We start from the raw sequence: 115,343 nt of genomic DNA, 5'->3' as shown, positions 1-115,343 counted from the left end.
TGTTCGGACTTGTTTTGCGGTTTTTCTGTTTTTCAAATTGCTCCCCAATCTTTTTAAGATCTGCTAGCGCTTGCTCACGCGTAGCTTTGGGGTTCTCAGTAGTGCATTGCAGTTGAATGACGAGTGAATCTAGTCCTGGCACGATTTCAGCTGCCCAAGCAGGCTGATTGGCAAAGAGAGTCTTGCTGAGTGCATGAATGCTTTTGAGCGGCTCGCTTGATTTTGAGAAATCAATTAATACGCTGTGGTCGCCAATGAGTGTGCAATGCATGATGAAATGAAATTAAGGGTTTACTCTAGTTTGCCCTATAAGCAGAATATTTGGGTTATAAATGCGTTACTCATTCGCTAATTTAAAGCCTAAAACAAAAAGGAGACAAAATGAGTCAACAAACGGATACCAGTCTGACCGGTTTCTATAAGGTCATGAACCCCAAAGAAAAGAAAACATTCTGGGGTTGCTTTTTAGGTTGGGCGCTTGATGGTATGGATTTCATGATCTATCCATTGGTGATCGGCACCATTATTGCCGTGTGGCAAGTAGATCGTGGAATGGCTGGTCTAGCGGTGACAGGAACCTTGCTTGCTTCCGCATTCGGCGGATGGTTTGCTGGATATCTTGCTGATCGAATTGGTCGTGTTCGCACTTTGCAATTCACCATCTTATGGTTTTCTAGTTTTAGTTTGATTTGTGCATTCACACAAGACTTCAATCAGCTCATGATTGCTCGCGCACTCTTGGGATTTGGTTTTGGTGGTGAGTGGGCTGCTGGCGCAGTGTTAATGGGTGAAACCATTCGCGCAGAATATCGTGGTCGTGCAGTCGGTACCGTGCAGTCTGCATGGGCGATCGGCTGGGGCGCCGCAGTTCTCTTGCAAGCCATTATGTTTAGTCTGTTGCCGGCTGACATGGCATGGCGCGCAATGTTCGTAGTTGGCTTCTTCCCTGCATTGCTGCTCTTGTATATTCGTCGCCATGTGGATGAGCCAGAGATCGCAAAGATCGCTCGCGAAAAAGTGGTTGCAGCAGGTCAAGCACCTTCCATCTTGGAAATTTTCAAGCCTGGCATTTTGAAAACAACCATCTTGGCTTCATTGCTGACGATGGGTGCGCAAGGTGGCTACTATGCTATCACTACTTGGGTGCCAACATTCTTGAAGGCGGAACGTAAGTTAACTGTGGTTGGGTCCACTGGTTATCTAGCCTTCTTAATTGTGGGAAGCTTTATTGGTTATCTCGTGGGTGCATGGATGGCGGATCGTTATGGTCGCCGGAAATTATTCATGACATTCTCACTTGGTGCGATTGTCTTGGTGATTGCATACACTCAGTTAGAAATTACCAATGAGATGATGATGTGGCTTGGCTTCCCATTGGGATTCTTCGCTAGTGGTTATTTCTCTGGCATGGGGGCATTCTTGACAGAATTGTTCCCAACCCGTTTGCGTGGATCTGGACAGGGCTTTTGCTATAACTTTGGTCGTGGCATCGGCGCTTTGTTCCCGGCATTAGTTGGTTACTTCTCGGCTCAATATGGATTGGCGATGGCGATTGCGATTTTTGCAGTGATTGCTTATGGCGTATTCTTTATTGCAGCAGTGATTCTTCCTGAGACTAAAGGGCGAGAGTTGCAGGCCAATTAAGGAAATTTGTGTCCGCAGTAGATATTCCGTTTTGCCCAGGACCGCCTGATCATCAGAGCGGTCCTTTTCCTTTTAAGTTGCCTTATGGCGCAGTGGATACGCATGCTCATGTAATTAGTGCTGCCAGCTTTGTACCTGATCGCTCCTATACCTCTCCAGAAGCAACTGAAGAACAGTACATTCGCATGCTGGATGAAGTTGGTATGACCTACGGGGTTCTGATTCAGGTAAGTGTGAATGGTCAAGACAACGAGCCCATGTTGAAAGCGCTTGAGAACCATCCCAAACGCTTACGTGGTATAGCTGTGCCCTTACTGAATCAGCCAGACGCTTATTACCAAAGAATGAAAGATGCTGGGGTTGTCGGCATCCGTATGAATTTGATGTTCTCTGGCGGTGGTTTAGATATCTCAAAGCTGGAAGAGTGCGATGCACTTGCTAAAGATTGGGGTTGGCATATCCAATTTTTATTGGACGCGAATGATTTGCCTGGTCTGATGCCACGCATGCAAAAGATGCAATCAACTTTAGTGATTGACCACATGGGTTATTTACGCACCTCTATTGGATTGCAGTCACCAGGCTTTCGTGCGTTGCTAGAGTTAGTAAAAGAAAGGGCTTGGGTAAAGGTGTCTGGCGCATACCGCTTAACCGATAACCCGCCTCCCTATTTAGATGTGGTGCCATATGCCAAGGCGCTCATTGCTGCGGCACCAGATAGATGTGTGTGGGGCTCAGATTGGCCGCATGTCGCCAATTGGGGGATCATGCCGCGAGTCGCGCAAATGTTGGAAAGCTTGGCTTTATATGCTCCCGATGAGGAGCAGCGCAATAGGATTCTCTGCGGTAATCCGCAACGTCTATATTTTTCATAATATGAAATCTCATTACACTGCGTAAAATGCAGTGCAACATGAGGGTGGCGTTATCGTTTCGCAGGACGGATAGTTGTTTCGTATTGCAAAAAGACATTCCTAAGTAACTGAAATTAAACGGTTAAATATTTTCAAAAAAGAACTCAATAAGTATTGCTTGGTTTTGATAACCCTCTAAACTCTTATATAAGACATAAGACTTCAAGTGGTATTTGATGGGTCTTAAAAATCTTCGAATTTTTGAATTACTTGTTTAACTTAGGGAGAAAAACATGGCAGATCGCAAAGCTGAAATCGCAGCAATTCAGAAGGATTGGGATACCAATCCACGTTGGAAAGGCATCAAACGTGGCTATACAGCAGAGGATGTTGTACGTCTGCGCGGTTCGTTGATGATTGAGCACACATTGGCAAAGCATGGCGCTGAAAAATTGTGGGATCTCGTGAATAACGAAGCATATGTAAATTGCTTAGGCGCATTGACCGGTGGTCAAGCGATGCAACAAGTTAAAGCTGGTATTCAAGCGATCTACTTGTCTGGTTGGCAAGTAGCTGCTGATGGCAATTCTTACGCAGCAATGTATCCAGATCAATCTTTGTATCCTGTGGATTCTGTTCCAAAGATGGTTGAGCGTATTAATAACTCATTCCAGCGCGCTGATGAAATTCAAACTGCTAAAGGTATCGGCCCTGGTGATGCAGGTTATATCGACTACTATGCTCCAATCGTTGCTGATGCAGAAGCAGGCTTCGGTGGTGTATTGAATGCTTTTGAATTAGCTAAGGCATTAATTAAGCAAGGCGCAGCTGGCGTTCACTTTGAAGACCAACTTTCTTCTGTGAAGAAGTGCGGTCACTTGGGCGGTAAGGTATTGTTGCCAACTGGCGAGTCAGTGCAGAAATTGATCGCAGCCCGTTTGGCTGCAGACGTAATGGGCGTGCCAACAATTATTTTGGCTCGTACCGATGCTGAAGCTGCTGATTTGTTGACATCTGATTACGATGAAAACGATAAGCCATTCTTGACTGGTGAGCGCACTGCAGAAGGCTTCTACAAGACTCGTAAGGGTTTGGATCAAGCAATTTCACGTGGCCTTGCTTATGCTGAATACGCTGATATGGTTTGGTGTGAAACCGGTACTCCTGATTTGGATTTTGCACGTCAGTTTGCTGAAGCAATTCGTGCGAAGTTCCCAGGCAAGATGTTGGCATACAACTGCTCACCATCATTTAACTGGAAGAAGAACCTGGACGATGCAACGATTGCGAAATTCCAACGTGAGTTGGGCGCAATGGGTTACAAATATCAGTTCATTACTCTCGCTGGTATTCACTCTATGTGGTACAACATGTACGACTTGGCGCAAGACTACTCTAAGCGTGGCATGACTGCTTATGTTGAGAAAGTACAAGAGCCAGAATTTGCTGCTCGTGATCGTGGATACACCTTCGTATCACATCAGCAAGAAGTTGGCACAGGTTACTTTGATGATGTAACAACTGTTATTCAAGGTGGCAAGTCATCTGTTACAGCCTTGACTGGTTCTACTGAAGAAGAGCAGTTCCACTAAGAATCCCTAAGTAGTCTGTAGTAGCAGTAACACCCTTACTGCCACGGCATCTAAATTACCTCACAAAGGTGACTTAGATGCCGTTTTCGTATACATTCATTGCATGACAAATTGCATACTTTGTAAAGATGAGCTCAAGCCCGAAGAGGGTGAGTTAATTTGGCGCGGCGATGATTGCCGAGTCATCATGGTGAATGATCCCGACTTACCAGGATTTTGTCGGGTGATTTGGAATCGCCATGTTCCTGAAATGTCTGATCTCACCTATGGCGAACGTGAGCACATCATGTCTTTAGTGTTTGCTGTTGAGGAAGTTATTCGTGAGCTAATGGAGCCAGACAAGGTCAATCTGGCTACTTTGGGGAATATGGTTCCGCATATTCATTGGCATGTGATTCCTCGATATCAAGATGATGCCTATTTTCCAGGTTCACCGTGGTCAGCAAAGGCAAGAGAGACCTCAAAATCGGTGCTTGAGGCCAGAAGGGCGCTTGCCAAGATGCTGCCCGCCATTATTCGCGATGCGATCTCACAAATGTATTAAATTAATAGAAAATCAGCGCAAAGCTGAAAAGCGGTAACGATAATAAAAATAGATGGAGACAAGTAGTGATAAACAAAATTATTCCTGGTGTGGCGCAAGCCGTCCAGGATATAGCCGATGGCTCAACCATTTTGGTTTCGGGTTTTGGTGGCGCAGGCTTGCCAATATATTTATTGGATGCTCTTGCGGAACAGGGCGCAAAGAATCTCACCATCATCAGTAACAATGCCGGAAATTCAGGAATTGGTATTGCTAAATTAATTGGTAAAGGCCAGGTTAAAAAAGTAGTCTGTTCATTTCCTCGTCAGCCAGAGTCTGGTGCTTTCGATGATTTATATCGTGAAGGAAAAATTGAGCTTGAGCTAGTTCCACAAGGCACTCTGGCTGAGCGGATACGTGCTGGTGGCGCTGGAATTGGTGGTTTCTATACGCCTACTGGTTTTGGTACGGAATTGGCCAAGGGGAAAGATACGCGCGTTATTGATGGCGTTGACCACATTTTTGAAGCGGCAATCAAAGCGGACTATGCGCTTATCAAGGCCGACAAAGGGGATCGTTGGGGTAATTTAACTTATCACCGCACAGGTCGTAACTTCGGTCCCATTATGGCAACAGCTGCGCGTTGCACCATTGCACAAGTGAATGAAGTTGTGGAGCTAGGTCAGCTCGATCCTGAAGTAATCGTAACTCCGGGAATTTTTGTGAAACGTATTGTGCTAGTGGGAGGCAAATCATGATTGATCTCTCTAAAGTCAAAAAACGCACAACAGCGGATATTGCCAAGCGGATTGTTCAAGATATTCCTGACGGTGCGCATGTCAACTTGGGTATTGGCCAACCAATGACTATTTCAAACTATCTGCCTTCTGATAAAGAGATTCTGTTGCACTCCGAGAATGGCTTGCTTGGTATGGGGCCACTTGCGAAGGATCATGAAATTGATGAAGAGCTGGTGAATGCTGGTAAGCAGCCAGTCACGATGTTGCCGGGCGCATCGCTTTGTCATCATGCGGATTCTTTTGTGATGATTCGTGGAGGTCATATTGATATTTGTGTCTTAGGCGCCTTTCAGGTTTCAGTAAAGGGCGATATCGCGAATTGGCGTACCGGCGATCCAAAAGCCATCCCTGCAGTGGGTGGTGCGATGGATTTGGCCTTGGGTGCCAAGAAATTATTCGTCATGATGGAACATCTCACCAAATCTGGTGAATCGAAATTCGTTCAAGAATGTACTTATCCCTTAACGGCTTTGGCTGCAGTTGACTGCATTTATACCGATTTGGCAACAATCGCCGTTACACCTCAGGGGCTGGTTGCGGTAGATTGGGTAGACTGCCTTAGTTTTGAAGAATTGCAATCTTTAAGTGGCGTACCAATGATTCGGGGTTCGGCACAATAAATGAAGGTGTGTCTCAAAACAATAACTATTCTGACTGCTTGGCTGGTTGCTGGAATCGCGTGTGCTCAAAGCAAGACTGATTATCCAAGTAAGCCCATTCACTTAATCGTGGGATTTTCTCCTGGCGGCTCTTCTGATACAGTAGGGCGCGCCTTAGCGGAAGGCCTTACCGTAAGACTGGGTCAACCGGTTATTGTTGAGAACAAAGCGGGCGCAAATGGCAATATTGCTGCCGAGTATGTAGCGCGCTCAGCACCAGATGGTTATGTACTATATTTCCCTTCGATTGGCCATGCTGTAAATGCTTCGCTCTATAAAAATCTTCCATATGATCCCGTAAAAGATTTCACGGCGATTGGTGGGGTGTTTTCAGCGCCCAATATTTTGATTGTCCCTGCAAACTCTCCTTATAAATCCGTTGGCGAGTTAATTGCAGCAGGGAAAGCCAATCCTGGCAAGCTCACTTTTGCTTCTAGTGGTAGTGGAACTTCTGTTCACTTATCTGCTGTGTTGTTTGAAAAGATGGCCAAGATCGATATGATTCACGTGCCGTATAAAGGTACAGGTAGCGCTATGCCGGATGTGATTTCTGGACAGGTGGACATGAGTTTCCCGAACTTGCCAAGCGGCTTGCCGCATGTGAAGTCAGGTAGTCTAAGAGCGCTTGGCGTTACTACTGCAAAGCGATCAGCAGCCGCACCAACTATTCCAACGATTGCTGAATCTGGGCTTCCTGGTTATGACATGGCTACTTGGTATGGTTTAGTAGCACCAGCAAATTTACCGATTGAAATTCGCAATCGAATCAATAAAGAGTTGCAAGGGATTCTGGCAGATCCTAAATTTAAGGATAAATTAATTGCGCAGGGTGCTGATCCAATGCCGGGAACCCCTGAGCAATTTGCAACCTTTATTAAAAGTGAAATTGAGAAGTGGCGTAAGTTAATTGCGCAGTCCCAAATTACGATTGATTAATGAGACAAAAGATATAGAAAGGCATTCAACATTCATGTCATCTGCTGCTAATAAATACGATGCTTGTATAGCGGGCATTTACGAGCACCCCCTGAGAGTTGCGCCAGATCATACAGTCGCGCAACTGCATGCTGAGGTTGCTCGAGGTGCTCTGCTAGATGCCGGCTTAACCTTAGATGATGTTGATGGGTATTTTTGTGCTGGGGATGCTCCTGGAATGGGTCCAGTGTCCATGGCTGACTATCTAGGTTTAAAGAAATTACGCTATCTCGATTCCACTGATACTGGCGGATCTTCCTATTTAACTCACGTTAATCATGCTGCTCGCGCTATCGCCGCCGGTCAATGCAAAGTGGCGCTCATTACTTTGGCGGGCCGCCCAAAATCAGAAGGGTCCAGTGGCACACAAGTTCGTAGTCAATGGGCAAGCGCTCCAGACTTTGCTTTTGAGAAACCATACTCACCGGCACCATTGAATACTTATGCCATGTGCGCAATGCGTCACATGTATGAGTTTGGCACTACTAGTGAGCAGCTGGCTTGGATTAAGGTGGCAGCATCACATCATGCGCAACATAATCCTAATGCCGCTTTAAAAGACGTCTTAACGGTGGATGATGTGTTGAATTCGCCAATGATTGCGGATCCACTACATCGCGCAGATTGTTGCGTGGTTACTGATAGTGGCGGTGCATTGGTGGTAGTGCATCCAGATATCGCTAAGACTTTAAAAAAGCCGGTTGTCACTATGATGGGTGCTGGAGAAACAACAAAGGGACAGATGGGTGGCAAGGTAGATCTGACTTATTCGGGGTTGGCATGGGCTGCGCCTTTGGCATTTAAAGAGGCAAAACTGACGCCAGAGCAAATTCGTTATGCCTCAATCTATGACAGCTTCACTATTACCGTATTGATTCAGCTAGAGGACCTTGGGTTTTGTAAAAAGGGCGAAGGCGGTAAGTTTGTCGAGGGCGGTCAACTCATTTCTGGAAAAGGAAAATTAGCATTTAATACCGATGGTGGTGGTCTATGTAACAACCATCCAGCAAACCGCGGTGGTATGACTAAGGTGATTGAGGCGGTTAGGCAGTTACGTGGTGAGGCGCATCCAGCAGTACAGGTGCCTAATCTCGAATTTGCGCTTGCTTCTGGAATTGGAGGCGCGTTGGGTACTCGTCATGGTGCTTCAGTATTAATTATGGGGAGATTGCAATGAGTCAAACAAATCAAAAACATTCAGAACATCGTTTACCGAGCCCCGTTGCAAATCCTGAGAACAAAGCATTTCTCGAGGCAGCACAGAAAGATGAATTACTCATTAAGTATTGCAATTCTTGCAAGGAGTCTCATTACTATCCTCGCACCATTTGCCCGCATTGTGGTAGCGATGACACCACCTGGATCAAGTCAGCAGGATTAGGTGAAATTTATTCTTATACCGTTATGAGACGGGGCGTTGAAGTGCCTTTTGCAATGGCTTATGTCAAATTGCAAGAGGGGATTTCAATGTTGACCCATCTGACCAATTGCGATTTCGATTCCATTCGGGTTGGGCAAAAGGTCAGGGTAGTGTTCCAAGAAACGCAAGATGGTCAAAAGACCCATCTTTTTGAGCCTATTTAATTCTTAATTAGGCTTTAACAAAGTTTCCGTAGAGCCTCGAGATAACTCTCGGGGTTAAGGGGTTTGCCTTCCCTCTGTGATTCCCACATCACTTGCCCTAAGCATTCCATCATCAGATGCTGGGCCTCATGTTCCGAGCCCAATTTCTTGCTTAATTTCTCGGCGATTTCTTTGATACCTGGTGGCTGATTAATGGAGATCTGCTCGCTAATCGATAGATGCATAGATAAATGCAGGAAGGGATTAGTTTCCCCACGCTCTGGTGTGTAGTCTTGGGCTAATGCACCCTCTGGGTCGGCTAATAGGGAATGGTATTCAGGATGTTGCGCTATCCAGTCGCTAGCAAGCGTCTCCATTGAATCCAAAATCTGCCCAGCATTTTTTTTCTTCCAGGCGTCACAGAAAAAGCGACGAACCTCTTCGCGAGTGGGATTAAATAGTGCCACGAACTTTTCCTTTTCCTGTTTTTTGCTTGAATCCGCAGAGGGGCTCAACAATACATTGTGCGCACTCAGGGTTACGCGCTTTGCAAGTATATCTACCATGCAAGATGAGCCAATGATGCGCATCTAATAGGTATTCTTTCGGAACCCGTTTGAGTAATTGTTTCTCAACCTCTAGAACATCTTTGCCGGGTGCTAGACCAGTGCGATTCGATACCCTAAAGATGTGGGTATCAACTGCGATAGTCGGTTGACCAAAAGCAGTATTGAGAATAACGTTGGCCGTTTTTCTGCCAACACCAGGCAAAGCTTCGAGATCTTCTCTATTTTGTGGCACTTCGCCGCCGTGCTTTTCAATTAGCAGGCGACAGGTTTCCTGAATATGCCTACCTTTGGAATTAAATAGCCCAATATGTTGAATATAGGGTCGCACACCTTCTTCACCCAGGTCTATCAGTGCTTGAGGGGTGTTGGCAATCTTAAAAAGTTTGCGCGTGCCCTTGTTTACTGAAACGTCGGTAGCTTGAGCGGATAGGAGTACAGCAATGAGTAACTCAAAAGGCGAACTATATTCCAACTCAGTAGTGGGTTTTGGATTGTTTGCTTTGAGTTGTTCAAAAAAAGCGCGGCGCTTTTCTGGGTTCATCATGATTTTTTCTGAGCTCTCGCAATTGCTGCGGCAATAATTGCACGCTTACGCTCTTTCTCTTTTTCTTCTTCCGCTGAAGTGGCTTGCTCAGCATTCACGGCGGCTAGTTTTACAGCAGCCTTCTTGGCTAAACGCTCATCATTGTCTTTTTGCTCGCGATCTAATCGTTGTTCACGTTCCTGATAACGCTGGCGTGCAAGCGCAGCTAAGTCAGCACTCCATGCGTCCCAACCGGTTCTCTCGCCTGTGACATTGATCATCGAGATGCAGTCCACAGGGCATGGTGGAATACAAAGATCACAACCAGTGCACCAATCTGAGAGCACCACATGCATTTGTTTCGAAGCGCCCACGATTGCATCTACGGGACATGCCTGAATACATAGAGTGCAACCAATACATTTCTGCGGATCTATAAAAGCGACTGCTCGTGGGCGCTCAATACCGCATTCGGAATTGATGCTTGGGTGCAAATCAAATGCATCTTGTGGGTAAATTGGCGCCAATACTTGGCTCAGTCTTTTGATGCCCTCAACCCCGCCTGGTGGGCATTGGTTGGGAAGTGCTTCACCCTTGGCTAGGGCCTCGGCGTACCCCCTGCAATCGGGGTAACCACATTTAGTGCATTGGGTTTGAGGAAGAAGATCCTCTAGGCGATCAGCAAGCTCTTTCACCTGGTTGGTCTTCATGAATTGCGAGTTCCCAATTTAAATGAGAGACGCTAAGGTCTCTCATTTGTATTAATTAGCGCCTGATTTACGTTTTTGAGGCTGATGCTCTCGAATAAAGGATTTAATTTTTGGATATACCTTTTCACGCCAACGACGACCTGCGAAGATGCCATAGTGACCAGCGCCTGCTACTTCGTAATGGGCTTTTGATTCCTTAGGAATGCCAGCGCACAGACCGTGTGCAGATCGTGTTTGACCACTTCCAGAGATATCGTCAAGTTCACCCTCTACGGTTAGTAGAGCAGTCTTTTGAATATCTTGTGGCTTCACCAGTTTGCCGGCAACTTCCCAAGTGCCATTTGGTAATGCGTAGTCTTGGAATACGGTTTTAATGGTGTCGAGGTAGAACTTCGCATCTAAATCCAAAACAGCGTTGTATTCATCATAGAAACGAATATGCGCCTCAGCATCCTCTTCATCGCCTCGCACGAGGTTGGTAAAGTAATCCCAATGTGATTGCAAATGGTTTTGGGGATTCATGGCAATAAAGCCAGTATGTTGCAAGAAGCCTGGGTATACGCGACGACCAGCGCCTGGATATGTTGGTGGAACTTTATAAATGACGTGACTCTCAAACCAATCGTGTGATTTTTGTTCAGCTAAGTTGTTCACAGCAGTTGGCGACTTGCGCGCATCAATTGGACCGCCCATCATGATCATTGAGGCAGGAGTTTTTTCACCAGCGGAAGCCATTAATGAAATGGCGCCTAAAGTAGGCACAGTAGGCTGACAAACAGAAATCACATGTAAATTTTCTGAGTCAATGTAGCGAATAAATTCTTGGACGTAGTGAACATAGTCATCTAATCCAAACTCACCCTCGCTCACAGGAACATTACGAGCATCAACCCAGTCGGTAATGTATACCTTGTGATCTTGTAGAAGTGTGCGAACGGTGTCGCGTAGCAAAGTGGCGTGGTGACCTGAGAGTGGCGCGACGATTAAAACGGAAGGATCTTCTTTCAGTTTTTTGATTGTTTCCACATCATCGGAAAAGCGCTTGAAACGAATCAAGTTACAGAATGGTTTCGCAACCTTGACCATTTCATGAATAGCAACCTCATGACCATGCGCAATTACAGAACGAATGCCAAATTCTGGCTTTTTGTAGTTCTTGCCTAAGCGATAGAGGAGTTCATAGCTGGCGGCTAAGCGCTCAGAGCCGGGAACTTTTGAAGCGGGATTCGATGCGTTAATCAATGCCTCAGAGGCAGCGCGTGCCCATGAACTCATTGGCTGAAGTAAGGCTTTTTGGAACTCGTGTAACTGGTAAAGCATGCTACCTCCTCTAAATCTCGATTACCGCTTTAGGCTGTATTACGCCAATACGCGGGCAATTGCTTTAGCTACCTTGTCAATATTTTTAGTATTGAGGGCAGCGACACAAATACGTCCAGTTGAAAGGGCATAAATGCCATCTTCTTTTTGCAAACGCTCTACTTGTTCGGCAGTTAAGCCGGAATAAGAGAACATGCCGCGTTGTTTTTCAATAAACGCGAAATCTTGTTTGACGCCAGCAGCAGCTAATTTCTGAACCAGACCCTGACGCATTGCTTTAATACGATCACGCATTTCTGCCAATTCGTCTTCCCATAGTTGGCGAAGCTCAGGTGAATTCAAAACTGCCGCAGCAATTGCTGCACCATGTGTTGGTGGGTTTGAGTAGTTTGTACGAATGACGCGCTTCAATTGTGAGAGCACGCGTGTGGACTCATCTTTGCTTTGCGTCACGATGGACAAGGCTCCGACACGCTCACCGTATAGCGAGAATGATTTAGAGAAAGAGCTCGATACAAAGAAAGACATGCCAGATTCAGCGAAGAGACGTACTGCGATGCCATCTTGATCGATGCCGGCAGCAAAGCCCTGGTAAGCCATATCCAAGAATGGAATCAAACCTTTGTTTTTGCAAATGTCGATTACTTGACGCCATTGCGCTTCAGTAATATCCGCACCTGTTGGATTGTGGCAGCAAGCATGTAACAAGACAGTTGTATTTTTTGGGAAAGACTCAAGAGACTTCACCATGCCGTCAAAATCAACACCACGAGTCTTGCCATCAAAATAGGTGTACTCAAGTACTTCAAAACCGGCAGATTCAAAAATGCCGCGATGGTTTTCCCAGGTAGGATTGCTGATTGCACAAGGCGCGTTTAAGTTGAGTCGTTTAATAAAGTCTGCACCAACCCGTAATGCGCCAGTTCCACCTAAACATTCCGCTGTTACAACACGACCATCTTTAATCAAGGCTGAATCGGCACCAAACAATAAGTTTTGTACTGCGCTGTTGTATGGGTTTGGACCCTCGATCGGAATGTAGCTGCGAGGAGAATGTTTCGCCACAATTGCTTCTTCAGCCTTAATGACTGCTTTCAAAAGAGGTACTTTGCCTTCATCGGTGTAGTACACGCCAACACCAAGGTTTACTTTGTCAGCACGTTGATCGGCGACATACGCTTCTGTGAGGCCAAAAATAGGGTCTTTTGGGGCTAATTGAACTGAGGCAAACAGGGTCATTTGGTTTCGAAAATGGTGGTTTAAGGGTGGTTTTGTTATTAATTGACGTTAAATTAGGCTAAATTGTCTGTTTTTGTGATCAGAGCTAACTATTTCTTAATAAAAACGGCAAAATCATTGTTTGTACAAAATTCGCTGTGAAGAAAACTCACAGGTGAAATGATAGCCGAGATGCCCCCTAAGTTAAGCAAAACTGACGTAAAAATAGAGTCGAAAGTGGCTCAGAAAAGTGCGGCTACGGATACCCCGGAAAATGCTGGACATGAGCTTGATCCAGCCAAATTCGTTAGTTTCCCCGACTCCCCATATCAGCTTTACCAGCCATTCCCGCCAGCTGGTGACCAGCCTGCGGCAATTGATGCACTTGTAGAGGGCGTAGAGGATGGTCTGACCTATCAGACCCTATTAGGGGTGACTGGCTCTGGCAAAACCTTCACGATGGCCAATGTCATCGCCAGAACCGGCCGTCCAGCCATTGTTTTTGCCCCAAATAAAACCCTGGCAGCCCAGCTTTACAGCGAATTTAGGGAGTTTTTCCCTAAAAATGCGGTTGAGTACTTCGTGAGCTATTACGACTATTACCAGCCTGAGGCCTATGTGCCTCAGCGCGATCTCTTTATCGAGAAAGACTCCTCTATTAATGAGCACATTGAACAAATGCGCTTGTCAGCAACAAAGAGTTTGTTGGAGCGTCGAGATGTGGTGATTGTGGCCACCGTTTCCGCGATATACGGTATTGGTAATCCAGGTGACTATCACAGCATGGTGATGACCTTGCGACCTGGTGACAAAATGAGTCAGCGCGATATTTTGACCAGACTCATTGCCATGCAATATGAACGCAATGAGATGGACTTCAAGCGAGGTGTATTTCGAGTGCGTGGCGATACGATTGATATCTTCCCGGCGGAACATAACGAATTAGCATTGCGCGTAGAACTGTTTGATGATGAAGTGGAAAGCTTGCAGTTTTTTGATCCACTGACTGGGAAAATTCGACAAAAAATTCCACGCTTTACGGTTTATCCAAGCTCGCATTACGTCACTCCACGCGAAACCGTATTGAAAGCCATCGAGACAATTAAAGAGGAATTGCGAATTCGCTTGGATGAATTTGTGAAGGATGGAAAATTGGTTGAAGCCCAGCGTTTAGAGCAACGCACGCGCTTTGATTTAGAAATGTTGAATGAGTTGGGTTTTTGTAAGGGCATTGAAAACTACTCTCGCCACCTGTCTGGGGCTGCTCCAGGCGAGGCCCCACCGACCTTGGTGGACTACTTGCACAATGATGCTTTGATGTTTTTGGATGAAAGCCACGTCCTTATTGGGCAGTTAAATGCTATGTATAACGGCGACAAGTCACGCAAACATACCTTGGTTGAGTTTGGTTTTCGTTTGCCATCTGCAATGGATAATCGCCCACTCAAATTTACTGAATTTGAAACGAAGATGCGTCAAACCATATTCGTATCAGCAACCCCCGCAGACTATGAAAGCCAACATCAGGGTCAAGTTGTTGAGCAAGTAGCTAGACCGACAGGTTTGGTTGATCCAGAGATTGAGGTGTTACCAGCAAGTACGCAGGTTGATGATTTACTCAGCCAAATTCATGAACGCGTAAAGGTGGGTGAGCGTGTATTGGTAACCGTGTTAACGAAGCGCATGGCAGAACAATTAACCGATTTTCTCTCTGACAATGGTGTGAAGGTGCGTTATGTGCATTCGGACATTGATACCGTTGAGCGCGTGGAAATTTTGCGTGATCTGCGTTTAGGCGTTTTTGACGTACTGGTGGGCATCAATTTATTGAGAGAGGGCTTGGATATTCCCGAAGTATCTTTGGTGGCCATTTTGGATGCCGATAAGGAGGGCTTCTTGCGCTCTGAGCGCTCACTTATTCAAACGATTGGTCGTGCTGCTCGTAATGTTCGGGGCAAGGCAATCTTGTATGCCGATAAGGTGACTGATTCCATGCGTAGGGCGATGGGCGAGACAGAACGTCGCCGTAGCAAGCAAATCGCCTTCAATAAGACCCATGGCATTGAGCCTAAAGGAGTTCAAAAGCGCATTAAAGACATCATTGATGGCGTTTATGACGTTAAAGAGAAGCGCCAAGAAATGGCTGTTGAGCAAGAGCGGGCTCATTATGAAGATATGAGCGAAAAAGACTTATCTAATGAAATCAAGCGCTTAGAGAAGCAGATGATTGCCGAAGCCAAAAACCTGGAGTTTGAAAAGGCGGCCAATACCCGGGATCGACTCTCGAAAATCAAGGAAATGGCCTTCGGGGCGCGATCAAGGGATTCCTTGGGGTAGCCCCACTTTTGCCTTAGCGGTGATGGGGTTTTTTGAGATAATTCCCGAGCAGTTTGCTAGGGATTATGGTAAAGTTGAGCGGAATAGTCAGGTATTACCCACTTGGCTATTAGCTGTCCATAACAATCCATTACCAAGGTGACATATGAGACTTACAACCAAAGGTCGTTTTGCAGTAACCGCCATGATTGATCTAGCCCTGCGTGAGACGCATGGTCCTGTGACATTAGCGGGAATTAGTCAGAGACAAAAAATTTCGCTTTCCTACCTCGAGCAATTGTTCGGCAAGCTACGTCGCTTCAATATTGTTGAAAGTACACGTGGACCTGGAGGTGGGTATACATTGGCTCGCCCCTCGAATGAGGTCAGTGTTGCCGACATCATTGTTGCGGTTGATGAACCCTTAGATGCTACTCAGTGTGGTGGTAAAGGTAATTGTCATACCGATGAAGAAAATCACGGCCGTTGCATGACGCATGATCTATGGAGCAATCTCAACTTAAAGATGGTTGAGTACCTGAGCTCTGTGACTTTGCGTGATTTGGTGCAACAGCAAGAAGGGCGCGGTATTGTGATTCAGGACATGCGCCCCAAGAAAGTCAAAATTGAAAGTACGAAGTCTGAAAAGTCAGCTCCAGTGCTTGTAGCAAAAAAAGAAGTTGCCCCAAAAGCGCCACTAGTGAATTCCGTATTTAATTTGGCGCGGCAAAGTTAATTAGCAATTCTTCATTTAGAAACACAACATGAACGCACCACAAGACCTTCCTCAGCAACCAGTCCCAATGTTTAGTCCTAAACACTTCCCGGTGTATATGGACTATTCGGCGACAACCCCAATAGACCCACGCGTAGTAGACAAAATGCTGCCTTACTTACGTGAGCAATTTGGCAATGCCGCCTCTCGAAGCCATGCTTATGGTTGGGCTGCAGAGGAGGCTGTTGAGTGGGCGCGTTCTGAGATTGCCCAATTGGTGCATGCGGATCCACGAGAGATTGTGTTTACTAGTGGTGCTACCGAAAGTATTAATTTGGCCTTGAAGGGTGCCGCCCATTTTTACAAGGATCGCGGTAACCACATCATTACCGTAAAAACAGAACACAAAGCAACTCTAGATACTTGTCGCGAATTAGAGCGCGAAGGTTTTGAGGTGACTTATTTAGATGTATTGCCAAATGGTTTGATTGACTTTGCTCAGCTTGAGACTGCAATGAAGCCAGGCACCATTCTGACATCTGTGATGTATGTTAATAATGAAATTGGCGTAGTGCAAGACATTCCGCGCATTGGAGATTTATGCCGCTCTCGTGGTGTGATTTTTCATGTTGATGCAGCACAGGCTACAGGAAAGGTAGAAATTGACCTCGAGAAGATCAAAGTAGATCTGATGAGTTTTTCTGCCCACAAGACTTATGGTCCGAAAGGCATTGGGGCTTTATTTGTCCGTCGCAAGCCACGTATCCGTATTGAAGCGCAAATTCATGGTGGTGGGCACGAGCGCGGTATGCGTTCTGGCACTTTGGCTGTTCACCAGATCGTTGGAATGGGCGAGGCATTTCGTATCGCTCGTATTGAAATGGCTGAAGAGAATAAGCGTATTCGTGCCTTGCGCGATCGCTTGTTAGCTGGTTTAAAAGATATTGAAGAGGTATATGTGAATGGCGATATGGAAAGCCGTGTGCCCCACAACCTCAATATCAGCTTTAACTATGTTGAAGGTGAGTCCATGATGATGGCTCTCAAAGATTTGGCGATTTCATCTGGTTCTGCTTGTACTTCCGCTTCACTAGAGCCATCTTATGTATTGCGCGCACTAGGGCGCAATGATGAGTTGGCACATAGCTCAATTCGTTTTACCTTGGGCCGCTTTACCACCCAGGAAGAAGTGGATTTCACAATTAAGTTAGTTAAAGAAAAGATTGCGAAGTTGCGTGAGCTTTCCCCATTGTGGGAAATGTACAAAGATGGAATTGATCTCAGCACTATTCAGTGGGCTGCGCATTAACGAAAAAATAGAGAAATTGAAGAGGAAATACCATGGCATACAGCGATAAAGTCATTGACCACTATGAAAACCCCCGCAATGTTGGTTCTTTTGAGAAGGGCGATAACAGTGTGGGCACTGGTATGGTCGGCGCCCCAGCATGTGGCGACGTGATGAAATTACAAATCCGTGTAAATGATCAAGGTGTTATTGAGGATGCAAAGTTCAAGACCTACGGATGTGGCTCTGCAATCGCCTCTTCTTCTTTGGTTACAGAGTGGGTTAAAGGAAAGACCCTAGATCAAGCGCTGGAAATTAAAAACTCTTTAATTGCAGAGGAATTGGCGTTACCGCCCGTGAAGATTCACTGCTCTATCTTGGCGGAAGATGCTATTAAAGCGGCAGTGGCTGATTACAAAGAAAAGCATCCTGCTAAATAAACTCAGAAATACTAGAGATTCATTATGGCAATTACCTTAACTGAAAAAGCAGCAAAGCACGTAAACCGAAACCTTGAAAAGCGCGGCAAAGGATGTGGCTTACGCTTGGGTGTTCGCACTACGGGTTGCTCCGGTCTGGCTTATCAGTTGGAATATGTAGATGAGCCAGCTGCGGAAGATCAAGTATTTGAATCGAATGGTGTGAAGGTATTCGTAGATCCAAAAAGTTTGGCTTATTTAGACGGGACTGAATTGGATTTTGTGCGTGAGGGATTGAACGAGGGATTTAAGTTTCAAAATCCGAACGTAAAAGATGAGTGTGGTTGTGGCGAATCTTTCCGCGTCTGACGATTACTTTCGATTCTTTGGTCTAAATCAGCAATTCAACATCGACTTGCCTGCCCTTGATCAGGCGTACTTGGCGATTCAGAAAGAAGTTCATCCTGACCGCCATGCCCGTGGCACTGAGTCTGAGCAACGCCTAGCTATGCAAATGGCAACTTTTGCCAATACGGCGTATCAAACCCTCAAGAATCCAATTCAGCGAGGACTCTATTTATGTCAGTTGCATGGTGTAGATGCCAAGTTAGAAACTAATACTGCCATGCCAGCCGCTTTTCTGATGAAGCAAATGGAATGGCGCGAGACTCTCGATGAGCAAGCAGAAGATTTGCCTGAGCTTGAGGCATTGATGGTCGAGGTTGAGCAAACTAAGTCCGATATCTTGGTGGAAATTGCACAAGCGATTGATAGCGCAAAAAACTATCAACGTGCCGCCGAGCTGCTTCGAGGTTTATTGTTCGTTGATAAATTCGCAATCGAGTTAGATGATGCAATCGCGGCGCTCATCTAGCGATACACTGAAATCTTATGGCCTTATTACAAATCTCCGAACCAGGTAAATCGCTTGCGCCGCATCAGCGCCGCATTGCCGTAGGCATTGATTTGGGGACGACAAACTCATTGGTGGCGATCGTTCGAGATGCATTGCCAAAAGTGTTGGCAGATGAGCAAGGTCGCGAGTTGTTGCCATCGGTGGTGCGGTATTTACCCAATGGCCGAACTCAGGCTGGGTTTGAAGCGCTTGAAAGCGCAGTAACCGATCCTAAAAACACGATTATTTCGGTAAAGCGCTTTATGGGTCGAGGCATCAATGATGTTGAACACATTGAAAGTGCGCCATACGACTTCCTGGATCAGCCCGGCATGCTCAAGTTAAGAACAGTTGCTGGTGATAAGAGTCCTATTGAGGTATCAGGAGAAATCTTGGCTCGCTTGCGTCAATTGGCAGAAGATTCTGTATCAGAGGATATTGTTGGCGCTGTGATTACGGTACCAGCGTATTTTGATGATGCACAGCGTCAAGCAACCAAAGATGCTGCTAAGTTGGCGGGTATTGAAGTGCTGCGTTTATTAAATGAGCCGACTGCCGCAGCAATTGCCTACGGATTAGATAATGCTTCCGAAGGTGTTTATGCAGTCTATGATCTTGGCGGCGGAACTTTTGATATCTCTATTCTACGAATGAGCAGAGGTGTTTTTGAAGTGCTTTCAACGGGTGGCGATTCAGCATTAGGTGGCGATGACTTTGATCACCGTTTGTATTGTTGGGTGCTAGAGCAGGCCAAACTACCACCTCTATCTGTGCATGATCATCGCACTTTGCTACAAGCGTGTAAGCATGCAAAAGAATTACTAAGCCACAACCCATTAGCGCGCGTTCATGAAACGCTTGCTGATGGAACTGTAGTGAACGTTGGCGTCAGTCAAGCCCAGTTTTTTGAGATTACTCAAAACTTAGTAAGTAAAACTTTGATGGCGTGCAAGAAAGCGCTGCGTGATGCTGGGTTAAAAGCTGAAGAGATCAAAGGGGTGGTTATGGTTGGCGGATCCACCCGTATGCCGAATGTGCAGCGTGCCGTTGGTGAGTTGTTTGGTACTCAGCCATTGAATAACCTGAACCCTGATCAAGTTGTTGCTCTGGGAGCGGCAATGCAAGCTGATTTGTTGGCCGGCAATCAAAGTAAAGATGACGAATGGTTGTTGTTGGATGTGATTCCGCTGTCCCTCGGCTTGGAGACTATGGGTGGTTTGGTGGAAAAAATTATTCCGCGCAATACACCAATTCCAGTTGCCAGAGCGCAAGACTTTACGACTTTTAAAGATGGTCAAACCGCTTTAGCGATACAAGTGGTTCAAGGGGAGCGAGAGTTGGCTCAAGACTGTCGTTCGCTTGGCCGCTTTGAGCTCAGAGGAATTCCGCCGATGGCTGCTGGTGCGGCACGTATACGCGTGACATTCCAGGTGGATGCGGATGGCTTATTGTCGGTGAGTGCCACAGAGCAAGGTTCTGGTGCGAAAGCCTCAATTGATATTAAGCCATCATATGGATTAACCGACGCTGAAATTACACGCATGTTGCAAGATGGCTTTGCCTCTGCCAAAGAAGATTTGCTTGCGCGATCCCTGAGGGAAGAGCAAGTTAGCGCGCAGCGTTTAATTGATGCTGTTCAGGCCGCATTAGCCAGCGATCGCAATCTTTTAAATCAAGAAGAGCAAGAGGCAATTGATCGCGAAATCAGATTACTGCAAACCATTTTGAATGAAGAGACTGACAGTGCTGTGGTGCGTAAGGCAGTCGATCATGCTGCTAAAGCAACTGATGACTTTGCACAGAAGCGCATGAATGCCAGCATTCAGAAAGCCTTAGCAGGCAAAAATGTTACCGAGATCTAAGATCATTACAAATTAAGAAGCTACCATGACTCAAATCGTTGTTTTACCTCATAGTGAATATTGCCCAGAGGGTGCAGTCGTCGAGGCCTCGCCGGGCACATCCATTTGCGAGGCTTTGCTTGAGAACGACATTCCGATTGAGCACGCATGCGACATGGTTTGTGCTTGTACAACTTGCCATGTGATCGTGAAAGAGGGTTATCAGAGTCTCAATCCCCCAGATGAGAATGAAGAAGATATGCTCGATCGCGCTTGGGGGCTCAACTCTCAGTCGCGTCTATCTTGTCAGGCCATTGTGGCCAAAGAGGATTTGGTGATTGAGATCCCCAAATATTCAATCAATCACGCTAAAGAGAATCATTGAGGCACTACTTGAAGCACTACATTAGTGCGTAGTGCTTCATAACCAAGCATATGGTTTAGGTCCTTGATAAACGTATAGCTAGTATGGAGTTGTTGTTCTGTACTTCCATAAATCTCTTTGAGCCATCGGAAACGGTGGCTTTTCTTTTTTAGGGATTACCTTTATAGGATCAACCCTAGTCGTATGGAGATAGACCCTTATATATGGGCTTTGCTCACCAATCCCTCATTAGAATCATGGTTTCTTTTAGTTGTTACCTGAGTAGTTCTTTTCAAGGAGAGACGCATGTCTGATGCTGTCGTAGCACGCATAGAGGCTAATCCAAAATACCAAGAGCTAAAGCGCAAGCGCAGCACTTTTGGTTGGGCCCTCTGTATTTTGATGTTCATCGTCTATTACGGATACATCGCTTTAATTGCTTTTGATAAGCCTTTTTTAGCACAACCTATCGGTGATGGCGTAATTACACTAGGCATTCCTATTGGTATGGGCGTAATCGTTTTCACCATTTTGATTACTGGCATTTATGTTCGTAGAGCCAACAATGAATACGACACATTAACTGCAGAGATTTTGAAGGATGCCAACAAATGACCCGTATTCAAAAAATTCTTAGCGCTTTAGCGCTATTCGCTCTCCCGATTTTGGCAATTGCTGCTGGTGCCGATATGGGTCAGGTTGAAAAGCAAGATACCAACTGGGTTGCGATTGGTATGTTTGCTGCGTTCGTGGCGGGCACTTTGTACATTACAAAGTGGGCTGCTACAAAAACTAAATCTGCAGCAGATTTCTATACCGGCGGTGGCGGTATCACCGGCTTCCAAAATGGTTTGGCAATTGCAGGTGACTACATGTCTGCAGCTTCCTTCTTGGGTATTTCAGCGGCAGTTATGGCGAATGGCTATGACGGCTTGATCTACTCCATTGGATTCTTGGTAGGTTGGCCAGTGATTACCTTCTTGATGGCAGAGCGTCTGCGTAATCTCGGTAAGTTCACCTTTGCTGACGTAGCAGGCTATCGCTTCCAACAAACCCCAATTAGGGCATTTGCTGCTTCTGGTACCTTGGTTGTTGTGGCTTTTTATTTGATCGCTCAGATGGTTGGTGCTGGTCAATTAATTAAGTTGCTCTTCGGTCTTGAGTACTGGATGGCAGTTGTGATTGTTGGTTGCTTGATGATGATCTATGTGTTGTTTGGCGGTATGACTGCAACTACCTGGGTTCAAATCATTAAGGCTTGCTTATTGTTGGCTGGCGTAACATTCATGGCTTTCATGGTGTTGGCTCAATATGGCTTTAGCCCAGAAGCATTATTTGCTAAAGCTGTTGAAGTAAAAACAGCGATTGCAGGTAACGCAGGGAAAACTCCAGAAGAAGCAGCAAAAGCGGGCTTGAGCATTATGGGTCCTGGCGGCTTCATTAAAGATCCGATTTCTGCGATTTCATTTGGTATGGCTTTGATGTTTGGTACAGCTGGTTTGCCACATATCTTGATGCGTTTCTTTACCGTACCTGATGCAAAAGAAGCTCGTAAATCTGTTTTGTGGGCAACTACATGGATTGGCTACTTCTACATCCTCATCTTTATCATTGGTTTTGGTGCTATCACTCTAGTGTTGACCAACCCTGATATGGCTGATGTTGCTAAAGGTGTTATCAAAGGTGGTGCTGGTACTGCGAATATGGCAGCCGTGTTAGTTGCTAAGACTGTGGGCGGCAACGTGTTCTATGGCTTTATCTCTGCCGTAGCCTTTGCAACCATCTTGGCTGTGGTAGCTGGCTTGACCTTGTCAGGTGCATCCGCTGTTTCACATGACCTTTATGCAACCGTAATCAAAAAAGGGAATGCTGATAGCGCTGCTGAGTTGAAAGTGTCTCGTTTGACAACCTTGACTTTGGGTGTGATCGCTGTGGTGCTTGGAATTGCTTTTGAAAAGCAAAACATTGCTTTCATGGTGTCCTTAGCATTTGCGATTGCTGCTTCCGCAAACTTCCCAGTATTGTTTATGTCAGTACTTTGGAAGAATTGCACAACCAAAGGTGCGGTTATCGGTGGATTCTTGGGCTTGGTATCTTCTGTTGCTTTAACAGTGGTATCACCTTCTGTTTGGGAAGCGGTTTTAGGCAATCCTAAAGGTTCTGCCTTGTTCCCATACTCATCACCAGCTTTGTTCTCAATCACCATTGGTTTCGTGGGTGTTTGGTTGTTCTCCGTATTGGATAATAGCGAAAATGCGAAGAAAGAACGCGCTTCATTTGCGGCTCAGCAAATTCGTTCTGAAACTGGTCTTGGTGCTTCAGGAGCTTCTGGTCACTGATCTAAACGCAGTAGATAGAAATAAAAAACCAGGAGCAATCCTGGTTTTTTATTTGCAGAGCAATTCTCGTAGTTTGATAAATGCCATTCCCGTCATGACAGCATCATTCATTGCATCATGCGCCTCGCGTGTTGGCAGGCCAAGATCTTTCATTAAGGTATCAAAACGTAAATCAATCATTTGGCCACGTTGATTTGGCGGTAGCTTGGCATTTTTGTACTCATAGTACATTTCCGAAACTTCAATCTTTTCTTGAGGAAGACCTTGTCCTAGCATAGGCCAGATGACTTTGTGCAGCATGCCCAAGTCAAATTCAAGGTAATACCCCACAATGGGTCGATTACCGATAAATTGCATGAGCTTGGCTGCTGCGATTTCAGGATCCAAGCCATTTGCGACATCGAGTTCTCGAAGTCGATGAATTTTGACGCTTTCTGCAGATACTTCTTTATCAGGCTTCACTAAGATTTCAAGACGTTCACTGGTCATGATCTTATTGCCTACGATTTTGACGGCGCCAATCGATATGACCTGATCCTTGGCAATATTTAACCCCGTGGTCTCGCAGTCAATCACTACCCACTCATTAGTAGGGGGTTTATCAAACATGAATTTATAGCGCTCATCTCCCAGGTGATAGATGAGCCACTCACGCCAGATAGAGCGATACAGCTTTTGTATGAACCCAGGAAGGAGCAGGCTCATGCAAATTCAAGATGAAAGTGTTGGCGTAAATATTGTTTGAAGCGCTTTACTACGCTTAAGCTGTCTTTCAGGAGGTCGCGCTCAAGAGTTGACAGGCGACTAATATCAATCTCACCAGAAACTGATTTGCCTGTTTCTAGTTCAGCAATACCACTCTTCAATCTGAGCTCCATTAATAGATGCAAGGATTCCACTACTTCGTTGCCAAGATCTTGAGGAATTTTGTGCATCTGGATCAGTTCCCGTACTCGCTCTGCTGTGGAGTTTGCGCGAATATGATTTTCTAGGGCTAGAGAACGAATCCCGTGTGTGATGGCAAAGATTCCTGCTTTCTTGAGATTGATACGGTTATCAGAGGTGTCAGTACCGAGTGTCAGCAAGCGATTCCACCAGCCTACTTCAGATGTAAAACTCTCGATGGCGGCAGCAAAGCGCGCCATTAAGAATTGATTATCGGTAGCTAAATTAAAGAGATTCTGCTTCACACTCTCTAGAAGTGATGAATTGCCGCTAATGGCATGGGAGTCCAAGAAGATAGCCAAATTCATGAGGCTGTCAGGTGTTGGCTCTAGTAGCCAGTGCTTCGCCATTTCGGTAAAGTCTTTTTCTGACATTCTCCAGGCAGGGTTATTAACCATAATCTTTCCTGGACACTCTGGATATCCAAACTGAATTAATGCTGCAGAAAATTGATCGCAGGCGCTAACAACTTCTGCATTGATTTTGTAATCATTGGCAATGATCAAGCCATTATCTTGATCCGTTTTCAGAATCTGCTCGCCTCGACCTTCGCTGCCCATGACAAATAGGCAGCTATTTTTCTGTAAGGCGGGACTAGCTATTAAAGACCAAGTTTTTTCAAAAAGCTTAGCGTTTAGCTCTTGCACTAAGCGACCAATCATGGCTACCTTAGTGCCATTTCGATGCAGTAGGGTAATAAGGCTTGTAATCTGATTGGCAGCCTCTTTTAAGTCATCTAATGAATTAGCGTTAAGGATTCGCTGAACTACCAGGGAGGAGCTGTTGGCAATAAAGCTTAATAGATCCACCTGTTCAAGTGTGCCAATGGGATGACCCTCATCCATCACGATGACACGATGAACTGAGTAGCGAATCATGATGGCTAGAGCTTCGTACAAATGATTGTTGGCTTGAACAGTAATCAGCTTGTAATTGCTATGTGGGCCAACCGGCGTTGACTCAAGAGGTAAATTAGCCAGAATTGCACGCTGTAGGTTTGTTGTAGTAAATATTCCTAGCCCCTGACCACCTTGAGAGGAATCTCGAACCAAAACATTGTTGGTGCGCTTCTCGCTGAAAATTTTCACAACATTCAATAGACTGGTATCAAAATCTACTGTATGTATTTCCCTCAGAAATGCTTGACTAACTTGTGCAAGGCTTAGGGAGTTGATTTCATATTGACTACTTCTTTCGGCTAGAGCGTTTAGCTTTTTAGAAAGATCGGCAAATAGCAGTGCACCAAACGTTGCATTGGTAGAAATGAGTTCAGTAACAGCAGACTTCGCCAGTTGATAGCTGACCACCTCTTCAGAAGCGATGAATTGGCTTGAAACTTTACCCGCAATAAGTCCACGTCCATCAAAACAATCATCAGGACCGTATACGGCTACTTCTTCACCACTCTCTAGTTGGCGTACATAACCTTTAATAGGAATAAATAGGTGAGTTGGTGTCGAGCCAACATCGAGAATAATCTCACCTTCCTTGAAATAGGCTATATCAACACTATTTCTGACGAGTTCTTGCTCTTGGCTATTTAGGCAATCAAATGGAGAGGCTGAGAAATTAAAGGCATTAGGCATTGCTCTATTCTATTTCTTTGGGGGCACCCTGTGAAGAAGGGGTCATCCCTTAGGGCACTAACAATTCGCAGACAATCACTTTTATGAACGTTTTTTTGCTTTAGGCAATGACACCGCCGAGCTTGATTCTCGAATGACTAAATTGACGTTGGCTTTAATTTTTTTGGGAAGGCTCGATACACCTTTAATTTGAGAAACGAGATGATTCGCTGCTTGAGCCCACATTCCGACTGCATCAATGTGGATGGTAGTTAGACTTGGCATCATGTGACGTGAAATCTCGAGGTCGTCAAAGCCGATAATGGAGAGATCTGCTGGAATTTTTAATCCTTGTTTTTGTGCTTCCAGCAAGGCTCCTATTGCTAGTACGTCTTGCCCGCAAATAATGGCCGTAATTTTAGGGTTATTGAGGAGCAGTTTTTTTAATCCAAGGCGAGCATCGTGAAGGGTATATGGGCATTCAACAATGACATCATCTTTGATATGTATTTTTTTCTCCATTAACGCATCAATAATTCCTTCAACCCGATCTTTTGCTCGATCGTTATGACTAGTAATTCCCGCTAGTATTCCAAAATGCTGATGACCTAGCGAGAGTAGATGTCTAACCCCAAGTTTTATTGCCTCGTGATTGTCAAAGCCTGAGGCATACCCATTAAATGGGGTATTTAAGGATCCTATATGAATATAGGGGATACCTCGATTTTTTAAAAGCTTAAGAGCGTCTCGCTGCTGGCTTGTACCAAAGAGGGCGATACCCTCGACACCTCTTGCCAATAGATTATTGATTTGATTGGCTTCAATTTCTGGATCGTAATTACTACTGGCGACGAGTAATTGATGGCCGGACTGATTAAGTTGTTTTTGAAATTCAGCTAAACCTTGAGAAAAGATGGCGTTGTCTAAAGTTGGAACAATCGCTCCTATTGTTCCTGAGCGCTTGAGCACCAGCGAACGAGCTCCTGCATTTGGGATGTACCCTAATTTCTTAATAACCCCATAAATTTTTTCTTTGAGCTCTGTACTAACGCTTTCGGGTTTATTTAAGGCCCGCGAAACAGTTGCAGTTGACACTTTTGCTGCGGTTGCAACATGGTCAATGGTGATAGTTCCAATATTTTTTTTCATCTAAGCCTAAGGGAAAGCCCTAGTCAATTTACAAGTTTCGTAATGAATTATTTAAGGAATTATGGTTAGAATGAAAGCGCTTACATTTTCTGTCATTCTATAAGGAATTAGAAATTTTTAGCAAGATTTTATCTTTCTTTTTGTTCTGCGCAGTTTTATTGCTCACCTGGTTCGGTTTAACCGAGTGGAGTGGGGCGATATCAAGCGCTAAGTTTCCTACGCCTGTAGAAACATGGAATTCTTTAAAAATTATTGCCATACAAGGATATGGCAATGGCAAGCTACACCAGCATATTTTTCAAAGTATTGTTTTGGTAACAATGGGCTTTCTTGTTTCCTCTTCGCTTGGTATTTTGACTGGCATTTTGATGGGTGCCAATAAAAAGATAGAGGCTTTTGTAAACCCCATATTTTTAACATTGCGACCCATTCCACCATTAGCATGGATTCCATTGGCTATCGTCTGGTTAGGATTGGGAAATTCTGCCAAGGTAATGGTAATTTATGTTGCAGCCTTCGTGCCAGCAGTGATCAATACTTTTACCGGTATTAAATCGATTGAAGCGCCTCAAAGAGAGGCGGCGGCAATGTTGGGAATTGATCGCTTGACGTATTACAGTGAAGTCTTGATACCAGGGGCTATGCCCTTGATATTTACCGGTCTCAGGCTATCCTTGCAGGCGTCTTGGACTACGCTAGTTGCTGCAGAATTGGTGGGGGCAACTTTAGGTCTCGGTTCTATTTTGAATCAGGCGGCGCAAGATATTAATCCTGCGATGATTTTGGTTGGCATGATTAGTGTGGCCATATCTGGGTGGCTCATGACGCAGATATTGGCAAAGGCAGAGCGTTACGCAATGCCCTGGAGATCGTGACTATGCCCCATGATGCTCTAAAAAAAGACGAATATTTGGTTTGGACCAGTTTTGGAATTTTTGCATTTATTGGATTCTGGTACATGGCAGTCATTTTGGGTTTTGTGCCCAAGCAATTTCTTCCAGAGCCGCATGAGGTATTTATGAAATTCATTCGGCTAATGAGTGAACCATTTTCTGGCTATACCTTGTTAACTCATATCGCATCCAGTTTTCAACGTTTTCTGTTTGGCTTTGTTTTGGCTGTATTGATTGGCGTTCCTTTGGGTTTGTTGATGGCGCTTTCTCGATTCGCAAACCAATTGTTCACCCCATTTTTTGAGAGCATTCGATTTGTTGCTCCAATTGCTTGGGTCCCATTTGCTGCTTTATGGTTTGGAACCGGTATTGGGGGTCCAGTTTTAGTCATTTTTATGGGCGCTTTCCCACCAGTTCTTATTAATACCTATCGTGGAGCAATTCACGTTGATAAGAAGTATCTTGAGGCTGCAAGAATGTTGGGTGCTGGCAAGCTGCGATTGATGGCTGAGGTCTTATTCCCAGCGGCAATACCATCAATTGTTGCGGGGCTTCGTATTTCTGCTGGATTGGGTTGGCAATCTTTGGTTGGTGCTGAATTAATTGTTGCTTCGAGTGGTGTTGGTTACATGATGGTGAAAGGACAAGCCAGCATTCAAACCGATATTGTGATGAGTGGAATGATTGCGATTGGATTAATTGGTTTGTTGATAGATGTTCTGTTAAGGCAATTTGAAAAAGTTGCTGTTCACTATAAAGAAATATAAGTTATGGCAGATATTGTTTTTGATTCGGTGCAGCGAAGTTTTAAGCAAGGAGGAAAAGAATTTCTTGCTGTAGGTGGTATCAATTTGACTGTGCGGGATAAGGAGTTTGTGGCTATTGTTGGCCCATCTGGTTGCGGCAAGACAACTTGCATGCGGATGGTGGCTGGTCTAGAAATGCCCACTAAAGGACATGTATTGGTAGGTGGAAAAGAGGTTAAGGGCCCTGGCCCAGATCGAGCAGTTGTGTTTCAACAATTTGCACTATTTCCTTGGAAAACGGTTCAGCAAAATATTGAGTTTGGATTGAAGTCGATGAATATCGATGCGTCGAAAAAAGCTGAAAAGACCGCTCGCTTAATTGATTTAATGGGTTTGCAGGGATATGAGCATGCTTATCCCCATCAACTTTCAGGTGGAATGCAGCAACGGGTAGCAATTGCTCGAGCATATGTATTAGATCCAGAAGTGTTATTAATGGATGAGCCCTTTGGAGCGCTTGATGCTCAAACTCGAGTGGTGATGCAGGAAGAGCTTGTTAGGCTGGCTCGCAAAAATCCAAAAACTGTGCTCTTTATTACCCATGCAGTTGAAGAGGCCGTTTATTTGGCTGATCGAGTGGTAGTAATGTCAAGAAGACCGGGTTTAATAAGGGATGTCATAGAAATTAAGCCTATTCGAGAGAAAGAGGGCTGGGATCAGCATTCTCGCATTGAGGATGTGATGGATTTAAATTCATTTGTGCAGTTGCGTAGTCATATATGGAAATTGCTTAGAGAGCAAAACCTTGGCGTTGATCATTGATTTACTTTTGTAATGTATTGGGGAGATAAAAATGAAATTCAAAAAAACATTAGCAAGCATCTTAGGAGCAACAGTTTTATCGGCAGTCAGCATTGGGCAAGTTCAGGCGCAAGCAAAGCCTGCGCTGACGGAGATCAAGGTGAGTTATCAGCCTGCTTTGTATTGGGCTCTTCCGTTTTTTGTGGCAACTGAAAAGGGTTGGTGGGGTGAGTTAGGCTTGAAGCCAGAGTTCAGTACATTCCCGGCAGGCGTTCCGCAGATCGCAGCATCTGCATCAAAGTCTTGGGATGTGGGTGGCACAGGTTCAGTTCCTGCAGTACTGGGTTATGTTCGCTTCGGAATTAAAACGATTGGTTTGAGTAATGATGAGTCTGCTGGAAATGCCTTACTAGCCACTCCAAAGGCGGCAGAAGCTTTTGCTGCAAACCCTCAGTCTATTAAGGGGCAGACAATTGTTCTTACCGGCAACTCAACTGGTGATTATGCAGTTCAGTCATGCCTTAAAAAGTATGGATTGTCTAAGTCTGATGTAGTGATCAAGAATATGGGGCAGGGCGAAATTATTTCTGCCATGTCCTCTGGTAATGCAGATTTTGGCGGTCTTTGGGCCCCAAACATTTACACCTTAGAAGAGAAGGCGGGGGCAAAAGTCATTTGCTCTGGTAAGGATGGTGGTGCGTATGTTCCTGGAGCCTTAATTGTGCGTGGTGACTATGCGAAAGAAAATCCACAAAATGTGGCTAAATTCCTTGCCATTTATTTGCGTACATGGAAGTGGATGAATGCAAATAAACCTCAAGCAATTGCCATGATGAAGAAGTTTTACGAGCAAGGTGGTGTCACGATTTCAGAAGCCTCTATGAAAAAAGAGTTTGATACTCGCCCAACATTTGATCTGGCATCAGAGTTAAAAATTATGGACAACTCTAAAGGCCCATCACAGGTTGATGGATGGTTTAATGCCATAGCTGCATTTATGCAGTCAACTGGCGCAATCCAGGCAATTCCACCTGCTAATGAATACATTACCGATGAGTTTGTGAAGATGGTAAATGCCGATAAGAAATTGCGGGAATTTGCAAACAGCACAAAATAAATTTAACTGCGAAAGTCTAAAAAGGTGGGGATACCCCACTTTTTTAGAAGTAATCTGTAAGCGCTTACATAAAGGTTCGAGATATGTCATTACATTATTTAAAAAAGGCGACCAAAAATCCGGAGACCGAAACATCGACGGCTCAGAAGGTGGTTGCGGAAATGCTTGCGAATATCGAAAAAAATGGTGAGTCAGCTGTTAGAGAATATGCCTCAAAGCTGGATAATTGGTCAGGCGATATTGTTATGTCGGATCAAGCAATTAATGCAATCTTGGCTGATGTGCCTGATGTGGTGAAAAAAGATATCGATTTTGCCGTTAAGCAAGTTTATGACTTTGCTGTTGCTCAGAAAAATAGTATTAGCGATTTCTCAACAACCCTGCATGCAGGGGTTACTGCCGGTCAAAAAGTATTACCAGTAAATGTGGTTGGATGTTATGCCCCGTCAGGTAGGTATGCTCACATCGCTTCTGCTTATATGACTGTTGCTACTGCAAAGGCAGCAGGAGTTAAAAATATTATTGCGTGCTCAAGCCCATTTCGTGGTGGAGGCATACATCCATATGTTTTATATGCCTTTAAGGCGGCTGGCGCGGATGTCATTATGACCTTGGGTGGCGTTCAGGCCATCGCTTCAATGGCCTATGGACTTTTTACGGGTAAGCCAGCTGATGTTGTAGTTGGGCCTGGTAATAAGTTTGTTGCAGAAGCCAAGAGATCGCTTTTCGGCAAGGTCGGAATTGACGTCTTTGCTGGGCCATCTGAAATTGCTGTCATTGCTGATGAGACGGCCGACCCAAAGATTGTTGCTAGTGATTTAGTAGGGCAAGCAGAGCATGGACATGAATCTCCTGCATGGCTTTTTACAAGCTCTGAGGAGTTGGCTAAAGAAGTAATGCAGTTAGTGCCAAAGTTAATTGATTTACTTCCACCTACGGCAAAGGATGCTGCAGCATGTGCTTGGCGGGATTATGGGGAGGTGATTCTGTGCGACTCTCGAGAAGAGGTCGTCAGGATTTCTGATCAATATGCAAGCGAACATCTAGAGGTCCACGCAAAAGACTTGGATTGGTGGTTAAGTAATTTGACATGCTACGGATCCTTGTTTTTAGGTGAAGAAACTACGGTTGCGTTTGGCGATAAAACAAGTGGCCCTAATCATGTTCTACCTACTAAGGGAGCAGCACGATATTCAGGTGGGCTATCCGTGCATAAGTTTATGAAAACGCTAACATGGCAAAAGATGACCAGAGAAGGTAGCAAAGAAATGGCATTAGTTACCGCAAGAATTAGTCGTCTTGAGGGAATGGAGGCCCATGCCCGCACCGCAGACGATCGTCTTGAAAAATACTTTCCGGGTGAGAAATTTAATCTTGGAATGCCTGTTGAGGTTTGAATGAAATGATTGGTGAGCTTTTTAATTTACAAGACAAGGTAGCGTTAGTTACTGGCGGTAGTAGTGGTCTTGGAGAGGGTATTGCATTTGCGCTAGCTAAAGCTGGGGCTAACGTAGCCATTGCCTCTCGCAAGGAAAGTCAGCTCAATGACGCAGCATCAAGATTACTTAAGCAAGGCGTGGAAGTGAGTACATTTTCAGCAAATCTGAGTGATCTCGATCAAGCCTCAAGCCTCGCAGAAAAAGTATCGGAGAAATACGGTCGCGTTGATATTTTGGTTAACGCAGCTGGTATTAATTTACGAGAGCCATTTGGTGAAGTAACGCCTCAATCTTGGGATGAGCAATTGCACGTTCAGTTGGGCGCACCCTTTTTTTTAACTCAAGCACTTGCGCCTCAAATGAAGTCGCGTCAATGGGGGCGGGTTATCAATATCGCCTCACTACAGAGTTATCGAGCTTTTGCGAATAGCGCTCCTTATGGGGCTTCAAAGGGCGGGATAGTGCAGCTTACTAGAGCGATTGCTCAAGAATGGTCACGCTACGGCATTACTTGTAATGCAATTGGACCCGGATTTTTCCCTACCGCTTTGACTGCGCCTGTTTTTGGTGATCCCGAATTAGTAAAGATGCATGCTAATAGAACCGCAATAGGGCGCAATGGTGAAATTAAAGATATTTATGGGCTAGCCATTTTTTTAGCTAGCGACGCATCATCCTATATCACCGGTCAAACCATCATGCTTGATGGTGGATATACGGCAACATAAGGAATTTTATGAAAGCGTTGATTTATACACGGCCAAATGAGATGCAAATCCAAGATAGACCTTATCCATCTTTGGAGCAAGGTGAAGTGATCTTGAAAATTGAATCTGTTGGTATTTGTGGGAGTGATATGCATGCATATCATGGACACGACCCCAGAAGAAAGCCTGGATTGGTATTGGGGCATGAATTCTCTGGGACTGTAGCTGATGTAAATTCGCCTTTATTTCACAAAGGGCAAAGAGTAACGGGTAATCCCCTTATTACGTGTGGTCACTGTGAATACTGTTTGCAAGGCAGAAATAATTTGTGCGCGAATCGTACTATGGTTGGCATGACGCGACCAGGCGCATTTGCAGAGTACATGAGTATTCCTGCTAATTCTTTAATACCCATCCCAGACACTTTAAGTCTTGATGATGCGGCGATAACAGAGCCTGCTGCAACTGCAGTACACGCAATTAATTTATCTATGCGGGCATTACAGCGACCAATTCAAGAGTGTCGAGTACTCATACTCGGTGGGGGTGCAATTGGAATGTTGGCTGCATTATTGCTGAAGCATTATGGAGTCGATGACATTCATTTGGCTGAAGTAAATGCTTTGAGAAGGTCAGCAATTGAGCGACATGTTGGCTGCAAGACCTTCAATCCATTAGAGGAGAAATCCGATGAAAATGCCTATGATTTCGTAATGGATTGCGTGGGCGCAGTTCCAACTCGTAATGCGGCCTTGGCCTCTATTAAGCCTGGTGGTGTGATTATGCACGTGGGGTTGCAAGATTGGGCTAGTGAAATTGATATGAGAAAGTTAACGCTCGCAGAAATTACCTTGTTGGGTACTTACACGTATTCAACAGTTGACCTGCAAGCTACGGTAAATCTATTGGGTCGCAAGGCGTTTGGAGATTTATCATGGGTTGAAAAGCGCTCGCTTGATGAAGGCCCAAAGGCGTTTAGTGATCTACATGCTGGAAAAACAGCTTCTGCCAAAGTTTTACTTAAACCATTTGAATGATGAAATTTAATTTTTATTCAACAAACTCAATTTTGGTTGAACGCGGCGGTTCATCGCAGCTTGCGAAAATAATTGGCGAAAGAGGAGGTAGTTCAGTACTCATCGTTACAGATCCTGGGGTTATAGCGGCGGGTTTATTGGACGCCGTTACGCCTCAATTTAAATCGCTAAATATCAGGCTAGAAATATTTTCTGATGTGCAAGCGGATCCACCAGTTCCTGTGATTGAAAAAGCTATCGAGACGGCGCAGAAATATAAGTCTGACTATATTGTTGGCTTTGGTGGCGGAAGCTCTATGGATGTTGCAAAGCTGGTTGCATTACTTGCTTTGGGCAAAGAGAAGCTTGAGGATATTTATGGAATTGATCAAGTTTCTGGTCCTCGATTACCTTTAATCTTGGTTCCAACTACCGCTGGCACTGGGTCAGAAGTGACGAAAAGCTCGGTTGTGACAGTGAGCGAAAGTGAGAAAAAAGGTGTTCTTTCGCCTGTTTTGCTACCTGATATTGCGCTGCTAGACGCCGAGTTAACTCTTGGACTTCCTCCTCATGTTACGGCGGCAACTGGTGTTGATGCCATGGTGCATGCTATTGAAGCGTTCACAACAAAGCACTTAAAAAATCCAGTCTCTGATTGTCTTGCAAAAGAGGCGCTTCGTTTGCTATCGAGCAACCTTCATGAGGCAGTTTTTTCTGGTGACAATATCGTTGCTAGAGAAAATATGTTGCTCGGAGCTTGCCTTGCGGGTATGGCGTTTACAAACGCTCCAGTTGCTGGAGTTCATGCTTTAGCCTATCCGATTGGCGCAAGATTTCATGTACCACATGGTTTGTCAAACTCCTTGGTGCTAGCCCCTGTAATGCGATTCAATCTGGAGATTGCGCACTCGATGTATTCAGAGCTTGGAGAGATAGTAGTCCCCAATGCCTCTGGAAGTGCTATTGAGCGAGCATCTCAATTGGTAGATTATTTGGCTGATTTGCCTGGAGTATTGGGTTTGCCTCAGCGTTTAAGTGAGGTTGGTATTGCGGAATCCAATCTAAATCAATTGGCTGATGACGCAATGTTGCAAACCCGTTTATTAATGAATAGTCCAAGAGAGATCACTCGTCAGAATGCATTCGAAATCTACTCTGAGGTGTTGTGAGTTTATTTGGGTATTTGGGATAGAAAGTGCTGTTTTATTGCGTCGGTAATTTTTTGTCGACCATGTTTTTTGCGCTCCAACAAACCAACTTTTCTATAAATTGTTTTGCCAGGTAGTTTCTGAATGGCAAGTTGCCGGTCAGTTTCCCATGAGATGTTGGCTAGCTTAGGAACGATTGAATAGCCAATCCCCTGTCTAACTAGTTCAATAATTGCCTCAACTGAATTGAGCTCCATACTTTCTTCTATGGGTAATTTGTTTGCTTTAATAGTTTGATCGACCAAATGACCAGTCCAGGTGTTTCGTTCGAATCGAATGAATGGTAGCTTGAGCTTTGAGGGGGAAGGTTTTGTAGCTTTCTTTGTTTCTAGAGCAGGGGTAATCAATATCATCGGTTCCCTATAGAGCTCTGTCCACTGGATATTTTGGGGTAGGGTGAATGGTGATTCCGTAACAATCGCTCCATCTATGCTGCCTTCTAAGACTTGGTCTAAAAAGTTACTTGAAAGACCTGCTAATAATTTGATCTCTAGATCAGGGTAGCGTAGCTTTAGCTCATTCAATGTTTTGCCGAACGCACCCATAAGTGATGAGACAAGCGCTCCAATCACAATGGTGCCGCTTAAGTCGGATTTTAAGTTTGAGCCAAGTGCTTCATATCGTGCAATGATTTCTTGGATAGGTTCAATCAGGGACCTACCACTCGTATTTAAGTTAAGTGAGCGTTTAGTGCGATCAAAAAGCTCCAGTCCGATTTCTTCCTCAAGCTGCTGAATTTGTTGGCCAGCAGCTGCCGGCGTGAGCCCAATTTCACGTGAGGCTGCGGCAACGCTCTTGTGGCGTGCAATCACTAGGAAGTTTTTGAGGATTCGGATGCTAGACATATAGCGATTATAAATAAATAATTTATCTCAAAGAAAAATATATTCGATTTATTTTTTACATTCCACCAATATAATGGGGCTATGTCAAATGCAGATCTCAAAGTAAAAGTCTGGCGCGGCGGGCAAGAGGGCGAATTCGTCGAGTATTTGGTGCCGCGTAACCCAAATCAAACGGTTTTGGATGTGGTCACCTATATCCAGCGCAAACTAGATTCAACGCTGAGCTATCGCTTTGCCTGTCGCGTCGGCATGTGTGGTTCATGCGCAATGACGGTTAATGGTGTTGCGCGATGGACTTGCAGAACCCACGTATCTCAAATTGTGGAAGGAGACGCTCTAGAAATAGCGCCGTTGAATAACCTGCCAGTTATTAAAGACCTTGCAACGGATATGCGTGAGTTCTTCAATAAATGGAAGGGCGCAGTTGGGTTTTTTAAGGGCAATCAAACACGGCATGATGATTTTGCAAAAGTTGAGCCAGATTCTAAAGAGCGTCAATTGGCAAATGCTGGAATAGAGTGCATTGGTTGCGGTGTTTGTTATGCTTCCTGTGAAGTAGTTGAAGCTAGACCAAACTATCTTGGTCCCGCTGCCCTTAACCGCGCATGGACTCTGGCGAATGATATTCGGGATACGCAGCAGATTGAGCGGATGCGTGCTGTTGCGGGTGATGCAGGTTGTCACGCATGCCATACCCAAGGATCCTGTACTGACCGTTGTCCTAAGGCGATTGAGCCAACAGCAAGCATTGCTGGGTTGAAAAAATTAATTGCAAAATCGGCTGTACGTGGTAGTAAGTGGGGTAAGTTATGAGTGGCGTACTGCAGGCAAAGCTTTGGTATGCGCAACGAATTAGCGCTATGGTTCTTGGTATCTGCGTCGCTATTCATTTGCTAATCATTTTTTATGCGATACGAGGCGGGTTGAGCGCACAAGAGATTTTGGGGCGCACCCAGGGAAACATCGGGCTTGCAATTTTTTATGAGACTTTTGTGCTCGCCTGTTTTGTGCATGCGCCTATAGGTGTTGCAAATATTCTTCAGGAAACCTTTCCCAATAGCGGATTGGCAAAGCCGATCTCAACTTTGTTGGCGATCTTAATATTGGTCTTGGGCACAGTAGCGGTCTGTGGTGTATTCACAGGGGGCGTTTGATGAGATCTAGACCAAAGCTGGATATTCGGGCAAAGCGCCACTTGTCTTATTTTGCCTATGCTTGTCACCGATTCTCAGGCTTAGTTTTAGCCTGCTTTATTCCCTTGCATTTTTTGATGTTGTCACAATCATTGAGGGGTGCGGAGGGATTTCAGAAATCTCTTGGTTTGACTGATTTTTGGGTGTTTAAGTTTGGGGAGTGGACGCTTGTCATTCTGCTTGCGATTCATTTGGCTGGCGGTGTTCGTCTGCTCATGATTGAATTTGGACCATGGCATGGTTTGCGTAAAGGGTGGATTCAGGTTTCTATCTTGTTTGCTATCGCATGCGGACTTCTATTTTTATCTTTAGCTAACTAATTAGGTTGATATGCAGTTACAAATGAATTTGGTTGAAGAGGCTTGTAAAGAGCTTTACATTCGAGCCTTAAAAATACTTCCTGATGACATCAAAGCCGGCATTGATCAGCTCGACAAGTCTGAAACGGATAAGCGAGCGCAGGTTGTTTTGAAAACCATGATTACGAATATCTCAGTTGCAGAGCGTGAAGATAATCTTCTCTGCCAAGATACTGGCCTGCCGATCTATAACGTAAAAATTGGTAGCAATGTTCAATTTGATGGAATGGCTTTAAAAGCGGCTATTCGTAAGGGTTGTGAGCGTGCTACTAAAGAGTACCCATTGAGATCTTCCGTAGTTCATCCTATTACACGTAAAAATAATCACACCTCATGCGGTATTGATATGCCTGCAATTCATATTGATTTTTGTGATGATGTGGAATCGGTAGAAATTGAGATGGTGCCAAAAGGAAGTGGCTCAGAGAACAATTCCTTTTTAAAAATGGCAATTCCTGCTGATGGTATTAGTGGGGTCAAGGCATTTGTTATTGAAAGTGTTGTATCTGCTGGCGGTAAGACTTGCCCACCAACCATCGTGGGAGTTGGTATTGGTGGAACATCTGATCAATGTGTCGCAATGGCAAAGCGTGCTGCGACTCGTGCTTTGGGTAGTACATGTTCTGACGAGGAAGGTGCCAAGCTTGAGAGAGAGTTAAGTGCCGCTGTAAATAAATTAGGGATTGGTCCTCAGGGATTGGGCGGCGATGGTACTGCCTTTGCTGTCCATGTCGAGTTGGCTCATACCCACATCACCTTAAATCCAGTGGCAGTCAATATGCAATGCCATTCTGCTCGTAGAGCACGTGCGACGATTACACCTTCTGGTGTCAATTTCGGTTTTTAGAAAGAGGCTATGGCTCATTACAACCTCCCAACTCCTGTGAGTGAAGAAGATATTCGTAAACTTCGTATTAACGATACGGTTACTCTGCAAAATACGCTCTTTGGCATTCGTGATGCAACTCAAATTCATATGTTTGATCACGGTCGTAAGACCCGCTTTGATTTGAATGGTCATGCCGTAATTCATACTGCACCGAATGTGCGTAAGGTTCCTGTGAATTCAGAGTTTCCTGCAGGCTATCAACCTATCTGTATTGGTACGACTACATCAGATCGCATGGAACGCTTTACTAAACCCCTGATGACGCAAAATGGCGTACGCATGATTGTTGGCAAGGGTGGTATGCGTGAGGGTTCTTCTCAAGCTTTTCAAGAGTTAGGCGGCGTCTATCTCGCCATTATTGGCGGCACTGCGGCTTTGGAAACTACCTGGATCGAGCAAATTGAGGATGTGGACATGGATGATCTCAATCCTGAGTCCCTGTGGCGTTTCAAGATCAAAGACTTTGGGCCGCTGTTAGTGGCAATGGATAGTCATGGTGGCAGTATTTATCAAGAAGTCAAAGGGGATGTAGCGCGCAACAAGGATGCTGTTCTGAAGAGCTTGGGAATTCATTCATGAGCAGCATTCCAACCATTGATACCGATATTTTGATTCTAGGATCGGGTGGCGCAGGATTATTTGCGGCGTTACACGCTCATCAGGCAAACCCACAATTAGATATCACCATTGCGGTAAAGGGATTGTTGGGTAAGTGTGGTTGTACCCGCATGGTTCAGGGTGGATATAACGTCGCACTTGCTGAAGGCGATTCTGTTGAGCGCCATTTTATGGATACGATTGAAGGTGGCAAGTGGTTGTCCAATCAGGAGCTCGCCTGGACATTGGTCAGCAAGGCGGTTGAACGTATTCATGAGCTAGAGAATGAATTGGGATGCTTTTTTGACCGCAATCCTGATGGTACTGTTCATCAAAAGGCATTTGCAGGGCAGACCTTTGATCGCACTGTGCATAAAGGTGATTTAACTGGAATTGAAATTATTAATCGCCTTGCTGAGCAGGTTTGGTCAAGAGGGATTCATCGTCTCGAAGAGCATCGTGCTATTGAGTTGATACATAGCAAAGATGGCAAAGCGCTTGCGGGCGTTTTGATGCTCGATATGCAAACTGGGCAATTTGTATTAGTCCGTGCCAAAGCAGTATTACTGGCAACTGGTGGCGGACCAACGATGTACAGGTATCACACGCCATCTGGGGATAAGAGTTGCGATGGCTTGGCGATGGCATTGCGTGCAGGTTTAACTTTGCGCGATATGGAAATGGTTCAGTTTCATCCAACCGGCTTATTGGCTGGTCCCGGCACTCGCATGACAGGCACAGTGCTGGAAGAAGGTTTGCGTGGTGCAGGTGGGTATCTCTTGAATGGAAATAAAGAGCGCTTCATGGGTAACTACGATCCACGTAATGAACGCGCCACAAGAGATATTGTTTCAAGATCGATTAATTCAGAGATTCGCGCTGGGCGTGCCACTCCGAATGGCGGTGTTTATATCCAAATGAGTCATTTAGGCCCAGAGAATGTTCGTAAGCAATTTAAGGGAATGGTAGAACGATGCGCAGATAGCGGCTTCGACCTAGCTAATAACTTGGTGGAAGTGGTGCCCACAGCCCATTACATGATGGGCGGTTTAGTTTTCAAAAAGGATTGCAGCACAGATCTTCCTGGGCTGTTTGCAGCTGGTGAAGATACCGGTGGAGTGCATGGCGCTAATCGTCTGGGTGGAAATGGGGTTGCAAACTCAACTGTATTTGGAGGCATAGCTGGCGAGTCAATGGCACAGTGGGTTAGTTCGCAAGAATTACGCGAATGCGATTTGGATGAAGTGGCCGCTAGTATTCGTCTGCATGAAGAGCCCCTAAAGAAGGAGGCTGGAGATATCGAGCTGATTCGCGATGCATTAGCAGAGTGTATGTGGGATGAGGTCGGTATTTCAAGAACAAAAGACAGCTTATTGCGCGCACGTCAGCGCCTTCAAGAGCTGGCATCTCAGTTGAAACAAATGGGTGTTGGTAATATTCAGCGCGAGTACAGTAATACCTGGCAGGACTGGATGAATTTGCAGAATTTGATTTTGGTTAGTCAGGCCGTAACTGAAGCCGCTTTATCCAGAGAGAATTCTCGTGGGGCTCACTATCGCGATGATTTCCCCGAGCCAGGCTCGCTAGAGGATTCGTATTACACTGCCGTAAACCTGAGTCAAGACAGATTGAGCATTCAAAATCAGCCGGTTCAATTTACGATGATTAAGCCAGGCCAAACAATATTAGTAGAGACATAATATTTTTGAATTAATTGATCCCGTCCACTTTGTATTAGCGACGCTAATAATTTTTGGCGCTTACTTTATTTTTGGCATTTCAGGGTTTGGCTCATCCATTGTTGCAGTCCCATTACTGGTGCAGATGTATCCATTGAAGTCTGTAGTACCAATGATGGTGATTGTCGATATTTGTGCTTCCTTATATGTTGGAAAAAAATCCTCAAAGGATGCCAATCTCAAAGAGCTAAAGTGGTTATTCCCTTTTAGTTTAGTTGGTATGGTTTTGGGTATCGTCTTATTGATTCAGGCCCCAAGCGAACCCCTTTTGATTATTCTCGGATGTTTTGCTGCACTAAATGGAGCGCGAGTACTGTGGCAAAGAAATCGAGAAATAGTTGATCCCATTAGCAAGTGGTGGGCTGCTCCATTTGGATTTCTGGGCGGAACATTTACGGCGCTATTTGCAACGGGTGGCCCAATTTATGTTTCCTACCTAGGCTTGCGCATCAACGATCCTAAGGCATTACGGGCTACCATGGCATTTGCCATTTTTATGCTGACATTTCTACGGCTAACTTTGATGCTGGTGACAGGCCTGATTCTAAGTTGGCCTGTAATGGGGTTAGCTATTTGCTTAATGCCGGCAACTTTTCTTGGGATCTGGCTTGGAACTCATGTGCATACCAAGTTAAGTAATGCGGGAATGCGGATAGCTTATGGATCAATTTTGATTTTTGCTGGCGTCACTTTACTTGCGCGACAAATTCCTTAAAGAATTTTTTCAGGGTTCATTAGGTTTTTTGGATCAAGAGCTTTTTTAATTGCACGCATCAGATCAATCTCAATAGCATCTTTTCTTAAGGGGAGCTCTTCCCTCTTTGCTTGCCCAATGCCATGTTCAGCAGAAAAAGATCCAGAGTGTAAGTAGACTTGATTGTGAACAAGCTCATTAATTGCCTGTCGCTTTGATTCCAGGCTGGTTGAGGGTGTATCGGCGGTCAGAGGGGCTAAGTTGTAATGCAAATTTCCATCGCCAACATGACCAAAGATGATGGTTTGTGTATCCGGCCAGCGATCATTAATTTTGACTTCAGTATCTTTAACAAAGTCAGCAATTTTTGAAATCGGTACGGATATATCGTGCTTAATGATGGTTCCAAGTTTTAACTGAGCTTCGGGAATGCTTTCTCTAATGCTCCATAAATCTTTGCTCTGTTGGATTGAGTTAGCAATAATGGCATCATCAATTAACTCTAGTTCAAAAGCCTCTGTAAGTAATATCTCAAGCTGAGAACGGCTCTGTTCTGAATCCTCCATGCTCGAGAACTCTAGCAAAATCGTCCAACCGGATTTAGCGCTAAAGGTGGATCCCCAATTTTTGGCCTTGCTTTCAATTAAAGCAATGGCGCGGGTAGAAATGAGTTCAAATGCTGTGAGATCGGCGTTACATCTTTTGCGAGCCAATTCGATTAACTTAATAGCTGACTCAATATTTTTAATGGCAACTAATGACGTTGCTTTTGATTGGGGTAGCGGAAAGAGCTTCAGTGTCGCTGCTGTAATTATTCCAAGCGTACCCTCTGATCCTATGTAAAGATCTTTTAAAGAGTACCCAGTATTGTCTTTGCGTAGGCCACGCAGACCATGCAAGATATCCCCACTCGCAGTTACCACCTCAAGTCCTAGAGTGAGATCTCGCATGTTTCCATATCGCAGCACCTGAACACCACCGGCATTGGTGCCTAAATTTCCTCCAATTGTGCAGCTTCCCTCCGCAGCTAAACTTAATGGGAATAGCATACCGGCGTTCAATGCTGCTTCTTGAACCTGAGAAAGAATTGTGCCGGCGTCAACAGTAATGGTGGCGTTATCTAAATCGATCTCTCGAATGGTATTTAGGCGAATAGTGCTAAGAACAACAGAGTTTGCATGTGGTCTTGGGGTTGCGCCCCCACATAGACCGGTGTTGCCACCTTGTGGGGTAATGGCAATATTTTCTTGATTACATAGTCGTACTAAAGCTGAAATTTCTTCAGTGGTTTTTGGCTTTAAGACTGCTATTGCTTTTCCGCTATAGCGCTTACTCCAATCAATTAAGAATGGCTTTTTATCAAAATCAGAGATCAATACATTTGGGGCGCCAATAATATGTTGGCATTCTTCAATGAATTTGTCGTGCGGATTCACTTCAGCCACGCTTTATGTTTGGTGCGGCAAGCCCTTCGATCATGATATTAAGGCAGGAGGGAAGGTTGGCTTCTAGGGCTCGTTTTGCTGCAGGCAGTACTCCATCGGAGTGTTGCACTAGCTCACCGTGCCCACCGAATGCCTCGCAAACTTTTTCATAATGCGATGGAAGCAATTCACAGCCAATCGTTCTATCCTTGCCATATTCGCGAACTTGTATTTGATACTCGGCATTCCAGCGGGCATCGTTGCCAACAACCAAAATAAAGGGAAGTTTATAGCGGACCGCAGTGTCAATTTCTGCGCTATGAAATCCAAATGTGCCGTCACCCATGACTGAGATAATTGGAGCATCGGGTTTTGCAACTCTTGCAGCAACTGCAAAAGGTAAGGCAGATCCAATTGAGCCCGCAACCCCATTAATTACGCGATTGGGGGCGCTAAGACAAGCTTGTGCCCATTGGCCAATTTCACCGCCATCGCTAATAAGCACTGAATCCGGATGACTGTCTAAAATTTGCTGAAGCGGTTTTAATGCTTGAACGGGGTGAATGTTATTTGAGGCTTTAGGCAATGCATTCCAAGCGCTAGGTCGGAATTGAATTGCGCTTTGAACTTCGTTCTTCCATTCAAGATTTGCTAGATTGTTCCTATCAAGCTTCATGATGGCTTGAATAGCTGTTGGTATATCGGCCTTTATGACATTAGATAGTCGGCTACCAACAGCGTTCTTAGCGCGATCAATCTCATCCTGATCGGGATCAATTTGCAGGAAAATACAATTTGGTTTGATGCCTGGGCTTTGCGCAAATTTCAAAGTAAAGTCTACTTTCTTGCCGAGCAGCAATATGCAATCGGCTTGATTCAGTACTTCAGAGAATGCGCCAAGGCTTGGATCGCCAATACCACGTGGACTCTCCATGCCAATACATGGAATTCCAAGAAAATCTTCTAGCGAATGAAGTGCAATCCTTCCATTCTTGGATTGCATCATTGGACCCGCAAGTATTAGCGGCTTCTTTGCTTGCTTTAGCTGATTCAATAAGGCTATTAATTCAGTCGAATTAATAGCGGAGGCTTCTGGAGCAAAAGAATTTATTGTGAGGTTGTTAGCGTTGGAGGCTAGCGCTTCCAGAACATCCGTAGGAAGACTGATATGAACTGGTCCAGGCCTACCCGATGTAGCAATGCGAATTGCTTTTGCAATGTCCGTTGCAATATTTTCAAGTTTTTCGCATACCCAAGAAGCCTTAGTAAGTGGTGCCGCAATATCAGCCTGATGCATTTCTTGAAAAGCACCTTTGCCTAGTTGCCCTATAGGGGCATGGCCAGAAAAAAGGATCACTGGTGATTCAGCCATGCCAGCTGTATATAGAGCGGATATGGCATTTGCATGACCTGGCCCACCGGTAACAAGAGCTATCCCAACTTTTCCAGTAAGACGTGCCCACGCATCTGCCATGTGTACGGCGGCTGCTTCATGTCGTGTATGAATCAAATCAATAGTTGATCCAAAAACAGCATCATAAATAGGCATGATGTGGTTGCCAGAAAGGGTGAATATTTTGTTGATGCCTGCCAATCCCAGGGTTTCAACAAATATGTTAGCGCCACTTTTATTTTTTAAGCCCATAATTTTTTTATTGAGTTATTTGATTCCAAGCTGAGTGCTGAGTTTGGAATATGAAACATATTGAGAAGCCGCAAACTTTTCGGTGTCTGTTGGCGAAAGGATTCGGGGTATGCCGCCATAACGAGCATTACCTGCTTGCCAATTTACATCTTTATCTGCGATAGCTAGCACCTCTACCCATTTAGCCACTATATCCGGACTCAACTTAGGCGGCCCGTAAAGGGCGCTCCAACCAACAATGGCTTCAAGTTGTGGCATGCCAACTTCTTTGGCTGTCGGTACGGATGGTATATCCCTTACGCGATCTGGTGTGGTAACCACTAGAGCTCGCAATTTACCGCTATTGATTTGAGTTAATGCTGATGTGAGATTGCCGCAACTAAAGTCAACTTCTTTTGCTAGTACAGCAACAACAGCTTCCGAGCCACCCTTATAGCTAATATTAACCGCTGCATCAGGTTTGAGTTTAAGAGTTTGAAGGATGAGTTGTGGCCCAAAATTAAGAATTGTTCCTGGGCCAGATGAGCTGTAATTGAGTTTGCCAGGTTGCGAAGCAATGGCCTTTGTTAAATCATCAAACGTTTTGTAGGGTGAGTCTGGATGAACTACGCAAACAACGGGATTTAGTTCAAGTAGTCCAATGAAGGTGAAATCGTTCCACTTGTAATTCAGATCGGATTTCATTGCAGGCAGAACAGATTGGGAGCCAACCCTTGCCATTAAGAGTGTGTAGCCATCTTGAGCTGCATCTTTGACGAATTGCGATCCTATTGCCCCGCTAGCCCCGCTTTTATTAGCAACAATGATCGGCTGCTTTAGTACATTTTGAGCAACCGTTGCTAGATTCCGCGCTGACTGATCTGCATCACCACCGGCATTAAATGGTACAACAATAGTAATTGGTTTATTGGGGTAGTTTTGGGCAAATGCGTTGCTGAAATAAATAAAAAAACAGATGGTGATGCTTTTAAGGAAATAACTTGGTGTGAGAATTTGAAATATTTTCATAAAAACCCTCTTCGTTTTTCACAATTGTGCAAATAAAAAGTCGCACCCTTGAGTGCGACTTTGCGATCACTGCGCGCTAATATTGCGACCTTTAATCACCTTCTCCCAGACGAGCGATTCATTTTTCACTTGGGATTCAAAATCTTTCTGTGTGTTTACGACCGCAGTTAGTCCATTGAGATCAAGACTATTTCTCATGGCTTCTGAACCAACAGCTTTCACAGTAGCAGCATAGATTTTGTCAGTAATGGCTTTCGGCGTATTAGCAGGGGCTATAAGACCAAACCAGCCAGTAGATTCAAATCCAGGGATTCCAGATTCAGCAGCAGTCGGGACATCAGGCAATTGTTTGGAGCGCTTTAAGCTAGTAACCGCCAGTGGCTTGATTTGACCTGCCTTAGCGAAGCCAGTAGCTGCAGTTAGATTGCCCACCATGAAATCAATTTGTCCTGCGACAAGATCATTAAGCGCAGCAGACTCTCCCTTATAGGGAACGTGAGTTGCAGGAATATTGGCGGAGTAGGTTAGATTCTCTGCCGCCATATGAACCTGGCTTCCAATGCCGGCAGAGCCAAAGTTGAGATCCTTGGTCTTGGCATATGCAATGAATTCACCAAGATTTTTTACTGGCAATTTAGTGCTTACGGATAAAAGCATTGGGCCGCTGGCTACGTTAGTGATGTACACAAAATCCTTTGCATAGTTCACCGGCAATTTCTTATAAAGACTGGGATTTACGGTGAGCATACTTCCAGATGCCAGCATGATAGTGTAGCCGTCTGCAGGTGATTGAGCCACATACTCTGCAGCAATATTGCCACCAGCGCCTGGCTTATTTTCAACAATCACGTTTTGTCCCAAGTCTTTGGAAAGTTGCTGTGCTAGCAAGCGACCAAGAATATCCGTGGTGCCACCTGCAGCAAAAGGAATAACGAGTTTAATTGGCTTGGTTGGCCAGTTTTGCGCAAATGAAATTGGTGTTGCAACTAGGGTAACGACCCCAACAAAATAGACAAAATATTTGCTTATGTTTTGAAAAACTTGCTTAAACATGCCTACGCTCTCCCAGGTGTTAATTTGATTCTCATATCTTATCTTTGATTTGATCTAAAAATAAGATTGACCTCTATTTAATAGTAATAAGCTTATGTAAAACTGCCGTCTCCTCCAGCCAGTGTGCAAGGAAATTGATTCAATTTGCATTGCACAATGAATTGGGTGTTGCAAGATATCTAAATCATCTATATGATTTAGATATGTCATCTATTTTGATCTCTGAGTTCATTACAAGTCAAGCCTTAGAAACCCTGCGTTCTAAGCATTCTGTTGCGTACGAACCCGAGTTGTATAAGGATCGGTCCGCATTAATTGCTGCAGTGCAAAATATAGACGCCCTAATTGTTCGTAACTTAACCCAAGTGAATGAAGAGGTGCTTGTTGGTGCATTGAAACTGAGGGTGGTTGGTCGCCTTGGTGTTGGCCTTGAAAATATCGAGCTACCAGCATGTGCGAAGCGCAATATTAAGGTAATACCTGCAACTGGAGCGAATGCTGAATCTGTCGCTGAATATGTTGTTGGCGCAGCCGTTGCATTAACGCGAGGGTTTATTCCCGCAACAATTAGTACGTTAAAAGGCGAATGGCCTCGCCCCCGTTTTTCTGGTTATCACGAGTTTTCAGGAAAAACTATTGGAATAGTAGGTTTTGGAAGTATTGGTCGAGTGGTTGCCAAAAAAGCTAATGCATTCGGCTTGAAATGTCTTGCCTATGACCCCGTGCTAAGTGGAAATGCTGTGGCATTGGAAGGGTTTGAGGTTCCCTTGATTTCCTTAAGTTCGTTGCTATCTCAAAGTGATGCCGTAACGCTTCACCTACCTTTGTTGCCAGAAACAAAAGGCTTATTTAGTGCTGATGTTTTGGGTCAAATGAGAGAGGGTGCTTGCTTAATCAATACCGCCCGTGGCGGAATTGTGGATGAGCTGGCTTTGGCGGAGTGCTTGCGTTCGGGTCGTTTGGGTGGAGCCGCATTGGATGTGTTTTCTGGTGAGCCCGCTAAGGATTTAAGTCATTTTTCGGGAATAGAGAATTTGATTCTGACGCCCCACATTGCTGGCGTTACGCATGAAAGTAACGACCGAGTTAGTCAAATGATTGCCGATGAAGTTAACTTGTTTTTAGGAGCATGATATGAACATGTCTTACGAGCAGATGGTCGAGTTGGCATCTTCTGGTTTGATGGCTGCCGGCATTGGAGAAAAAGCTGCTTTTGAGACTGCGCAATTCTTAGCGCTTGCAGAATTAGATGGCTTGGCTTCTCATGGTTTGGCGCGAGTATCTCAATATGCTGGTCATGCAAAAAATAGCCGTATAGAGCCAGCCCCTAAAATTAAAGTTCGCCCATTTAAAACTTCTGCAGCTTTAGTTGATGCCTGTGATGGTCTTGCATTCCCTGCGCTACGTTTTGCTACTGATTTATCTGTCAATTTAGCTTCAAAAACGGGTGTTGGTTTGGTTGCTGTAACGAATAGCCATCACTTTGGTGTAGCTGGGCATTACGCTGAAGCTGCTGCTCGTGCTGGTTATATTTCATTGCTATTTGGTAACACTCCAGCTGCCATGCCGATGGTTGGTGGAAGTAAGGCAATGTTTGGAACCAATCCTTTGGCTGCTGCATTTCCAATTCAAGGGCGCGATCCATTAGTAATAGACATGTCTCTTTCAGCAGTCGCGCGCGGTAAGTTGCTGGTTGCTGCGAAAAAGGGCGAGTCCATTCCTGAGGGTTGGGCTTTAACTGCTGATGGCAAGCCAACTACCGATCCTCAAGAAGGATTAAAGGGTTTGATGGTTCCGTTGGGTGGAGACAAGGGCGCCTTGCTCGCATTGATTGTGGAGCTTTTGGTTGTTGGCTTATCAGGCAGTCGCTTTTCATATGAGGCGGATTCTTTTTTTGATGCAAAAGGAAATCGACCACGTATTGGCCAACTTTTGCTAACCATTGACCCAGGCCTTTCAGGTGGAAATGTTTTTGCCGGAAGAATGCGGGATTTTTTGAAGGAATTATCTGCCGATGTCGGCACACGCGTTCCTGGTGGGCGTCGCTTTAAGCAACGTGCTAGCGGTTTTAAAAGTGGTGTGAATGTTTCTGAAGTAGTGGTAGAAGAAATTCAGGCTGGCATTCGTCAGTCATGGAGTAATTCGTAATTTAATGGGGTTAACGAGGAGAAAGTAATGATCCATTTTGTCGTGCATGAGCCAGGTGATGGCGTAGGCGTGGTTGTCGTTGAGGGCGTTAAAGCTGGTGACGATTTAATAGGTTGGGTGATGGATGGTGATCTGACATTGAACTTTAAATCAATGAGTGATATTCCAATTGGCCACAAAATTTCTTTAAAGGATTTTCAGCCAGGCGATACGGTCATGAAATATGGCATTGATATTGGCAAGGTAGTTGCCCCTATTAAAAAAGGCGAGCACCTCCATGTTCAGAACGTTAAAACAAAGCGTTGGTAAGCCAACCCACTATTTATTCATTGAGAAAGAAAAAAGATGATTAATTTAAAAGATGCAACCTTTATGGGCTACCGTCGCGAGAACGGTCGTATGGGTATCCGTAATCATGTATTAATTTTGCCTTTAGATGACTTGTCTAATGCGGCTTGCGAAGCTGTTGCCAATAACATCAAGGGCACGATGGCAATTCCACACTCTTATGGCCGTTTACAGTTTGGCGCGGACTTAGAGTTGCATTTCCGTACATTGATTGGAACTGGATCGAATCCAAACGTTGCTGGTGTCGTGGTCATTGGTATCGAACCGCAGTGGACCAAGATCGTAGTAGATGGAATTAAAGCATCAGGCAAACCAGTTGAAGGTTTCTGGATTGAAGGCAATGGCGATACCGCTACGATTGCTTCTGCAAGCAAAGCGGCATACAAAATGATGAAGCATGCTTCAAAGCAGCAGCGTGTTAAGGCTCCTCTATCCGAATTGTGGGTATCCACAAAATGCGGTGAGTCAGATACTACTTCTGGTTGCGGTGCAAATCCAACCGTAGGCGATGCTTTTGATAAGTTATACGGAATTGGTTCAACCCTGGTTTTTGGTGAAACAACCGAATTAACTGGTGGCGAGCATTTGGTTGAAGCGCGTTGCCGCAATGACGAGGTAAAGAAAAAGTTCCGCGAAATGTTTGATCGTTACCAGGACGTGATTGAGCGTCATAAAACGAGCGATCTTTCTGATTCCCAACCAACCAAGGGAAATATTGCCGGTGGTCTCACGACTATCGAAGAAAAAGCCTTGGGTAACATCCAGAAAATTGGTAAGAAATGTATCGTGGATAGCGTATTGGATAAGGCCGAAACGCCTAGCATTCCTGGCTTGCATTTTATGGACTCCTCATCAGCGGCAGCAGAGATGGTGACCTTATGTGCAGCGGCTGGTTTTGCAGCGCATTTCTTCCCAACGGGCCAAGGTAACGTGATTGGCAATGCAATTCTTCCAGTAATTAAGATTTGCGCGAATCCAAAAACTGTTCGTACTATGAGTGAGCATATTGACGTTGACGTGTCAGGTATTTTGCGTCGTGAAGAAAATATGGATCAGGCTGGCGATAAGTTGTTGGAATGCCTTTTGCGTACAGCAGATGGTGAGTTAACTGCTTCTGAGATTCTCGGTCACCGTGAGTTTGTATTAACTCGCTTGTATGAATCTGCTTAAGTAGAGCATGAGATCCCTGACTGCTTATCAAGAGGTAAAGCAAAAGATCACCGAAGATCTGGTCAGGGGTCGTTTTCCTATGGGGCAGGCTTTGCCTGCCGAAAAGGATTTATCTAAAGAATTAGATGTTTCGATTGGCACGCTACGCAAAGCGGTTGATGAATTAGTAGCAGAGGGCATTGTGGTTCGCCGACAAGGTAAAGGCACTTTTGTTGCCGAGCATGATGTTAAGCGCCTGCTGTATTACTTTTTTCATGTTGTTAAGCATGATGCTGACAAGAAAATTAATCCACGAGTAGATTTAGTTTCTTTGAATTCTGCTATTGCGAGCAAAGAAGAGGCAATTAAACTCCAGATCAAAGAAGGCTCACCCGTTTGGCGTTTAATAAATTGCCTATATCTAGATGAAAAATGCGTCATGATTGACCATATCACTCTAGATAAAAGACGTTTCAAAAATCTCACTCGCACCGACTTTATTCAGCGTGAAGGCAGTATTTACCAGTTGTATCAAATGAAGTACGGTCAAACAGTTGTGCGAAGTAGTGAGCGTTTAAGAGCGGGCCTAGCAGGAAAGCAGTATTCAGAGTGGTTGGGTCTAAAGCCAAATTCTCCAGTCCTCATCATCCGTAGGGTCGCACTTGGTATGCAGGATGAGCCATTAGAGTGGCGTGTCTCAACACTGAATACGCATCAATATGAATATTTCAGTGAGTTAGTTGTCTAGAGCTCATGGTTAGTATGCTTAAGTCAAAATTACCAGGCATATTGGTGTGCTTAGTAATTGCTATGTCGACTAGCTTCTTGTCAGATAACTATGGCGGCCCACAGTTGCTTTATGCCTTGTTGATTGGCTTATCACTACACTTTTTATATCTTCAAGATACTGTTAGGCTGGGCATAGATTTTTGCGCAAAAACAATTTTGCGTTTAGGCGTTGCTTTTTTAGGCATTCGAATTACATTTTCCGATATCAGCGCGATCGGTATTAATACGGGATTGATGGTGATTTGCGCTGTTGTGGCTACTGTTGCCCTAGGTTTTTTATTGGCCAGAATTTTAAAGTTGTCGCCCGATTTTGGTTTGATTGCAGGTGGTTCTGTGGGCATTTGTGGGGCCTCCGCAGCGCTTGCCGTCGCCTCTGTTTTGCCGAAAACAAAGGCAAACGAGCAATTCACTTTATTAGTAGTTGTGGGCGTAACGGTACTTTCCACTATTGCGATGGTCACATATCCATTTGCGCTTCGAATGCTGGATGTGGGCGCGCTTTCTGCCGGAATTTTTATTGGCGCCACAATTCATGATGTCGCTCAAGTGGTCGCTGCCGGAATGCTTTTTGGTCCAGAAGCGGGCGACGTTGCAACTGTAGTGAAGTTATTTCGAGTGGCTTTATTGCTGCCAGTGGTGCTCTTCATCTCTATTTTCTTTGGTACCCAAAAAGCTTCAAATAAATTAGGGTGGGGCAGTTTAAAACTGATCCCCACTTTTTTACTAGGCTTTGTGGCGCTCTCCATTGTTGCTTCCATGAAAATACTTCCACTCGTAGTTACCCAGCAGATCGGTGGTTTATCTCGCTGGATGTTGGTAATTGCAATTGCCGCCGCTGGCTTGAAAACTAACTTTCAGGAGTTGGCAAAGCTTGGTTGGCAACCAGTACTCATGTTGGTAGTAGAAACCCTCTTTATTGCTTTTTTAGGGTTAATATTTATTTTCTACGTAGCATAGAGTGGCAATCTGTTGTAGATTGTCTCGTATGCTTTAAATGCATTACGGATCTGTCTTTACACTGGAGGCAAAGCATTTATGTCTAAGAAGGATGTATTTTCTAAACGCCGAGATTTTCTAAAGTCTTCAGTTGCAGTTGGGGTTAGTGTCGGGGGCGCTGTTAGCGCGCACTCTTCTCCTCTCAAAAACCAGGACAATGGATTTTTGGAAGTTGATCCATGGACCAAAACGCAGGGCTCTGGTTTCGTAAATCCTCCTTACGGGCTGCCATCTAAGTACGAAAAAAATGTTGTGCGCCTTCTTCCTTCTCCGGCGCCTACTTTTTTAACGGGGTCGCGAACTCCTTTGCAAAGTTTGCACGGAATTATTACCCCCAATGGTCTAGTGTTCGAGCGTCACCATGCGGGCGTTCCCGATATCAACCCCGACTTACATAAATTGGTAATTCATGGTTTAGTTGATCGACCAATGGTTTTCACAATGGATGACATTGTTCGGTTTCCATCAGAATCTAGAATTTACTTTTTAGAGTGCTCCGGCAATAGTGCTGCTGAACTCAAGAAGGCAAGCAACCAAACGGTTCAGCAAATTCATGGATTGGTCTCTTGTTGCGAGTGGACTGGCGTTCGCCTATCTACCATTTTGCAAGAGTGTGGAGTGCAGTCAAATGCTAAATGGGCATTAGCGGAGGGTGCTGATGGCGCTGCGATGACTCGTAGCATTCCCATGAGTAAGTTAATGGATGATGCGTTATTAGTCTATGCTCAAAATGGTGAGATGTTGCGCGCTGAGCAAGGCTATCCTCTGCGCTTATTTTTGCCTGGGTATGAAGGCAATATGAGTATTAAATGGTTGCGCAGAATAAAGTTGGGAGCTGAACCCTGGCAAACTCGCGAAGAGACGTCTGCGTATACCGATCTTCGGGCTGATGGTAAGGCATCACAATTTACTTTTTCAATGGAGGTGAAGTCTGTTATCACCCAACCATCAGGCATGATGAAGCTGAAATCTAAAGGTTTTTATGAAATCTCTGGCTTTGCATGGTCTGGTAATGGGAAGATTCGGCGAGTAGAGGTCTCAACCAATGGCGGCAAATCATGGAATGATGCTGTACTGCAAGAGCCAGTAATGGATAAGTCCTTGGTTCGATTTCGTTTTCCATGGGTTTGGGATGGGGCGCCAGCCACATTAATGAGTAGGGCGGTTGACTCTAGTGGTGAAGTTCAACCCACTATGGATGCTGTAATAAAAGCAAAAAGTGCAAACACCTTCTATCACAATAATGCAATTCAACCTTGGCGAGTTGCAGCAAATGGGGAGGTGACTAATGGTCGCTAAAAGATATTTCATCTTCGTTAACTGTGTAGCGGTAATTGGGGTGCTCGTGGGCTGTGTGAGTGGCTATCAAGCCCATGGCCCTGTGGGTCTTGGCAAGCCCATTTCTGAAGATCAGGTGCGCGCTTGGAATATTGATATTGGTCCAACTGGTGCTGGGCTACCCACTGGTTCTGGAACTGTGGCTGCCGGAGAAAAGTTATACCAGCAACAGTGCGCCTCATGTCATGGTGACAAAGGTCAAGGCGGTCCTGCAAATCGGTTGGTTGGTGGTGGAGCATTGAATACGGATAAGCAAGTTAAAACCGTAGGAAGTTTTTGGCCGTACCCAACCACAATTTTTGATTACATCAGAAGAGCGATGCCCCACCAGGCGCCACAATCTCTAACGAATGATCAAGTGTATGCAGCGACTGCTTATATTTTGTATCTAAATAAAATCATTTCAGCTGATCAAGTGATTGATGCCAAGACCCTGCCTTTGGTAAAGATGCCCAATCGGGATGGATTTATTCCTGTTGAGAAATAGGAATTAGCTATTTCAGGCAAAGGAGTTGGAAAACTCTTCCATCTTGATGGTTGTCATGAGAAAAAGAATGCGTCTCTGAATGCTTTTACGTTCATTGATTTTGTCATGCGGCAAACGGTCATGCTCTCGCAATAATTTAGTAATGATTGGGTTGTAATGTTCGCGGACGGGTGACATCTTTATTCCTTGATAAATAGCTTGTTAAATAGAATGTATCAAGCACTCTATATATCCACAAGAAATATATAGCGATATCTAAATAACTATTTGGAATAAAGATTGTCTTGTATCACTTCTCCACAAATGCGCGCTCGTACACATAGTCGCCCATTTGTCCAAGGCTTGGGGATACTTTAAAGCCTTTTGCATCTAGCATTTCAGAGGTTTCCTTAAGCATTGAAGGGCTACCGCAAATCATTGCCCTGTCAACAGCGGGATCTAATGGTGGCAAACCAATATCTTTAAAGAGCTGGCCTGACTCAATAGCTGTAGTGAGGCGACCCGTGTGTTTGAATGCTTCTCGAGTGACCGTTGGATAGTAGATGAGCTTTTCACGAATAAGCTCACCAAGGTATTCATGCTGAGTTAACTCATTTTTTATATAGTCACCATAGGCAAGTTCGCTAACTAGGCGGACACCATGGATCAAGACAACCTTTTCAAATTTTTCGTAAGTCTCAGGATCGCGGATGATGCTCATGAATGGCGCTAGACCCGTGCCCGTACTAAATAAGTACAGATGTTTTCCTGGATTTAAATCATCAAGTACTAATGTGCCAACAGATTTTTCACTAACTAGTATTGGGTCGCCAACCTGAATTTTTTGTAGACGCGAGGTGAGTGGACCATCTTGAACTTTGATACTTAGAAATTCAAGATGCTCTTCGTAGTTAGGGCTGGCAACGCTATAGGCTCTTACCAACGGCTTTCCCTCTACCTCAAGTCCTATCATCAAAAAGTGGCCACTGCGAAAACGAAGTGCCTTATTGCGTGTGGTAGTAAAGCTAAAAAGGGTGTCGTTCCAATGGTGAACGGATAAAACGGTTTCGGTGTTGTATGCAGCCATGAATGCTAAATTTAAAGGGTATTAAAAGATCCTCTAATTATCCCATTCTCAGCGGTCTAGTTTGCCGCTATTCAGCCGCTAAATGGTACTAAGTCGTGATATGCATCAAACTTTTAGTCATAAGAATGTTTTTTTGATGGGGTAGGTAGAGTTTTACGCGGAGTATGATTCTTGAATGACCTCAGCTCGATATTTGTCTATTTCCCTGTTCTCCCTCGGGCTTGTTATGTTCGCCGTAATCTTGCAACAGACGGGATACCAGGGCGTGAGCTTTTTGCCATGCCCTTTGTGTATTTTGCAAAGAGTGGGGTTTTTGGGGGTCGCCATTTTTTGTTTCTTGGCTGCGGGATCTATCCGGCTGCGTAAATTTTTCCATGGGTTGGCCACCATAGCAGCAGCCTATGGTCTTACAGTTGCCGGTCATCAGGTGTGGCTTTTATCTCATCCTGGCGCATCTTGTGGCATTGATCCATTGGAGGTTTGGATCAATCAATTTCAGCTTTCCCAAAATATTCCTTGGCTTTTTAAAGCAGACGGCCTATGTACCGCGAAACTCCCGCCAATTCTTGGTCTCCAAGTGCCGGAATGGTCTGCATTCTGGTTTTTAGTACTTTTTGCTGTCTTATTAGGTACTTTGGTGGGTAAAAAAGACAAGATTTGAGGATCTTTATATCTAAAAGTAGTTAAGATATAAAAAGTACTTCGTTTACAAATATAAAGCCGCCCCATAAGATTTGACTCATACAAGATCAGAGGCTTATATGACGTACTTTCAAGACAATTCATCAGTTATTGCTAATTCAGCACTTGTGGATGCTGCTCAAGTTATTAACGCTCGAAAACAGCTAATAAATTCAATTTTTTCTGTTGCTCAGGTAATAGTTGGTGTCGTGCTGTTGGCCTTGTCTACACATCTTGCTGTAGAGAGTGAAATTTATCTAAATGCTTTAGACCAGAGTGGTTTAAATCAATATCATGTGTTTGCGCTTTTGGTCTGCACAAGCTTCTTCGCTGGTATTTTGCTCATTGCGCAGCAAGTCTTGCACCATGATGTAAATGGACTTGATGAAATATCTTCGTACTAAATTCTGAATTTAGATTAAATAAAAAGGCGCCTATTGGCGCCTTTTATCTTTTATCAGAATTAACTTCTAATATTCAGCTTGCTTATTCTTCTTCACGACGCAAGTGCGGGAAGAGAATCACATCCCGAATATTCGGCGCGTCGGTCAGTAGCATGACTAAACGGTCAATGCCAATACCACAACCGCCTGTAGGAGGCATGCCATATTCGAGTGCGCGAATGAAGTCGTGATCAAAGTACATTGCCTCTTCATCACCCGCTTCTTTTTGCTCCACTTGTTTACGGAAGCGATTGGCTTGATCTTCAGCATCATTAAGTTCTGAGAAGCCGTTAGCAATCTCGCGACCGGTGATGAACAGCTCAAAGCGCTCGGTGATGCCTGGGCGAGTATCTGATTCTCTTGCTAGTGGGCTTACTTCAATTGGGTAATCAATGATGTAAGTTGGCTCCCAAAGGTGTTCCTCGGCAACCAATTCAAACAGCGCTAATTGCAATGCGCCTAGACCTGCGTTTTTGAGGGTTGGGGAATCTGGATTCTCACCACCTTTTTTGAGTTCGGCGCGAATGAATGCGGCATCTTCAAGCTGAGCGGGATCATAGCTTTTGCCAGACTGACCGCAATATTTCAAGATCGCCTCACTAATCGTTAAGCGTTGAAACGGTTTGCTTAAATCCAGTTCGCGACCTTGGTGAGTCAAGACGGCAGTGCCTTGTGCATCAATAGCTGCCGCGCGAATAAGACCCTCTGTAAAATCCATCAACCAGCGGTAATCTGTATATGCCGCATAGAACTCCATCATCGTAAATTCTGGATTATGGCGAGGACTCACACCTTCGTTACGGAAGTTGCGATTAATTTCAAAGACGCGCTCAAAGCCACCCACTACCAAACGCTTTAAATAAAGCTCAGGAGCGATACGCAAGAACATTTGCATGTCCAGGGCATTGTGATGGGTGATGAATGGTTTGGCTGCTGCACCACCAGGAATGGGGTGGAGCATCGGCGTTTCAACTTCCATAAAGTCGGCATCAAGCATATGGCGACGCAGGGAGGCAATGGCCTTGCTACGCGCTTTAAAGGTATTGCGGCTTTCTGGGTTGACGATTAGATCAACATAACGCTGACGATATTTTGTTTCTAGATCGGAGAGGCCATGAAACTTATCAGGCAATGGACGCAATGACTTGCTCAGTAAGCGTAGACTGCTGCTCTCAACAGAGAGCTCACCTTTATTGGTTTTAAAGAGATTGCCTTCAGCGGAGATAAAGTCACCCATATCCCAGTGCTTGAAAGCACCGTGGGTATCTGCACCAGTCAATTCATCATTGATGTAGAACTGAATTTGCCCACTGCGATCTTGAATGGTGGCGAAGCTGGCCTTACCCATCACACGTTTGAGTACCATGCGACCAGCTACTTTCACATGAATCTTTTTCTCAGCTAGCTCTTCTTTAGTCAAGCTATCGTAATGAGCATGCAGGTCAGCTGCCAAATGGGTCGGTACAAAATCATTTGGAAAGGCGACCCCATTCGAGCGAAGTTTTGCTAACTTCTCACGGCGTTCGGCAATGATGTGATTTTCATCGACAACTTCAGTTGCCGAGGTCTGGGTGTTTGCTGAATTCGTTTTATCGTTCATATTCGTGATTAATTAAACGCCTTGTTTTAGGCTGGCTTCAATAAATGCATCGAGATCTCCATCCAATACTTTTTGAGTATTTGAAATCTCAACGTTCGTACGCAAATCTTTAATACGGCTTTGATCAAGAACATAAGAGCGAATCTGATGTCCCCAACCCACATCGGTTTTGCTAGCCTCTAGCTTGTCTTGCTCAGCGCGACGCTTTTGCATTTCATGTTCATAGAGGCGAGATTTCAGCATGCTCATTGCTTCAGCACGGTTGCGATGTTGGCTACGATCGTTTTGACACTGCACAACAATTCCAGTGGGAACGTGGGTTAAGCGCACAGCAGAATCAGTTTTGTTAATGTGCTGACCGCCTGCACCAGAGGCGCGATAGGTGTCAGTACGAATATCTGCGGGATTCACTTCAATTTCAATAGAGTCATCAATCTCAGGATAGACATAGATCGAGGCAAAGGAAGTATGGCGTCCATTAGACGAGTCAAAAGGAGATTTGCGCACTAAGCGATGTACGCCTGTTTCAGAGCGAAGGTGACCATATGCATATTCACCATCGACTTTGATAGTAGCACTCTTGATGCCAGCGACATCGCCATCAGACTCTTCCAAAATTTCAGTTTTGTATCCCTTGCGTTCACAATACTTTAAGTATTGGCGATATAGCATGCTAGCCCAGTCACAAGCTTCAGTACCGCCAGCCCCCGCTTGAATATCAATAAAGCAGTTGCATGAATCCATCTCATTGTGAAACATGCGACGGAACTCCAGATCATTGATGATCTTGCTATAACCTTCTACATCTTTCTCAATAGCGGCGATGGTTTCGAAATCACTTTCTTCCTTGGCCATATCAAAGAGCTCAATGGCTCCAGTAATATTGGTATTGAGATCGGTCAGTGTTGAAACAACGCCGTCTAGCAATTTCTTTTCTTTGCCTAAGGCTTGCGCTTTCTTTTGATCATCCCAAATACTGGGATCTTCTAGGATGGAATTAACTTCCGTGAGGCGACGCGACTTTACGTCGTAGTCAAAGATACCCCCGAAGAGCTTGCTCGCGGGTGAGCAGATCGGACAAGGTGTTTGAGATGGTGTTTAGTTGTTCAGCTTCCATCCCCTAATTATAAGGGGGTTATTCCAACTGACCCTTAGGGTGCTGAGCTTTCATCGTGGGCTTCGATCATGAGCTGGACGCGAGCCTGCCCTTGGTAGCGATCCGTCACAAGGCGGTAAGCAAGCTTGGCTTTGCTGGGTAAGCTTTGGGTGCGATTAAACCAAACGGCTGTGAGCGGTTTAGCCGCTACCGAACTGAGATCTCCAGTGAGTGGTTTCACCTGCAAACGTAGATGCTTTTCTTTCATGAGGCTTTGCTGAGTGATTTCAAAGTCGCCATAGAAAATGGGCTGTGGAAATCCCTGCCCCCAGATTTCATCTGCAAGCAGATCCCCAATTTCAGGGGTAAATTCCGGGGTCTGAAGGACGCCGTCATGAATATGCTGGCGCTCTAATAGTTCATCACTTAACAAGCTATCGGCGACCTCTTGGAAACACGCATCAAAGCGATCAAAATCAGTCTTGCGAATAGTTAGGCCTGCCGCCATTGCGTGACCGCCAAACTTTAATATCAGGCCAGGTTCTTTTTTGGAAACGATGTCTAGGGCATCACGCAGATGAAATCCTGTTAAGGATCTACCGGACCCTCTTAATTCCTCGCCCGTATTGCCATCAGGTGCAAAGATAATTGCTGGGCGATTAAAGCGTTCCTTAAGGCGTGAGGCCACGATACCAACAACGCCTTGGTGCCACTCGGGATTCCACAAGCAAATACTCGAGCGCTGTGCCATGGTGCCTGCAAGTTGTTCTTCAGAAAGGTGAGCGAGAGCGGTTTCTTGCATGCCTGTTTCAATCACTCGCCGTTCGCGATTGATGCGATCGAGCTCTTGAGCAAGCTGTAAGGCTTCATCTGCATTATCAGTTAGCAGCAGACGAATACCCAGTGTCATATCGGCAAGACGGCCTGCAGCATTGAGTCTTGGCCCAATAGCAAAACCGAGATCAAAGGTGTTGGCTTTGCGGGGATCGCGAGTTGCTACCTGAAAAAGCGCCTGTATTCCAGGCTGTGATATTCCAGCGCGAATACGTTTCAATCCATTCGAAACCAAGATTCGATTATTGCGATCCAACTGCGCAACGTCAGCAACAGTTCCAAGTGCCACAAGATCTAATAAATTTTCTAGCTTGGGTTGTGTCTCGCTAGTAAATTTGCCGCGCTTACGTAATTCAGCGCGCAGCGCTACCAATACATAAAACATCACACCAACACCAGCTAAGGCTTTGCTTGGAAAAGCGCAGTTCGGTTGATTGGGATTCACAATAGCTGCCGCATTGGGTAGCTTGTCAGCTGGTAAATGATGGTCGGTCACAATCACTGCCATGCCGAGTTCATTGGCGCGCTCAACACCGGCTTCACTGGCAATGCCGTTATCAACAGTAATTAGGTATTTGGGTTTTGGGGTTTGCTGGGCTGCCAGCTCCACGACGTCAGGTGTTAAGCCGTAGCCCATCGTAAAACGATTAGGCACTAAAAATTGAATGGGCGTTTCTTGTCCACCTAACATTCGTAAGCCACGTAGACCTACGGCGCAAGCGGTTGCACCATCGCAGTCATAGTCTGCAACGATGAGCATGGGCTCTCTCTTTTCCAAAATATCCGCAAGTAATGATGCGGTGCTAATGCAATTCTTCAGATCGTTTGGAGAGAAAAGATTTTTTAATTCAAGAGAGAGCTCTTCTGGCGACTCTACACCTCGCGCCGCATACAGTCGAGCCAACAGCGGGTGTAGGCCGCTTTGCTCTAACCAGGTAGCAGCCCTTTCTGAAAAAGATCGTTTGGAAAAATGACTCACGATTGAATTAGGGTATTCCAAGTAAGGAGGGGTGGCTTTTTCCAAGGCATCCAGGATTTCTTCTGAATATCACGGATAGTCAATATTCTCTCTCGAGTTTTCCCATTAGGGAAATCAATCATCATCACTTCATCTAGTTGTTTATTCAGTAATTGATTAACCAATTGAGGCCAAAGTATTTCTGGATTTTCTAGCCAAGCAAAAGCGCCTGCAAGCTTCTCTATAGAGGGGGATGGACTAGATGGGATGCCGCAAAATTTTGCAAGTCCTGATAGTAGGAGGTGTTGCCCATAAATCTTGCTTGCCCGCATAAGTGCTGGCGGTGCTTTGACATCATTCAACCTGCCAATGCCACTAATCCAAATGGAGTTGATGCTGGGAAAACCTCTGGCTTGGCGTTCTTCATTTACCTTATCAATATGCCAAAGCATTTGAATTTCATTTTGTAATTTACGCCAACGCTTCGCGATGCCTGGCTCATGCGTGTCATGTGGCATCCACCAGTCAATATTGCGACCTTGTGCTTGGTCAACACTGTAAGTAGCCAACTTGCTAAATGGTCCAGCAGGAATAAACCAATAATGTTGATTCTGAAACAGTAGGGAATGCTCAAAGTCTTCCTCAAGCAGGGGTAGTGCTGCATTCAGTAATTGGATTGATTCAGATTCGGTCAGATCAATCTGATTCTGACCCATCAAAATCAGATGGTCGCGAGTAGCATGCAAATGAACTGGCTGTAAGCAAGCGATTTCTTGATTGGGATCCACGCTCAAAGAGGATTGACCCAATAGAAGGATGGGCGCAGAGGGCACTTTATCGCCAAGAAGAAACCGCTCATGCGGTAATCCTTGGTGGGCTTGATCGCCGCCTTGTTCATCCAATACATCCTCTCCCGTTAGCATCAGGGTGAAGCGTTTAGGCTGACCTTGGGTATTTTGGTGGAGGGCTGAATTCTGAGTCATTTCCTTAATTTTAGGTGGCATTTGGAGAATCCATTGGTTTGTCCTTGCAATTGTCTAAACTGTGGCTATGTTGAGATTTCCGATCGACCTAGAAATTGGCTTACGCTACACCCGTTCGAAACGTCGAAAGGCGGTTGGTAAGCGGGACGGCTTTTTATCCTTTATTTCTGGAATTTCTACCGCTGGCATTGCCTTGGGTGTCGCTTCCTTAATTGTGGTCCTCTCGGTCATGAATGGCTTTCAGAAGGAAGTGCGAGATCGTATGTTATCCGTACTTTCGCATGTAGAAATTACTGCACCAGATGGTTTGGCTAATTGGGAAGCGCTTTCCTTAAAACTCGCTAAAGAGCCTCACGTAGTTGGGGTCGCTCCGATGGTGAGTTCTCAAGGGCTATTAACTCGCGATAACGTTATGCGCGGCGTTGCCATTCGGGGGATCTCTCCAGGCGAGGAAGGAAAGGTTTCCGATCTTCCAAGGCAATTCATTGCTGGAAATATTAATGATCTTCAGCCAGGTAGTTTTAGTGTTGCTTTAGGGGCGCAATTAGCATCGATTGTTGGCGCACGCATTGGCGATCGAATTAATTTAATTGTTCCCGAAAGCGACCTCACTCCAGCCGGTGCGATGCCCAGAATGCGCACGCTTCAAGTGGTGGGTATTGTCGATAGCGGTCATTATGAATATGACAGCTCTTTAGCCATCATGCACTGGAAAGATGCTGCTGCCTTGTTACGTTTACATGACCCATCCGGTTTACGTATCAAAGTGGACGATATGCAGCGTGCCCCTGAAGTTGCGGCTGAGCTGGCTGCGGTAGTTCCCCAGGCTTTGTGGGTTACAGACTGGTCTCGATCTAATCGCAATTGGTTTGCCGCGGTTCAAACTGAAAAGAAGATGATGTTCATCATCTTGACGCTCATTATTGCTGTGGCTGCATTTAATTTAGTTTCTACATTAGTGATGACAGTAAATGAGAAACAGGCTGATATTGCCATTTTGAGAACCATGGGCGCCAGCCCAGGATTGATACAACGCATCTTTTTAGTTCAGGGCTTGGCAATTGGTTTAATGGGATCGCTTGCAGGTGTGGGTCTCGGTTTGTTGATTGCCTGCAATATTGATGTCATCGTTCCAGCAATTGAGGCAATTTTCCGTGTGCGGTTCTTGCCACGTGAGGTGTACTTTATTAGCGAGTTGCCATCGGATGTGCGTATGGGCGATGTAGTTACAGTTGGATTGATGGCTTTTGGTTTGTCGGTATTAGCAACCTTGTATCCAAGTCGTCGCGCTGCGAAGATTAAGCCAGCGGAGGCGCTGCGCTATGAGTAATCTAAATACACCTGTATTGCTAGCCAAAGGTTTGGCTAAAACTTATGGCCAAGGCCCAACCGCTGTTGAAGTGCTGAAAGCAGTGGATTTGAGTGTGGCGAATTCGGAAAAGGTCGCCATTGTAGGCTCGTCCGGCTCAGGAAAAAGCACCTTACTTCATCTTTTGGGTGGTTTGGATACCCCAAGCGCTGGTTCTGTCTTTCTTGGTGGCGAAGATATCAATCGACTTTCAGTTTCCAAGCTAGATCAACTGCGCAACCGGAATTTAGGTTTCATTTATCAATTTCATCACCTCTTGGATGAATTTAGTGCAGTAGAGAATGTTGCCTTACTGCTTCGAATCCGGGGCTTAAGTAACGAAGAGTCGATGGATCGCGCAAGTCAGATGCTCAAAGCAGTTGGCTTAGCCAAACGCGAACTCCATATACCTGCAGAGTTATCCGGTGGAGAGCGTCAGCGTGTTGCAGTAGCTAGAGCATTGGTAGGTAATCCTAGCTGTGTATTGGCTGATGAACCTACGGGAAATTTAGATGCTGAAACGGCTGATGGTGTATTTGATTTGATGTTAGATATCGCGCGCGAACAAGGCACTTCTTTTGTCATTGTGACGCATGATCCGGTTCGTGCTCAACGATGCGATCGTATTTTGCACTTAGAGCGTGGGGTACTCAAAACTTTTGCGCAGTGAGGTCGCTCCCATGTGGATTGATACGCACTGCCATTTAGATGCGCCTGAGTTTTCTTCATCGTTAGCGTCGATCATCGACTCTGCGAAAGAAAATAATGTATCTGCCATTCTGTTGCCTGCAGTCAAAGCGGCGGACTCGCAGAGTGTACGAATGTTGGCTTCGCAATATGGCAATGAGATTCCTGGGTTGGTGTATACGCTCGGTATTCATCCTTTGTATACCAATCAAGCCCATGGAGGCGATCTCGATGTACTAGAAGATCATATAAACGAAGCACTCGCCGACACTAGATTTGTTGGTATTGGTGAAATTGGTTTGGATTACTTCGTTGAAGGATTAGATCCCCATAAGCAAGAACACTTTTTTCATGCTCAGCTAGATTTGGCTGAGCAATTCCAATTGTCTGTAATTTTGCATGTGCGTCGTTCGCAAGACGCCATATTGAAAGCGTTGCGACGTCGAAAAATTCCTGGTGGTATTGCGCATGCATTTAATGGTAGCTTTCAGCAGGCCGAGCAATTTATCGAGCTTGGTTTCAAGTTAGGCTTTGGTGGGGCGGCAACGTATGAACGTGCATTGCAGATTCGTAGACTCATCAAAGAATTGCCGCTTGATAGCATTGTTACGGAAACGGATGCACCAGATATTCCGCCTGCTTGGCTAAAAGCGGAAAAATTAGCATTCAATGAGCCGGCATTTTTGCCTAGAATTGCTAGGGAGCTTGCAGCTATTCGTGGTGTAAATGATGCTGATTTTGCTTCTGCGGTGTGGCGTAATGTCATGCAAGCTTTGCCTCGTTGGTCGGCACTCTGCGCCAATAATCCAAACCTAACTGTCTCCCCTTAAATCCTTGCGCTTAGCAATTACGGCATTTATTGCCGGGGGATTACTCCTTTTTCTTTTGCCGCAGGTGCCATCGCAATGGCAATGGATCTGTGTTGCCGCTAGTTTGCTGTGCATATTTCTGATCTATGGATTTTCTGGGGTATCGAGGATCCGACATGTCTTCGTATGTATATTGGCGTTCTTTCTGGGTTTTGCATGGAATGCAAATTATGCTGACAACCGCCTGAAGAATATTCTTGCGCAGGAGCTAGAAGGAGAAGAGCTCAGTATTGAGGGTAGGGTAATTAGATTGCCTCAGGGTGGGATTACTGGGGCAAAGTTCGCGTTTGAAGTTGACAGCATGCTTTTCAAGGGTGAGAGGGGAGCGCAATTTCCAAAGCAAATCTACCTTAGTTGGCAGCCCGCTTGGAGAAGTCAGCAGCAAATCCCAGAAATTATCCCTGGACAACGCTGGAAATTGAAGGTGAAACTTAAAAGACCTTATGGGTCTCTGAATCCCCATACGTTTGACTTTGAGCGCTGGTCCTTTCATCAAAACTATGGCGCCAGCGGATCAATTAAATCAGGCGAATTAATGCTAACTAAAGACATTGGTCTAAGTGAGTTTGAATTACAAATGGAGTTAGCCCGCTACAAGCTTCGTAAAAAAATTCAGTCGGCGCTTCCACCAAATTCGCAATACGCAGGTGTGATTGTTGCTTTAGTCATGGGAGATCAAAACGCGATTCATCAAGAAGACTGGACTGTATTTAACGCAACTGGAATTGGACATTTGATTTCAATATCAGGACTGCATGTCACGATGCTAGCTGGTGTTGGGGCAACTTTAGCGGCATTCTGTTGGAGACGTAGATCTTTGCCACTGCTGTTTCCCGTTAGCAAGGTAGCAGCGCTATCAGGATTTTTGACGGCATTTATTTATGCATGGCTAGCTGGATTCCAGATACCGGCTCAAAGAACCATGTACATGGTTGGGGTAGTTGCCTTTGCCTTATGGACCGGCAGAAATCCAAGATCATTTGATATTTGGTGGTGGGCACTTGTATTTGTTTTGTTGATTGATCCGATGGCGCCTTATACGCCAGGCTTTTGGCTATCGTTTGGGGCAGTGGCGGCTATCTTATATGCCATGAAAGATTCTTCGGGGTTGCTGGGCATTCCAACGGGCAAGGAGTTGGAGGCTCCTTGGACGTCGCGATTCTTGCAAGCATGCCGAGAAGCTTGTCGAGTACAGGCTGTAGTGACAATTGCATTGTTGCCAATAACGTTATTTTGGTTTTATCAGGTTTCGGTAGTCTCACCATTGGCAAACGCTTTTGCTATTCCTGTCGTAAGTTACATCGTTACACCTTTAGCTATTGCTGGAGCATTACTGCCAGAGTTTTTGGGTAAGTGGCTTTTATGGCCAGCGCACATAGTGATGGAGTATTTAGCAGTTCTCCTCGAGTGGATGGCAAATTGGGATTGGGCGGTAGTTTGGTCAAATCAACCTGCATGGTGGCTAATAGTGTTCTCGGGTTTGGGAATGGTTTATGCCATACAGCCAGGTGAGTTAATAGCATCTTGGCGATTGAGGTTATGTGCGCTAGTTCCAACGGCATTGCTTTTTGTTCCTTGGTCAAGCTTGAATGACGCCACTTTACGTTTGGGTGAGTTTAGGGCGATCGTTTTGGATATTGGGCAAGGCACTTCGGTCTTAATTGAAACGGCTAATAAGCGATTGCTATATGACACTGGACCTATACAAGGTAAAGGGGATGATGCTGGGCAACGAATGATATTGCCCTATCTTCGAGGCAGGGGTATTAGCAAAATTGACCGAATGGTTATCAGCCATAGTGATAGTGATCATGTGGGTGGGGCGGCTTCGTTATTGAAGCATATTTCTTTTGGGGAAATGATGGGTTCTCTACCAATCGACAACCCGCTGCTGCTGAATTTAGGCGCAAGAAAAATTCCAAGCATTCCCTGTCGCTATAAGCAACGTTGGATTTGGGATGGAGTGGAGTTTCTTATTTGGCACCCACATGAATCCACTCATTTCCAAAAACAATACTCTATGAAGCCTAATGAAATGAGTTGTGTTCTTGAGGTACGCAATAAACGTCACTCGTTTTGGCTGACTGGTGATGTCGAGCGTCAAGGTGAAGCAGAAATTACCGAGCGTTTAGACGCAGAGATGTTGGGTGAGATTGGCAATCGACAAATAATTTTCATGGCCCCACATCATGGAAGCAAAACCTCCTCATCTGCCGAGCTCCTAAAAGCGTTAGAGCCGGATATTGCTTTTGCCCAAAATGGTTATCGCAATCGGTATGGGCATCCACATCCTACGGTTACAGCCCGCTACGAAAGTCTTGGGGTCCCGTTCCACCAAACCCCAAACACGGGCGCACAAGTGTGGCTTTTTAAGAATGGCCCAGAGCACTCGAGCTGGTTTATGCGGTCAAGTAGTAGGCGCTTATGGCATCGCCACGAAACTAGTCCCGATAAAAAGAAAAAGCCCTTATAAATTAAGGGCTTAGTACGTAATATTTGGTTGCGGGGGCAGGATTTGAACCTACGACCTTCGGGTTATGAGCCCGACGAGCTGCCAGACTGCTCCACCCCGCGTCTGAGACTGTGATTCTACCATTTTTTGCGTTGCAATGTCGACTGTTTCTTTAATATATGCTGGAAAAATGAGGGTTTTAGCTTGCTCAAAGTCATTTGGGGCGACCTTATTTAGGGAGTAACATATTGCCACGCAACAAACAGCCAAAGGCCTGCAATGTCGATTAGCAATCCAGAGTTTTCCAGTTCAACACTATTAAACCCGGTTAATTTGCAAGAAGACCCTAACAACCATAAAAAGGGCAACTTGGGTGCGGTGATGCTCGCCGCCATTGGTGTTGTATTTGGCGATATTGGCACAAGCCCGCTTTATGCGCTTAAAGAGTGTTTTGATCCGCAGCATGGTATCGCATTTTCACCGGAGGCTTTATTTGGTGTAATTGCCATGATGATTTGGTCGCTGATTTTGGTGGTGACTTTTAAATACGTATTATTTGTTATGCGAGCAGACAACAAGGGTGAGGGGGGCGTGCTTTCTCTGATGGCTCTGGCCCTTCGTTCCTATAAGAGTGACTCAAAAACGTATTTCTGTTTAATGATTTTAGGCATGCTTGGCGCATGCATGTTACTAGGTGAGTCTGTTATTACCCCGGCTATTTCCGTTCTCTCTGCTGTTGAGGGTATCGAGATCGCAACACCGAGTTTACATAGATTTATTATTCCGATTTCGTTGACCATTTTGATTGCGCTGTTCTTAATTCAAAAATTTGGAACCGCTGCTGTTGGGAAACTCTTCGGCCCAATTACTCTGGCCTGGTTTATTGTGCTCGCGATTTTAGGGGTTATAAATATCGGTGCTGCGCCGCAAATTATTGGCGCAATTAATCCGATGCATGCTGTTTATTTTGTTTCCTTGCATCCCACGACTGCTTACATTGTGATGGGCGCAGTAGTGTTGGTTGTAACTGGGGTGGAAGCTTTGTATTTGGATATGGGGCATTTTGGCCGCAATCCAGTTCGTTATGCATGGTTATTCGTAGTGCTGCCTAGTTTGTTAATTAACTATTTAGGTCAGGGCGCATTGCTACTTTCTAATCCAGATGCTGCATCAAACCCGTTTTATTTGATGGTTCCTGAGTGGGCTTTGTGGCCAGTTGTTGGTCTAGCTACGGCGGCAACGGTAATCGCTTCACAAGCTGTTATTTCAGGCGCCTACTCGCTAGTGAGTCAAGCCATTCTCCTTGGTTTTATGCCTCGCATGACTATCATGCATACCTCAGACTCTGAGCAAGGTCAGATTTACGTGCCTGTAGTGAACTGGGCTTTGTTGTTTATGGTTGTCATTACCATTATCGAATTTAGAGCATCCGTTAATTTAGCAGCTGCTTATGGTATTTCAGTGACATCGACCATGATGATTACTGCAGTGTTACTTGCGGTGGTAATGTATCGCGAATGGAAGATGAATTTAATTCTAGTAATTGCGCTTACATCCGTATTTTTTACTTTAGATTTTTCTTTCTGGAGCGCAAACCTGATCAAAATCAAAGATGGTGGTTGGTATCCATTATTTTTAGGCCTACTAATTTTTACTTGTTTAATTACCTGGTATCGGGGTCGAAAGCTTTTGCGCGCAAAAATGGTTGAGGGATCAATTCCTTTGCAGGCTTTTGTGCAAGGTTTATTGGCTCACCCACCGCATCGAGTTGAGGGTACTGCAATCTTTTTGACGGCTCATGTTGACTATGTTCCGGTAGCGATGCTACACAACTTAAAACATAATCGAGTGATGCATGAGCGGATCTTTTTTGTGAAGTTGAGCACTTGGGACGTGCCTTATGTGAATGATGATCAGCGCATCACGATGAAAGATTTTGGCGGCGGCGTGTATTTGGTAAGGGCTGTTCATGGATTTAAAGAAACTCCGGATATTAATAATGTGCTCAAGTTGATCGAGGATCATGAAGGAATTCATTTTGACGTTATGGATACCTCTTTCTTTATTTCGCGCGATACGATTGTCCCGTCTTCGTCACCAGGTATGGCTTTGTGGAGAGAAAAGCTTTTCAGTTGGATGATGCAAAATGCCGCAAAACCATCTGATTTTTTCCGAATTCCAGCAAATCGTTTAGTTGAGCTAGGCGCTAAGGTAGAGATTTAAGAGAAAAACTTCCTTTAATGACCAAGTTCTTTATTGCCATTTTTTGGCTGATTAGCTTTATCAGCGGAGTGGTGCTTGCCACGCCAGCTGAAGAAGTAGAGTTGAAGCAGTTAAATAAGATAGAGCAAGAGCTTGAGCTGCAACGCGATTGGGCTAAGTATCGTTGGGGTAAAGCGCAGACTGATTGCTATCAGAACTACTGGGTAAATTATTGTTTGCGTAGCGCACGAGCTGAATATCGTAAAGAAGTTGACCCTATCAGTGAGCAAGAGCGTGCTTTGCATGAGGTGCAACGCAAACTGCGTAAGAGCATTAAAGATCAAGAAGATCAAAAACGTGCTGCTGAGCGTGCTTCCCCAGAAAAAGCTGCAGAACGCGCTGATAATCAGCGTGAGTTTGAGGAAAAGCAAAAAGCCTCGGCTACTAGGGCGGCAGATCTAGAGCGGCGTCGTAAAGATGCACCCAAGCGCGCTCAAGAGAATAAAGCTGGCACGCAACTTGATTAAGTTTTTTATTTATTCTGATATTTCATTGGGTCATCCTTGGCTAAAGTAAAAACAGTCTTCATCTGTCAGTCTTGCGGCGGCACTTCGGCGAAGTGGCAGGGGCAATGTCCATCATGCCAATCCTGGAATACGATGGAAGAGGGTTTGCCAGAGTCAACTTCAAATTCTCGGTTTCAGGGCTTAGCACAATCTTTACCGAGACAAAAACTTTCTGCCATTACAGCGGAAGATTTACCAAGATTCAGCACTGGTGTTGAGGAGTTTGATCGTGTGTTGGGTGGTGGACTGGTTCCTGGTGGCGTTGTATTGCTGGGCGGTGATCCTGGCATCGGTAAATCTACTTTGCTATTGCAAGCCCTTGCAGAGATGAGTGCTGCTGGCATGAATGTTCTTTACAGTAGTGGCGAAGAGTCTGCCGCACAAATTGCCTTGCGCGCAAAGCGAATCGCCTTAGATGCGCCGCAATTGGAAGTATTGGCAGAGATTCAGTTGGAGAAACTGATTTCTATTATGGATACCGTTAAACCACAAGTATTGGTGGTGGACTCCATTCAAACTTTGTACTCAGAGGTATTGAGCTCGGCACCAGGATCGGTGGCGCAGGTAAGAGAGTGTGCGGCTCAGTTAACGAGAGCAGCTAAAGCGAGTGGTATTTGCGTGCTGATGGTAGGTCATGTCACCAAAGATGGTCATTTAGCTGGCCCACGCGTACTTGAACACATTGTGGATACAGTGTTGTACTTTGAAGGCGATACCCATTCCTCTTTTCGTTTAATTCGCTCTATCAAGAATCGCTTTGGCGCAGTTAATGAACTGGGTGTATTTGCAATGACTGAGAAAGGGCTGCGTGGAGTGACAAACCCATCAGCGATTTTCTTATCACAACATGAGCAAATGGTTCCTGGTGCATGTGTGCTGGTGACGCAAGAAGGCAGTAGACCGTTGCTGGTCGAAATTCAGGCGCTGGTGGATACTGCACATGTGCCTAACCCTCGTCGCTTGGCTGTGGGTTTGGAGCAGGCGCGCTTAGCAATGTTATTGGCGGTCTTACACCGTCATGCAGGTGTGGCTTGTTTTGATCAAGACGTATTTCTGAATGCGGTAGGTGGTGTAAAAATTTCTGAGCCAGCCGCTGACTTAGCAGTCCTTTTGGCGATTCAATCATCTATTCGCAATCGCGCATTACCAAAAGAATTAATTGTGTTTGGCGAAGTCGGTTTAGCGGGAGAAATTCGTCCATGTCCGCGTGGGCAAGAGCGTCTCAAGGAAGCGGCAAAGTTGGGATTTACGGTTGCCATCATTCCGAAAGCCAATATGCCAAAGGCAAAAATTATGGGCTTGAGAGCGATTCCTGTGGAGCGAATTGATCAAGCGATCGCTGCAGCTGCAGAATTAAGTTAAAACCGTTTGTCTTAGCGCAAATCTTCCGCTTGAATGAGTAGTACTTGCTCTTCCCCTGCGGAAACCTCCATCCAAATTGCTGGTATCTGAGGAAATGCTTTTTTGAAATTCTCATACTCATTGCCAATCTCAATCAGAATCGCGCCACGTTCAGATAGGTAGTCTGGCGCGTTGGCAATAATGCGTCTGACGAGATCCATGCCATCGTCGCCGCCAGCAAGTGCTAATGCAGGCTCGGCGTGATACTCGGCTGGCAGAGCTACCATGGAATCGGCGTTTACATAGGGTGGATTGCAAATAATTAAGTCAAATAGATTGTCTTCATTTGGCTCTGGCAGGGCTTCCCACAAATCACCCTCTAGGAGCTCTACTTGAGAACCTAAACCATGACGATCCACATTGCGTGCTGCCACTGAGAGTGCGGGTAGGCTGATATCACATGCACTAACATGAATATCAGGGCACGAGAGTGCCAGTAAGACCGCTAATGATCCGTTGCCAGTGCAGAGATCCAAAACTTTGCCATCTGCTGGAAGCCAAGGCTCTAACGATCCATCAATAATGAGTTCGGCAATCCAAGACCGCGGAACAATGCTTTGTTCGCTACAGAAAAATGGAACGCCCATGAGCCATGCTTCCCCAAGAATGTAGGCAAGGGGCTTGCGTGAAGAAATGCGTTCATCTGCAACAGCTAATGCTTGTTGATGTTGCTCGCCAGTGAGTGTTTGATCGAAGTGATCAAGTGCATCAGCGGGGCTTAATCCTAATTGCTTACTAACAATCCAGAGGGCTTCACTTTGTGCATCAATGGCGCCATGCCCATAATGCAAGTTTGCAGCTTCTAATTTTTGAGTAATAAGGTCAATCGATTGATTGACTGAGAGGGCTTGTGAAGGCTCAGGGTCCATGATGGATCAAGTTGTAGTTGAGAAGGAATAAAAGTCTTACTTAGGCAATGAGCTGCTCAAGTGTTTTGCGATAGATATTTTTGAGTGGCTCGACATCATCAATGTTCACGCACTCATCAATTTTGTGGCTGGTGGCATTGAGCGGTCCAAACTCCACAACCTCTTTACAGATTTTGGCAATAAAACGACCATCACTGGTGCCGCCGGTGGTTGAGAGCTCTGTATCGACCTGAGTTTCAGATTGAATGGCTTTGCGCAATGCTCCCGCTAACTCACCGTCGCCAGTAATGAAGGGGCTGCCACCGAGAACCCAATCAATCTCAAAATCCAGCCCTGCATCGCGTAAGACTTTTTCTAGACGCTCCTGCAGTTGTTCCGGTTTGCTCTCGGTAGAGAAGCGGAAATTAAAGTCGATGACTAATTCACCGGGGATAACATTGTTTGCACCAGTTCCAGCATGCACATTGGAGATTTGAAAGCTGGTTGGCTGGAAATACTGATTTCCTTTATCCCACTCGGTTTCAACTAAGGCGGCAATTGCTGGCGCTGATAAATGAATTGGATTTCTACCAAGATGAGGGTAGGCAATATGAGCCTGAATACCCTTCACTCTTAATTTTCCGGACAGCGAACCACGACGACCATTCTTGATCATATCGCCCAATTGATCCACTGAAGTGGGTTCACCAATTACACAATAATCCAAACGCTGTCCTTGTTTTCGGAGGCGTTCGCACATAATCACGGTGCCATCGTTGGCCGGACCTTCTTCGTCACTGGTAATCAGAAAGGCGATCGATCCTCGATGATCTGGGTGGGAGGTGACAAACTCTTCGGTCGCTACAACAAAGCCAGCTAAGGAAGTTTTCATGTCAGTAGCTCCACGACCATAAAGCTTGCCATCACGAATGCTGGGTGTGAATGGGTTGCTAGTCCACTTCTCTAATGGGCCCGTTGGAACGACATCAGTATGGCCAGCGAACATCAGTACTTTACCCTGGTCGCCAGCTTTCCCTTTTTTGATTGCCCATAAGTTCGTGACTTGAAAAGTCTCAGGACCACTAACTACGCTTTCAGTATGAAAACCAATTGCTTGTAAACGTTTGGCAATTAAATCTTGGCAGCCACCATCCGCCGGTGTGACGGAATGACATGCAATGAGAGCTTCGGTTAGCTCAAGGGTGGCGCTCATAAGTAATTGTCAGAAGTTAAATTAGTCGCGAAGCAGCTCGTTGATAGCTGTTTTTGCTCGGGTTTGGGCATCCACTTTCTTTACAATAACAGCAGCATAGAGGCTGTACTTACCGCAGGCAGAAGGAAGCGACCCAGGAACAACTACTGAGCCCGCTGGAACACGGCCATAGTGCACTTCACCCGTCTCGCGATCGTAAATCTTGGTGCTTTGGCCAATATAGACGCCCATAGAGAGGACGGCATTTTCTTCAATGACCACGCCTTCAACCACCTCAGAGCGTGCGCCAATAAAGCAGTTATCTTCAATAATGACAGGGCCGGCTTGAATTGGCTCTAAGACGCCACCGATTCCAACGCCACCAGAGAGGTGAACATTTTTGCCAATTTGGGCGCAAGATCCAACGGTTGCCCATGTGTCTACCATCGTGCCTTCCCCGACATAAGCGCCAATATTGACATAGGAAGGCATCAATACTGCATTTTTGCCAATAAAGGACCCACGACGGGCAACCGCTGGAGGCACTACGCGGAAGCCGCCGGCGGCAAAGTCAGCGGCTGTATAGCTCTCGAATTTACTTGGAACCTTATCGTAGAACTGGGTATACCCCCCAGCGCTCATTGGAATGTTGTCTTCTAAGCGGAAAGAAAGCAGCACAGCCTTCTTAACCCATTGATTTACTTCCCACTTACCGACAGCGCGGCGTTCGGCGACTCGAATAGTGCCATTATTTAGGCCTTCCAAGACGGCATTTACGGCGCCACGGACATCGCCGGGAACGCTATTGGGTGAGAGGTCAGCACGGTTTTCCCAGGCTTGTTCAATGATGTTTTGTGGTGATTGGCTCATGCTTTTTAGTTAACTATCAGATTGTTAAGGGATTTTGTCCCTGAAGGTGGATTTATCATTATATCGATGGGGCAAAAACCCGTCCAAGTAGCCCCAAGCTTGCTATCATCTTCCCACTTTAAGATGTAATTTTTAGTCCTTTATTTGAACCCCTTTTTTCCCTGCAAAGTGCGCCGTGCAACTGAAATCCATCAAACTTTCCGGCTTTAAGTCTTTCGTTGACCCAACCCATTTTGAAATGCCTGGCCAATTAATTGGTGTTGTGGGGCCAAATGGTTGTGGAAAGTCCAACATTATTGATGCCGTTCGCTGGGTTTTAGGTGAATCTCGCGCTAGTGAATTGCGTGGTGAATCCATGCAGGACGTCATCTTTAATGGTTCTGGTTTGCGTAAACCATCTGGCCGTGCCAGCGTTGAACTCATTTTTGATAATTCAGAGGGTCGTGCACAAGGTCAGTGGAGCGCATTTACTGAATTAGGAATTAAACGTGTATTAACTCGTGATGGTAATTCTAGTTATTACGTTAATAACCAAGTTGTGCGTCGCAAAGATATTCAGGATATTTTCTTGGGTACCGGTATGGGTCCAAGAGGTTACGCAATTATTGGTCAGGGCACGATCAATCGAATTTTGGAAGCAAAGCCAGAAGAATTGCGCGTATTTTTGGAAGAAGCAGCAGGCGTTTCTAAATATAAAGAGCGTCGCAAAGAAACTGCATCTCGTCTAGAAGATACTGTTGAAAACTTAACGCGTGTTGAAGATATTCTGCGCGAACTAGATCAACAACTCACTCGTTTAGAAAAGCAAGCGACCGTTGCAGAGCGTCATGCCGAGCTCTCTGCTCAAATGAAATCGCAGCAACAGCTTTTGTGGTTTGTCCGTCAGACTGAGGCTGGTAAAGAGCAAGAGCGCCACGCCAACGGCATCCGTGATACCCAGGTAAACCTAGAAGAGCAGACTGCCAAACTACGCCACTCAGAAGCAGAGCTCGAGACGATGCGTACACAACAGTACGCCTTACAAGATAAAGTATCTGAAGCTCAAGGTGAGTTGTATCAAACTAATGCGGATGTGAGCCAAGTTGAATCACAAATACATTATGTGCAAGAAGCTCGCCAACGTTTGCAGCAACAAACCCAAGATCTTCAAGCACAGTTGCAGCGTTGGACCGTGCAGGAGACGGATGCTGCACAGGCACAACGCACTACTGAACATGAGCTCACATTAGCAAGTGAAAAAGAGCAAACACTATTAACAGAATTAAATGGCTTGCAAGAGCAGATGCCAAGTCGCGATGAAGCTTATCAAACTGCTTCTCGTGATTTAAATAATGCCCGTGAGACCTTGGCAACAATTGAGCAGCGTCTTGCTAGTTTGGGTGAACGTATTCGTGCGATGTCTGCGCAGGCTGATGAGCTCAAAGGGCGTGAGACCCGCTTGACTAGCGAATTGGATGGTATGCGTCGCCCTGATGCAGAAGCATTACAAATGGCGATTGATCGACATGCGATGGCGCAACGTAAAGTTGAGGAAGCAAGAGCTCGCGCTGGAGAAACCCAGCAGCGCATTCCGGCTGCTGATGAAGCTCGCAATACCGCACAACAAAAGATTCAAACGGCCAATCAGGATTTGGCGCAAACCGAAGCGAAGTTAACCGCACTAACTGCTTTGCAGGCGAGCGTTCAGGCGCAAGGAAAAATTGGACCATGGCTGGAAAGCAAGGGGCTTAAAGAAAGCAAGCGCCTCTGGCAAGAATTAAAAGTGGAAAGTGGTTGGGAGGCCGCTCTTGAGTCGGTGTTGCGTGAGCGTCTAGCCGCGGTTACCGCAAAGAGCGTTCAAGAAACATTGGCATTGGCTAATGATGCGCCCCCAAGTCGTTTGGCAATTTTGCTCACAGAAGAAATTAGTCCTGCGCATACATCCGCTCCCGCGGATTTCACTCCATTGCTGAGTCGCGTACAAAGTGCCGGAGTGCCTCGTCTTACTTCGGTGCTGCAAGAATGGTTAGACAATATTTATATCGCCTCTAGCCTGGAAGATGCTTTGCATCGTCGTGAAAAATTACCCGCAGGTGGCGCATTTGTTACGCAACAGGGTCATTTAGTAAGCCGTGTGGGTGTTCAGCTTTATGCGGCTGACTCAGAACAAGCTGGCATGTTGGCACGCGCTCAAGAAATGGAAAGTCTTGAGAAGCAATTGCGTGTACAACAGCTGATGCAAAGTGAGTTGAAGGGCGAGTTGGATCAGTGTATTGCCAATTACCAAGCTGCTCATCAAGCCGCTGAGCAAGCACGCATTGCCGCAGAGCAGTCTGTGCAAGAAGCTCATGGTTTTGAAGTGGAAAGAATGCAATTGACCCAAGCTGAAGAGCAATACAGTCAACGTGCCGCCCAGATTCAAAATGAATTAAGTGAGTTGCGTCAACAGATGGAGCAGTTAAGCTTGACTCATGAGCAAGCTACTGCTGAGTTAAGTCAGTCAGAAGACTCTAAACAAGGGCATCAAGAGGCCTTGGCTTCGGCGCAGCAAAAATTAGAGCTAACTACTCAAGAACGTGATCAGTTGCGTGAGTCCTTACGTGTTGCCGAAATGGCGGCTCAAGAAGCGGCCTTCGCTACTCGCTCACTACAGCAGCGAATCGCAGATTTGCAGCGTGATCAGAGTACCGCGCGCACACAGATCATGGAGATTCAGGATAAGCACGATCTAGCCACGCAAGAATTAGAAACGCTGAGCGATGAAGAGGCACAAGAGAAGTTACAGGGATTGTTATTGGCGCGTAGCGCACGTGAAGCCGCTTTAGCAAACGCACGTACCGAGCAAGATGCTCTTTTGCATCAATTGCGCGAGGTTGATGAAGTCCGTATGCAAATTGAACGTAGCCTGCAACCAATGCGCGATAAGGTGGTAGATTTGCAGTTGCGTGAGCAGGCCGCACGTTTGAACTATGAGCAGTTTGCGACATTGCTGGCGGATGCGGAAGCTGACTTAAGTGCGTTAGAAGCTAACTTTAGCCCTGATCTGAAGATTGGCGCTTTGCAAAGCGAAGTGAATCGCTTGAATGCTGAAATTCAGTCTTTAGGTCCAGTTAATATGGCTGCGCTGGATGAGCTAGCAAGCTCTCGTGAACGCAAGCAGTTCTTGGATGCGCAATCAGCGGACTTGAATGAAGCAATGCAGACCTTGACTGATGCGATCGCTAAGATTGATGCTGAAACGCGTGATTTATTACAGGGCACCTTCAATCAAGTTAATACCCACTTTGGAAAACTCTTTCCAGAGTTGTTTGGTGGGGGGCATGCTGAATTGGTGATGACCGGTGAGGAGATTTTGGACTCTGGCGTTCAAGTAATGGCGCAGCCACCAGGTAAGAAAAATAGCAGCATTCATTTGCTCTCGGGGGGCGAGAAGGCTTTGACTGCGATTGCCTTGGTTTTTTCACTTTTCTTATTGAATCCAGCGCCTTTTTGCTTGCTCGATGAAGTTGATGCGCCATTGGATGATGCGAATACCTTGCGCTATGCGCAGATGGTTGCCAAGATGTCCGAAAAGACGCAATTTGTCTTCATTTCACACAATAAGATCACTATGGAAATTGCTCATCAGTTAATCGGTGTCACGATGCAAGAGCAAGGCGTATCCCGTATTGTTGCAGTTGATATCTCTTCAGCCGTTTCAATGGTGGAGGCTGCTTAAGTGTACGTGGAACAAATCATGGCGACACTGGGCTTGTCTGATTTGCAATTTGCATTGGCCGCTATCGGTTTACTGATATTGATATTGGTGGCCGTTCTCAATTGGAGATACTCTCGCACTCGTCGTAAGGCGAAAGAGCAAAGCGCTTATGTATTTGACGACCGCGTTGCTCGCGAGCCATCTTTTGTAAAAGGATTCGCTGATGTTGATTCGGGAGATCGTTTGGAGCCAAGCTTTGGTGATGTGATTCCAGCGACCAGCTCTACAAAAGAAAAGTTTGCAATTGATCCTCGTATTGATTGCGTCATTACGCTTCGCTTCAATGAGGCGATTTCTGGCGCAGAAATTCTTGCTGAAATGCATGCATGGAGTGACTTGCAATCTAACCCTTCCGTGCGATGGATCTGTGAGGGGCTTAATGACAATCAAAGTGCCACAAAAGGCTGGGAAGAGCTGAGATCAGGCGCATTTTATTCTGACTTGCAGTTGGCGATTCAATTGGCAAGTCGACGTGGCCCAATCGGCGTTCTTGAATTTTCAGACTTTTGCTCTCGCGTTCAGGCCTTATCCAATACTTTGGGTTCCCAAATTGATATGCCAAGCGTTAACACCATGTTGGAGAATGCCAAAGAGCTAGATGCGGTGGCCGCCGAAAGCGATATTCAATTAAGCATAAATATTCTATTTGATGAGCCTTGTCCCTGGAGAGATTTTGATGCTCTTATGCGACTGCGTGGCTTTAAATTAGCACGAAATGGTCGCAGGTATGAATTCTTTAGTAATGACACTTTAATTTTTAACAGCACCGACTTGGATTCGGGCGTGCCGATTACGCAATTAACCTTATTACTTGAAATTCCTTTGGTTCCTCAATCTCAACGAGCTTTCGAGAGAATGTTGGGTGAGGGTGTCGAGATTGCTCAAGTAGCGCATGGTCGTTTAGTGGATGATAATGGTATCAATCTGAGTGAAGCTGCCGTGATTAGTATTCGTCAACATCTAGATGTCCTTTATGCCAATCTTGAAAAGTCTGGCATTGCAGCAGGCTCTTCTACTGCCGGCCGACTCTTCAGCTAGGAATTACCTTGTCGTTGAATATTCCGACAAACTTAGCGGAGCGTTATGCTTTTCTACAAGCAGAATTAGCACGCTTGGAGCATGCTTACTATGTTCTCGATAATCCCTTGTTGCCTGATATTGAGTATGACAAGCTCTATCGTGAGTTGCTGGAAATTGAAGCTGCACATCCAGAGTGGGTAACCCCACAATCTTTATCTCAACGTGTTGGTGGCGTTGCATTAAAAGAGTTTGATTCGGTAACGCATGAAGTTCCCATGCTTTCCCTCAATAATGCTTTTGAAGAGTCAGAGTTGGTTGCCTTTGACCGTCGTTGCCGTGAAGGCTTGCATACTAATCACGTTGCTTATGCAGGCGAGCTTAAGTTTGATGGACTAGCAATCTCCCTGCGCTATGAGAATGGCTCTTTAGTTCGTGCCGCCACTCGTGGCGATGGTGCTAGTGGTGAAGATGTCACGGCAAATATCAAAACGATTCGCGCGATTCCGCTGAGGTTAACAGGCAAAGATATCCCTAAGGTCTTGGAAGTCCGCGGTGAAGTCTTTATGTATCTCCAGGATTTTGAAAAAATGAATCAGCAAGCTGCTGCTTCTGGGGAAAAGGAGTTTGCTAACCCACGTAATGCGGCTGCCGGTAGTTTGCGCCAGCTTGATTCCAAAATTACTGCAAAACGACCGCTATCTTTCTTCGCATATGGCTTGGGCGCACTTGAGCCACAGTCTTGGCTGCCAGAGACGCATGAAGAGTTGTTAAATAAATATATTGTGTTGGGCTTACCTGTGTGTTCTGAGCGCAAGGTATTGCATTCTATTCAGGAGATCCTGGGTTTTTACAACACTATTGGAGCAAAACGAGATGCTCTGCCATATGACATTGATGGCGTTGTCTATAAGGTCAATTCGTTTGCTGAGCAGGCTAAGTTGGGTTTTGTCTCTAGAGCCCCTCGCTTTGCCCTAGCGCATAAATACCCTTCTCAAGAAGCGCTGACTACAGTTTTGGGAATTGACGTTCAGGTAGGGCGAACTGGAGCTATCACTCCAGTAGCGCGCTTAGCTCCAGTTGAGGTGGGTGGCGTCACTGTTACAAATGCCACTCTCCATAATGAAGATGAAGTCAGACGCAAGGATGTTCGAATAGGCGATACGGTTTCTGTAAGAAGAGCAGGTGATGTGATTCCAGAGGTGGTATCAGTAATTAAGGAACGCCGACCTAGTGACGCTCAAGAGTTTCAAATGCCGACACGCTGTCCAGTTTGCGATTCTCATATTGAGCGCTTGGCTGATGAAGCGGTTGCTCGTTGTAGTGGCGGATTATTTTGTGGGGCACAACGTAAACAGGCCTTAATTCACTTTGCCCATAGAAGGGCTATGGATATTGAGGGGCTTGGTGAAAAAATTGTTGATCAATTAGTTGATCAGAATCTTGTAAGAACTCCTGCTGATCTCTACCGCTTGGGATTTACTGCGTTAGCAAACTTGGAGCGCATGGGTGAAAAGTCTGCTGACAACCTAATACAGGCAATTAATCAATCCCGAAGCACAACTTTAGCTCGATTTATCTTTGCTCTGGGTATTCGTCACGTTGGCGAAACTACCGCCAAGGATTTGGCTAACCACTTTCAGTCAATGCATGCATTGATGGATGCAAATATAGAAGAGTTACTCAGCGTTAAAGATGTAGGCCCTGTGGTTGCTGATTCAATTACGAGTTTTATGAAAGAGGCCCATAATCGCGAGGTCATTGAGCAGTTATTGGCTTCTGGCATGCAGCTTGCTGTAGAAGAGAAAGTCATTAGTGCGGCCGTTGCCGGAAAGACCTTTGTTCTGACAGGCACATTCCCGACCATGACACGTGACGAAGCGAAAGATTTGCTTGAAAAAGCGGGCGCAAAAGTAGCTGGCTCAGTATCCAAGAAAACGGACTATGTAGTTGCTGGCACCGATGCTGGCAGCAAACTCACTAAAGCAGAAGAGCTGGGCGTGCCCGTCATTGATGAAGCGGGCATGCTGGATCTCTTGAAGTAAGAACTTTCTTACACTGCTTTAAGGTGGCTCGTGTATCAGAATAAGTCTATGCTTGCCCCTTGCATATGAATCTTATAGAAAAAATTTCTCCCATAGTTAGTCAATCTAATTACGTAAAACAAGCAAATGCGATTCTTGCGTCTTCGAGGCCCTTTTCACGCACAACTAATGTAGGCCATCTCACTGCTAGCGGGTTAGTTGTTCAGGATAATAAGGTCTTATTGATCTTTCATCCTCACATTAAAAAGTGGTTTCAGCCAGGCGGCCATATTGATGAAGGGGAGTCACCGATTGAAGCAGCCATTCGTGAGGTTTATGAAGAAACTGGCTTAGTTTGTGTTGTTGAAACTGAGAATTCTGAGCCAATTGATGTTGATGTACATGAAATTCCGGCTAACCCCGCCAAGGATGAAGGCGCTCATCTTCATATTGATCTGCTTTATCAATTAAGAGTGTTGCGCAAAGAAAGGCCCTTAGAGGAAATATTCTGCGCTTGGTTCTCTTGTGATGAGGTACAAAGCCCTCGTATACAGAGGGCCTTAAGTCGCTTAGGTGCTTAAAGCTTCAAGCAACTCAGTCTCTAGCTGAATCTGTAGCTTTGGGTTTTTTCCCAGGTTGGCGGCATCCAATAGCAATACGTCTTCAACACGCTCACCAAGAGTATTGATTCTGGCGGAGTGAATTGAGACTTGGTGCTTTGCTAGGACCCTAGAGATTGTGTAAAGCAGGCCGGTGCGGTCACTCGCAGAAAGTGCGAGGGTGTAATAGCGTCCACGATCGTCCGGCATCATGTGAACACGTGGCTGGATTGGGAAAATCCGTGATTGTCTTGAAAGGCGACCCATACTTGGGTTGGGCAAAGGGTCGGCTTTCGAGAGGGCGGCTGTTAGTTCAAACTCAACCAGCTGAATGAGGTCTCGATAGCTACCACCTTCGTCAACAAGGTTGCTTCCAGAAATCTGGAAGCTATCTAGAGCGTAGCCATGATGCGTTGTGTGAATGCGGGCATCCCAAATAGAGAAGCCATGCCTTTCAAAGTATGCGCATATCCGAGCAAACAGATCTTCTTGATCCTTTACATAGATCGCTACTTGCAAGCCTTCGCCAACAGGCGAGAGTCTCGCTCTCACAATCGGTTGATCTGTATTCACCTTGTTATATAGGTGGCGTGTTAGCCAAGCGATATCAGATGAATCTTGTCGCAGAAAAAAGGCGACATCGAGCTGCTTCCATAGATCTTCATAGGAAGCATCGCTGATTCCGTATAGTCGCAGCTTGGTTCGCGACTCCTCTTGATGTTGTGCGAGTTCTGATGAGGCGTCTGGCTTGGCGCCGCCAAGCACCCTTAAAGTGGCTCGATAAAGGTCTTCTAGTAATTTCCCTTTCCAGGCATTCCATACTTTAGGGCTGGTTCCACGCACATCCGCGACGGTTAAAAGGTAAAGCGCTGTGAGATGTCGTTCATCGCCCATCTTCTTGGCAAATGCCTTCACAACATCGGGGTCGGTTATATCTTGTTTTTGTGCTACCTGACTCATGTTCAAATGCTCGGCAACGAGCCACACCAAGAGTTCAGTATCTTTTTTATCTAGACCATGTTCTTTTGCGAACTTGCGCATGTCAGCTTTGCCTAGTTGTGAGTGATCACCACCACGGCCTTTAGCGATATCGTGAAAGAGAGCTGCGATGACGAGCAACCACGGTTTTTCAAAATGGGCAATTAAGCTACTGCAGAATGGAAACTCATGGGTGTACTCCAGCACCATGAAGCGACGCACATTGCGTAATACCATCAAGATATGTTGATCAACGGTATAGACATGAAATAAGTCGTGCTGCATTTGGCCGACAATTTTTCTGAAGGCGGGTAAATATCTTCCAAGAACGCTGCTGCGATTCATGAGGTGGAACGCTCGACTTACCCCCTCAGGTTGCTTCAAGATTTCAATAAACAGCGCTCGATTGATGGGGCTAGTACGCCACTTGCTGTCCATTTTGGTGCGCGCGTTATAGAGTGCCCTAAAAATGGTGGCAGACAAACTTTTAACGCTTGCAGTTTGGGCAAATACCAAGAAAGTCCGCAGAATTTGCTCTGGATGTTTTTGAAAGAGCTGTGGGTCGGTGATATCTAAAACACCTTGGCGCTCAATAAAGAATTCATTTCCTTCGCCAGGTATCGGGTGAGTGGTTTTAGATTCTTGTGGAAATAGCAGTGCTTCAATATTTTGTAGCAGCACATCATTTAACTGGGTGACTGCTTTAGCTGCCCAATAGTAGCGACGCATAATCGCTTCGCTTGCTCGGCGTGATGATTCCTCTTCAATGCCCATGGTGTGAGCTAAAGGAGATTGCAAGTCAAAAGCAATGACATCTTGCCTGCGTCCTGCTATCAGGTGAAGATTGGCGCGCAAAGTTTCTAATAATCGTTGATTACGATTGAGCTCTGTTAGCTCTCGCTTGGTGATTAATCCAGCTTCGTGTAGGTCATGAAAGGTATTACCCAGCAACGCTGCCTTGCTGACCCATGAGATCACTTGGAGGTCACGTAAACCACCAGGGCTTTCTTTGCAATTAGGCTCAAGTGAGTAAGGAGTATTTTGGTATTTGTAATGCCGTTGAATCTGTTCCGCTAGCTTTGCCTGAAAGAAGGAGCGGGGATCCATTGCGCTCTCATAAGCTTTTGCAAATTCTTTAAAGAGGGATTTTTGTCCGCAAAGGTAGCGCGCTTCGAGTAAAGAAGTGCGCACGGTGATGTCTTGCTCTGATTCAGAGATGCACTCCGCAACAGTTCGTACTGAAGAGCCAATTTCAAGACCAGTGTCCCAACAGTTCGCAATAAATTGCTCTACTTTTTTTGATATCCCCCCAGATTCCTTATTTTCATTGGGAAGCAAAATCAAGATATCAATATCGGAGTAAGGGAATAATGCACCTCTGCCATAACCACCAACAGCAACTAGGGCTGCTTCCTTGTTTAGGTTGCAACTACTCCATAGTTGATTGAGTAATTGATCAGTGAGTTTGCTGAGTTGCTTTGTAAGCTTGCCTACAGCCTGCGTGTTCTTGAATTCGGTATAAGCAACTTCACGAGCAGCGCGAAGGCTTGCTGCATCAATGACTTTGTTTGTCGTTGCCGACGAGTTCATTTGATTAAGCGCTGATAGCAGAAGGTCTAAATGAAAGACCTTTGACGCATTCTGGCGGAGGGTTGCTGCCCTCAGACCAGGTGAGCACTTCAACACCACTATTAGTTACGAGAAGAGTGTGTTCCCACTGCGCTGACAGGCTGCGATCTTTTGTCTTTACGGTCCATTGATCTGGCATTGTGCGAATTTCACGGCGACCTGCGTTGATCATGGGTTCGATCGTGAATGTCATGCCAGCTTGTAATTTTTCACCTGTACCAGGACGGCCGTAATGCAGAATTTGTGGATCTTGATGAAATACCTTGCCGATACCGTGGCCACAGTATTCACGAACAACAGAGTACCCCGCTTTTTCAGCGTGCGTTTGGATCACGTGACCAATGTCGCCAAGTGATGCACCGGGTTTAACCTGTGCGATGCCAAGCCACATGCATTCAAACGTAATTTGTGTGAGTCGTTTTGCCATGACAGAAACTTCACCCACCATGAACATGCGACTGGTATCCCCGTAGTAACCATCGGGAGTGATCACGGTGATATCTAGATTGACAACATCCCCTGACTTCAGAACTTTGTCGCCAGGAATTCCGTGGCAGATGACATCATTTACAGACGTACAAATCGACGCCGGAAAAGGTGGGTAACCTGGGGGTTGGTAATTGAGCGGGGCGGGGATGGTTTTTTGAACGTCACGCATGTAAGCGTGGCAAATGCGATCCAGTTCACCAGTGGTGACGCCTGCTTTAACGTGGGGAGCCACATGATCAAGCACCTCGCTCGCTAGGCGGCCGGCTTCGCGCATCCCTTGGATGTCTTTTTCTGCTGTAAATACACTATTCATGCCTTGATTATCAACGACTTGGACGGTTTTTTCTGGTCCTTGCTGCCTAAAAAACGGGCAATATTCCCTTTTTTAGGGCATTTGAGTGGGTAAATACGGCTACCGACCCTGGTTCAGGGTGGTCTTGGACTAGCTAGATCATTGATATTTAAGCTATAATTTTGGTCTCAGGTCTATTTTGGACTTGAAATCGCGAGTTGAGCCTTCCAGGGTGGCGTTCTTTAGCGCAGCTAGGACTCAACTTTAGAACTAACCCTTAGGAGAAGTTATGTCAGTAACAATGCGTCAAATGCTGGAAGCTGGTTGCCATTTCGGTCACCAAACTCGCTTCTGGTCCCCAAAGATGGCCCCATTCATTTTCGGTCATCGCAACAAAATCCACATCATCAACTTGGAAAAAACATTTCCAATGTTTCAGGACGCCCTGAAATTTGCAAAACAAGTTGCTGCTAATCGTGGCACGATTTTATTTGTTGGTACAAAGCGTCAGTCACGCGAGATCATTGCTGAAGAAGCTGCTCGTGCTGGTATGCCTTATATCGACAGCCGTTGGTTGGGCGGTACGCTCACTAACTTCAAAACTGTTAAAGGTTCCCTCAAGCGTTTGAAGGATATGGAAGTTGCTAAAGAAGCTGGCGATTGGGAAAAGCTTTCTAAGAAAGAAGCTTTAACAAACGATCGCGAACTCGACAAATTGCAAAAAGCACTCGGTGGTATCAAGGATTTGAATGGCGTTCCTGATGCGATTTTCGTGGTGGACGTTGGCTATCACAAAATTGCGATTACTGAAGCTAACAAGCTTGGTATTCCTGTAATTGCAGTTGTTGATACCAACCACTCACCAGAAGGTGTTGATTACGTTATTCCTGGTAACGACGATTCAAGCAAGGCAGTAACTCTTTACGCACGTGGCGTTGCTGATGCCATCTTGGAAGGCCGTGCAAATGCAGTTCAGGAAGTATTGACTGCAGTTAAAGAAGGCGAAGAAGAGTTTGTTGAAGAAGGGAAAGCTGAATAATGGCCGCTATTACCGCTGCAATGGTTGGCGAGCTCCGCGCCAAAACTGATGCTCCGATGATGGAGTGCAAAAAGGCTTTGACTGAAGCTGATGGTGATATGGCTCGTGCAGAAGAAATTCTGCGTGTAAAGCTTGGTAGCAAAGCTGGTAAAGCTGCATCTCGTGTAACTGCTGAAGGTATCGTTGCTTCATCTATCAATGGCACTACTGGTGCTTTGTTGGAAGTGAATTGCGAAACCGACTTCGTTTCAAAGAATGATGATTTCTTGGCTTTTGCAAACGACTGCGTAAAGTTGGTAGCTGAAAAGAATCCTGCTGACGTTGCTGCTTTATTGGCATTGCCTTTGAATGGCTCTACTGTTGACGAAGTGCGTAGCGCCTTGATCGGTAAGATTGGTGAGAACATCATGCCACGTCGCTTCAAGCGTTTTGCTGGTGGCAATAAGTTGGTTTCTTATCTCCACGGCACTCGTATCGGCGTGATGGTTGAGTTTGATGGTGATGAAGTTGCTGCAAAGGACGTAGCAATGCACATTGCTGCAATGAAGCCAGTGGCTTTGTCTACTGCAGATGTTCCAGCTGAGTCCATCGCAATTGAGCGTAGCGTTGCTGTTCAAAAGGCTGCTGAATCTGGCAAACCACCAGAAATCGTTGAGAAGATGGTAGAGGGTTCTATTCAGAAGTACCTCAAAGAGGTATCTCTCTTGAATCAAACTTTCGTTAAAAACGATAAGCAAACCGTTGAGCAAATGCTGAAAGCTGCCAATACCAGCGTGAAGGGATTCACGATGTTTGTTGTGGGTGAGGGCATTGAGAAGCGTCAAGACGATTTTGCTGCTGAAGTGGCTGCCCAAGTGGCTGCCGCCTCTAAAGCGACTGCCTAATTAGTCCTTTTCGGGCTTGCCCCGATTGGTCTAGCCTCATGGGCACAGAAACCTTAGTTTCTGTGCCCTTTTCTTTGCTTGTCCCTAAGCCATTTATAATTCAGGTCAGTAATCAAAAGTGCTTAAAGATCAATAAGCTAAGTATGAAAATTACTTGGCAAATTACGGAAAATACATATGCCAGGCTACAAACGCGTCCTCCTCAAATTATCTGGTGAAGCCCTGATGGGGGATGATGCTTTTGGCATCAACCCGGTCACCATTGATGCCATGGTTTCTGAAATTGCTCAAGTAGTGAACAGTGGGGTTGAATTAGCGATTGTGATCGGCGGAGGAAATATTTTCCGCGGTGTTGCGGGTGGTGCTGCCGGCATGGATCGCGCAACAGCCGATTACATGGGTATGTTGGCAACTATGATGAATTCACTTGCTTTACAAGATGCATTACGCCAAAAAGGCGTTGAGGCCCGTGTTCAATCTGCATTAAGAATGGATCAGGTAGTTGAGCCGTACATTCGTCCACGTGCGATTCGAGCAATGGGTGAGGGTAAGGTTGTTATTTTTGCCGCAGGAACTGGCAATCCATTCTTTACAACCGATACCGCCGCTGCTTTGCGTGGCGCCGAGATGGGTGTGGAAGTGATGCTGAAAGCAACTAAGGTGGATGGTATCTACAGTGCTGATCCAGTGAAGGATCCATCGGCAACGCTATATAAAACCATCACCTTTGATGAAGCATTAATTAAAAACTTACAAGTTATGGATGCCACTGCATTTGCATTGTGCCGTGACAGAAAATTACCAATCAAAGTATTTTCAATACTCAAGCCAGGTGCGCTAATGCGTGTAGTGCAAGGTGAGCCTGAAGGTACTTTGGTGCACGTTTAATAGGAGGCCAGATGTCTGCAGTAGAAATTAAAACCAATACCGATCAGAAGATGCAAAAGTCCCTTGAATCTTTGAAGACAAGTCTTGCAAAGATTCGTTCGGGGCGCGCCAATCCAGGCATTTTGGAGCACATTCAAGTGGAGTACTACGGCAACCCAACCCCATTGAGTCAGGTGGCGAGCTTGGGTTTAGCGGATGCCCGTACGATTAATGTGCAGCCGTTTGAGAAGACCATGGTTGCTGTTGTGGAAAAGGCTATTCGTGATTCTGATTTGGGATTGAATCCTGCCTCGCAAGGCACAGTGATTCGTGTACCCATGCCAGCTTTAACAGAAGAGCGTCGTCGTGAGCTCACTAAAGTAGTGAAGGGTGAAGGCGAAGACGCCAAAATTGCTGTGCGTAACTTACGTCGCGATGCCAATGAGCACTTAAAGCGCTTAACTAAGGATAAAGAAATTTCCGAGGATGAAGAGCGTCGCGCTACTGACGAAATTCAGAAGATGACAGACAAAGCTGTTGTTGAAATAGACAAAATCATCTCTGAAAAAGAAAAAGAGATCATGACGGTTTAGCCGTATTGAGTTTCACTTTTTATGACTCAACACCTCAGTTCAACGCAAGCGATACCAGAAGTCAGCTCCATTCCTCGCCACGTGGCGATCATTATGGATGGTAATGGGCGTTGGGCTAGCAAGCGCATGATGCCCAGAGTGGCTGGGCACTCTGAAGGATTGGGTGCCGTTCGAAAGATTGTTCAGGAATGCCGTCGTATTGGTGTTGAGTATTTAACAGTATTTGCTTTCAGTTCAGAAAACTGGCGTCGCCCACCGGAAGAGGTGGGCTTTTTAATGAAGCTCTTTCTAAAATCCCTTAAAGGCGAAGTCTCCCGTCTTGCAGAAAATGATATTTGCCTAAGACTCATTGGGGATTTAAGTCGCTTTGATAATGCGATCCAGGAGATGGTCGAGTTTTCTGAAGCAAAGACTGCTGGCTGCAAGGCGTTAACTTTTACCATTGCCGCAAATTACGGCGGTCGTTGGGATATATTGCAGGCGATGCGTCGATGTATCGCTGCTAACCCAGGTCTCAAGCCTGAAGATGTTAGCGAAGAACTCTTGCAACCCCATCTTTCCATGGCTTATGCGCCTGAGCCTGATTTGTTTATACGCACCGGTGGCGAGCAACGCGTGAGCAACTTTTTACTTTGGCAACTAGCTTACACAGAGTTGTATTTTACGGATGTGCTTTGGCCTGATTTTGATGAGGCTGAATTGCACAAAGCGTTTGCTTGGTTTAGTCAGCGCGAACGGCGTTTTGGCAGAACTAGCGCTCAGCTTGCTTCGCAAGCGATGAGTGATGCCGTCTAATCTTAGAATCCACTTTTCATGCTGAAAACTCGCGTTATCACCGCTCTAGTTTTATTGGCGGTATTGTTGCCTATTTTATTTTTCCTGCCTGCGGTATACATCGGCGCCTTTTTTCTTGTTGCAGTGTTGGCTGGCGCTTGGGAGTGGAGTCGTCTGTTGGCGCCTGAGGCGCAACGTGCAGCTTGGCTTTATGCGGCCTTTTGTTTGGCCATCATCTTTATTTTGCTGGGCTTGCAAAATGTAGCATGGCAGTTCTCCTTATTGTTGTTAGCAGTTATCTTTTGGTTTTTTGTTGCGCCCTTCATTCTTGCAAGAGGGATGAATCTCTCTTTGCAAATGTTACGCCCTTTTTATGTGGTACTTGGTCTCATACTGCTACCAGCGACCTGGTTTGCAATTGTATTTTTGCGGGAGTTAGGTCTAGTTTTCCTGCTATCCACAATGGCACTAGTTTGGGTCGCGGATATTGGCGCTTATTTTGTCGGCAAAGCTTTTGGTAAGCGCAAGCTTGCCGTGCAAATCAGCCCAGGAAAATCAGTTGAGGGTGCTGTAGGCGGTCTTATTCTCTGTTATGCCTATGCATTGGCATGCGTGTTCTTCTTACCATTTGAGTCCACTATATTTGGCGCTTGGGCTATTCGTTTCGGATGGGTTCCCATGTTCGTGATGGTGACTCTGTTAACAGCCTTCAGTATTTTTGGCGACCTCTTTGAATCTCAGTTAAAGCGTCTAGCGGGTGTTAAAGATAGCAGTCAGTTATTGCCAGGTCACGGTGGTGTGCTGGATCGTGTAGATGCGTTAATTCCGACCATGCCTATAGCGGCGCTTCTTGCAGGTCTTGTGTGATGAGACGTATTGCCATATTAGGCTCTACTGGATCCATTGGTGTTAACACATTAGATGTTATTCGTGCGCATCCAGATCGCTTTGAGGTGGTAGCCCTTACCGCAGGTAAGCAGGTCGATCGATTAGCGGAACAATGTATTGAGTTTAAGCCCGCAATTGCGGTGGTGTCTGAGGCTGCTGATGCTGCGCGTCTTGAAGGGCTATTGCAGCAAAACAATATTTCAACTCAGGTGATGTATGGACCGTCATCACTAGTGACGGCTGTTACTGATTCTGATTGCGATACCGTCATGGCAGCCATTGTTGGGGCTGCAGGGTTGGTACCTGCCCTGGCAGCGGCTAAGGCAGGTAAGCGAGTTTTGCTGGCCAACAAAGAAGCGTTAGTAATGTCTGGTAATTTATTCATGCAAGCGATGAATGCTGGAGGTGGTGAGTTATTGCCGATTGATAGTGAGCACAATGCCATTTTTCAATGCTTACCCAATAATTTCACAAAAGATTCTTCTTCGCAAAATGCGCATTTAGGCGTTGAGGAATTGTGGCTGACTGCATCTGGTGGACCATTCCGCAATACACCACTGGATCAGCTCGCCAGCATCACGCCTGAGCAAGCTTGTGCTCACCCAAATTGGGTTATGGGTAGAAAGATTTCTGTAGATTCGGCAACGATGATGAATAAAGGCCTGGAGGTAATTGAGGCATTTTGGTTGTTCGGTCTGCCGCTGGAAAAAATTAAAGTTCTGATTCATCCGCAAAGCGTAGTGCATTCGATGGTTCGTTATCGTGATGGCTCTGTATTGGCGCAGTTAGGTCAACCAGATATGCGCACACCCATTGCCTATGGTTTAGCGTGGCCAGAAAGGGTGGCTGCAGGAGTGAAGCCCTTGAGCTTGACTCAGTTGGCTAACCTCAGCTTCTCTGAGCCCGACTTATCTCGCTTTCCCTGTTTGTCATTAGCATTTACCGCAGCGCAGTCTGGAGGCGCTGCTCCAGCCGTTTTAAATGCAGCCAATGAAGTTGCGGTGGCAGCTTTCTTGGATAAGGGATTGCCGTATTTGCAAATTCCTGTAGTCGTAGAAAAAACATTAAATGCAATCGCAACAGGTAAAGCGGATTCCCTAGATAGCATTTTGCAGATTGATGCGCAGGCCAGAAAGGTAGCGCAGGATTTCATTAAAGCTCTGTAAAAAATGTTTTAAGGTGATGATTTCATGCAGGCGTTAATTACTCTTGGAGCGTTTTTGTTGACCTTGGGGGTCTTAGTAAGCTTCCACGAGTTTGGCCATTTTTTAGCGGCACGAGCCTGTGGCGTTCGAGTGTTGCGATTTGCTATCGGCTTCGGCAAACCATTGTTTACCTATCGCGCTGAAAATCAAACAGAATGGGTTTTGGCTTCAATTCCTCTGGGTGGCTATGTAAAGCTCTTGGATGGGCGCGATCGAAACCAAGTCATTCGTCCTGAGGATCGCCATTGCACGTTTGATCATAAGCCTCTTTGGCAACGTTCTCTCATTGTGGCTGCAGGACCATTCGCCAATTTCTTTTTAGCAGTAGTTCTTTTTTCTGTGATTTATGTCTCTGGCGTTCCCCAGATGCCAGCAGTATTGCAAAGCCCCCCTGAACATTCGCTCGCCTCTCAACTAGGCATCTCTCAGGGGGATCGAGTTTTAGGTTGGCAAAACTTGAAAGAAGATGCGACCCCAATTTCCGAGAAGTTTGATGTTGTTCTGAGTTGGAATGCTCTGCGCTGGAATTTGATGGATGCCTTGACCGGTGAGTCTGGATTTGCTCTAGAACTTGAGGATTCCGAGGGTAGGCGCCTGATTAAGTCTTTTAAGGCTGATGACCTTCCAAGAATGAGGCCGAATAGTGACCCTATGAAAGACCTTGGCCTTCTGCCCATGCCAATTCCCTTAAACGAATGGTATGAGCTGAAACTAGGCCCCTTAGATGCTTTGGGGCTTGCTACTCAGAGGGTTTGGCTAATTACTAAGGTCTCAGCAAGGCTAATGTTGGGAATGTTTACGGGGCAAGCCTCCTTAAAGCAGCTTGGAGGGCCTTTAAGCATTGCGGATATGGCTGGCAAGTCCATCCAGGTTGGCTGGCAACCCTTTTTGGCATTTTTGGCACTAATTAGCATCAGTATTGGGATGCTCAATTTACTGCCTTTCCCAATGCTAGATGGGGGTCAGCTCCTGTATGATGCATGGGAGTTAGTTGCCGGAAAGCGGATTTCGGTTTCGATGCAAGAGCAGCTCCAGAAAGTGGGCTTTTTATTGCTGATTTCCCTTTCGCTTTTGGCCTTGTTTAACGATTTACAACGCTATATTTCGCCTTGAATTTTCTGAACCTATCTTCCCTGCGCATTATGCGATTTTTAGCGAGACTCACTTTACTGTTGTCTATTGGATTGAGCCTGCATGTTTATGCAGCCGATTCTTTTGTTGTCAAAGATATTCGAGTAGAGGGTTTGCAACGAGTCGAGCCTGGAACCGTATTTAGTTATTTATCAGTTCAGGTCGGTGATACATTTACCGAGGAGAAGGGTGCGGAAGCGATTAAGGCTTTGTATAGCACCGGTTTCTTTAGAGACGTGCAGATTCAGGCGCAGGGTGATGTGCTGATTGTGATCGTGGACGAACGCCCAACGATTTCCCGAATTGAATTCACGGGAATGAAAGAATTTGATCAAGAGATTGTTCGTAAGTCTTTGAAAACAGTTGGTGTAGCAGAAGCCCGCTTTTACGATAAAGCCTTAATTGATAAGGCCGAACAAGAATTAAAGCGTCAATATGTCGGCAAGGGTATGTTTGCTGCCGAGGTGGTTGCCACTGTTACTCCTGTAGAGCGTAATCAAGTAGCCATCTACTTCAATATTGATGAGGGTCCGGTCGCCAAAATCCAAGAAATTAATTTCATCGGTAATGAAGCGTTTAGTGAAGGCACTTTACGTGGTGAAATGCAATTGAAGACGGGTGGTTGGCTTTCTTGGTATAGCAAAGACAATTTATATTCCAAGCAAAAGCTCACCGCGGATTTAGAAACGATTCGTTCCTATTATTTGAATCGCGGTTATCTTGAGTTTGTGATCGAGTCAACGCAGGTTTCTATTACGCCAGATAAAAAAGGTATTTACCTGACGATTAGTATTCGCGAGGGCAAGAAGTTCACGGTTAAAGATGTGCGTTTAGCTGGCGAATTATTGGGTAAGGAAGCAGAGTTAAAGCAGTTAATTGTGCTCAAGCCAGGCGATACATTCTCGTCCGCAAAATTAACGGAGAGCACCAAGGCAATTGCCGAAGTATTGGGCTCTTACGGCTACGCTTTTGCAACGATTAATCCGCAACCAGATATTCGCCGTGAGCAGGCTGAGGTGGATTTGACTTTGGTGATTGATCCAGGTCGCCGTATTTATGTTCGCAAGGTTGAAATTTCTGGAAATGCAAAAACCCGCGACATGGTGATTCGTCGTGAGATGCGTCAATTTGAAAGCTCTTGGTTTGACAGCGACAAAATTGATTTGTCTAAAAAGCGTCTTGGCCGTCTAGGCTATTTCACTGAAACCGACATCACTACTGAAGATGTGCCAGGATCCCCAGACCAAGTGGATGTCAATGTGAAAGTGACTGAAAAACCTACTGGTGCCGTCACAATTGGTGCGGGCTTCTCCTCCACTGAAAAGCTGATTCTTTCAGCGGGTATTAATCAAGATAACGCGTTTGGTACAGGCACTTCCGTTGGTCTGAATGCTTCTGTGGGCAAGATCAATCAGAACTTAACCCTTTCGAACTACGACCCGTACTTCACGGAAGATGGTATCAGTCGCTATACCGACCTCTACTACAGATCATCTAAGCCTTTGTACTATGTGGGCGACCCTGACTACCAGATTAAATCCGTGGGATCCAACATTAAGTTTGGCGTGCCTTATACAGAGGTCGATCGCGTATTTTTTGGTACTGGTGTTGAGGCTTTCCAAATCCAGACTACGGTTAATACGCCAATTCCATATTTGAATTATGCGCAAAGTTACGGTATTGCTGCCCCAGGTTATCCCGGAACATTAACAACTTATAACGTACCGTTGACTGTTGGTTGGGCACGTGATGGTCGCGATAGCGCATTGATTCCATCAGACGGATCTTTGCAACAGCTATCTGCTGAGGCTGGCACTCCGGTTGGTAATATGACCTTCTATCGTATGTATGGTCAGTATCAGAAGTACCACTCTTTCTCTAAAGGCAATATTTTGTCTTTCAATGGCGAAGTGGGTTATGGCCAGGCCTACGGAAATAATCCTTTCCCAATTACCAAAAACTACTATGTGGGTGGTATCGGCTCAGTTCGTGGATATGCGCCAGGCTCTCTAGGTCCGCTTTATTACAACCAGTACCTTGGGACTAATCAACCAACTGGTGGTCAATCCAAGATTGTGAGCAATCTGGAGTACACCGTCCCTGTCCCGGGATCTGGGGTGGATAAAACCTTGCGAGTCTTTACCTTCGTTGACGGTGGTAATGCGTTTGGTCAAAACATCAACCTCGTTTTGCGATATTCCTATGGTTTGGGTTTATCATGGATATCACCACTCGGTCCTTTGAAGTTTAGCTACGGTATTCCGATCAGGTCACAGCCAACGGATAATATCCAGCGCCTCCAGTTCCAAGTTGGTACAGCGTTTTAATTGTTTAAGGAAAGTATTTATGAAGTTTGTTCAATTCTCTAAATCGCTTCAATGGATTTTGGCTGCTGTAGCCTTAGTAATCTCAGCGCCGCATGTTTTTGCGCAAGATGCTGGTACACGAGTAGCCGTTGTGAATTCTGAAAAGGTATTTAACGAATCCAATCTTGCTAAGGCAATGCAAACTCGTTTGCAAAATGAATTTACAAAGCGCCAAAATGATTTACGTGACAGCGCCCAAAAAATCCAAACAGCCGCTGAGAAGTTGGATCGCGATGCGGCAGTAATGAATGAGGCGGATCGTGTGCGTCGTCAACGTGAGCTGGCGGATCAAGATCGCGAACTGCAACGCAAGCAACGCGAATTCACCGAGGATCTGAATCAGCGTACTTTCGAGGAGCGCGCTAAGATTGCTGAGAAGGCGAACACTATATTGCGTCAAATTGCCGAACAGCGTAAGTTAGACATCATTGTTCAGGAAGCAGCTTTTGTAAGTCCTAAGGCTGATATTACTGATGATGTCATCAAGGCCTTGAATAGCCAGAAGTAATCTATGCCTACCGCCATCGAGCTGGCCAATCAGTTTCAAGCAAGCTTGGTGGGGGAGGCTTCCAACTCTTTTGTTGGTTTAGCCCCTCTAGAGCGGGCAACACAGAACCAAATCTCGTTTTTATCGAACCCGTTGTATCGTCAGCAAGCTGCCGATAGTGGCGCTGGGGCGTTGATTGTCAGTAGGTCTGATCTTGAGTTTCTGCAGGCGAATCCCGGAAAAAATTCAGGAAAGCGTGTTTATTTTGTTTCTCAGAATCCTTATGCAAGCTTTGCGCGCATGGCACAACATTTTGCAAAACAGAGTGCGCCAGCTCATGTCCCCGGTATTCATGCAAGCGCGGTAATTGATCCATCAGCAATCATTCCTCCTTCATGTCATATTGGTCCGTTTGTTCATATTGGCCCCAATGTGCGTTTGGGTGAACGGGTTGTGATCTTGGGTAATGCGTCTATTGCAAAAGATAGCGCGATCGCAAGTGATGCACTGATCTATCCATCGGTATCTATTTATGCGGGAACCCAGATTGGGGAACGCTGCATTATTCATAGTGGCGCAGTGATTGGCGCAGATGGCTTTGGTTTTGCTCCAGACTTTTCTGCAACTGGTGGTGAATGGGTCAAAATTCCCCAAACTGGAAATGTAATTATTGGGGATGATGTTGAGATTGGCGCTTCAACCACGATTGATCGTGGGGCTATGAGCGATACCGTGATTGGCTCGGGAACCAAAATTGATAACCAAGTGCAAATTGCACACAATGTAATCATTGGAAAATGTTGTGTGATTGCGGGTTGTGCGGCAATTTCAGGAAGTACGAAGATCGGCAACTTCTGCATTATTGGGGGTGCCGCAAACTTCGCTGGCCACTTGACTATTGCAGACAGAACTACGGTTTCTGGTAATACCTCGATTATTCGCTCTATTACTGAGCCTGGACAGCATTTCACGGGCGTTTATCCATCCATGTTGCATGCTGCCTGGGAGAAGAATGCGGCTATCTTGCGTGGCCTAGATAAAATACGTCAACGTTTACGCTTATTAGATAAAAAGTAAAGGTCAACAATCTTTGGATTGGGATCAATAAAACATCAATCGAAAAATATAACCTTAGGTAAGCATGTTATGAGTACACCAATCGCAATTGATATCAATAAAATTTTGCAATTATTGCCGCATCGTTATCCATTTTTATTGGTCGATCGCGTTATTGAGATCACCCCTCGCGAAACAATCACCGCTTTAAAGAATGTCACCATGAATGAGCCCTTCTTTCAGGGGCACTTTCCGGATTTTCCAGTCATGCCGGGTGTATTGATTATTGAAGCGTTGGCGCAAACGGCGGCATTGCTCACGTTTTCTGAAGAGCGTGCTGAAGATGCTATTTATTACTTTGCCGGAATCGATGGAGCACGGTTTAAAAAGCCGGTGTTGCCTGGTGATCAGTTAATCATGACTGCGAAATTAGAGCGGGGTCGCGCTGGCATTTATAAGTTTGCTGTGCAAGCAACGGTTGATGGCGAGATTGCTGCGGAAGCCAATATTACTTGTGCGGTTCGGACGAAAGGCGCGTAATGACTCGCATTCATGCATCTGCGGTAGTGGATAGCAAGGCTGAGCTTGCCAGCGATGTCGAGATTGGCCCTTATTCTGTTATTGGCCCGAACGTCAAAATTGGTTCCGGAACCAAGGTAGGCTCTCACACTGTGATCGAAGGTCACACCACTATTGGCAAGCAAAATACTTTTGCACATTTTGCTGCGATCGGTGGACCACCTCAAGATATGAAATACCGCGGTGAACCTACCCAACTTATTATTGGGGATCGTAATACCATTCGTGAATTCACAACGATTCATACGGGTACATCACAAGATGAGGGTATTACCCGCATTGGTAACGATAACTGGATCATGGCTTACGTTCACATTGCCCATGATTGTCAGGTTGGTAATCACACCATCTTCTCTAGTAATGCTCAGATTGCTGGTCACGTACAGGTGAGCGATTGGGCCATTATGGGTGGCATGTCTGGTGTGCATCAATTTGTACGAATTGGGCAGCATGCCATGTTAGGTGGTGCATCTGCGCTAGTGCAGGATATTCCACCTTTTGTCATTGCTGCAGGCGATAAGGCTGCTCCTCATGGCATTAATGTGGAAGGTCTAAAGCGTCGTGGCTTTTCGAGTGAAACCATTTCAGCCTTGCGCCAAGCTTATAAAGTGCTCTACAAAGATGGCTTAAGTTTCGAAGAGGCAAAAGCAGAAATTCAGAAGATGGTATCTGCTAGTGCGGCCGATGCTGCTACTGCTGAAAAGCTGGGGCAGTTCCATGACTTTATTGCAGCCTCTACGCGCGGCATCATTCGATAACGGGAATGCCTTGCCAAAGTTAGCTTGTGTAGCTGGCGAACCTTCTGGCGATTTATTAGCTGCGCCAGTTCTGAGTGCCTTAAATCAAATCCCGGATATGGCTGGCCTGGAGGTTTACGGGATCGGTGGCCCGCGTATGCTGGCTCAAGGCATGCGCTCTGATTGGCCGATGGAGACTTTGAGTGTCCGAGGATATGTCGAAGCAATTAAGCAATTGCCCGCCATTCTGAAATTGCGTAAAGAGTTAATCGCCAATCTTTTGGGTGATGGTCGCCCCGATGTCTTTTTGGGGGTTGATGCACCCGACTTTAATTTGGGCGTAGAACTACAACTGCGTAAGGCAGGTATCCCCACTTTACATCTGGTCTCTCCATCCATTTGGGCGTGGAGAGCGGGACGCATTAAAAAAATTACGCAAGCCGTTGATCGCATGCTTTGCATCTTTCCGTTTGAAACTGAGATCTATGATCGCGCGGGCGTGTCGTCTACTTATGTAGGGCACCCTTTGGCGAGTGAAATTCCGCTGGAGCCTAATGTAACTCAAGCTAGAGGAAAGATCGCTCAAGTACTTCTACCGAATCAGAATAGCCAAGACTATTTAAATGGTTTGGTGGTTGCAGTATTGCCTGGTAGTCGTTCTTCAGAAATTGAGTTGATTGCCCCCGTGTTTTTTGAAACGATGGAATTATTGGCAGACAAGCTTCAAGGTCAAAAATTGCATTTCCTCATTCCGGTTGCCACTCCTCGTTTGCGAGCCCCCTTAGAGGCATTATTGAAAGCAAGCAAGGATCAATTTCCGGATATCCAAATTCATATACTAGACGGAATGGCAGATGAAGTTTTAGAAGCGTCTGATGTTGTTCTGATTGCGAGCGGAACGGCTACTTTGCAGGCCGCTCTGTGGAAGAAGCCGATGGTGATTTCATATAAGGTGCCTTGGCTCACTGCTCAAATAATGAAACGCCAGGGATATTTACCTTATGTTGGTTTGCCTAATATCTTATGTGGTGAGTTTGTTGTCCCTGAGTTATTGCAAAGTGACGCGACGCCTGAGAAATTAAGTGCTGCAATTTTGGATTGGATCCATCATCCAGGTAAGGTTGCACAACTAAAAGAGCGTTTTGCAAAAATGCACGAAACCTTGCGTCGCCCAACGGGCCTTATGGTTGCTCAGGCGGTTGCGCAAACCATTATGGATCGTCGTCATGGACGAATTGCTTCATGAGTTTTATTTGGGTTTGCGGTGTGGATGAAGCGGGTCGCGGTCCATTGGTAGGCGCTGTGGTCGCTGGTGCTGTAGTGCTCGATCCTAACAAGCCGATTGACGGCTTAAAAGATTCTAAAAAATTGACGGCAGCAAAGCGTGATTTTTTATATGAGCAAATACTAGAAAATGCAAAAGCATGGGGGGTGGGCGAAGCCAGTCCCGCTGAAATCGATCAGATTGATATATTGCAGGCAACCATGTTGGCGATGCGCCGCGCTATAGAGGATTTAACTACTCGCTTAGGTGCTTGGCCAGAGAAGGCTTTGATTGACGGCAACCGGTGTCCCGAACTGCCCATTGCGGCTGAAGCAATCGTGAAGGGTGATGCAAAAGAGCCCGCAATTTCGGCAGCCTCGATTGTGGCGAAAGTAACACGTGATCGACAAATGATGCGCCTGCATGAACGGCATCCAGAGTATGGATTTGCTCAGCATATGGGCTATCCTACTGAGGCGCATTTTGCGGCTCTCAAGCAATACGGCGTCTGCTCAGAGCATCGCCGAAGTTTTTCTCCTGTCAGAAAAGTCTTGGAATCTGTTGCGAGCTAAGCGATGAACTTCGATCAAATTACCTCTAAAGAAAATTCGCTATTTAAAGAACTGCGTTTATTGCAGGCAACCGGATCTAAGGGTCAAAAAGCGAGAATCAGTAGTGGATGCGCTTTGCTTGAAGGGATTCATCTCGTCCAAACTTGGGTAGGTGATCCTGCATTAAAGACCATTTTTACCTCTGAGGCGGGCTTGAAGAATGCAGAAATCGCTGAAGCCGTTTATTCACAAATAGAAATCTGTCCTGATACCAAGGTTTATCAATTGGATAGCGCTTTATGGGATTTGCTGAGTGATCTGGTGAACGCCCCTCATATTGCAGGATTATTGGAGCTACCCAAATCTTCTTTGGTAGCAGCTCAATCCCTTGCGAATTTAGATGGGGATGTCGTGATTTTGGATCGCATTCAGGATGCGGGTAACGTTGGCACTATTCTGCGCACGGCCGCAGCTGCTGGGTTTACGCAAATCATTGCCTTATCGGGTTGTGCTCACCTTTGGTCTAGCAAGGTTTTACGAGCAGGGATGGGGGCCCACCGTTTATTGGATCTGTATGAGGGCTGGACCAATCAACAGGTTTTAAGTGCAGTAACGGCACCGCTGATGGCTGCAACTGCAGAAGCAGAGCAAGACCTGTTTACTTTAAAGCAAGAATTGCTAAATCCAGTGGCTTGGGTAATGGGAAGTGAAGGTCAAGGTGTGTCCGATGATCTGCTTGCTCAGGCAAAAGGGGTTTCTATACCAATTGATCCACGAGTCGAGTCACTCAATGTTTCTACCGCAGCCGCTATTTGCTTATTTGAAACAATGCGCGTGAGACGCACCTGAGCTCAGCAAGAAAACTATCCGAGGATGGTTTTATCCGACTTGATGGCTTGCAATACGGTGGTAGCAATTTCTTCAATGGATTTACTTGTAGTCATCACCCACGGAATCGATTGTTTTTTCATCATCGCCGTTGCTTCGTTAATTTCATAACGGCAATTTTCAAGCTTGGCATAGTTGCTGCCCGGACGTCGTTCATTACGAATTTCCGAGAGGCGTTCAGCGTCAATCATCAGGCCAAAGATTTTTTGGCGATAAGGCACCAGATCTTTGGGCAACTGACCTCGCTCAAAATCCTCCGGAATTAATGGGTAATTGGCGGCTTTTAGGCCATATTGCATAGCAAGATAGAGACTGGTTGGTGTTTTACCCACTCGAGATATCCCGACCAAAATCACGTCAGCCTCAGCTAAGTTTTGGTTGGATTGCCCATCATCATGTGCCAAAGAGTAGTTGATTGCCTCAATTCGGTTTTTATAGGCCTCGGTGTCAGCATTGTGGTGCAGGCGGTTCATGGCATGAGTCGATTTCATGCCAAGGGCAGCCTCAAGAGGGGCTACGAATGTCTGAAACATGTCCAAAATTAGGCCATTGGCCTTGGCGACGATGGAGTTGAGCTCAGCATTCACCAAGGTGGTGAAAACAATGGGTTGAACCCCATATTTACTGGCGGCCTGGTTAATGCTGCTGACAGCCTCATGAGCCTTGTCAACACTATCTACAAACGGGATCCGAATATGCTTAAAACTGGCCTCAAATTGCGCCAAAATCGACTGGCTGAAGTTCTCGGCGGTAATGCCTGTGCCGTCAGAGACAATAAAAACAATACGGGTTTCGGTAGACATCAATTTGGCCTAAATGTGAGGGTCAGAACTACAATAGAATCATATTAAATGAAGTCGCATTTTAGGCGACCGCTTGACCAGTTTCCTTATCTTTAGAGAGTATTTTATGTCCAACCAACAGCAACAAAATAGCAGTATGGCTAATGCCTATGTTTTGCCTTTTGAGCAACTTCGAATGACAGATGTTGAGTCAGTCGGCGGTAAAAATGCGTCCTTAGGTGAAATGATTTCACAACTTGCTTCAACCGGGGTTCGTGTACCAACTGGTTTTGCAACAACGGCATTAGCGTTCCGTGATTTTTTACAACACAATAATTTGACTGAGCGCATTCAAAAGCGTTTGGAAGGTCTCAATATTGATGATGTACGCGCTCTAGCTCAAGCTGGTGCAGAGATTCGTCAATGGATTGAAACAGCGCCATTTCAGCCAAAGCTTGAGGAAGATATTCGTAAAGCATTCGCTACCTTAGATGATTCTGGCAAAGGCTCTTTTGCTGTTCGCTCATCCGCTACTGCAGAAGACTTGCCTGATGCCTCATTTGCAGGTCAGCAAGAAACTTTCTTGAACGTGGAAGGTATTGAGGATGTTTTAAAGAAGATTCGTGAAGTTTTTGCGTCCCTCTATAACGATCGCGCCATCTCCTACCGCGTTCATAAGGGCTTTGCTCACGAAGAAGTTGCCTTATCTGCTGGTATTCAACGCATGGTGCGCTCGGACTTAGGCGCTTCTGGTGTGATGTTCACGTTGGATACGGAATCTGGTTTTGAGGATGTAGTGTTCATTACCTCTAGCTATGGTTTGGGTGAAACGGTTGTACAAGGTGCTGTTAATCCAGATGAGTTTTATGTATTTAAGACCACATTAGCGCAAGGTAAGAAAGCAATCATTCGTCGTACCTTGGGTTCTAAGTTGATTCAAATGCAATTTGCACCAAAGGGTTCAGCTGAGAAAGTGCAAACAGTCGATGTCACGCCCGAGAAACGTAATCGTTTTTCATTAGAGGATGCAGACATTACTGAGTTAGCAAAGTACGCCGTCATCATTGAGAAGCACTATGGCCGCCCAATGGATATTGAGTGGGGTAAAGATGGTCAAGATGGACGCATCTACATTTTGCAAGCGCGTCCTGAGACGGTAAAGAGCCAAGCGGCTGGTCAAGTCGAGATGCGTTACAAGCTCAAAGGTAGCTCTAAGGTATTGGCAAAAGGTCGTGCGATTGGTCAAAAGATTGGTGCTGGTCCAGTGCGCATCATTCGCGATCCGAGCGAAATGGATCGAGTGCAGCCTGGCGACGTTTTAGTTGCAGATATGACTGACCCGAACTGGGAGCCAGTAATGAAGCGCGCCTCTGCGATTGTGACCAACCGCGGTGGTCGTACTTGCCACGCGGCGATCATTGCCCGTGAGTTAGGTGTGCCTGCAGTAGTGGGTTGCGGTGATGCCACCGAGCAATTACAAGATGGCATGGTGGTGACTGTCTCTTGTGCGGAGGGTGATGAAGGCCATATATATGATGGCTTGATTGAAACTGAGGTGACTGAAGTTTCTCGTGGTGCATTGCCAGATATTCCTGTGAAGATCACGATGAATATCGGTAACCCACAATTAGCGTTTGATTTCTGCCAATTGCCAAATGCAGGTGTTGGATTGGCGCGTTTAGAGTTCATCATCAATAACTACATTGGTGTACATCCACGCGCAGTATTAGAGTATCCAAACATTGATCCTGATCTCAAGCGCGCTGTTGAGAGTGTTGCTCGCGGCTATGCAAGCCCACGTCAATTCTATGAAGATAAATTGGTTGAAGGTGTAGCCACCATTGCTGCCGCTTTTTATCCAAAGCCAGTAATCGTGCGCTTGTCTGACTTTAAGTCAAACGAGTACAAGAAACTCATTGGCGGATCGCGTTATGAGCCCGATGAAGAAAATCCAATGTTAGGTTTCCGTGGCGCATCCCGCTACGTGTCAGAAGAGTTCGGCGAAGCATTTGAATTGGAATGTGCTGCGATGAAGCGTGTCCGTGAAGACATGGGTCTTGATAACGTTGAGATCATGGTTCCATTTGTACGCACTATCAAGCAAGCAGAGCGCGTCATCAATATGATGGAGAAGTTTGGCCTGAAGCGTGGTGTAAATGGCTTACGCCTCATCATGATGTGTGAGATTCCATCTAACGCTATCTTGGCTGATCAGTTCTTAGAGTATTTTGACGGCTTCTCGATTGGCTCGAACGATATGACTCAGCTAACACTCGGTCTTGATCGTGACTCTGGTATGGAATTGTTGGCAATCGACTTTGATGAGCGTGATCCAGCCGTGGAGTTTATGGTTGAACGCTCAATCGTTGCTTGTCGCAAGCAAGATAAATATGTCGGTATTTGCGGTCAAGGCCCTTCCGATCATCCAGACTTCGCGCGTTGGCTAGTTGAGAAAGGCATTACTTCTATCTCACTAAACCCAGACAGCGTAGTTGAAACTTGGGAAATGCTTGGTAAGAGTTTAAAAGCCTAAGCTGTCTTAAATAGTGGTTAATAAAAAGCCTAGAGGAGACTCTAGGCTTTTTTCTTGGTTGCGACCTTTTTCGCAGGTTTCTTAGTGGCTGGATTAGTGCCCGCAGTCGCTTTAGTTTTAGACTGCTTTGCCGTTATAGCTGATAGACGATGGATTGGAACCGCCCCCATCTTTTTTGCGGGCTCAGATATCGCACTAGATTTTTGGGCTCCACTCCAGCTAGGTTCGGCAATGGAGTTAAACGCATCACGAAGTTTTTCACCCCACAAGCGATGAATCATCTGAAAGTAAGGATTTGATTCGTCTAGAGTAACGAGTTTGCTAGCTTTTAAGGAATTCTTTTCGTAGACCAACAGATCCAATGGAAGACCAACGGAGATATTACTGTTTAAGGTGGAGTCCATTGAAATCAAGGCGCACTTGGTGGCAAGATTTAATGGGGTAGAAAAATTGACCACTCGATCGAGGATGGGCTTGCCATACTTAGCTTCGCCAATTTGGAAATAGCAGGTCTCTGGAGTAGCTTCAATGAAATTACCTGCGGAATAGATGTTGAATAAGCGAGGCCTCTCATCTTTTACTTGGCCACCAAAGATCAGATTGCAGTTGAAATCAATTCCGGCTTTTTCAAGCGCCTTGTGATCTCGATCATAGACTTGCTTGACCGCCTCGCCAATGACAACGGCAGCGTCATGCGAGTTCTCCACATTCCAAAGATTTTTGCCATGGAAGAGTTGGCCTTGTAGCAGAATTTCTTTAACTGCTTGGGTGACGGCAAGATTGCCAGCGCTCATCATGGCAAAGAAGCGATCACCATCCTTCTGGAATAAGGCCATTTTCCGAAATGTCCCTATTTGATCAACTCCAGCATTCGTGCGGGTGTCCGATAAAAATACAAGGCCATCTTTTAGGCAGAGCCCAACGCAATACGTCATATACACAATTCCTCAATAATTTTGACCATTATTACTTAAGCCCTAAGCAAGAGCGTTGAATAATTAGGATAACTGCTGAATCGAGATATTCGCACTCAGTTCTTCGCCAATACCGCCAGTGCGAACACCTTTGACTGGGGCTGCAGAATAGTAATCGCAACCAATAGCTAAGCGTACATGTCGAGCATCAGTCAAGCAGGCGTGAGTAATGTCTACACTATTCCAGACGCCATTATCAATATCACTGCAAAAATCAATCCAGGCATGACTTGCTAAATTAGGGGATTCCTCGGCGAAAAAGTAGCCACTAACGTATCGTGCTGGTATTTGTGCTGCTCTACAAAGGCTTAGCATTACATGTGCATGATCTTGGCAAACGCCAGACCGCATGGCAAAGGATTGGGCTGCCGTTGTAGCAAAGTTCGTTTTGCCGGGGGCATATTCAATCGCGCCTTGTACTGCAGATGCTAGCTTGAGAATCTCATCAATGTTGTTTTTCTTGGGTAGTGAAGCTGAGAAAAAGTCCATCATTTCCTCAGAAGGCTCTGTCAAGCGTGTTTGCTGCAGAAGGTAGTAAGGTGAGACAGCCTTAGGGTCGTCAGCGTACTTGTGCGCATCTTGGGTGAAGATCTCACCATCGGCCTCGATCATCATCGATGTGTATGAGGCCTCTTGAACAAATATGCTGCATAGATTGCTGAAGGCATCTACAGAGTTTGAGGCTTTAATTGGTGTATTAATCTTCCAGCGCTCTACTTCTTGTCCTGCAGTAGTAGGTGGAGTCAGGCGTAACTCTTGAATGGAGTAGCGCACTGGAGTTTCATATCGATATTCGGTGCGGTGTCGTATTTTTAGGTGCATAGGTGTATTGTTCTAAGCCACAGCTAAGGGAATCAGATAGGCACTACTGAATTCATCGGCGATGTGATTGATTCGCTCTAAAAAGCTCTCGATAAATTCCTCGAGCCCTTGCTCAAATACTTCATCAACATCGGAATAATCTAAACTCGCTTTTAGCTTTCCAAGTAAACGTTCAATCTCTTTGGATTGCTGATTTTTAACCTCAGAAACTAAGGGAATTAATTCGTTCACGCAACATACTAACGAGCGCGGCATTTGCTTATTAAAAATCAACAGCTCTGCCACTTGTTTTGGAGTAACTTGATCCGAGTAAATTTGACGATAAATTTCAAAGGCAGACACTGATCTCAATAAGGCTGCCCAGTGATAAAAATCAAAAAACTCCCCGCTTGAATCTTCTTCAATTGCCCGAGTCTTGCCTAGTGCTGTCAGCGCTTCCTGATCCTCGTATTTTGTTTCTAAAATACGGGCTGTATTATCAGCCCGCTCTAGTAATGTGCCGACATCAATAAAATAGAAAGATTCATTTTTGATCATCGTGCCATGCATCACCCCTCTAAACAAATGGCAACGGTGTTTAACCCATTCCAGCAGTCTGCTTGGATCGGCTTGATGTCGAGTTTGCAGAATGCGTTGCAATTCTAGCCATGTGGTGTTTTGTGTTTCCCATACCTCAGAGGTGATCTTTCCGCGTATGACTCGAGCATTCTCGCGCGCAGCGAAGAGGCACGAAACAATGCTGGATGGGTTGCTAGTTTCATAAATCATGAAATCCAATACATTCTCGCGATTGACCACATCATATTTACTCAAAAATGCATTTTCTAATTTAGAAATCGTGAGTAATTTTTTCCAGCTTTGTTCCAAGAATTCTGGTGGCTGGGGTAATAAGGAGGTTTGGTGGTTTACATCGAGCATGCGGGCGGTATTTTCCGCACGCTCTGTGTATCGCGCCATCCAGTAAAGGCAGTCAGCAGTGCGGCTCAACATGGCTTATTCCTCCAATACCCAGGTGTCTTTAGTGCCGCCACCCTGAGAAGAGTTCACCACTAGTGAGCCTTCCTTTAGAGCGACCCGAGTAAGACCGCCGGGTACCATCTTGATGGTTTTGCCAGACAAAACAAAAGGGCGCAAATCAATGTGTCTGGGCGCTACACCTGACTCCACAAAAGTAGGGCAGGTGGAGAGGGCAAGAGTAGGTTGTGCAATATATTTGTCTGGGTTTGCGATCAAGTGCGCCCTAAATTCTTCAATCTCTGCCTTTGTAGATGCTGGCCCTACCAACATGCCGTAACCACCAGCGCCATGAGTCAGCTTAACTACCAGTTTTTCTAAATTAGCTAAGGTGTAGGCAAGATCGTCTGCTTTACGACACTGAAAAGTCGGAACATTATTCAGAATCGGTTTTTCTCCGAGATAGAACTCAATCATGTCTGGCACATAGGGGTAGATGGATTTGTCATCAGCAATACCAGTGCCTATGGCATTCGCTAGCGTGATGTTGCCCGCTCGATAGGCTGACAGCAGTCCCGCTACTCCAAGTGTGGAGTCCGAGCGGAATGCAAGTGGGTCTAAAAAGTCATCATCAACACGGCGGTAGATAACATCCACGCGCTCAGGGCCTTGAGTAGTGCGCATATACACCTGCTCGTTTTTGACAAATAGGTCTTTGCCTTCAACTAGCTCTACGCCCATCTGCTGCGCTAAATAGCTATGCTCAAAATAAGCAGAGTTATACATACCGGGAGTCAAAACTACAACATTCGGTTTTTTAACATCATCGGGTTTTACAGATTTGAGGCACTCTAATAAAAGGTCTGGGTAATGCTCTACTGGAGCGATACGGTATTTTTGAAATAGGTCAGGGAAAAGCCGCATCATCATTTTGCGGTCTTCAACCATGTAAGAGACTCCGGATGGCACGCGCAAGTTGTCTTCAAGCACGTAGAATTCGCCTTCACCTGCTCTGACAATATCGATACCGGCAATCTGTGCATAAATATCACGCGGTACATTGACATTGCGCATATCAGGACGGTATTGCGCATTATTGAAAATTTGTTCTGCTGGAACAATACCAGCCTTAATAATTTCTTCATCGTGGTAGACGTCGTAGATGAAGCGATTGAGTGCTTTGACCCGTTGTCTTAATCCGGCCTCGAGCTGTTCCCACTCCTTGGCTGCAAAGATGCGAGGAACTTGGTCGAACGGAATGGTTCTCTCGGCGCCCAGATCGTCTCCATAGACTGCAAACGTAATGCCGACACGTCTAAAGATCAGGTCAGCCTCAGCACGTTTGAGACCCATAAGGGTATCGCTTTGCTGTTTCAACCAATTATGAAAAATTTGGTAGTGGGGGCGCGCTTTGCCAGAGGCATCAAGCATTTCATCAAAAGGCAGTGTCATGCCTATTAAGCTAATGCCTGTAGAAAAGCCAAAATCTGGAAATTGAAACAGCTTGGTGCCGTGTTGCACCAGACAAGTGCACCGTGCTCAAATCCTGGTCTTTAGGCGTTGAGGTCGCCCCGGGCAATCCTGCCTTTTTGTACTTCCCATTCGCGCTCTTTAGTAGCAGCGCGCTTGTCATGTTGTTTCTTGCCTCTTGCTAAACCAATCTCACATTTCACTCGACCTTTGGAGAAATGCAGATTTAGGGGAACTAGTGTGTAGCCTTTTTGTTCTACTTTGCCAATCAGCTTACGAATCTCGATTGCGTTTAATAGTAGTTTTCTGGTTCGGACGTTATCTGGAACAATATGAGTGGAGGCGGAAAGCAGGGGGGTAATATGGCAACCAATCAGAAATAGCTCCGCCTTGCGTATCACTACATACGCTTCCTTGATGTGCACTCGGCCTGCGCGGATGGCTTTTACTTCCCAGCCCTCCAAGACTAGCCCTGCCTCAAAGCGCTCCTCGATAAAATAATCGAAGAAGGCTTTTTTGTTATCGACGATACTCATATTTATTTAGCTTCCAACAACGATTATGGCAGACGTCTACAAGACCGTTTTAATTGGCCAATCAGCTGACCGAATGTATGGTTTGGTGACTGATGTAGCGCGATACCCCGAGTTCCTGCCCTGGTGCGGGGGAGTGGAAATCTTTGAGCAGACTGAAACCGTTTTGGACGCCAAAATCAATATCAACTTTAAGGGAATTAATCAGTTTTTCCATACCCGGAATGTGAATCATCGACCCGAAACCATTGATATGGTATTTGTGGATGGGCCATTTAAGCATTTTTCAGGCCAATGGAATTTCATTCCCCTGCGTGAAGATGCATGCAAGGTGGAATTCAAATTGCATTGGGAGTTTAAAAGTGTGATTTTGGACAAAATTATTGGACCTGTTTTTGGTCATATCGCCGGAACATTTGTGGACTGCTTTGTGAAGCGCGCAGAAGAGCTCTATGGTTGATCAAGTGCTCAATATTTGGCTTTGTGATGCAAGAGCGGGCGAACCCAATCTCAAGCCATTCGAGCTTGTCATCAAGTCGGATGAGAGTCCGACGGTTGGACTTGCCCTAGTAAAAGCAGGATTGGTATTTAGCCAAGACGATCCAGCTCTAGCCAGAAAGGGCTGTTTTGGGGTTTTTGGGAAGCGCAAGGACTGGGATAGCCCCATTTATGAAGGAGACCGTCTAGAGCTGTACTCTCCTTTGTTAATCGACCCTAAAGCGGTCCGCCGTAAGAAGGCTAACCAGAACCAGGACGCCAAATTCCAGGCTGCGGCAGCCAAAAGGAGGGCTAGGAGGCTATAATCTGTTTTTGCGACTAGGGGTTTTGCATGCGACTCATTCAAAAAGCACTCACTTTTGACGATGTGCTCCTCGTACCGGCTTATTCATCGGTACTCCCTCGAGATGCCAGTCTGGCTAGTAAATTAACTCGGGATATCTCACTAAACACGCCGTTAGTATCTGCTGCGATGGATACCGTAACAGAAGGTCGTTTGGCAATTGCCATGGCCAGTGAGGGTGGTATCGGTATTGTTCATAAAAACTTGAAGCCCTCCGAGCAAGCTCGTGAAGTGGCAAAAGTAAAGCGTTATGAGTCTGGTGTTCTGCGAGATCCGATCACAATCAGCCCCGATGTGACAGTGCGTCAAGTGATTCAGCTATCGCGTGAGCATGGTTTCTCTGGTTTCCCAGTTTTAGTCGGCAAAGAAGTTGTTGGCATTATCACTAACCGTGATTTGCGCTTTGAAGAAGACTTGGATGCGCCAGTAAAAAACAAGATGACTCCACGTGAGCGTTTAGTGACTGTAAAAGAGGGTGCCTCATTAGAGGAAGCAAAACGCTTGATGAGTCAGCATCGCTTAGAGCGAGTGCTTGTTGTTAATGACAAATTTGAATTGCGCGGCCTAATCACTGTTAAAGATATTCTGAAGGCGACTGAACACCCGAATGCATGTAAAGACAGCGAAGGTAAGCTCCGCGTGGGTGCGGCTGTTGGCGTGGGTCCAGATAATGATGAGCGTATCGAGCTATTAGTACGCGCTGGCGTTGACGTGATTGTGGTGGATACCGCTCACGGTCATAGTCAAGGCGTCCTCGATCGCGTTAAATGGGTTAAGAAGAACTATCCGCAGGTGCAAGTCATTGGCGGCAATATTGCCACGGGTGAAGCGGCAAAAGCGCTGGCTGATCACGGTGCTGATGGTGTGAAAGTGGGAATTGGCCCTGGCTCAATTTGTACTACTCGTATTGTGGCTGGTGTTGGTGTTCCTCAGATTTCGGCAATCGTGAATGTTGCGACTGCGCTCAAGGGCACCGGGATTCCGCTGATTGCTGATGGTGGTATTCGCTATTCTGGAGACGTAGCTAAAGCATTGGCTGCCGGTGCGAGTGCTGTCATGATGGGCGGCATGTTTGCAGGTACTGAAGAAGCTCCAGGAGAGGTGTTCTTGTACCAAGGACGCTCTTACAAGAGTTATCGCGGTATGGGTTCTTTGGGCGCGATGGCTGATGGTTCGGCCGATCGTTATTTCCAAAGCGATATTGTTGCGAATGCAGAGAAGCTCGTGCCTGAAGGTATTGAAGGCCAAGTTCCTTATAAAGGTAGCGTGCTTGCCATCTTGCATCAATTGACAGGTGGTATTCGTTCCTCCATGGGTTATCTGGGTTGCAAGACAATTGCTGAACTGCATGAAAAAGCCAATTTTGTGGAAATTACATCAGCGGGTGTGCGTGAGTCGCATGTGCATGATGTGAAGATCACTAAGGAAGCGCCTAACTACCATATTGATTAAAAATAAATAAACGCTGACTTAAAGAGTGATTGTTTCGTGCACGACAAAATACTGATTCTCGACTTTGGTTCACAAGTAACTCAATTAATTGCAAGACGTGTGCGGGATGGTCGGGTGTATTCAGAGATACACCCCTATGATTGCGATCCAGAATTCATTCGCAAGTTCATTCAAGAGCAAGGCGGCAAAGGAATCATCCTCTCAGGTGGACCAAGCTCAGTTACAGAGGCTGGAAGTCCACGAGCACCGCAAATTGTTTTTGAACTCGGCGTTCCTGTATTAGGCATCTGCTACGGTATGCAAACCATGGCTACTCAGTTGGGTGGCGCGGTTGCATCCGCTGAGTCACTTGGTAAGGCACGTGAATTCGGATACTCCGAAGTGCGCGCACATGGACACACAAATCTACTCAAAGGCATACAAGATTTTTCTACTAGTGAAGGTCATGGCATTCTGAAGGTGTGGATGAGTCATGGTGACTCAGTAACCACATTGCCACCAGAGTTCTCATTAATGGCCTCGACAGATTCCTGTCCGATCGCAGGTATGGCAGATGAGAAGCGTCGCTTCTATGCATTCCAGTTTCACCCTGAAGTAACCCACACCATTCAAGGAGCTGCCATTCTGGAGCGCTTTGTACATCAGATCTGTGGCTGCAAGCCAGATTGGGTGATGGGCGACTATATTGCGGAAGCGGTTGAACATATTCGTAAGCAGGTTGGCGATGAAGAGGTGATCCTCGGCTTATCTGGTGGCGTCGACTCGAGCGTTGCCGCCGCATTGATTCACCGTGCTATTGGCGATCAATTGACTTGTGTATTTGTAGATCATGGCCTGCTTCGTCTCAATGAAGGCGACATGGTGATGGAGATGTTTGCGCGCAATCTAGGCGTGAAGGTGATTCGAGTGGATGCAAAAGACACCTTTATGTCTAAGCTTGCTGGTGTTGCTGATCCAGAGGCTAAGCGAAAAATTATTGGCAAAGAATTTGTGGAGATTTTTCAGACTGAGTCTGGAAAGATCAAGAATGCAAAGTGGTTGGCGCAAGGCACCATCTATCCTGATGTGATTGAATCTGCTGGTAAAGGTAAAAAAGGTGCCCATACTATTAAGAGCCACCACAACGTAGGCGGTCTGCCTGAAGATATGCATCTGAAGTTGCTCGAGCCTTTGCGTGAGCTCTTTAAAGATGAAGTGCGTGAGCTTGGTGTCGCCTTAGGATTACCGCGTGAAATGGTTTACCGCCATCCTTTCCCTGGACCAGGCCTTGGTGTTCGTATTTTGGGTGAAGTCAAAGCGGAGTTTGCTAGTCTCTTGCAAAGAGCGGATGCGATTTTTATTGAAGAGTTGCGCAATACGATTGATGAAGTTAGCCAAAAATCTTGGTATGACTTGACCAGTCAAGCATTTGCGGTATTTTTGCCAGTGAAGTCAGTGGGTGTAATGGGTGATGGTAGAACCTATGAATACGTTGTTGCACTCAGAGCCGTTCAAACTCAAGACTTTATGACTGCACATTGGGCGCATTTGCCGCATGATTTACTTGGCAAGGTTTCCAATCGCATCATTAATGAAGTGCGCGGCATCAATCGCGTTGTTTACGATATCAGTGGAAAACCTCCTGCTACGATCGAGTGGGAATAAGTATCGGCTTTTAGATGACTGAGTTACGCCAAGCCGCCCTTGAAATTTTGGCAATAACTGATCCACAGATCAAGGTTAGTCTAATATTTCAGTTGTTTGATGGCTATCAACAACAAGGTCTGAAAATTGATAGTGCTGCAATCTATGATGGCGCAAATCTTCAGCTTCCTGGTCGACCACAAAAACCAGAGTTAGTTCCCCCTCTAGAGGTGCCTAAAAGAAAGATGGATACGGCTGAGGGCCGGGCATCTCTGCTGCATTCATTAGCGCATATTGAATTTAATGCTATTAATCTCGCGCTAGATGCTATTTGGCGGTTTCCAGAAATGCCGGAGCAATACTATGCAGATTGGTTAAAAGTGGCCAAAGAAGAGGCCTATCATTTCACTCTCATTAATGAATATCTTCAAACCATTGGATATTCTTATGGCGACTTTCAGGCCCACAATAGTTTGTGGGAGATGGTGGAAAGAACACAAGATTCCGTCATTGCCAGAATGGCCTTGGTGCCCAGGACCATGGAGGCGAGAGGCCTTGATGCTGTGCCGATGATTCGTGATCGATTTAAACAAGTAAAAGATGCACGCGCCGTCGAAATTCTTGAAATTATTCTCCGCGACGAGATTGGACATGTTTCTATTGGCAATCATTGGTTTAATTATTTATGTAACAAGGCGGCCATATCCCCAATTTCAACTTATCGAGATTTAGCAAGGCAATACCGCGCTCCAAAAATGAGAGGCCCATTCAATCTGGATGCTCGCAAGCAAGCGGGATTTACGGTTGAAGAATTAAGTTTGCTTGGGGTATAGTTGGTTTAGTAGATCTATGGAGGAAATATGAATTTATCTCGTCGTTTATTCATCACTTCAGCCGCTTTGGCGCCAGTAGCATGTGGTGTGCCATTAGGTTATGAGCGCGGTACTCCCGTTGCGCAACCCAATCCACTACCACCCGTTCGCCCACCGAAAGTGGGGCAAGAGTGGACCTATATCAAACGGGATGTGTTTGATGGTAAAAATCTCGGTTTAGTTACTGAGCGAGTAGCCAGTGTTGGGTCAACTATTGTGATTGAGCGTTTGGATGAGAGCGGCGGTAGATTGGCGAATGAAATCCAGGGTCCTTGGGGTGTGGTTCAGACCGATCCTCAGTGGCCAAAAGTAGTGAGCTTTAGCCCTGCGATACCATTGTGGCCTCAAGAGTTGAGTGCTACCTGGAACAAGCAATTTATTACTAAATATAAATTAGCAGGATATCCAGACTCAGCCTACAGTTGGCAGGAGTATATGAGCGCCCATGGTTGGGAGCAGATTACTGTTCCCGCTGGAACCTTTCTCACCTTGCGTTACCAAAGCCTAGTTAATTACGAGAGTAATGACGACAATAAAGTCAATTGCATTCGCAAAGAAACGGTTTGGTTTGCGCCGAGCATTGGTCGCTGGGTTGCACGTGAGTCTTCTGGTTCATACATGATTCAAGGTCAGCTCGGAACTCCCAATTTAGAAGATAGTTTGCAGTGGCAGTTGACCGCTTACAATTGATTCTTTGGAGAGTCTTTCTATCCATCACCCTATCAACATTGTTGGTGGGGTGTATTTCTTCACAATCCTTTCCCGATGGTCCAGCTCTAGCGCAGCCTATTCCTGCTCCAACAGTTAGGGCTCCAAAGCTTGGCCAAGAATGGGTATACCAAGTACGCAATGTCTTTAACCAAGAGGTTGTTGACACCGTAACCGAGAAGATTATTTCTGTAGGTGATGTGATTCGGATTCAGCGTACGGGCGTTAAAGCAGGCTCACTTCCAGACGAAGTTCAGTCGCCATGGGGATATGTTTTGCAGGACCCTCATTGGAGTCCTGCGCAAAAATTTCAACAACCTATTCCTTTATGGCCAACACAGTTGCAAGCAGGGTGGAATGCTTTTTATAAATCGCGTTATGAGGTGGTATCAAATCCAGGGAGCAGTTTTTACTGGGGCCTCAATATGACGGCATTGGGTTGGGAGCAAATATCTACAGCAGCAGGCCGTTTCCTCACTCTTCATTACCATAATGAAATCCCGTATTTTGAAAGCAATGACTTATTTAGGGTGATGAATATTCGTGAGGAGGATGTTTGGTTCTCCCCAGAAATCGGTCGTTGGGTCATACGTAGAGGGTCTGGGCGCTACATCACGCCAGGTGTCTTTTGGTCCAATGCTTACTGGGAAGACTATTGGCAGTGGGAGCTAGTCTCCTGGAAGTAAGCAATACGCTTAAAATGAGCGTATTGCTATGTATACCGTAAAAGAACTTTTTCCGACACTCCAAGGCGAGGGTGCGCACGCTGGTCGTGCTGCTGTATTTTGCCGTTTCGCTGGATGTAATTTGTGGAGCGGTCGCGAAGAAGATCGCGCTAGTGCGGTTTGTCAATTTTGCGATACTGATTTTGTGGGTAGCGATGGTATTGGTGGCGGTAAATTCAATTCCGCACAAGATCTTGCTGGTGCAATTGAAGAATCTTGGAAAAGTACCGCAGCAGGCCCTCAACAACGTTATGTAGTCTTTACTGGCGGCGAGCCGTTATTGCAGTTGGATGAAGATCTTATCGATGCACTTCATCAAAAAGGTTTTGAGGTGGCCGTTGAAACGAATGGCACTATTAAAGTTCCTAAGGGTGTGGATTGGGTATGTGTCAGCCCAAAGGCAGGATCAGATCTCATCGTTCTTCAAGCCAATGAGTTGAAATTGGTAGTGCCGCAAGTTGGACATGATTCTCTTGAAAAATTGATGTCTCGGTTTGAGAAAATGGATTACCGTAACCGATTCTTGCAGCCCATTGATGGACCAAACCTAAAGAGCAATACCGAATTGGCTGTAGCCTTGTGCCAAAAGCGTCCATTATGGAGATTAAGTATTCAATCGCATAAACTGATTGGAATTCGATAAATAGGGCGTTTTCTACGGCCAAGCTTTTAATAAATCTGAATGACTAAAAAACCATCTAATATTTCTATTACACGTCGCCTTGAGTTTGATTCGGGCCATCGTATCCCCAATCATGATGGTCAATGCCGACATTTGCACGGACATCGTTATGCAATTGAGGTCACCCTCACTGGTGAGGTGGCAGACCATCCCGGTAAGGCGGACGATGGCATGGTATTGGACTTTGGAGATATCAAGCGCCTTACAAACCAGTACGTGGTGGAGCCTTGGGATCATGCATTCTTGGTCGCAAAAGAAGATGAAAAATTAGTGGCATTCTTGGCGAGCCTACCAAATCACAAAACCGTGATCATGGAGCATGTGCCTACAGTAGAAAACTTAGCAAATGCCGCTTTTGCAATTTTGCAACCGGTGTTTAATCAAGCTTTTGGTGGCCGCCTTGAACTCTCAGCTGTTCGTCTTTATGAGACACCTAATTGCTGGGCAGATGTCCATCATTCATAAATGAGTCAAGCGGAACTTGATCATCAATTTATGCAGCTGGCGATTGAGCAAGCGCAGTTAGCTGCATTAGCGGGTGAAGTTCCTGTGGGTGCAGTTTTAGTGCGAGATGGTGTGGTTATTTCGAAGGCATTTAATCAGCCCATTACTCATTCCGATCCAAGTGCCCATGCTGAAATGTTAGCACTGAGGGCAGCCGCTAAGGCTGAAGAAAACTACCGTCTACCTGGCAGCACTCTGTACGTTACTTTGGAGCCCTGCACGATGTGTGCTGGCGCAATGCTTCATGCGCGGGTTGATCGTGTGGTCTATGGGGCGCCCGATCCA

General features: G+C 45.7%; 113 protein-coding genes and 1 tRNA gene (2 of these 114 running past the window's edge). 82 read left to right on the top strand and 32 right to left on the bottom strand.

Annotated elements, in window-relative coordinates:
* On the bottom strand, positions 1 to 271 hold the beginning of the coding sequence (locus tag IC571_RS08050; protein WP_215315831.1) for a 5-oxoprolinase/urea amidolyase family protein. It extends 1,457 nt beyond the left edge of the window; 271 of the gene's 1,728 nt are visible here — the first part of the coding sequence; it begins with the start codon at positions 269 to 271; its stop codon lies off the left edge, out of view.
* A 110-nt stretch (positions 272 to 381) separates the two neighbouring features.
* On the opposite strand from IC571_RS08050, the gene IC571_RS08045 reads away from it, so the two are divergent.
* The 9 genes from IC571_RS08045 to IC571_RS08005 all read left to right on the top strand — a co-directional run bounded on the left by IC571_RS08045 (position 382) and on the right by IC571_RS08005 (position 8,631).
* On the top strand, positions 382 to 1,644 hold the full coding sequence (locus tag IC571_RS08045) for an MFS transporter (protein ID WP_215315830.1): 1,263 nt from the start codon (positions 382 to 384) through the stop codon (positions 1,642 to 1,644).
* Positions 1,645 to 1,652: 8 nt separating this feature from the next.
* Complete coding sequence (locus IC571_RS08040) at positions 1,653 to 2,519, top strand: amidohydrolase (protein WP_251373339.1); 867 nt, start codon at positions 1,653 to 1,655, stop codon at positions 2,517 to 2,519.
* A gap of 272 nt (positions 2,520 to 2,791) precedes the next feature.
* A complete protein-coding gene (aceA, locus tag IC571_RS08035; protein WP_173956193.1) occupies positions 2,792 to 4,090 on the top strand; it encodes an isocitrate lyase in 1,299 nt (432 codons plus the stop codon).
* Positions 4,091 to 4,193: 103 nt separating this feature from the next.
* Entirely contained in the window at positions 4,194 to 4,634 is a 441-nt protein-coding gene (locus IC571_RS08030) for an HIT family protein (RefSeq protein WP_215315829.1), read from the top strand.
* Between the two features lie 65 nt (positions 4,635 to 4,699).
* Positions 4,700 to 5,371, top strand: coding sequence for a 3-oxoacid CoA-transferase subunit A (locus tag IC571_RS08025; protein ID WP_215315828.1), 672 nt, complete (start codon positions 4,700 to 4,702; stop codon positions 5,369 to 5,371).
* Positions 5,368 to 6,033, top strand: a complete 666-nt coding sequence (locus tag IC571_RS08020) for a 3-oxoacid CoA-transferase subunit B (RefSeq protein ID WP_215315827.1) — start codon at positions 5,368 to 5,370, stop codon at positions 6,031 to 6,033. Before IC571_RS08025 ends, IC571_RS08020 begins: the two co-directional genes overlap by 4 nt.
* A complete protein-coding gene (locus tag IC571_RS08015; RefSeq protein WP_215315826.1) occupies positions 6,034 to 7,008 on the top strand; it encodes a tripartite tricarboxylate transporter substrate binding protein in 975 nt (324 codons plus the stop codon). It begins immediately after the preceding gene.
* A gap of 34 nt (positions 7,009 to 7,042) precedes the next feature.
* Positions 7,043 to 8,224 (top strand): thiolase domain-containing protein, encoded by a 1,182-nt coding sequence (locus tag IC571_RS08010; RefSeq protein ID WP_215315825.1) that lies wholly within the window; start codon positions 7,043 to 7,045, stop codon positions 8,222 to 8,224.
* Complete coding sequence (locus tag IC571_RS08005; RefSeq protein WP_215315824.1) at positions 8,221 to 8,631, top strand: Zn-ribbon domain-containing OB-fold protein; 411 nt, start codon at positions 8,221 to 8,223, stop codon at positions 8,629 to 8,631. The genes IC571_RS08010 and IC571_RS08005 overlap by 4 nt, the downstream gene beginning before the upstream one ends.
* A gap of 14 nt (positions 8,632 to 8,645) precedes the next feature.
* Here the strand turns inward: IC571_RS08005 and IC571_RS08000 are convergent, their stop codons facing one another.
* The 5 genes from IC571_RS08000 to IC571_RS07980 are packed head-to-tail and all read right to left on the bottom strand — an operon-like array spanning position 8,646 to position 12,971.
* On the bottom strand, positions 8,646 to 9,077 hold the full coding sequence (locus tag IC571_RS08000) for a DUF1841 family protein (protein WP_251373337.1): 432 nt from the start codon (positions 9,075 to 9,077) through the stop codon (positions 8,646 to 8,648).
* A complete protein-coding gene (gene nth, locus IC571_RS07995) occupies positions 9,064 to 9,720 on the bottom strand; it encodes an endonuclease III (RefSeq protein ID WP_215317878.1) in 657 nt (218 codons plus the stop codon). Before nth ends, IC571_RS08000 begins: the two co-directional genes overlap by 14 nt.
* Complete coding sequence (gene rsxB, locus IC571_RS07990; RefSeq protein ID WP_215315822.1) at positions 9,720 to 10,412, bottom strand: electron transport complex subunit RsxB; 693 nt, start codon at positions 10,410 to 10,412, stop codon at positions 9,720 to 9,722. Before rsxB ends, nth begins: the two co-directional genes overlap by 1 nt.
* A gap of 51 nt (positions 10,413 to 10,463) precedes the next feature.
* The gene (locus IC571_RS07985) at positions 10,464 to 11,732 is read right to left on the bottom strand and encodes a polyhydroxyalkanoate depolymerase (RefSeq protein WP_215315821.1); all 1,269 of its coding nucleotides are present in this window, start codon (positions 11,730 to 11,732) and stop codon (positions 10,464 to 10,466) included.
* Positions 11,733 to 11,771: 39 nt separating this feature from the next.
* The gene (locus IC571_RS07980; RefSeq protein WP_215315820.1) at positions 11,772 to 12,971 is read right to left on the bottom strand and encodes an amino acid aminotransferase; all 1,200 of its coding nucleotides are present in this window, start codon (positions 12,969 to 12,971) and stop codon (positions 11,772 to 11,774) included.
* Between the two features lie 159 nt (positions 12,972 to 13,130).
* Between IC571_RS07980 and uvrB the strand changes: the two genes are divergently transcribed.
* From uvrB to IC571_RS07930, 10 genes are all read left to right on the top strand, one after another.
* Complete coding sequence (gene uvrB / locus IC571_RS07975) at positions 13,131 to 15,287, top strand: excinuclease ABC subunit UvrB (protein WP_251373335.1); 2,157 nt, start codon at positions 13,131 to 13,133, stop codon at positions 15,285 to 15,287.
* A 145-nt stretch (positions 15,288 to 15,432) separates the two neighbouring features.
* Positions 15,433 to 16,002: a Fe-S cluster assembly transcription factor gene (locus IC571_RS07970; RefSeq protein ID WP_215315818.1), complete on the top strand. Its 570-nt coding sequence runs from the start codon at positions 15,433 to 15,435 to the stop codon at positions 16,000 to 16,002.
* Between the two features lie 28 nt (positions 16,003 to 16,030).
* Positions 16,031 to 17,290: an IscS subfamily cysteine desulfurase gene (locus IC571_RS07965; RefSeq protein WP_371742889.1), complete on the top strand. Its 1,260-nt coding sequence runs from the start codon at positions 16,031 to 16,033 to the stop codon at positions 17,288 to 17,290.
* Between the two features lie 32 nt (positions 17,291 to 17,322).
* A complete protein-coding gene (iscU, locus tag IC571_RS07960) occupies positions 17,323 to 17,709 on the top strand; it encodes a Fe-S cluster assembly scaffold IscU (RefSeq protein WP_173956180.1) in 387 nt (128 codons plus the stop codon).
* A gap of 24 nt (positions 17,710 to 17,733) precedes the next feature.
* Positions 17,734 to 18,057: an iron-sulfur cluster assembly protein IscA gene (gene iscA, locus IC571_RS07955; RefSeq protein ID WP_068948041.1), complete on the top strand. Its 324-nt coding sequence runs from the start codon at positions 17,734 to 17,736 to the stop codon at positions 18,055 to 18,057.
* On the top strand, positions 18,035 to 18,562 hold the full coding sequence (gene hscB / locus IC571_RS07950) for a Fe-S protein assembly co-chaperone HscB (RefSeq protein WP_251373332.1): 528 nt from the start codon (positions 18,035 to 18,037) through the stop codon (positions 18,560 to 18,562). The genes iscA and hscB overlap by 23 nt, the downstream gene beginning before the upstream one ends.
* A 17-nt stretch (positions 18,563 to 18,579) precedes the next feature.
* Complete coding sequence (gene hscA / locus IC571_RS07945) at positions 18,580 to 20,445, top strand: Fe-S protein assembly chaperone HscA (RefSeq protein WP_215315816.1); 1,866 nt, start codon at positions 18,580 to 18,582, stop codon at positions 20,443 to 20,445.
* Positions 20,446 to 20,470: 25 nt separating this feature from the next.
* Positions 20,471 to 20,809, top strand: coding sequence for an ISC system 2Fe-2S type ferredoxin (fdx, locus tag IC571_RS07940; RefSeq protein WP_215315815.1), 339 nt, complete (start codon positions 20,471 to 20,473; stop codon positions 20,807 to 20,809).
* Positions 20,810 to 21,094: 285 nt separating this feature from the next.
* Complete coding sequence (locus IC571_RS07935) at positions 21,095 to 21,403, top strand: DUF485 domain-containing protein (RefSeq protein WP_215315814.1); 309 nt, start codon at positions 21,095 to 21,097, stop codon at positions 21,401 to 21,403.
* Positions 21,400 to 23,127, top strand: a complete 1,728-nt coding sequence (locus tag IC571_RS07930) for a cation acetate symporter (protein ID WP_215315813.1) — start codon at positions 21,400 to 21,402, stop codon at positions 23,125 to 23,127. The genes IC571_RS07935 and IC571_RS07930 overlap by 4 nt, the downstream gene beginning before the upstream one ends.
* Before the next feature lie 48 nt (positions 23,128 to 23,175).
* Here the strand turns inward: IC571_RS07930 and IC571_RS07925 are convergent, their stop codons facing one another.
* From IC571_RS07925 to IC571_RS07915, 3 genes are all read right to left on the bottom strand, one after another.
* Positions 23,176 to 23,832, bottom strand: coding sequence for a 3'-5' exonuclease (locus IC571_RS07925; protein ID WP_215315812.1), 657 nt, complete (start codon positions 23,830 to 23,832; stop codon positions 23,176 to 23,178).
* Entirely contained in the window at positions 23,829 to 25,658 is a 1,830-nt protein-coding gene (locus IC571_RS07920; protein ID WP_215315811.1) for a putative nucleotidyltransferase substrate binding domain-containing protein, read from the bottom strand. Before IC571_RS07920 ends, IC571_RS07925 begins: the two co-directional genes overlap by 4 nt.
* An 81-nt stretch (positions 25,659 to 25,739) precedes the next feature.
* Positions 25,740 to 26,786, bottom strand: coding sequence for a LacI family DNA-binding transcriptional regulator (locus IC571_RS07915; RefSeq protein WP_215315810.1), 1,047 nt, complete (start codon positions 26,784 to 26,786; stop codon positions 25,740 to 25,742).
* A gap of 140 nt (positions 26,787 to 26,926) precedes the next feature.
* On the opposite strand from IC571_RS07915, the gene IC571_RS07910 reads away from it, so the two are divergent.
* From IC571_RS07910 to IC571_RS07875, 8 genes are all read left to right on the top strand, one after another.
* Entirely contained in the window at positions 26,927 to 27,661 is a 735-nt protein-coding gene (locus tag IC571_RS07910; RefSeq protein ID WP_251373329.1) for an ABC transporter permease, read from the top strand.
* A complete protein-coding gene (locus IC571_RS07905; protein WP_251373327.1) occupies positions 27,601 to 28,446 on the top strand; it encodes an ABC transporter permease in 846 nt (281 codons plus the stop codon). Before IC571_RS07910 ends, IC571_RS07905 begins: the two co-directional genes overlap by 61 nt.
* A gap of 3 nt (positions 28,447 to 28,449) precedes the next feature.
* Entirely contained in the window at positions 28,450 to 29,247 is a 798-nt protein-coding gene (locus IC571_RS07900; RefSeq protein ID WP_215315809.1) for an ABC transporter ATP-binding protein, read from the top strand.
* Positions 29,248 to 29,278: 31 nt separating this feature from the next.
* On the top strand, positions 29,279 to 30,343 hold the full coding sequence (locus tag IC571_RS07895; protein ID WP_215315808.1) for an ABC transporter substrate-binding protein: 1,065 nt from the start codon (positions 29,279 to 29,281) through the stop codon (positions 30,341 to 30,343).
* Positions 30,344 to 30,426: 83 nt separating this feature from the next.
* Complete coding sequence (hisD, locus tag IC571_RS07890) at positions 30,427 to 31,740, top strand: histidinol dehydrogenase (protein ID WP_215315807.1); 1,314 nt, start codon at positions 30,427 to 30,429, stop codon at positions 31,738 to 31,740.
* Between the two features lie 5 nt (positions 31,741 to 31,745).
* Complete coding sequence (locus IC571_RS07885) at positions 31,746 to 32,510, top strand: SDR family NAD(P)-dependent oxidoreductase (RefSeq protein ID WP_215317874.1); 765 nt, start codon at positions 31,746 to 31,748, stop codon at positions 32,508 to 32,510.
* Positions 32,511 to 32,518: 8 nt separating this feature from the next.
* A complete protein-coding gene (locus IC571_RS07880) occupies positions 32,519 to 33,526 on the top strand; it encodes a galactitol-1-phosphate 5-dehydrogenase (RefSeq protein WP_215315806.1) in 1,008 nt (335 codons plus the stop codon).
* On the top strand, positions 33,523 to 34,674 hold the full coding sequence (locus tag IC571_RS07875) for an iron-containing alcohol dehydrogenase (protein WP_371742888.1): 1,152 nt from the start codon (positions 33,523 to 33,525) through the stop codon (positions 34,672 to 34,674). The genes IC571_RS07880 and IC571_RS07875 overlap by 4 nt, the downstream gene beginning before the upstream one ends.
* Before the next feature lie 2 nt (positions 34,675 to 34,676).
* On the opposite strand, the gene IC571_RS07870 is transcribed toward IC571_RS07875, so the two are convergent.
* On the bottom strand, positions 34,677 to 35,558 hold the full coding sequence (locus tag IC571_RS07870; protein WP_215315804.1) for a LysR family transcriptional regulator: 882 nt from the start codon (positions 35,556 to 35,558) through the stop codon (positions 34,677 to 34,679).
* A gap of 81 nt (positions 35,559 to 35,639) precedes the next feature.
* Here IC571_RS07870 and IC571_RS07865 point away from each other — a divergent pair, with 81 nt between their 5' ends.
* The 7 genes from IC571_RS07865 to IC571_RS07835 are packed head-to-tail and all read left to right on the top strand — an operon-like array spanning position 35,640 to position 41,050.
* Positions 35,640 to 36,371, top strand: a complete 732-nt coding sequence (locus tag IC571_RS07865; RefSeq protein WP_215315802.1) for a succinate dehydrogenase/fumarate reductase iron-sulfur subunit — start codon at positions 35,640 to 35,642, stop codon at positions 36,369 to 36,371.
* Positions 36,368 to 36,712, top strand: coding sequence for a succinate dehydrogenase (locus IC571_RS07860; RefSeq protein ID WP_215315800.1), 345 nt, complete (start codon positions 36,368 to 36,370; stop codon positions 36,710 to 36,712). The genes IC571_RS07865 and IC571_RS07860 overlap by 4 nt, the downstream gene beginning before the upstream one ends.
* A complete protein-coding gene (sdhC, locus tag IC571_RS07855; RefSeq protein WP_215315799.1) occupies positions 36,712 to 37,071 on the top strand; it encodes a succinate dehydrogenase, cytochrome b556 subunit in 360 nt (119 codons plus the stop codon). The genes IC571_RS07860 and sdhC overlap by 1 nt, the downstream gene beginning before the upstream one ends.
* Positions 37,072 to 37,081: 10 nt before the next feature.
* Positions 37,082 to 37,957: a fumarate hydratase gene (locus IC571_RS07850; RefSeq protein ID WP_215315797.1), complete on the top strand. Its 876-nt coding sequence runs from the start codon at positions 37,082 to 37,084 to the stop codon at positions 37,955 to 37,957.
* A gap of 9 nt (positions 37,958 to 37,966) precedes the next feature.
* Positions 37,967 to 38,578, top strand: coding sequence for a fumarate hydratase C-terminal domain-containing protein (locus tag IC571_RS07845; protein ID WP_215315795.1), 612 nt, complete (start codon positions 37,967 to 37,969; stop codon positions 38,576 to 38,578).
* Entirely contained in the window at positions 38,575 to 40,296 is a 1,722-nt protein-coding gene (locus IC571_RS07840; RefSeq protein WP_215315794.1) for an L-aspartate oxidase, read from the top strand. The genes IC571_RS07845 and IC571_RS07840 overlap by 4 nt, the downstream gene beginning before the upstream one ends.
* 1 nt (position 40,297) lies before the next feature.
* Positions 40,298 to 41,050, top strand: coding sequence for a sulfite exporter TauE/SafE family protein (locus IC571_RS07835; protein ID WP_215317872.1), 753 nt, complete (start codon positions 40,298 to 40,300; stop codon positions 41,048 to 41,050).
* Here the strand turns inward: IC571_RS07835 and IC571_RS07830 are convergent.
* From IC571_RS07830 to IC571_RS07815, 4 genes are all read right to left on the bottom strand, one after another.
* A complete protein-coding gene (locus IC571_RS07830; RefSeq protein WP_251373324.1) occupies positions 41,047 to 42,474 on the bottom strand; it encodes an FAD-binding oxidoreductase in 1,428 nt (475 codons plus the stop codon). The two genes, IC571_RS07835 and IC571_RS07830, sit on opposite strands and share 4 nt — an antisense overlap.
* Positions 42,467 to 44,098, bottom strand: coding sequence for a thiamine pyrophosphate-binding protein (locus IC571_RS07825; RefSeq protein WP_215315792.1), 1,632 nt, complete (start codon positions 44,096 to 44,098; stop codon positions 42,467 to 42,469). Before IC571_RS07825 ends, IC571_RS07830 begins: the two co-directional genes overlap by 8 nt.
* A 15-nt stretch (positions 44,099 to 44,113) precedes the next feature.
* Positions 44,114 to 45,106, bottom strand: a complete 993-nt coding sequence (locus IC571_RS07820) for a tripartite tricarboxylate transporter substrate binding protein (RefSeq protein WP_215315791.1) — start codon at positions 45,104 to 45,106, stop codon at positions 44,114 to 44,116.
* A 66-nt stretch (positions 45,107 to 45,172) separates the two neighbouring features.
* Positions 45,173 to 46,159, bottom strand: coding sequence for a tripartite tricarboxylate transporter substrate binding protein (locus IC571_RS07815; protein WP_215315789.1), 987 nt, complete (start codon positions 46,157 to 46,159; stop codon positions 45,173 to 45,175).
* A gap of 203 nt (positions 46,160 to 46,362) precedes the next feature.
* Between IC571_RS07815 and IC571_RS07810 the strand changes: the two genes are divergently transcribed.
* From IC571_RS07810 to IC571_RS07775, 8 genes are all read left to right on the top strand, one after another.
* Positions 46,363 to 47,292: a hydroxyacid dehydrogenase gene (locus IC571_RS07810; RefSeq protein WP_215315787.1), complete on the top strand. Its 930-nt coding sequence runs from the start codon at positions 46,363 to 46,365 to the stop codon at positions 47,290 to 47,292.
* Position 47,293: 1 nt separating this feature from the next.
* Positions 47,294 to 48,307, top strand: a complete 1,014-nt coding sequence (locus IC571_RS07805) for an Ldh family oxidoreductase (protein WP_215315785.1) — start codon at positions 47,294 to 47,296, stop codon at positions 48,305 to 48,307.
* Positions 48,308 to 48,334: 27 nt separating this feature from the next.
* The gene (locus IC571_RS07800) at positions 48,335 to 48,616 is read left to right on the top strand and encodes a flagellar biosynthesis protein FlgA (RefSeq protein WP_068322357.1); all 282 of its coding nucleotides are present in this window, start codon (positions 48,335 to 48,337) and stop codon (positions 48,614 to 48,616) included.
* Between the two features lie 36 nt (positions 48,617 to 48,652).
* Complete coding sequence (locus IC571_RS07795) at positions 48,653 to 49,825, top strand: UxaA family hydrolase (protein WP_305848874.1); 1,173 nt, start codon at positions 48,653 to 48,655, stop codon at positions 49,823 to 49,825.
* Positions 49,826 to 49,832: 7 nt separating this feature from the next.
* A complete protein-coding gene (locus tag IC571_RS07790) occupies positions 49,833 to 50,552 on the top strand; it encodes a GntR family transcriptional regulator (protein ID WP_215315784.1) in 720 nt (239 codons plus the stop codon).
* A 14-nt stretch (positions 50,553 to 50,566) separates the two neighbouring features.
* Positions 50,567 to 51,550 carry a YeiH family protein gene (locus IC571_RS07785; RefSeq protein ID WP_251373322.1) on the top strand — a complete coding sequence of 328 codons (984 nt, stop codon included), beginning with the start codon at positions 50,567 to 50,569 and terminating at the stop codon, positions 51,548 to 51,550.
* Positions 51,551 to 51,628: 78 nt separating this feature from the next.
* Positions 51,629 to 52,888 carry a sulfite dehydrogenase gene (soxC, locus tag IC571_RS07780; protein ID WP_215315780.1) on the top strand — a complete coding sequence of 420 codons (1,260 nt, stop codon included), beginning with the start codon at positions 51,629 to 51,631 and terminating at the stop codon, positions 52,886 to 52,888.
* Positions 52,878 to 53,414, top strand: a complete 537-nt coding sequence (locus tag IC571_RS07775; protein ID WP_215315779.1) for a c-type cytochrome — start codon at positions 52,878 to 52,880, stop codon at positions 53,412 to 53,414. Before soxC ends, IC571_RS07775 begins: the two co-directional genes overlap by 11 nt.
* Before the next feature lie 12 nt (positions 53,415 to 53,426).
* On the opposite strand, the gene IC571_RS07770 is transcribed toward IC571_RS07775, so the two are convergent.
* Positions 53,427 to 53,591, bottom strand: a complete 165-nt coding sequence (locus tag IC571_RS07770) for a hypothetical protein (protein WP_215317914.1) — start codon at positions 53,589 to 53,591, stop codon at positions 53,427 to 53,429.
* 112 nt (positions 53,592 to 53,703) lie between these two features.
* Positions 53,704 to 54,480, bottom strand: a complete 777-nt coding sequence (locus tag IC571_RS07765; RefSeq protein WP_215315778.1) for a ferredoxin--NADP reductase — start codon at positions 54,478 to 54,480, stop codon at positions 53,704 to 53,706.
* 226 nt (positions 54,481 to 54,706) lie between these two features.
* Here IC571_RS07765 and IC571_RS07760 point away from each other — a divergent pair, with 226 nt between their 5' ends.
* The gene (locus IC571_RS07760; protein ID WP_251373318.1) at positions 54,707 to 55,141 is read left to right on the top strand and encodes a disulfide bond formation protein B; all 435 of its coding nucleotides are present in this window, start codon (positions 54,707 to 54,709) and stop codon (positions 55,139 to 55,141) included.
* Positions 55,142 to 55,241: 100 nt separating this feature from the next.
* On the top strand, positions 55,242 to 55,565 hold the full coding sequence (locus tag IC571_RS07755; protein WP_215315774.1) for a hypothetical protein: 324 nt from the start codon (positions 55,242 to 55,244) through the stop codon (positions 55,563 to 55,565).
* Positions 55,566 to 55,647: 82 nt separating this feature from the next.
* Here the strand turns inward: IC571_RS07755 and lysS are convergent, their stop codons facing one another.
* The 4 genes from lysS to IC571_RS07735 form a co-directional block, all read right to left on the bottom strand.
* Entirely contained in the window at positions 55,648 to 57,204 is a 1,557-nt protein-coding gene (gene lysS, locus IC571_RS07750) for a lysine--tRNA ligase (protein ID WP_215315772.1), read from the bottom strand.
* 12 nt (positions 57,205 to 57,216) lie between these two features.
* Positions 57,217 to 58,321, bottom strand: a protein-coding gene (prfB, locus tag IC571_RS07745) for a peptide chain release factor 2 (protein ID WP_215315771.1) whose coding sequence is annotated in 2 segments (ribosomal slippage) — positions 57,217 to 58,239 and positions 58,241 to 58,321 — 1,104 coding nt in all. Because the reading frame shifts where the segments join, the coding sequence is not laid out codon by codon here.
* Between the two features lie 34 nt (positions 58,322 to 58,355).
* Positions 58,356 to 60,113, bottom strand: coding sequence for a single-stranded-DNA-specific exonuclease RecJ (gene recJ / locus IC571_RS07740; RefSeq protein WP_215315769.1), 1,758 nt, complete (start codon positions 60,111 to 60,113; stop codon positions 58,356 to 58,358).
* A complete protein-coding gene (locus IC571_RS07735; RefSeq protein ID WP_251373315.1) occupies positions 60,110 to 61,075 on the bottom strand; it encodes a hypothetical protein in 966 nt (321 codons plus the stop codon). The genes recJ and IC571_RS07735 overlap by 4 nt, the downstream gene beginning before the upstream one ends.
* A 67-nt stretch (positions 61,076 to 61,142) precedes the next feature.
* On the opposite strand from IC571_RS07735, the gene IC571_RS07730 reads away from it, so the two are divergent.
* From IC571_RS07730 to IC571_RS07715, 4 genes are read left to right on the top strand one after another with little or no spacing between them, the layout of a single operon-like run.
* Positions 61,143 to 62,405 carry a lipoprotein-releasing ABC transporter permease subunit gene (locus IC571_RS07730; RefSeq protein WP_215315767.1) on the top strand — a complete coding sequence of 421 codons (1,263 nt, stop codon included), beginning with the start codon at positions 61,143 to 61,145 and terminating at the stop codon, positions 62,403 to 62,405.
* Positions 62,398 to 63,093, top strand: a complete 696-nt coding sequence (locus tag IC571_RS07725; RefSeq protein ID WP_215315765.1) for an ABC transporter ATP-binding protein — start codon at positions 62,398 to 62,400, stop codon at positions 63,091 to 63,093. Before IC571_RS07730 ends, IC571_RS07725 begins: the two co-directional genes overlap by 8 nt.
* Positions 63,094 to 63,103: 10 nt before the next feature.
* A complete protein-coding gene (locus IC571_RS07720; protein ID WP_215315764.1) occupies positions 63,104 to 63,940 on the top strand; it encodes a TatD family hydrolase in 837 nt (278 codons plus the stop codon).
* Between the two features lie 4 nt (positions 63,941 to 63,944).
* Positions 63,945 to 66,452 (top strand): DNA internalization-related competence protein ComEC/Rec2, encoded by a 2,508-nt coding sequence (locus IC571_RS07715; protein ID WP_251373312.1) that lies wholly within the window; start codon positions 63,945 to 63,947, stop codon positions 66,450 to 66,452.
* Between the two features lie 24 nt (positions 66,453 to 66,476).
* Here IC571_RS07715 and IC571_RS07710 read toward each other — a convergent pair.
* A tRNA-Met gene (locus IC571_RS07710) sits at positions 66,477 to 66,553 on the bottom strand.
* A gap of 259 nt (positions 66,554 to 66,812) precedes the next feature.
* On the opposite strand from IC571_RS07710, the gene IC571_RS07705 reads away from it, so the two are divergent.
* Genes IC571_RS07705 through radA form a run of 3 tightly spaced genes read left to right on the top strand, consistent with a single transcriptional unit; the run spans position 66,813 to position 70,561 of the window.
* Positions 66,813 to 68,654, top strand: a complete 1,842-nt coding sequence (locus IC571_RS07705; RefSeq protein ID WP_251373567.1) for a potassium transporter Kup — start codon at positions 66,813 to 66,815, stop codon at positions 68,652 to 68,654.
* A gap of 17 nt (positions 68,655 to 68,671) precedes the next feature.
* Positions 68,672 to 69,160, top strand: a complete 489-nt coding sequence (locus tag IC571_RS07700) for a hypothetical protein (RefSeq protein WP_215315760.1) — start codon at positions 68,672 to 68,674, stop codon at positions 69,158 to 69,160.
* Between the two features lie 36 nt (positions 69,161 to 69,196).
* Positions 69,197 to 70,561: a DNA repair protein RadA gene (gene radA / locus IC571_RS07695; RefSeq protein ID WP_215315759.1), complete on the top strand. Its 1,365-nt coding sequence runs from the start codon at positions 69,197 to 69,199 to the stop codon at positions 70,559 to 70,561.
* Positions 70,562 to 70,572: 11 nt separating this feature from the next.
* On the opposite strand, the gene prmB is transcribed toward radA, so the two are convergent.
* From prmB to dapD, 3 genes are read right to left on the bottom strand one after another with little or no spacing between them, the layout of a single operon-like run.
* On the bottom strand, positions 70,573 to 71,469 hold the full coding sequence (gene prmB, locus IC571_RS07690; protein WP_215315758.1) for a 50S ribosomal protein L3 N(5)-glutamine methyltransferase: 897 nt from the start codon (positions 71,467 to 71,469) through the stop codon (positions 70,573 to 70,575).
* A gap of 40 nt (positions 71,470 to 71,509) precedes the next feature.
* Entirely contained in the window at positions 71,510 to 72,661 is a 1,152-nt protein-coding gene (gene dapE / locus IC571_RS07685; RefSeq protein WP_215315756.1) for a succinyl-diaminopimelate desuccinylase, read from the bottom strand.
* Between the two features lie 21 nt (positions 72,662 to 72,682).
* Positions 72,683 to 73,510, bottom strand: coding sequence for a 2,3,4,5-tetrahydropyridine-2,6-dicarboxylate N-succinyltransferase (dapD, locus tag IC571_RS07680; protein WP_215315755.1), 828 nt, complete (start codon positions 73,508 to 73,510; stop codon positions 72,683 to 72,685).
* A gap of 175 nt (positions 73,511 to 73,685) precedes the next feature.
* Here dapD and smc point away from each other — a divergent pair, with 175 nt between their 5' ends.
* From smc to IC571_RS07660, 4 genes are all read left to right on the top strand, one after another.
* Entirely contained in the window at positions 73,686 to 77,207 is a 3,522-nt protein-coding gene (gene smc, locus IC571_RS07675; RefSeq protein WP_215315753.1) for a chromosome segregation protein SMC, read from the top strand.
* Between the two features lie 18 nt (positions 77,208 to 77,225).
* The gene (locus IC571_RS07670) at positions 77,226 to 78,284 is read left to right on the top strand and encodes a cell division protein ZipA C-terminal FtsZ-binding domain-containing protein (protein ID WP_215315752.1); all 1,059 of its coding nucleotides are present in this window, start codon (positions 77,226 to 77,228) and stop codon (positions 78,282 to 78,284) included.
* Positions 78,285 to 78,292: 8 nt separating this feature from the next.
* Positions 78,293 to 80,308 carry an NAD-dependent DNA ligase LigA gene (gene ligA / locus IC571_RS07665; protein ID WP_215315750.1) on the top strand — a complete coding sequence of 672 codons (2,016 nt, stop codon included), beginning with the start codon at positions 78,293 to 78,295 and terminating at the stop codon, positions 80,306 to 80,308.
* 221 nt (positions 80,309 to 80,529) lie between these two features.
* Positions 80,530 to 80,868, top strand: coding sequence for an NUDIX domain-containing protein (locus IC571_RS07660; RefSeq protein WP_251373309.1), 339 nt, complete (start codon positions 80,530 to 80,532; stop codon positions 80,866 to 80,868).
* On the opposite strand, the gene IC571_RS07655 is transcribed toward IC571_RS07660, so the two are convergent.
* Together IC571_RS07655 and map are read right to left on the bottom strand one after the other, a co-directional pair.
* Positions 80,857 to 83,454, bottom strand: coding sequence for a [protein-PII] uridylyltransferase (locus tag IC571_RS07655; RefSeq protein WP_215315746.1), 2,598 nt, complete (start codon positions 83,452 to 83,454; stop codon positions 80,857 to 80,859). The two genes, IC571_RS07660 and IC571_RS07655, sit on opposite strands and share 12 nt — an antisense overlap.
* A gap of 4 nt (positions 83,455 to 83,458) precedes the next feature.
* Positions 83,459 to 84,295 carry a type I methionyl aminopeptidase gene (map, locus tag IC571_RS07650; protein WP_215315745.1) on the bottom strand — a complete coding sequence of 279 codons (837 nt, stop codon included), beginning with the start codon at positions 84,293 to 84,295 and terminating at the stop codon, positions 83,459 to 83,461.
* Positions 84,296 to 84,563: 268 nt separating this feature from the next.
* Between map and rpsB the strand changes: the two genes are divergently transcribed.
* The 16 genes from rpsB to IC571_RS07570 all read left to right on the top strand — a co-directional run bounded on the left by rpsB (position 84,564) and on the right by IC571_RS07570 (position 99,544).
* On the top strand, positions 84,564 to 85,313 hold the full coding sequence (gene rpsB / locus IC571_RS07645; RefSeq protein ID WP_215315743.1) for a 30S ribosomal protein S2: 750 nt from the start codon (positions 84,564 to 84,566) through the stop codon (positions 85,311 to 85,313).
* Positions 85,313 to 86,197 (top strand): translation elongation factor Ts, encoded by an 885-nt coding sequence (gene tsf, locus IC571_RS07640; protein ID WP_215315742.1) that lies wholly within the window; start codon positions 85,313 to 85,315, stop codon positions 86,195 to 86,197. Before rpsB ends, tsf begins: the two co-directional genes overlap by 1 nt.
* Before the next feature lie 177 nt (positions 86,198 to 86,374).
* Entirely contained in the window at positions 86,375 to 87,085 is a 711-nt protein-coding gene (pyrH, locus tag IC571_RS07635) for a UMP kinase (RefSeq protein WP_215315741.1), read from the top strand.
* A gap of 11 nt (positions 87,086 to 87,096) precedes the next feature.
* A complete protein-coding gene (gene frr, locus IC571_RS07630; RefSeq protein ID WP_215315740.1) occupies positions 87,097 to 87,657 on the top strand; it encodes a ribosome recycling factor in 561 nt (186 codons plus the stop codon).
* A gap of 21 nt (positions 87,658 to 87,678) precedes the next feature.
* The gene (uppS, locus tag IC571_RS07625; protein WP_215315738.1) at positions 87,679 to 88,452 is read left to right on the top strand and encodes a polyprenyl diphosphate synthase; all 774 of its coding nucleotides are present in this window, start codon (positions 87,679 to 87,681) and stop codon (positions 88,450 to 88,452) included.
* Positions 88,453 to 88,470: 18 nt separating this feature from the next.
* On the top strand, positions 88,471 to 89,298 hold the full coding sequence (locus IC571_RS07620) for a phosphatidate cytidylyltransferase (protein WP_215315737.1): 828 nt from the start codon (positions 88,471 to 88,473) through the stop codon (positions 89,296 to 89,298).
* Positions 89,298 to 90,485 (top strand): 1-deoxy-D-xylulose-5-phosphate reductoisomerase, encoded by a 1,188-nt coding sequence (ispC, locus tag IC571_RS07615; RefSeq protein ID WP_215315735.1) that lies wholly within the window; start codon positions 89,298 to 89,300, stop codon positions 90,483 to 90,485. Before IC571_RS07620 ends, ispC begins: the two co-directional genes overlap by 1 nt.
* 24 nt (positions 90,486 to 90,509) lie before the next feature.
* On the top strand, positions 90,510 to 91,637 hold the full coding sequence (locus IC571_RS07610) for an RIP metalloprotease (RefSeq protein ID WP_215315733.1): 1,128 nt from the start codon (positions 90,510 to 90,512) through the stop codon (positions 91,635 to 91,637).
* A 29-nt stretch (positions 91,638 to 91,666) separates the two neighbouring features.
* Positions 91,667 to 93,982, top strand: coding sequence for an outer membrane protein assembly factor BamA (bamA, locus tag IC571_RS07605; RefSeq protein WP_215317868.1), 2,316 nt, complete (start codon positions 91,667 to 91,669; stop codon positions 93,980 to 93,982).
* A 19-nt stretch (positions 93,983 to 94,001) separates the two neighbouring features.
* The gene (locus tag IC571_RS07600) at positions 94,002 to 94,529 is read left to right on the top strand and encodes an OmpH family outer membrane protein (protein WP_215315732.1); all 528 of its coding nucleotides are present in this window, start codon (positions 94,002 to 94,004) and stop codon (positions 94,527 to 94,529) included.
* Between the two features lie 3 nt (positions 94,530 to 94,532).
* Positions 94,533 to 95,585, top strand: coding sequence for a UDP-3-O-(3-hydroxymyristoyl)glucosamine N-acyltransferase (lpxD, locus tag IC571_RS07595; protein ID WP_215315730.1), 1,053 nt, complete (start codon positions 94,533 to 94,535; stop codon positions 95,583 to 95,585).
* Between the two features lie 69 nt (positions 95,586 to 95,654).
* Entirely contained in the window at positions 95,655 to 96,104 is a 450-nt protein-coding gene (gene fabZ, locus IC571_RS07590) for a 3-hydroxyacyl-ACP dehydratase FabZ (RefSeq protein ID WP_173956137.1), read from the top strand.
* Positions 96,104 to 96,901: an acyl-ACP--UDP-N-acetylglucosamine O-acyltransferase gene (lpxA, locus tag IC571_RS07585; RefSeq protein ID WP_215315729.1), complete on the top strand. Its 798-nt coding sequence runs from the start codon at positions 96,104 to 96,106 to the stop codon at positions 96,899 to 96,901. Before fabZ ends, lpxA begins: the two co-directional genes overlap by 1 nt.
* A complete protein-coding gene (gene lpxB, locus IC571_RS07580; protein WP_215315728.1) occupies positions 96,861 to 98,126 on the top strand; it encodes a lipid-A-disaccharide synthase in 1,266 nt (421 codons plus the stop codon). The genes lpxA and lpxB overlap by 41 nt, the downstream gene beginning before the upstream one ends.
* Positions 98,123 to 98,716, top strand: coding sequence for a ribonuclease HII (gene rnhB / locus IC571_RS07575; protein ID WP_215315727.1), 594 nt, complete (start codon positions 98,123 to 98,125; stop codon positions 98,714 to 98,716). The genes lpxB and rnhB overlap by 4 nt, the downstream gene beginning before the upstream one ends.
* Before the next feature lie 3 nt (positions 98,717 to 98,719).
* Complete coding sequence (locus IC571_RS07570) at positions 98,720 to 99,544, top strand: RNA methyltransferase (RefSeq protein WP_215315726.1); 825 nt, start codon at positions 98,720 to 98,722, stop codon at positions 99,542 to 99,544.
* Positions 99,545 to 99,558: 14 nt separating this feature from the next.
* Here IC571_RS07570 and IC571_RS07565 read toward each other — a convergent pair whose 3' ends face one another.
* Positions 99,559 to 100,386, bottom strand: a complete 828-nt coding sequence (locus tag IC571_RS07565; RefSeq protein WP_215315724.1) for a pyruvate, water dikinase regulatory protein — start codon at positions 100,384 to 100,386, stop codon at positions 99,559 to 99,561.
* A gap of 106 nt (positions 100,387 to 100,492) precedes the next feature.
* Here IC571_RS07565 and ppsA point away from each other — a divergent pair, with 106 nt between their 5' ends.
* A complete protein-coding gene (ppsA, locus tag IC571_RS07560; RefSeq protein ID WP_215315723.1) occupies positions 100,493 to 102,898 on the top strand; it encodes a phosphoenolpyruvate synthase in 2,406 nt (801 codons plus the stop codon).
* A gap of 41 nt (positions 102,899 to 102,939) precedes the next feature.
* On the opposite strand, the gene IC571_RS07555 is transcribed toward ppsA, so the two are convergent.
* From IC571_RS07555 to smpB, 5 genes are all read right to left on the bottom strand, one after another.
* Positions 102,940 to 103,833, bottom strand: coding sequence for a peptidase (locus tag IC571_RS07555; protein WP_215315722.1), 894 nt, complete (start codon positions 103,831 to 103,833; stop codon positions 102,940 to 102,942).
* A 63-nt stretch (positions 103,834 to 103,896) separates the two neighbouring features.
* Positions 103,897 to 104,694, bottom strand: a complete 798-nt coding sequence (locus tag IC571_RS07550; protein ID WP_215315720.1) for a transglutaminase family protein — start codon at positions 104,692 to 104,694, stop codon at positions 103,897 to 103,899.
* Positions 104,695 to 104,706: 12 nt separating this feature from the next.
* Positions 104,707 to 105,684 (bottom strand): alpha-E domain-containing protein, encoded by a 978-nt coding sequence (locus tag IC571_RS07545; RefSeq protein ID WP_215315718.1) that lies wholly within the window; start codon positions 105,682 to 105,684, stop codon positions 104,707 to 104,709.
* 3 nt (positions 105,685 to 105,687) lie between these two features.
* Complete coding sequence (locus IC571_RS07540; protein ID WP_215317867.1) at positions 105,688 to 107,100, bottom strand: circularly permuted type 2 ATP-grasp protein; 1,413 nt, start codon at positions 107,098 to 107,100, stop codon at positions 105,688 to 105,690.
* A 101-nt stretch (positions 107,101 to 107,201) separates the two neighbouring features.
* Positions 107,202 to 107,654 carry an SsrA-binding protein SmpB gene (gene smpB / locus IC571_RS07535; protein WP_215315717.1) on the bottom strand — a complete coding sequence of 151 codons (453 nt, stop codon included), beginning with the start codon at positions 107,652 to 107,654 and terminating at the stop codon, positions 107,202 to 107,204.
* Positions 107,655 to 107,679: 25 nt separating this feature from the next.
* Here smpB and IC571_RS07530 point away from each other — a divergent pair, with 25 nt between their 5' ends.
* The 10 genes in view from IC571_RS07530 to tadA are tightly spaced (at most 39 nt apart) and all read left to right on the top strand, a layout consistent with a single transcriptional unit that may run on beyond the window.
* Positions 107,680 to 108,111, top strand: coding sequence for a type II toxin-antitoxin system RatA family toxin (locus IC571_RS07530; protein ID WP_215315715.1), 432 nt, complete (start codon positions 107,680 to 107,682; stop codon positions 108,109 to 108,111).
* Positions 108,104 to 108,454 (top strand): RnfH family protein, encoded by a 351-nt coding sequence (locus tag IC571_RS07525; RefSeq protein WP_215315713.1) that lies wholly within the window; start codon positions 108,104 to 108,106, stop codon positions 108,452 to 108,454. The genes IC571_RS07530 and IC571_RS07525 overlap by 8 nt, the downstream gene beginning before the upstream one ends.
* Positions 108,455 to 108,480: 26 nt before the next feature.
* A complete protein-coding gene (gene guaB / locus IC571_RS07520; protein WP_215315712.1) occupies positions 108,481 to 109,944 on the top strand; it encodes an IMP dehydrogenase in 1,464 nt (487 codons plus the stop codon).
* A 36-nt stretch (positions 109,945 to 109,980) separates the two neighbouring features.
* Positions 109,981 to 111,588 carry a glutamine-hydrolyzing GMP synthase gene (gene guaA / locus IC571_RS07515; RefSeq protein ID WP_215315710.1) on the top strand — a complete coding sequence of 536 codons (1,608 nt, stop codon included), beginning with the start codon at positions 109,981 to 109,983 and terminating at the stop codon, positions 111,586 to 111,588.
* A gap of 14 nt (positions 111,589 to 111,602) precedes the next feature.
* Positions 111,603 to 112,400: a ferritin-like domain-containing protein gene (locus IC571_RS07510; RefSeq protein ID WP_215315708.1), complete on the top strand. Its 798-nt coding sequence runs from the start codon at positions 111,603 to 111,605 to the stop codon at positions 112,398 to 112,400.
* A 27-nt stretch (positions 112,401 to 112,427) separates the two neighbouring features.
* The gene (locus tag IC571_RS07505; RefSeq protein WP_215315707.1) at positions 112,428 to 113,129 is read left to right on the top strand and encodes a hypothetical protein; all 702 of its coding nucleotides are present in this window, start codon (positions 112,428 to 112,430) and stop codon (positions 113,127 to 113,129) included.
* Positions 113,105 to 113,833: a hypothetical protein gene (locus IC571_RS07500; protein WP_215315705.1), complete on the top strand. Its 729-nt coding sequence runs from the start codon at positions 113,105 to 113,107 to the stop codon at positions 113,831 to 113,833. Before IC571_RS07505 ends, IC571_RS07500 begins: the two co-directional genes overlap by 25 nt.
* A gap of 28 nt (positions 113,834 to 113,861) precedes the next feature.
* On the top strand, positions 113,862 to 114,515 hold the full coding sequence (queE, locus tag IC571_RS07495; RefSeq protein ID WP_215315703.1) for a 7-carboxy-7-deazaguanine synthase: 654 nt from the start codon (positions 113,862 to 113,864) through the stop codon (positions 114,513 to 114,515).
* Between the two features lie 39 nt (positions 114,516 to 114,554).
* Positions 114,555 to 115,019 (top strand): 6-carboxytetrahydropterin synthase QueD, encoded by a 465-nt coding sequence (gene queD / locus IC571_RS07490; protein WP_215315701.1) that lies wholly within the window; start codon positions 114,555 to 114,557, stop codon positions 115,017 to 115,019.
* Positions 115,020 to 115,343: the 5' portion of a tRNA adenosine(34) deaminase TadA gene (tadA, locus tag IC571_RS07485; protein ID WP_215315700.1), read on the top strand. The gene runs 135 nt beyond the window's last position; the window shows 324 of its 459 coding nt (coding positions 1–324); the start codon lies at positions 115,020 to 115,022; its stop codon lies off the right edge, out of view.

It is taken from the genome of Polynucleobacter sp. MWH-UH2A (genome assembly GCF_018687195.1).
In the GTDB taxonomy this organism is placed as follows: domain Bacteria; phylum Pseudomonadota; class Gammaproteobacteria; order Burkholderiales; family Burkholderiaceae; genus Polynucleobacter.
Note: the sequence above shows the minus strand (reverse complement) of the source record. Positions and strands in the feature narration are given on the sequence as shown.

Excerpts from the sequence above, each read along its gene's own strand:
- IC571_RS07925 (WP_215315812.1), bottom strand. The coding sequence starts at position 23,832 with ATGAGCCTGCTCCTTCCTGGGTTCATACAAAAGCTGTATCGCTCTATC.
- hisD (WP_215315807.1), top strand. The coding sequence starts at position 30,427 with ATGTCATTACATTATTTAAAAAAGGCGACCAAAAATCCGGAGACCGAA.
- IC571_RS07570 (WP_215315726.1), top strand. The coding sequence starts at position 98,720 with ATGAACTTCGATCAAATTACCTCTAAAGAAAATTCGCTATTTAAAGAA.
- IC571_RS07785 (WP_251373322.1), top strand. The coding sequence starts at position 50,567 with ATGCTTAAGTCAAAATTACCAGGCATATTGGTGTGCTTAGTAATTGCT.
- fdx (WP_215315815.1), top strand. The coding sequence starts at position 20,471 with ATGACTCAAATCGTTGTTTTACCTCATAGTGAATATTGCCCAGAGGGT.
- IC571_RS07920 (WP_215315811.1), bottom strand. The coding sequence starts at position 25,658 with ATGCCTAATGCCTTTAATTTCTCAGCCTCTCCATTTGATTGCCTAAAT.
- ppsA (WP_215315723.1), top strand. The coding sequence starts at position 100,493 with ATGTCCAACCAACAGCAACAAAATAGCAGTATGGCTAATGCCTATGTT.
- IC571_RS07505 (WP_215315707.1), top strand. The coding sequence starts at position 112,428 with ATGAATTTATCTCGTCGTTTATTCATCACTTCAGCCGCTTTGGCGCCA.
- iscU (WP_173956180.1), top strand. The coding sequence starts at position 17,323 with ATGGCATACAGCGATAAAGTCATTGACCACTATGAAAACCCCCGCAAT.
- IC571_RS07850 (WP_215315797.1), top strand. The coding sequence starts at position 37,082 with ATGCAGTTACAAATGAATTTGGTTGAAGAGGCTTGTAAAGAGCTTTAC.
- dapD (WP_215315755.1), bottom strand. The coding sequence starts at position 73,510 with ATGAGCCAATCACCACAAAACATCATTGAACAAGCCTGGGAAAACCGT.
- IC571_RS07915 (WP_215315810.1), bottom strand. The coding sequence starts at position 26,786 with ATGAAAAAAAATATTGGAACTATCACCATTGACCATGTTGCAACCGCA.
- IC571_RS07620 (WP_215315737.1), top strand. The coding sequence starts at position 88,471 with ATGCTGAAAACTCGCGTTATCACCGCTCTAGTTTTATTGGCGGTATTG.
- IC571_RS08015 (WP_215315826.1), top strand. The coding sequence starts at position 6,034 with ATGAAGGTGTGTCTCAAAACAATAACTATTCTGACTGCTTGGCTGGTT.
- IC571_RS07865 (WP_215315802.1), top strand. The coding sequence starts at position 35,640 with ATGTCAAATGCAGATCTCAAAGTAAAAGTCTGGCGCGGCGGGCAAGAG.
- IC571_RS07550 (WP_215315720.1), bottom strand. The coding sequence starts at position 104,694 with ATGCACCTAAAAATACGACACCGCACCGAATATCGATATGAAACTCCA.
- IC571_RS07870 (WP_215315804.1), bottom strand. The coding sequence starts at position 35,558 with ATGTCTAGCATCCGAATCCTCAAAAACTTCCTAGTGATTGCACGCCAC.
- queE (WP_215315703.1), top strand. The coding sequence starts at position 113,862 with ATGTATACCGTAAAAGAACTTTTTCCGACACTCCAAGGCGAGGGTGCG.
- bamA (WP_215317868.1), top strand. The coding sequence starts at position 91,667 with ATGCGATTTTTAGCGAGACTCACTTTACTGTTGTCTATTGGATTGAGC.
- lpxA (WP_215315729.1), top strand. The coding sequence starts at position 96,104 with ATGACTCGCATTCATGCATCTGCGGTAGTGGATAGCAAGGCTGAGCTT.
- IC571_RS07840 (WP_215315794.1), top strand. The coding sequence starts at position 38,575 with ATGAGCAGCATTCCAACCATTGATACCGATATTTTGATTCTAGGATCG.
- IC571_RS07510 (WP_215315708.1), top strand. The coding sequence starts at position 111,603 with ATGACTGAGTTACGCCAAGCCGCCCTTGAAATTTTGGCAATAACTGAT.
- IC571_RS07880 (WP_215315806.1), top strand. The coding sequence starts at position 32,519 with ATGAAAGCGTTGATTTATACACGGCCAAATGAGATGCAAATCCAAGAT.
- IC571_RS07800 (WP_068322357.1), top strand. The coding sequence starts at position 48,335 with ATGATCCATTTTGTCGTGCATGAGCCAGGTGATGGCGTAGGCGTGGTT.
- IC571_RS07775 (WP_215315779.1), top strand. The coding sequence starts at position 52,878 with ATGGTCGCTAAAAGATATTTCATCTTCGTTAACTGTGTAGCGGTAATT.
- IC571_RS07825 (WP_215315792.1), bottom strand. The coding sequence starts at position 44,098 with ATGGGCTTAAAAAATAAAAGTGGCGCTAACATATTTGTTGAAACCCTG.
- map (WP_215315745.1), bottom strand. The coding sequence starts at position 84,295 with ATGAATAGTGTATTTACAGCAGAAAAAGACATCCAAGGGATGCGCGAA.
- IC571_RS07805 (WP_215315785.1), top strand. The coding sequence starts at position 47,294 with ATGAACATGTCTTACGAGCAGATGGTCGAGTTGGCATCTTCTGGTTTG.
- pyrH (WP_215315741.1), top strand. The coding sequence starts at position 86,375 with ATGCCAGGCTACAAACGCGTCCTCCTCAAATTATCTGGTGAAGCCCTG.
- frr (WP_215315740.1), top strand. The coding sequence starts at position 87,097 with ATGTCTGCAGTAGAAATTAAAACCAATACCGATCAGAAGATGCAAAAG.
- smpB (WP_215315717.1), bottom strand. The coding sequence starts at position 107,654 with ATGAGTATCGTCGATAACAAAAAAGCCTTCTTCGATTATTTTATCGAG.
- IC571_RS07755 (WP_215315774.1), top strand. The coding sequence starts at position 55,242 with ATGACGTACTTTCAAGACAATTCATCAGTTATTGCTAATTCAGCACTT.
- IC571_RS07565 (WP_215315724.1), bottom strand. The coding sequence starts at position 100,386 with ATGTCTACCGAAACCCGTATTGTTTTTATTGTCTCTGACGGCACAGGC.
- sdhC (WP_215315799.1), top strand. The coding sequence starts at position 36,712 with ATGAGATCTAGACCAAAGCTGGATATTCGGGCAAAGCGCCACTTGTCT.
- IC571_RS07720 (WP_215315764.1), top strand. The coding sequence starts at position 63,104 with ATGTGGATTGATACGCACTGCCATTTAGATGCGCCTGAGTTTTCTTCA.
- rpsB (WP_215315743.1), top strand. The coding sequence starts at position 84,564 with ATGTCAGTAACAATGCGTCAAATGCTGGAAGCTGGTTGCCATTTCGGT.
- IC571_RS07860 (WP_215315800.1), top strand. The coding sequence starts at position 36,368 with ATGAGTGGCGTACTGCAGGCAAAGCTTTGGTATGCGCAACGAATTAGC.
- IC571_RS08030 (WP_215315829.1), top strand. The coding sequence starts at position 4,194 with ATGACAAATTGCATACTTTGTAAAGATGAGCTCAAGCCCGAAGAGGGT.
- IC571_RS07730 (WP_215315767.1), top strand. The coding sequence starts at position 61,143 with ATGTTGAGATTTCCGATCGACCTAGAAATTGGCTTACGCTACACCCGT.
- aceA (WP_173956193.1), top strand. The coding sequence starts at position 2,792 with ATGGCAGATCGCAAAGCTGAAATCGCAGCAATTCAGAAGGATTGGGAT.
- IC571_RS07725 (WP_215315765.1), top strand. The coding sequence starts at position 62,398 with ATGAGTAATCTAAATACACCTGTATTGCTAGCCAAAGGTTTGGCTAAA.
- prmB (WP_215315758.1), bottom strand. The coding sequence starts at position 71,469 with ATGGACCCTGAGCCTTCACAAGCCCTCTCAGTCAATCAATCGATTGAC.
- IC571_RS07530 (WP_215315715.1), top strand. The coding sequence starts at position 107,680 with ATGGCAGACGTCTACAAGACCGTTTTAATTGGCCAATCAGCTGACCGA.
- IC571_RS07555 (WP_215315722.1), bottom strand. The coding sequence starts at position 103,833 with ATGACGTATTGCGTTGGGCTCTGCCTAAAAGATGGCCTTGTATTTTTA.
- IC571_RS07970 (WP_215315818.1), top strand. The coding sequence starts at position 15,433 with ATGAGACTTACAACCAAAGGTCGTTTTGCAGTAACCGCCATGATTGAT.
- fabZ (WP_173956137.1), top strand. The coding sequence starts at position 95,655 with ATGAGTACACCAATCGCAATTGATATCAATAAAATTTTGCAATTATTG.
- rsxB (WP_215315822.1), bottom strand. The coding sequence starts at position 10,412 with ATGAAGACCAACCAGGTGAAAGAGCTTGCTGATCGCCTAGAGGATCTT.
- soxC (WP_215315780.1), top strand. The coding sequence starts at position 51,629 with ATGTCTAAGAAGGATGTATTTTCTAAACGCCGAGATTTTCTAAAGTCT.
- queD (WP_215315701.1), top strand. The coding sequence starts at position 114,555 with ATGACTAAAAAACCATCTAATATTTCTATTACACGTCGCCTTGAGTTT.
- IC571_RS07875 (WP_371742888.1), top strand. The coding sequence starts at position 33,523 with ATGATGAAATTTAATTTTTATTCAACAAACTCAATTTTGGTTGAACGC.
- IC571_RS07545 (WP_215315718.1), bottom strand. The coding sequence starts at position 105,684 with ATGTTGAGCCGCACTGCTGACTGCCTTTACTGGATGGCGCGATACACA.
- IC571_RS07810 (WP_215315787.1), top strand. The coding sequence starts at position 46,363 with ATGTCATCTATTTTGATCTCTGAGTTCATTACAAGTCAAGCCTTAGAA.
- IC571_RS07760 (WP_251373318.1), top strand. The coding sequence starts at position 54,707 with ATGTTCGCCGTAATCTTGCAACAGACGGGATACCAGGGCGTGAGCTTT.
- IC571_RS07540 (WP_215317867.1), bottom strand. The coding sequence starts at position 107,100 with ATGACACTGCCTTTTGATGAAATGCTTGATGCCTCTGGCAAAGCGCGC.
- IC571_RS07895 (WP_215315808.1), top strand. The coding sequence starts at position 29,279 with ATGAAATTCAAAAAAACATTAGCAAGCATCTTAGGAGCAACAGTTTTA.
- rnhB (WP_215315727.1), top strand. The coding sequence starts at position 98,123 with ATGAGTTTTATTTGGGTTTGCGGTGTGGATGAAGCGGGTCGCGGTCCA.
- IC571_RS07765 (WP_215315778.1), bottom strand. The coding sequence starts at position 54,480 with ATGGCTGCATACAACACCGAAACCGTTTTATCCGTTCACCATTGGAAC.
- IC571_RS07965 (WP_371742889.1), top strand. The coding sequence starts at position 16,031 with ATGAACGCACCACAAGACCTTCCTCAGCAACCAGTCCCAATGTTTAGT.
- tsf (WP_215315742.1), top strand. The coding sequence starts at position 85,313 with ATGGCCGCTATTACCGCTGCAATGGTTGGCGAGCTCCGCGCCAAAACT.
- IC571_RS07735 (WP_251373315.1), bottom strand. The coding sequence starts at position 61,075 with ATGACTCAGAATTCAGCCCTCCACCAAAATACCCAAGGTCAGCCTAAA.
- guaB (WP_215315712.1), top strand. The coding sequence starts at position 108,481 with ATGCGACTCATTCAAAAAGCACTCACTTTTGACGATGTGCTCCTCGTA.
- IC571_RS07525 (WP_215315713.1), top strand. The coding sequence starts at position 108,104 with ATGGTTGATCAAGTGCTCAATATTTGGCTTTGTGATGCAAGAGCGGGC.
- IC571_RS07985 (WP_215315821.1), bottom strand. The coding sequence starts at position 11,732 with ATGCTTTACCAGTTACACGAGTTCCAAAAAGCCTTACTTCAGCCAATG.
- lpxB (WP_215315728.1), top strand. The coding sequence starts at position 96,861 with ATGACTTTATTGCAGCCTCTACGCGCGGCATCATTCGATAACGGGAAT.
- IC571_RS07795 (WP_305848874.1), top strand. The coding sequence starts at position 48,653 with ATGATTAATTTAAAAGATGCAACCTTTATGGGCTACCGTCGCGAGAAC.
- lysS (WP_215315772.1), bottom strand. The coding sequence starts at position 57,204 with ATGAACGATAAAACGAATTCAGCAAACACCCAGACCTCGGCAACTGAA.
- IC571_RS07930 (WP_215315813.1), top strand. The coding sequence starts at position 21,400 with ATGACCCGTATTCAAAAAATTCTTAGCGCTTTAGCGCTATTCGCTCTC.
- IC571_RS07770 (WP_215317914.1), bottom strand. The coding sequence starts at position 53,591 with ATGTCACCCGTCCGCGAACATTACAACCCAATCATTACTAAATTATTG.
- IC571_RS08045 (WP_215315830.1), top strand. The coding sequence starts at position 382 with ATGAGTCAACAAACGGATACCAGTCTGACCGGTTTCTATAAGGTCATG.
- uppS (WP_215315738.1), top strand. The coding sequence starts at position 87,679 with ATGACTCAACACCTCAGTTCAACGCAAGCGATACCAGAAGTCAGCTCC.
- IC571_RS07700 (WP_215315760.1), top strand. The coding sequence starts at position 68,672 with ATGACCAAGTTCTTTATTGCCATTTTTTGGCTGATTAGCTTTATCAGC.
- nth (WP_215317878.1), bottom strand. The coding sequence starts at position 9,720 with ATGAACCCAGAAAAGCGCCGCGCTTTTTTTGAACAACTCAAAGCAAAC.
- IC571_RS07815 (WP_215315789.1), bottom strand. The coding sequence starts at position 46,159 with ATGTTTAAGCAAGTTTTTCAAAACATAAGCAAATATTTTGTCTATTTT.
- IC571_RS07935 (WP_215315814.1), top strand. The coding sequence starts at position 21,095 with ATGTCTGATGCTGTCGTAGCACGCATAGAGGCTAATCCAAAATACCAA.
- lpxD (WP_215315730.1), top strand. The coding sequence starts at position 94,533 with ATGCCTACCGCCATCGAGCTGGCCAATCAGTTTCAAGCAAGCTTGGTG.
- uvrB (WP_251373335.1), top strand. The coding sequence starts at position 13,131 with ATGATAGCCGAGATGCCCCCTAAGTTAAGCAAAACTGACGTAAAAATA.
- IC571_RS07655 (WP_215315746.1), bottom strand. The coding sequence starts at position 83,454 with ATGAACTCGTCGGCAACGACAAACAAAGTCATTGATGCAGCAAGCCTT.
- IC571_RS07705 (WP_251373567.1), top strand. The coding sequence starts at position 66,813 with ATGCTCGCCGCCATTGGTGTTGTATTTGGCGATATTGGCACAAGCCCG.
- IC571_RS08010 (WP_215315825.1), top strand. The coding sequence starts at position 7,043 with ATGTCATCTGCTGCTAATAAATACGATGCTTGTATAGCGGGCATTTAC.
- ispC (WP_215315735.1), top strand. The coding sequence starts at position 89,298 with ATGAGACGTATTGCCATATTAGGCTCTACTGGATCCATTGGTGTTAAC.
- dapE (WP_215315756.1), bottom strand. The coding sequence starts at position 72,661 with ATGAGCGCCACCCTTGAGCTAACCGAAGCTCTCATTGCATGTCATTCC.
- IC571_RS07670 (WP_215315752.1), top strand. The coding sequence starts at position 77,226 with ATGGCGACACTGGGCTTGTCTGATTTGCAATTTGCATTGGCCGCTATC.
- IC571_RS07845 (WP_215315795.1), top strand. The coding sequence starts at position 37,967 with ATGGCTCATTACAACCTCCCAACTCCTGTGAGTGAAGAAGATATTCGT.
- IC571_RS07900 (WP_215315809.1), top strand. The coding sequence starts at position 28,450 with ATGGCAGATATTGTTTTTGATTCGGTGCAGCGAAGTTTTAAGCAAGGA.
- IC571_RS07820 (WP_215315791.1), bottom strand. The coding sequence starts at position 45,106 with ATGAAAATATTTCAAATTCTCACACCAAGTTATTTCCTTAAAAGCATC.
- IC571_RS07600 (WP_215315732.1), top strand. The coding sequence starts at position 94,002 with ATGAAGTTTGTTCAATTCTCTAAATCGCTTCAATGGATTTTGGCTGCT.
- IC571_RS07610 (WP_215315733.1), top strand. The coding sequence starts at position 90,510 with ATGCAGGCGTTAATTACTCTTGGAGCGTTTTTGTTGACCTTGGGGGTC.
- IC571_RS07885 (WP_215317874.1), top strand. The coding sequence starts at position 31,746 with ATGATTGGTGAGCTTTTTAATTTACAAGACAAGGTAGCGTTAGTTACT.
- IC571_RS08005 (WP_215315824.1), top strand. The coding sequence starts at position 8,221 with ATGAGTCAAACAAATCAAAAACATTCAGAACATCGTTTACCGAGCCCC.
- hscA (WP_215315816.1), top strand. The coding sequence starts at position 18,580 with ATGGCCTTATTACAAATCTCCGAACCAGGTAAATCGCTTGCGCCGCAT.
- IC571_RS07790 (WP_215315784.1), top strand. The coding sequence starts at position 49,833 with ATGAGATCCCTGACTGCTTATCAAGAGGTAAAGCAAAAGATCACCGAA.
- iscA (WP_068948041.1), top strand. The coding sequence starts at position 17,734 with ATGGCAATTACCTTAACTGAAAAAGCAGCAAAGCACGTAAACCGAAAC.
- IC571_RS08020 (WP_215315827.1), top strand. The coding sequence starts at position 5,368 with ATGATTGATCTCTCTAAAGTCAAAAAACGCACAACAGCGGATATTGCC.
- IC571_RS07980 (WP_215315820.1), bottom strand. The coding sequence starts at position 12,971 with ATGACCCTGTTTGCCTCAGTTCAATTAGCCCCAAAAGACCCTATTTTT.